This window comes from Candidatus Nitrohelix vancouverensis (assembly GCA_015698305.1).
GTDB classification, from domain to species: domain Bacteria; phylum Nitrospinota; class Nitrospinia; order Nitrospinales; family VA-1; genus Nitrohelix; species Nitrohelix vancouverensis.
Genome location: CP048620.1, coordinates 584,557 through 699,899 on the forward strand (window position 1 = coordinate 584,557; position 115,343 = coordinate 699,899).

The following is a 115,343-nucleotide window of genomic DNA, read 5'->3' on the forward strand; positions in this document are numbered from 1 at the left end:
CTTTTCAAACTCGCAAGCGACAGATCGCTCACATGCCTGTAGGGTAATCCAGAAAGACAAACTCTGTCCCGAAGCGCTCTTTTCAAACTCGCAAGCGACAGATCGCTCACATGCCTGTAGGGTAATCCAGAAAAACAAACTCCGTTCCAAATCTCTCTTGGAGATGTTTGCCGACGGATTTGACGCCGCCTGTTTCAGTCGCATAATGGCCCGCAAGAAGCAAAGCGCAATTCCCCTCCTCCGCTTCATGGAAATTGTGATTGCCCCCCTCGCCGGTGATGTAGCAATCCAGGCCCTCTTCGACCGCCTGACGCAGAATGTCCCCCGCGCCGCCCGTCACCAGACCGACGCTTCGCACCTCGCGATCTCCGGCAAGAAGAACGCGAGCGCCAAGCCGCTCCTCCAGCCGTTGCTTCAGTTCGCTTGCAGGGAGAGCCGGAAGACTTCCCTTCAAGCCGATTTTTTGGCCAGAGTACACGCCAAAAGGCTCCAGGCCCTGCAGACCGATCAGGTCTGCGAGAGCCCGGTTATTTCCCAAGGCAGGGTGCATATCCAGAGGCAAATGCGCGGAATACAAGGCGATGTCATTTTCAATCAACATCGCAATTTTTTCAAAATGCTTTCCGCGCAGGGGCTGGTTTCCTCCCCAGAACAAGCCGTGATGCACAAACATCATCTGGCAGCCCGCATCCTTAGCCATGACGATGGTCGACAAACAAGCGTCCACCGCCAGACCGATTTTTTTAATATCGCCTTTATTTTGAACCTGCAAACCGTTGACCGCATTCGCAGAATCCTTGATTTCGGCAATATCAAGCAAAGCGTCCAGATAACCAGCAAGCTCAAGACTGTTCATAATCTCCCCCTGAATCCTTCCCTCTGCAGGTTCAAATCATATCGCCCCGTAAGCCAGCATGGCATCCGCCACCTTGACAAACCCGGCGATGTTCGCGCCTTTCACATAATCCACTCCCAGCTTTTCATCTGCGCCGTGGCGCACGCACTGGTTGTGGATGTTGTGCATGATCTCGCGCAAGCGCTCCTCCAGTTCCTCACGCGACCAGGCCAGACGAATGCTGTTCTGAGTCATTTCCAGACCCGAAACGGCGACGCCGCCCGCATTAGAGGCTTTGCCCGGAGCGAACGGAATTTTGGCGAGATGGAACTGCTCGATCGCTTCCAGCGAAGTCGGCATATTGGCGCCTTCGGCAACGGCTTTGCAACCATTGTTGAGAAGCGCTTTTGCGTCTTCCTCGCTGATCTCGTTTTGCGTGGCGCAGGGAAATGCCAGATCGCAAGGAATGTTCCAGGGCTTTGCGCCTTCATGGAATGTTCCATTATACTCCTTGGTATATTCGCTGATACGCTCGCGTCGCACGTTCTTCAAATTCATCAGAAACGCCAGCTTCGCCACGTCGATCCCTTCCGGGTCGTGAATGAAGCCGGTGGAATCCGACATCGCGACCACTTTGCCGCCAAGCTGGATGACTTTCTCGGCGCAGTATTGAGCGACGTTGCCCGAACCGGAAATCACGCAGGTTTTACCTTCGATGGAATCGCCCCGGTGCGTGAGCATCTCCTGCATGAAATACGCGCAACCGTAACCCGTCGCCTCGGTGCGAATCAAACTGCCGCCAAACTCAATCGCCTTGCCCGTCAACGCGCCGGTGAACTCGCCCAGCAAACGCTTGTACTGACCGAACATATAGCTGATTTCACGCGAGCCGACGCCAATGTCGCCCGCCGGAATATCCACGTTTTCGCCGATGTACTTCCATAGCTCCGTCATGAAAGCCTGACAAAAACGCATGACTTCCCGATCCGACTTTCCTTTTGGATTGAAGTCCGCGCCGCCTTTGCCCGCTCCCATGGGAAGCGTGGTGAGGCTGTTTTTGAAGGTCTGCTCAAAGCCCAGAAACTTCAGAATGCTGAGGTTGACGCTGGGATGGAAACGCAATCCGCCCTTGTAAGGTCCGATCGCATTATTGAACTGAACCCGGTAGCCGCGATTGACCCGGATGGCTCCATTGTCGTCTTCCCAGCACACGCGGAAGATGATGGTTCGATCCGGTTCTGTCATTCGCTCCAAAATTCGGGGAGCATGATATTTTCGATGTTGGTTAATATAGGGAATTACATATTTTGCGACTTCCAGCACCGCCTGGTGAAACTCTTTCTGGCTTGGGTTACGACGTTTCAATCCCGCCATAAACCCATTTAATGTCAACGGTTTGTTAGGGTTCATCTGTTCTCCTTAAATTAAAATCGATCCATTGTAATGGAAAACCTTTCGTTTTTCTATTCGCCTTCCATATAAATTCCGTTACAATTAGTTCATGGAGTCATACGATAAAAACAAGCCTTCACAACAGCGCTCCCGTTCTGGCGCGGCTTGCCCTTTTTCGGAGAATTTTTCATGAATTCAAACCGACCCGATCCTTCGGAAGAACGGGAAGAGCAAATCCGCATCCGCCAGCTTCTAGACGAAAATGAAGCGCTCCGGCAAGCCAAAGAACAGGCAGAAGAGGCCAGCAAAATGAAGAGCGCCTTCCTGGCTAATATGAGCCACGAATTGCGCACGCCTCTCAACGCCATCATTGGCTATAGCGAATTATTGCAGGAAGTGGCGGCCGATCTGGAAGTGGATGAGCATATCAATCCCGATCTGCAGAAAGTCTATTCCGCCGGGAAACAGCTCCTCTCCATCATCAACGACGTCCTCGATCTTTCCAAAATCGAAGCGGGAAAAATGGAACTGTTCCCGCAGACATGCACGCTCTCCAAACTGATAGAAGAGACCGTGCATACGGCGCAACCAATGGTCGACAAAAACAACAATCAACTCGTGATCGAAACGCCGGAAGAATCCAGCGAGCTGATCATCGACCAATCGCGCTTTCGGCAGATTCTACTCAATCTGCTGAGCAATGCCTGCAAGTTCACCGAAAATGGAACCATCACCCTGCGCGTTACGCAACGGCCCGTCTTTGGTAAGAAAGGCTTTGCTTTTGACGTGCAGGACACCGGCATTGGCATGACCCCGGAGCAAACGCAGAGACTGTTCAAAAGTTTTACGCAGGCCGAAGTGACCACTTCGCAAAAATACGGCGGCACCGGGCTGGGCCTCGTCATCTCCCGCAGTTTTTGCCAGATGATGGGCGGCGATATCAGCGTGCAAAGCGAATTGGGCAAAGGCACCACCTTCACGGCGGAAGTGCCTGCGGACACCACCGAAGGCGGCGGCCCGGCGCATCGACGCGCGGACGGAAAGAAATCAAACGCTAAAAACGGAGAAGGAACGATTCTCATCATCGACGACGATCCGATGATGCGCGACTGGATCGCCCGTTCGCTCGACAATAAAAATCTGAATTTTGTCCTCACCTCCGACGGCGAAACCGGACTGCAAATGGCCCGTCAGCTAAAACCCAGCGTCATCACCCTCGACGTGATGATGCCGGGAATGGACGGCTGGACCGTGCTCGCCAAACTGCAAGCCGACCCGGAGCTGGCGGACATCCCCGTCATCATCCTGTCCATGATCGACGAGAAGAAAAAAGGCTTCGCTCTCGGCGCGTCGGAATATATTGTCAAACCCATTGAGAAAGAGCGCCTCGAATATTTATTGAACAAATACTGCGGCGCGGATAAGGAAAACTCGATACTGGTCGTCGACGACGACCCTTCGGCTAGAACGGTGCTACGACGGCGGCTGGAGGAAAAATCCTGTACAGTCAGCGAGGCGGAAAACGGAGAAGCGGCGCTCCAGAAGATACGCCGCTCCCAACCTTCTATTATCTTTCTTGATCTCATGATGCCGGTGCTGGACGGATTCGAATTTCTCGAAATCCTGCGCAACGATCCCGAACTGAAATCCATTCCTGTGGTCGTGGTCACCGCAAAAGACCTCACACCGGAAGATCGCCATCGCCTCAATGGCAGAGTGCACAATCTTCTGCTGAAAGGTTCTTACAAGACCGAAGAATTGCTCGTCACCGTGCGTTCGCAAATCCTGCAACACCTCTCATCCTGACCCATCCGCGCCCAGCCGATCCGGCAATGACTTGCATCGCCGAAACGTCCGGCGCGGACTGTCTATTACGACTAAAACAGAACCAGATTTTCAGTTGTCAACTTGGGTAAATTGATGGACTTCTGAAGTTCCAGCGCCATGTCTATATCAATTGGATTGCCCATGATCTGCAAGTATTCCAGATTGACCAGATGTTTCGAGTTGATGAGCGCTTTCAATCCCTCCGCAGTGATTCCATTTTTCAGCAAATCCAGCCGTTTGAGATTTTTAAAATGCGGAGATCCCGCAATGGCAAACGCGCCGCGATCCGTGATCTGATTGCTGTCCAGATGAAGCGTTTCCAGCGCATCGGCATTAGAAGACGATGCCAGCGCTTCCACGCCCTCGTCTCCAACCTTGTTGCGGGTCAATATCAGTTCTTCCAGATGCGTCAGGGTTTTGGATCCGGCGATGTATCCGACCCCGGCGTTGGTGATCTCGTTGCCCCAGAGAGAAATCTTCTTTGCGTTTTTGAAAGTGTCGGAAACCGACAAAATACGCGCTCCCTCGTCGCCCAGTTTGTTGCCCTGCAAAGCCAGAGTCTCGACATTCGCCAGCGCAGGGGTTTCGGCCAGAATCCCCATGCCCTGCACGCCGATTTGCGAACGATTCAAATTAATGCCCTTACCGTCCTCGCTGGAGCGTTCCTTGATATGAGCCGGAATATCCTCCGGCGGACCCGATCGCATATGATAACCATGGCCGCCATGACCGCCCTTGCCTGGCTTGCCCGCATGCTTGCCCTCCGCTTTCTTGTGCTGGCTGGGGTCATAAGCCGTCGCTGGCTGGGACACAAAGATTCCCAATAAAATTACCAGAATCCATTTGAGCTTTTCCTGAATCATGAATCTCTCCTGTTAGGGGTTGCGGGCGCATCGAAAGCCGACGCTGTTCTGCCTTTGATCCGGCAAGGCTTTGCCCCGGACGGCGGAACGCGCAAGGTCCAGATTCGCGTTCCATGAACCGCCCCGAATGATTTTAAATTGTTCGCCGTACATATCATTTGCCGTCTGGTTGCCCGGGTAGGGCAAATACCAGTCGGACGTCCACTCCCAAACGTTGCCCGACATATCCATCACGCCATAGGGACTTTGCCCTTCGGGAAAAGCGCCCACCGCAGAGGTGTAGCGGGCCGCATCCTTGCCGCGCGCATTGACGCGCATTTCCTCAGGTTCGTCGCCCCAGGGATAACGCGAGCCTTTATCGCCGCGAGCGGCTTTTTCCCATTCCGCCTCGGTCGGTAAACGTTTGCCGACCCAGTCGCAGTAGGCGCGGGCATCCTCCCAACTGACGCCGACAACAGGGTGATCGTCTTCAGCGTTGAATTTTTCGCTCTGCCAGTCGCGCGGCGCCAAACGTCGCGTCGATTGGATGAAGGGTCGGTACTGACCGACGGTCGTCTCGAATTTATCAATATAAAACACGTTCAGCAAAATTTCTCTCTGCGGCAATTCGTCCTGATACCATTCCAGAGTTTCAGAAAAAAATTTCAGAGCCGCCCATTCCACATCTTCCGCCGTACTCCCCATGATAAATGCGCCTGCTGGAATCCTGACCATTTCACCCGGGCTTGCAGACCTCGCTTGTTGCGACCAGACAGGCCCCGCAAACATCATCAACAAAAGGAAGGTCCATAAGAAAACGCCTCGAAATTGTTGAATGCTATGATTCATCATGAGAAACCTTCGACTGCGCTGTGTTCATATGAGGAAAGTTTAACAAAATATTCTGCAAACGTCCTCTATAATATGCGCTACGCGGCGTCGGGCCGCCTCTTATGAACTTTGTTTCTCTGCCAGGCAGAGTCAATAAATTTTGTCAACGCTCAACCACCCGCTTCCATGCCGCTGAACTTCATTGCGCCGCTGATCCTGTTGCTGATCTTCCTCGCCACGCGAACGCTTTTTCTCGACCGGCTCCCGATCTTCAACGACGAAGCGATCTACATACGCTGGGCGGTTCTGATCCGCGACGATCTTTCAAATTTATTTATCTCGGCGCAGGACGGCAAAACTCCAATGTTCATGTGGCTCAACGCGCTGACGCTGAAGCTGTTCGAGGACATCGTTTTATCCGGGCGCCTTGTTTCGGCGCTGGCGGCGGGAGTCACCGCATGGCTGTTCTATCTGGCGGGGCGCGCCGCGCATTCACAACGTTGCGGCTATATCGCCGCCTTCCTGTATCTCATACTGCCCTTCTTTGTTTTGCACGACCGACTGGCTCTCGCCGATCCACTCGCCGTCATGCTCGCCACAGCCCTGCTTGCCATTCTGACGGCATGGACGCTGACCGGAACAATGAACCCGCAACGCGGCGCGCTTCTCGGCCTGGTCCTCGGTCTGGGATTTCTAACGAAAACTCCCTTTCTGATTCTTTTTATTTTTCCGCTACTCGCCGTGTTCCTTTCAGGAAAGGGATGGGGGAAAAACGTCCGGCTTCCACTCGCCGTCGCCTATCTCGTCGCGCTGTGCCTCATGGCTCCGTACCAACTGCACCAGCCAGAGCAACATGTCGTGGGCGTCGACAAAACCCTGCACAACGCCAATCTCATCAAACCCCTGATAGCGACGCTCCAGTTTCAGAATCCCCATTTTCTGAATAATATCAGGGAATACGGCGAATACCTGTGGCTCTATATCACCCCCGCCGTTCTCGCGCTGGCGCTGGCTGGCGGCGTCGCGGCGCTCAGAAAAAAAGAGGCGCTCGGGATATTGTGCTTACTGTGGATCGCGCTTCCTGCGGGGGCCTTCATCGTCCTGAGCGGCGAGGTCTATTCGCGCTATTACCTGCTTTCGCTCCCACCCTTGATCCTTCTTGCCGCCCGCCCGCTTGCGGAATTACTAGACGGGGAACGCTGGCAAGGCCGATCCCTCGCTTTTAAATCCGCGCTCGCAGGCTTCGCCCTGCTTTGTCTGCTTCCGGCGGCGCGACTGGATTATGCATGGATCGTCGATCCGCGCTCGGCGCCGCTGGCGACAAAAGACCGCTGGCAATACACGGCGAGCGAATACGCAGGCTACGGCGTCCGCGAAGCGGTGCAACTCATGCTGAAGAATCGCGGCGACCGCGCGCTCTGGCTTTTCACGTCAAGAACCTGGGGCATGCCCGGCGACGCCTTGCACCTCTATTTGAAAGATCAACCGAAGGTTCATCTCGTCGAACTCTGGTGGGCGCATTCCATGCCGATGTTTCCATCCAACGTCGAAGGCATGGTCATCAACCGCTCGAAATATCAACTCCGTCACACGCGCACCATGCGCTGGGACGAGACCGAGGGCGCCGACGTCTACTTCGCCGCGCGGGAACGTTTTTTTGCGGCAGAGCGCCTGCTACCCGGCAACCCCAATCTTATGCTGGTGAAATCGTATCAGACGACGGACGGCAAGCCCTCCTTCAATCTCTTCAAACGCAACGACGCGATTCAGGTGCTGATCACCCCGAAACAGGAACAAAAGGCGGGGCCAGGAATTCTTCTGGAATGACGGCGTTGCGCCAGCGCCCTTCCAATTCTTTCAGGACGCTCTGCAAGGCCTCGAACTGCGCTCCCGCATCCCAGGCGCGGAGCCAGTAAGCGTATTGCAAATTATCCGCTTCTCCTGAACTCAACACGCCCAGTTGATATAAAATTTCTCCTGCCTCGCGGCCCGGCTCCAGCAAACGGCGCTGAAGCAATTCAATTTTGTATCGTTCCAGCAAATCTTCCGATAGCGTCTCCAACTCTTTGGGTAGTTTCAGATCGCGAGGAAAGGGTTTCAGAGCCTGGAAGCGTTTGAGTAAAATTTTGCGAAGTCCTTCGATGCCTGCGCCGCGCGCCTCGGCTGACAAAACTCCGATCAAGACCAGTCGATCCAGAAAACTCTCCAGCTGTTCTTTCAATTCCTTATCGCCGGGATTCAGACCGAGCGCCGCCTGCATGTGATAGGCGGACCACACAGGCATGTTGAGCGTGTGGTTGTACAAAATCGCCAAAAGCAAATGAGCCTCCGGTTTTTGATGATCCATTTCCACAGCCTGCAAAGCCTGAATGAAGGCAGGGCGGGCGAGACGCTGATCGAACAGGACCTGCGCCAGACGCGCCCGCGTCTCGACTTTTCCCGCATCGAAATACAAGGCTCTGCGATAATTCAGCGCCGCCGCTTCATGGCGACCTTCTGCCTGCAGGCGACGCGCCCGCTTGTCGTAATAATCCCAGAACACCGTGCGGGTCAAGCCGGGATTCTGATGCTCCGGCGGGAGGGATCGCGACAGCTCCCATCCGCGCTTGTAAAATTCAACGCCGCGCGCGTCGTCTTCCGGGTCTGCGTTGCTCAGGTAAAACGACCCCGTGTTGGTGAGATCGAGGATACGGATCGGCCCTTCCGGCAAAGGACGGCTTTGAGACGACCATAACAAGAGCGACGCGCTGGCAAACGTCGTCGCAAGAGCGGCGAAGCGTCGCTCCCGTCCGTAGTCAATCAAGCGTTGCAGGGCATAGGCTGAAAACAGGCAGAGAAAGGGAACCATCAGTAAACGAAAACGCGCCGTCACAAAGAAGGGCAGAAACATCAGAAAATTGGCGACGAGAAAAACATGAAGCAGATTCCAGCGCCTCTGTTCCCAGCGCGTCAAAACAAATCCCAGCAGTCCCAAAGCCGACAAGAAGCCAAAGGGAACGCTCCATTGCAAGAGGGGAACGAATTCCTGGGTCAGGTAATAGTTCACCGTATTCGGCACTTCAAAGCCGTTGAAAAAATGAAAGGTCTTGCGCAGGTAAAGTTTGAGGTACTCCCAGGGATGCTCCAGCGCGTTCTTGACGATGAACTCGACCACCGCGCCAGTTTCCAGCGGAACGGTCTGGATCGTTTCTAAATATTGCGGCGTGAATTTGAACTCGCGTCCGGAGTAGTCCGTCACATTGGCGAAGAGCAGGGTTTCCGGCCCGTCCTGATCGTAGAATCCCCATTTGCCATGCACCGTTTTCACCCAGAACAGCAGAGGCGCCGAGACCAGAACGAAAACCGCGAGATAACCCGCCAGCCAGGGACGTCCCGCCCCGCCTCTCGCAAATAACGGTTTCCATAAAAAGGCCAGCGCCAGAACCGCCGCCAGCAGATTGTTGGTGCGCGATTGCATGAACAGGGAAAGAAGAACGGCGCTGAAAATCGCGCGCGACCAGGAGGGCTTGTCGACAAAATACAGCAGAGCCAGCAAGGCCGCCAGCTCCAGAAAGGTCATGAAGGTTTCGCGATACAAGGTCCCTTCATACAACAGGGCGCCGCCGTAGCAGGAGAATAGAAGAGCCGCGAGGCAACTGACGCCGGGACTGAAATAACGCAGGCCGATGCGATAGATCAGCAGAGAGGACGCGACGCCGAGCAGGGCGTGAGCGATCCAGACCACCGACAAATCGACGCCGAAAATGAGATAGAGAAGGCCGACGAAATATTGATACAGGGGAGCGAATTTATTGTACTGATCGGGGGCGACGGCGAGCCAGTCGCCAAAGGCGAAGGCTTGCCCCCCTTCGTGGTAAACCGTCTGGTCCCAGGCGGGAGGAACGTAGTCGAAAAACGGACTGGTCTGGAATTGTGAGAAATAAACGAAGCGAACCGCCAAGCCGCAAACGAGCAAGATCAGCGGAAATAAGACACTCTGCCGCATCGGCCTTTTCCAGATGGAGGGATTGCGCGCCGCAGAGCTTCAGGCGCGGTGAACAGGGGACTCAGTTCGTCGGAATCAGCCCCGCTTTGCGAGCGTATTCGAAAATATTGCCCGCTTTGATGATCTCGCTGACTTCGCCCAGCGGTTTCAAGGACCAGGTTTTCCCGGAGGTTTCGTTTTTCAGTTCGCCCTTGTTGACGTCGATGACCAGCCGGTCGCCGGTTTTGATGTCGCCGATCAAGCGCTCGACCGCTTCAAAGGGAATGAAAAATCCGCCGTCCACCGAGTTGCGGTAGAAAATACGCGCGAAGGATTCTGCGACCACCGCCTGAATGCCCGCAATTTTCAGACAAGCCGGGGCATGTTCGCGGGAAGAACCGCATCCGAAATTTTTTCCGCCGATGATGATGCGATGATCGGATTCGAATCGCCCCTCTTCGACGAAGGCCTTGTTGCCCTCAGGCAAACCCGCCGCTGGCGCGGGAACGCCGGACAGGGCGTAACGCCCGTAATTTTTTTTCTCTTCCGGATCGCTCAGGCTGTAAACCAGATGCTCCGCCGGGATGATTTGATCGGTGTCTACGTCGTCGCCCAATACATAGGCCGTGCCTTCAATGATGTCTTGCATGATTCCTCTATCGGTTCAAATTGGATTAACTGACGAATTCTCTGGGGTCGGTGATTTTTCCGGTGACTGCCGTCGCCGCCGCCGTGTAAGGCGAAGCGAGGTAGACCTGGGATTGCTTGGAACCCATGCGACCGGGGAAATTGCGGTTGGTTGTGGAGACGACCACTTCCTCGCCATTGGTGCGACCGAAGGTGTCTTTCGGTCCGCCCAGACAGGCGGCGCAGGACGGCTCGCCCATATGCGCTCCGGCGTTCTTGAAAATATCCGCCAGCGTTTCGCCTTCCCAGCGTTTCTCGTACAAGTCCCGCTCCACTTCCGTTGTGGCGGGAACGATGAAGGTATCCACCACAACTTTTCGGCCCTTGAGGATTTTTGCCGCAGCGAGAAAATCCGTGTACTTGCCGCCGGTGCAGGAACCGATATAGGAACGGTCCACTTTCGTTCCGGCAACCTCGCTCACTTTCGCCTTGTTGTCCGGCGAATGCGGCTTCGCCACCACCGGCTCCATCTCGGAGGCGTTGTAGCTTTTCTTGAAAACGTAATTGGCGTCGGCGTCTGAACGATGCACCTTGTAAGGCTTGTCGGTGCGTTGCTTGACGTATTCGAAGGTCGTGTCGTCGGCTTCGATGATGGCGCTCTTGCCGCCCGCTTCGATCGCCATATTGCACAGGGTCATGCGCTCTTCCATGGAAAAATTCATGATCGCGTCGCCCGCCCATTCCATCGTCCGGTAAGTCGCCCCGGCAACGCCGATGTCGCCGATGACCTGGAGAATGATGTCCTTCGCCATGATGTAGGGAGGGAAGGTTCCGGTGAATTCGAAGCGCATGCTCTCCGGCACTTTGACCCACAACTTGCCAGTGCCCAGAATGAAGGCCGCGTCGGTGTTGCCGATGCCGGTGGAAAACATGCCGAAGGCGCCGGAGGTGCAGGTGTGCGAATCGGTTCCGAACAGAACTTCGCCCGGTCGATTGTGGCCTTCCTGCGCCAGCGCCAGATGGCAGACGCCCTTGTAGTTTTCCGTGCCGACGTCGTAATAATACGGCAGGCTTTGTTCCTTCACGAAGGCGCGCAGAATGTCGATATTGCGATTGGCGTGAACGTCTTTCGTGAAAATATAATGATCCGGGATGATGACCACTTTCTCTTTATCCCAAACTTTGGCTTCCTGGCCGAACTGCTCCTTGAAAATTCCGATGGTTCCCGGCCCGCAGACGTCGTGCGTCATCAGCACGTCCACATCGATCCAGATATTATCGCCGGGTATCACCGACTCTTTTCCCGCATGCGCGGCGAGGATTTTTTCCGTAATGGTCATGCCCATGATGATTGACTTCTCCCTATAAAATTCAGCCCTAACGCCGCGTTATTGAGGCGCTTGTGCATTCGACTGTAGATTTCTTTATTCATTACCGATAAGTATCCTATAAAATAACATTGAATGGATGAAACTGAATAAAAAAATTTAAAGTTTCATTATTTAATTCACGACTTTAAAGACCCAACGCCCTCTCATGCTCAAACTGGCCCTCGAAACATTCGGAAGACTCCGTTACCGCCTGCCGGAACGACCGCGCCAGATCCAGATCGAAATCACCAACCGTTGCAATATGGATTGCCCCATGTGCCCACGCGAGGATCTGGAGATCGATCTCGAACATATGGAGTGGGAGAAATTCACCGCCGTGCTGGACCGTCTGACGGGGACGGAAGACGTCACCCTCACCGGCTGGGGCGAGCCCTTCCTGCACCCGCGCGTGTTCGACATGATCGCGCTTTGCAAAGAACGCGGTCATCGCGTGTCGATCACCTCCAACGCCCTGTTCACGCGTCCTTCGCTGGCGACGGAAATCGTCGCGTCCGGCGTGGACTCGCTGACCTTTTCCATCGACGACGTCAACGGACAGGCCGAACTCGGTCACCACAACCACCGCGTTCTGGAAAACATCGAAACGGTCGCCAAACTGAGAACTCATGACAAGCCCGCGCTACGTCTGCAGGCCACTTTACACGCGAACTGCGAAAACGACTTGTATGAAGTCATCCGATACGCCGCGCAACTGGGCATCGAAACGGTCAACGTCGGACGACTCGACCGCAAATACGCGCCGGAACTGAAACGTCCCAGCGCAAGCGACGAGGCCCGCGTCTTTGTTCAGGCCGATGCGCTGTCCCGTTCGCTCGGCGTGCAACTGGACTGGTTGCAATATTCCGTCGCCAGCGGCGCCATGCGTTTCTTTTATCGACTGCTACGCAACAAACTGCATCGCTCCGGCAAGTTCTGCCTGAAAACCTACGATTATGTTTATGTGACCCGCGACGGGAATGTGACGCCTTGTTGCCTGCTTCCCAAGGCGCCGATGGGCAATCTGCTCGAAAGCGATCTGAAATCCATCTGGAAGAGTCCGCAATTCAACCGCTTTCGCCATAACTACCGCGACACCTGCGGCTCCTGCGATCTGTGGACCATCGCCCAGGTGCAGGACAACGGCTGAGCCTCGCCTTCCTCTTCGACACGCTTTACAAATTCGCTTCCTGTTTTCCGACCGATTTGCTCCAAGCCCCGATCCACTCGCGCAAGCCATTGAAAAATAATTTTATATTCCACCCTCGCTTTCCGCAAAGCGGTTGCAACCGCGTCGAAATTACGGTAATTTACTTCATTCTTTTATCCCGAACACAATGCCATGTCGTTTGAAGGTTCCCCGCAAATCATAATAGACCAACGCCCGCTCTGGATCGTCTTTCTCGACCGCATGCGGCGCGGGATTTTCCTCACCTTCATCTTCGCGATATTTTTTCTTTTTCTGTCGTTCGACGGCCCCGCCGATCTTTCCGTGGAAGGTTACAAAGCCATCTGCCTGTTCGGCCTGTGCGTGGTTCTGTGGGCGACCAATCTGATTCCCCTGTCCATCACCAGCCTGCTGGTGATCGGAGCCGCGCCCTTGCTCGGCATCATGGACGCCTCGACGGTCTATTCCTTCTTTGGCAACAAGGCGGTGTTCTTCATTCTCGGCGCCTTCATCCTGTCCGCCGCCATGATCGCCTGCGGTCTGAGCGCGCGCCTGACGGTGTGGGTGCTGGATAAATGGGGCGCCAGTTCGAGAAAGCTGACGACCAGCGTTTACCTGTTCGCCGCGATCAGTTCCTGCTTCATGTCCGAACACGCCGTGGCCGCCATGTTGTTTCCGCTGGTCATGGAAATCGTCAATATCCTGAAACTGGAGCAGGGCAAATCGCAGTTCGCAAAATCCTTGTTCCTCGCGCTGGGCTGGGGTTGCATCATCGGCGGCGCCATGACCGCCCTCGGCGGCGCGCGCGTTCCGCTGGCGGTGGAAATTCTGGAGCAGATCGCCGGACGCGAACACACCATCGGCTTCCTGCAATACACCGCTCTCAGCTTTCCCCTCGTGCTCGCTTTGCTGGCGGGGGGCTGGTTCACGCTCATGTTCCTTTTCAAGCCGGAGCCTATCGACACGCAACCGGCCAGAGAAGCCCTGCACCTGCGCTCGCGCGAATTGGGCAAACTGAGCTTTCATGAAAAAGGCGTGGGGCTGGTGATGGTTCTCACGATTTTCGCCTGGTTCATCTACGGCGACGACTGGGGCATCGCCAATATCGCCATCGTTTCCATTGTCGCGCTGTTCTCATTCAGCTTCATCAACTGGAAGATGGTCGAAGAACACGTCAACTGGGCCATCATCCTGATGTACGGCGGCGCCATCGCCCTCGGCGAAATCATGGCTTCCACCGGGGCCGCGCCCTGGCTGGCGAAAATGATTTTTGCGGGCACGGTCGAATCCACCGCCGTGTTCCTCATCGTGCTGGCGATCCTGTCCACCCTGTTCACCACCTTCATGAGCAACTCCGCCGTGATCGCGACGCTTCTGCCGCCTGCGATTTCCATGTGCGACGTTTACGGCATCAGCCCGGCGCTGGCGACGATGACCATCGTCATCCCGAGCAATTTCGCGTTCATTCTGCCCATCGCGACGCCTGCGTCTGCGCTGGCATTTTCATCGCGGCATATTTCGCTGAGGGAAATGATAAAATCCGGCTTGATCCTGAGCATCATTGGAATGGCGGCGTTTTTTGTCCTGCTCTTCGTTTACTGGCCCATGATAGGATTTAATTGATATGGAAGCTCCCAAAACAATTCATCCGCTCGAACTGAAGGAACAACTGGATCGCGGCGAAGACATCTTCCTGATGGATGTGCGCGAGGCCTGGGAACATTCGCTCGCCAGCATCCCCGGCTCGGAGCATGTGCCGCTCAACGAAGTGGCCGACCGCGTGCAGGAATATATCTATGAAGAAAACATCGTCGTGTACTGCCATCACGGCGAACGCTCGTATCGGGCGGCGTTGATCCTGATCGAATCGGGATTCCCCAACGTCTCCAATCTCTCCGGCGGCATCGACGCCTGGTCGCAGATCGCCGACCCTTCCATTCCGCGCTACCGTCCCGGCGGATGAAATCAGATTTTTAGCGAATCGCTTCAGGCGGGTTTGCGCGCCGTGATTTCAAATCCTAAAAATTTCAGGGAAAGATTATCTCCCGGCTTCTGGCTGTAGGCGTCGGTCTGATCGTGGTATTCGTTGAAATCAAAATGATCGATCTGAAAACCTGCGGCCTGAACGTCTTTCGCCAGGTTCTGACAGAATCCCGCTTCGATCTCCACCAGCGTTTCCGGGTAGCCGCCGATCAAGCGGTGACGATAATTCAATCGCTCTGACTGCTTGAGAATCTGGTATTCCAGGTCCGTGTCGAGGATGGACAACTGGCCTCCCGCTTCGATCTGATCAAAAATCCATTTGAGGAAGGCCTGGCGTTCGGGCCGTTGCAGATGATGCAGGAACTTGTTGGCGTACACCGTTTGCGCGCGCAGTTCGCACTCCTGCGCGGGAAACAGAACCTGCCGGATTTCGACATTGCTCTTTTTCGATAAGGCAAGATAGCGTTCAAGACCTTTCACGATGAAGGGCGACGCGTCGGTCAGGATCAGGCGCGGCGCCTGCGTCGGCCAGTCTTCGATCATGCTGTAACCCGCCAGACCGGTGGCGACGTCCACAATCGCCCCGGAACCCTGACTGGCGACGCCTTCCAGCGGATTGTCCCAGGGGAAGTTTTTGATCTTCCATAGATAGGCGCAATAGCCCTCGCTCAACAGATCGACCAGCTCCTCGTCGTGCGCCAGCGCTTCATCGCTCCGAATCCGATCCGCCAGCGCGCGGAACAGCCCGTCCATCGACTCGTTCAACTCCTGCAATCCGGCGAGGCCCTGACTGTAGCCGTCTTTTCGTAAATTGATATTGATATGATCGAAGTGCAGAAAAACCGCGGGGCGTTCGTGCTGAACGTAAATCAGATCGGCCAGGTCGATGACAATTTCAGGATAGGCCGAGCGCAGGAGCAAATTGAAATATTCGCGATTCTGCCGTCCCGCCTGCGTATCCGGGAACGCCAGCTTGCCGTCGAGGTAATCGAAAAACAAACGCACGCTCTCGGACAACTCGGGCAAGGTCGAACCCTCCAGCCCGGCAAAGCTCGCGCCGTCTTCGTCGACCAGAGACAAGCCCTCCGGCGCGGGAACAAAAATTTCAAAACTGTCTGGAGTGGAATTCAATAGATCGCTCGCTCAGTCCAGAACGCCGCAGGCTTTTTCGACCGCGTTCAGTATCGCGCCTGAATCGATCAGGACCTTCACGGTTTCAATATCCGGCGACAGCTCGCGGTCGCGCCCCAGATGCGGCACATGCCGCCGGATCAGCCGATAGGCCGCCAGCGTTCCGCGTCCCGGCTTCAGATTGGTGAACACGTCGAGGGCCTGCGCCGCGCACAACAATTCAATGGCGACGACGAACTGCGTGTTCTCCAGCGCCGACGCCGCCTTGCGCGCCGATATCGTTCCCATGCTGACATGGTCTTCCTTGTTCGCCGAGGTCGGGATGGAATCCACGCAGGCCGGGTGCGACAAGGTTTTGTTTTCCGACACCAGCGCGGCGGCGGCGTACTGCGCCACCATAAAGCCGGAGTTCAAGCCGTCGCCTTCGATCAAAAAAGAAGGCAGACCGCTCAGGGCCGGGTTGACCATGCGCTCGATGCGACGCTCGGAGATATTGCCCCATTCCGCCAGCGCCATCGTCAAGGAATCCATTGCTAAAGCGACCGGCTGACCGTGAAAATTGCCGCCGGACAAAATCCTGCCGTCGGGGAACACCAGAGGATTCTCCGTCGCCGAATTCATTTCGATTTCCAAGGTCTCCACCGCGCGACTCAACACGTCGCGGCTCGCGCCATGCACCTGCGGCGCGCAACGCAGGGAATAAGCGTCCTGAATGCGGTCGCAATCCAGATGCGAGGAGATGATTTCACTGCCCTGCGTGAGCTTGCGCATATTGCGCGCCGAAACCGCCTGCCCCTTGTGCGCGCGAATCGCATGAATGCGAGCGTCGAGCGGCGTCTTGGTTCCGAGCAGGACTTCCAGACTCATCGACGCAGAGAGGTCGGCGAGCTTCGCCAGCCTTCGCGCCTTCCATGCCGTCAGAGCGCCGATGGCGGTCATCACTTGACAGCCGTTGATTAATGCCAGGCCTTCGCCTTCTGCCAGAGTCGCCGGACTCAGACCGACGCGTTTCAAAGCGGCGCGGCCTGAAAGCCATTTGCCGCCGCGCAGGCGCGCCTTGCCGCGCCCAATGAGAACCAGAGCGAGATGAGAGAGCGGCGCGAGGTCGCCGCTGGCGCCCACCGAACCTTTTTCGGGAACCTGCGGAATCAGGTCCTTGTTGACCAGATCGCGCAACAGGGTCATGATCCCCCAGCCCAGACCGGAAAAGCCCTTGGCCTTGCTGTTCAACATCAGAACCATAATCAGCCGCGCCGTATCATCCGGCAGGGGCGCGCCGACGCCGGAAGCGTGGCTCATCAATAAATTTTTTTGTAGACGTCTGGCTTTATCAACCGGAATGATTTTCTGACTCAGGGCGCCGAAGCCTGTTGTGACCCCGTACACCTTCTCGCGATTCCGCACCGCGTTCTCGATCACCGAGCGCGAGGCGTTCACCCGCTCGCGCACGCCGGATGCGAATCTCAGGCGCGTGGACGGCTTCTGGAATTCACCCGCCGCTTCAATCGTCAGGCTCTCGCCGTCGAGAACAATCACGCTCATCGTTTCAATCCTGACACAGTCGCGTTCATAATCAGCGCCAGTTCAATAACGGTCGGCCCAGCAAATAAAAGGCAAGGACCACGCAAGGGAAGGCGTAGGGCGCCGCCGGAAAGGCTCCGCCCTGCAGAATGAAAAAGGCCGAACTGAGCATGCGCGCGCCATAGACCCAGAAGAGAATTTGCGTCAGTTTCTGCGATCCCTTGAAAACGAACCAGGCCAGAGTCCCCATCAGCCCAAAATAAGCGGCGAAGGCGGCGTAAGCCGACAAACCGAAAAACATCGGCGGCAAGTAAACCATGTAGATCACGATATAGACGAGGTTCAAAACGAGGAAGCCGATTCCCGCGATGCGGTATTTTTTCAGTTTCGCCTCATCCGCGCCATCTGGCGCGATCTCTTGCAAGGGTATTTCGCTTTCCGTCATCCTTTGCCAATCCTTCCTTTATTTATAACGCCCGCCCCGTCTTTAAAAGCCGTCTTGCAGTTTTCAATCGCCTATGATAGTTTCCGAACACGAATCAACGCCTGTTCCGACAACGCCCAAGCGCATCCACCAAAGAAAATTTTGATCCATGACCGCTGAGAAAATCGACCTGCCTCCGCTCGAAGAACAGTTGAAAGTCATCCGCCGCGGAGCGGTGGAAATCATTGACGAAAAAGACCTGATCGAACGGCTGAAAAAATCCATTAAAACAGGCCGCCCCTTGAGAGTCAAGGCGGGCTTCGATCCCACGGCGCCGGACTTACACCTCGGTCACACCGTCCTGCTACAGAAGATGAAGCAATTTCAGGACCTCGGTCACGCGACGATTTTTCTCATCGGAGATTTCACCGCAATGATCGGCGATCCCACCGGTCGCTCGGAGACGCGCAAGAGCCTGACGCCGGAAGAAGTCAAGGTCAACGCCCTGACCTATCTCGACCAGGTCTACAAAATTCTCGACCCGGCTCGCACGATTGTACGCTACAACACCGAATGGATGAACGCATTTTCTTCCACCGACGTCGTCAACCTTGCCGCCCGCTACACCGTCGCGCGCATGCTCGAACGCGACGATTTTCAAAAGCGCATGCGCGACAATCAACCCGTGTCCATTCACGAGCTGTTGTACCCGCTGGTGCAGGGTTATGATTCCGTCGCGCTGGAGTCGGATATCGAACTGGGCGGCACCGATCAGAAATTCAACCTGCTCGTCGGACGCGATTTGCAACGCGACTATGAACAGATTCCGCAGAATATCCTGACCCTGCCCCTGCTCGAAGGCACCGACGGCGTGCGCAAGATGAGCAAGAGCTACGGCAACAGCATCGGCGTGTCGGCGCCCCCCGGCGAGATGTTCGGCAAGATCATGTCGATCCCCGACGATCTGATGTGGCGCTATTACGAACTGCTCAGTAGCGTTGCCGTCGACGAACTGGAAAAGATGAAGGCCGACGCCGCCAGCGGAACGCTGAACCCGCGCGATGCAAAAATTCAACTGGCGCGCGAACTGGTAACGCAATACCACAACGCCGAGGCCGCAGAAAACGCCGCGACTGAATTCGCCAATGTCTTCAAAAAGAAATTATTGCCCGACGAAATCCCCGAAGCGCCCAGCTGGGGAAGCGAACCGAAGCCGATCAGCAATGTCTTGTCTGATTTCAAACTCACGGACAGCGCCTCGGCGGCGCGTCGCCTGATTCAGCAGGGGGCGGTCACGATCAACGGCGACAAGGTATCCGACGTCAACCTGTCTCTCGAAGGCGGCAAGGAATATCTGATAAAAGTCGGCAAGAAACGATTTCTAAAGATCGTTTCCACTTGATAGAAAGTCTTGGGGATAAAGATTGTTTTTCGAGTTCAGCCCGAAACGATTTCTAAAAATTCTGCCACGCTGAGCAAAGATTGAGCGCGCTGTAAACTTTCCCGGCTTAAGACTGGCAAGGGAGCCTACTTGAAAATTCTGCTTAACTAAGGTTTGGGAAGGTAGCGGACCTGCTGTCCCACCGGCATGTCCTTTTCGCTATAGGTCACGACGGCGGTGGAATTATTTTTCCGCACCGTGACCACCTGCATGCGTCCGACGACGTAAGGCGGGAAGGTCGCCAGCGTTTCAGCGTGCGGAGAGTTGTGTTCCTTGATGGTGGGAATGATATAGGCTTCAAACAAATCGCCTTTTGCAACAGACTGCTTGCTTCCGCAGTTGAGGAAGACAACATCGCCCATGATCGCAGACGTGCGCTCTTCCTTTAAAGCGACGATATTTCCTTCGATGCTCTTCGGCTCCGAACCCGCGACAATTTCAGAGATATTCATTGCTTCGTAAGGCTGGATCAGATCGCCCACCTCAATATCGCCATAACTGCGCGTGATCAAAGCGCGGGAATAGTTATCCATCGCTTCAATCACTTCAAGCTGACCGAGAATCTTGACCATCACGCCGAGCGCTCTCTTCTCACCCTGAAACAGCATGTCCGAAGCCTGTCCCAATTCGCGCCCCTCGCTGTTGCGTTTTTGTCCCCAGTAATCAAAACTTGAAATGTCAATTGCCGGTTCGCTGTCATCAGGCGCGTTGTAGGGATCATAAATGACCCGCTCCTGAGTGAAGACATCGAACTGGTCGCCTGTTTTCACGCCCTTGTCCAGCCCCTCATTGATGTAGACGACCTGATTTTCCGTCGCCAGCAAGTTGCCGTTGAGTATTTTTACAATGGAACCGCCCCAGTTCTTTTCATCCTGAATGAAACCCGCCTGCTCGATTTTATCCTTGGAGATGCTCAGTTTGGGCAATTCGATGGTTCGGCCAACGCGTCGGTCTGTCGCCAGCTCCGGCTCAGCCGGGCTAACTTCGCCCACGGAGCCTGAATCGGGAGAAAGCAATTCCAGAGAACCGAGCGGCTGGCTTTCAGACATTTGCTCCGAAACCGGCGCACAGGCGCCAAGCCCAGAGAAAACAAAGGCCGCAACAATCAAAACTGAGAGTCTCATTTCGCCTCGTCGTACAATTCAGGAGAAAGGGTCATCTTGAAGAGCGTTTCAAAGATGATCAGTAGTAAGAACGAAAACAATAGCTTATATCAATAATAGCCTATAAGCGCCGAAACCGGAAAGAAAAACCGAAGCAGACGACCAGCGCCTGAATTATCAATATCTAACGCCTTGATTCCATAATGAAAAATCGTTATTCTTTCTTGACAGGAACCCTCCCCAATGGAATAATCGTCAGATTATCCCGCGTAGACTGCAAATTACCGGAGCCATCGGCTTCAAATTTGATTATATATAAATAGTTGTGATCACATTGAGGATTTTTAAATGAAACGTACCTATCAACCCAGAAATCTCAGACGTAAGCGAACCCACGGGTTCCGCGCTCGCCGCGCCACTCTTGGCGGCAGAAAAGTGCTTGCCAACCGCAGACGAAAAGGCAGGAAACGACTGACCGTTTAAGTCAAGAATGGGTGATTTTTCCTTTACCAAGTCGGAGCGACTTGCCAAGCGGGAAGAGTTCCAGCTTGTCATGAATACGGGCCGAAGAAAAAGGGTCGAGAACATTTGCACGCTTTTTTTCATCCCCAATCAGCTTGGCAGAAAACGACTGGGAATCATCGCGTCAAAGAAAGTGGGAAACGCCGTTAAGCGCAACCGAGCCAAACGCGCCCTCCGGGAAATTTTTCGTAAAATCAAAAACCAGAATGAATTGGCGTATGATCTGGTCATCATTTCCGGGAAAAAATTAACGAGCCTGCCTTTCTCTGTTCTTGAACAAAAAATTTCCAACGCCATACCCGAACGCCTTTAACTCCAGAACATCACGAAAAAGCGCTCCGGATCGGACAAGGTTCGCGCCTTGTCGTTGTGCACACCCGGAAGCAAGATCGTGATTCGTTCGGGCGGCGCAACCAAAGGATTTTCTAAACCTTCAGTTTTTGGCCGACGCGTTTAAAGAAAATCCATATTTGAAACGGTTATTTGAAAAAAATCATGTTCAAACAACCCTTGATCCTGTTGATCAGAACGTATCAAAAGTTTGTCTCGCCGCTACTTCCGCCCGGGTGCCGGTTTCATCCCACCTGCTCCGAGTATGCCGCCCAAGCCCTGACGCAACATAATATTTTCAAAGCGTTCTATCTGATCGCGATCCGAATTTTGAAATGCCAACCTTATCATGAAGGCGGTTCCGACCCGCTGAAGCCCTGACGGAGATTATTTTGGAAAGACAGGTTCTATTAGCCTTTGCTTTATCGCTTGCGGTCTTTATCGGCTGGGGAGCGTTCATCTCAACCATGCAACCGCCGCCGAAGGTTCAGGATGCGACCCAGAAATCCGGTTCGAATTCATCTCCCGCAACGGCAAGCAGAACCGCGCCCGGCCAAAGCTCCGATTCGGGCGCGACATCGCACAGCCCGGTCGTTCCTCCCGTTGAAGAAAAGCTGGTCAGCATTTCAACCGGCATCGCAACGCTGGAATTTTCCAGCCTGGGCGGCATCCTTAAAAACGCCCGTCTCAATAAATACCTGGAGACAGACGGAACGCCTGTCGACCTGATCCGCCACGGCGAAGGCAACAAAGCGCCGCTGACCATCGAGTCGAACAATGAAACCGTCAACGAAATTCTCCGAAACTCGCAGTACGAAATCACGCCGGAAACGCTGGAACTCTCCGAAGCCAACCCGCAGGGACAGATCACCATCAAGCTCGAACATGAATCCGGCCTGTCGGTCACGCGCATCGTCAAGTTCACTTACGGAAAATATCTCGTTGAAATAGACACCTCGATTTCCAATCCGCAACGCGCCGCCGAAAATTTACAGTATTTCAATCTGCTCGGGCCGGGCCTGGGCGGCGCCGCCAACTCGCAAACCGATTACATTGTCTTCTCCGGCGCCACCTCTTTCATCAATGGCGAACGCATCGAAAGTCCGCCGGACGAAATCCCGGACATCACATTCACTAAAGGCGACATCTCCTGGACCGGATTTCAGAACAAGTATTTCGCCGCCGCGCTGATCCCGGAACGCGGCGCCAAATCCGCCGTCGTTAAAAAAGAGGGCGAGAACGTTTACGTCGGGCTGGAGTTTGAAGCGGTGCAATCCGCCGCGCACGCCACCTTCGCGTTGTATGCGGGCACCAAGGAACTGCAGATTCTCGAAGCGACGGGGCATAACATGATCCGCGTTCTCGACTATGGCTGGTTCGGCAACAAATTCGCCTTCCTCGTGAAACCGCTCCTGAAAGTTCTGCAATATTTCTACGGCATTTTGCATAATTACGGCTGGGCGATTATCGTTCTGACGCTCATCATCAAACTGCTGTTCTTCCCCCTCACGCACAAGAGCTTCAAGTCCATGAAGGGGATGCACAAGATTCAGCCCTATGTGAAGGTCATTCAGGAACGCAACAAGGGCGACCGTTCCAAAATGAACGAAGAACTGCTGGAACTGTATAAAAAGCACCGGGTCAACCCGCTCGGCGGCTGTCTGCCCATGCTCTTGCAGATTCCCGTGTTCATTGGTCTCTACCACGCATTGTTTTTCTCTATCGAATTGCGCGGCGCGCCCTTCATTCTCTGGATCGAAGATCTTTCGGTCGCCGATCCTTACTACGTCACGCCGATCATGATGGGCGCCACGATGTTCTTCCAGCAGAAGCTGAGTCCGCAAATCGGCGACCCCATGCAACAAAAAATTCTGATGTTTTTGCCGATCCTTTTCACCTTCCTGTTCCTTTCATTCCCGGCCGGACTGGTGATCTACTGGACCGTCAACAACATCCTGACCATCTCGCAACAGTTTTACATCTATAAGATCGCCAAAGACTGAGCCGCGCGCTCAGTCGGCGGCAAAACGATTGCGAACTTGTTTCGCCGATCAGGGATCATGAATCCATGCAAGACACCATCGTAGCGCTGGCGACGCCTCCGGGCGAAGGCGGGTTGGCGGTCATACGCATCAGCGGTCCGCGCTCTTTGGAAATTGCCCGCGCCTTTTTTCATCGCGCCGACCGACGATCCCTCGACGCCGTCAAATCGCACCGCGCCTGTTTCGGAGAAATCCGCGACGCCGACGGAACCTGCATCGACGAAGCTGTTTTCACTTTCTTTCAAGGCCCCAAAAGTTATACCGCCGAAGACGTCGTCGAACTCGCCGTACACGGCGGCGTATTCGTCTCCGCCAAAGTCCTCGAACTGGCGCAAGCCAAAGGAGCGCGACTGGCCGGGCCGGGAGAATTCACCCGTCGCGCCTTTGTCAACGGACGCCTCGACCTGTCGCAGGCCGAAGCCGTCTCCGACATCATCTCAGCCGCCTCCGATCAAGCCCTCAAAACCGCCGTGTCCCAACTCAAGGGCGCGCTCTCCGAAAAACTCAACGAGCTGTTTCAGGACGCCCTGCAATTGCTCTCGCAACTGGAAGCCGCCATCGACTTTCCCGAAGACGATCTCAAGCTGGCGCATAGCGACGAAATATTAAAATCTGCGGAAGCGCTCATCGAACGCTTGCATCGTCTCGCCGCCACCTATGACCAGGGCAAGATCATTCATGAAGGCGCGCGCGTGATCCTCGCGGGCAAACCCAACGCCGGAAAATCCAGTCTGCTCAACGCCCTCCTTCAGGAAGATCGCGCCATCGTCACGCCCTATTCGGGAACGACGCGCGACCTGCTGGAAGAACGCGCGCGCATAAACAATATTCACGTCAACCTGATCGATTCGGCGGGTCTGCGCGAGAACCCGGAAGAGATAGAAAAAATCGGCATCGAACGCGCCCGCGCGGCGCTCGCCGACGCCGACCTCATCCTGCTCGTTTTCGACGGCTCCCAGGCGCTGGATGATAACGACCGCCTGCTCATGCAAACGGTGGCGGGCAAGCAGAGCCTGCTTCTCATCAATAAAAATGATCTGACACAGGAACTGGACGCAGAGGCATTGCAAACAGAACTCAAGAAGGCTCCGCTGTTTTTATCCGCCGCCACCGGAGAGGGGCTGGACGCGTTGCGACAAGCGATCTACGATCACTGCGCTCCGCAGTTGAAGGAATCCATCATCATCACCCGCAAGCGCCATCAGGAGGGACTGGAGCTTGCCGCTCAAGCGCTGGAACGCGCGGCGGAATCGGTGCGCAACCAACTCTCTGAAGAGTTCACCGCCGTCGACGTTCACATCGCTCTCGACCATCTCGGCGCCATCGTCGGCAAAAATTTTTCCGACGATCTGCTCGACCTCATTTTCGGTCAATTCTGCATCGGAAAATAATTCCCAGCCAGCGTCACCAAATTGACGAGCTATTCGCAGTCGCCAGCAACATAAATATAGAAAAGTTCTAAATATCTCATTTTATTGGACTTTTAGAATTGACACAAAGTCGTCAATGGCTATAATAATCGTCAGATTATGAACACACCGACCAAAAATCAGCCTTATAAAATCATCGGGGACAGTCCCGAAATCCAGAAAATCTATCACGTGGTCGACAAGTCCGCAAACTCGGACAGCACGGTGATGATTTTTGGGGAGAGCGGAACCGGCAAGGAACTCATTGCGCGCGCGCTCCACCACAACAGCGAACGCAGACAACAACCCTTCATCGCCGTGAACTGCGGAGCCATTCCGCACGATCTTCTCGAAAGCGAATTGTTCGGCTACGAAAAGGGCGCCTTCACCGGCGCCGCGCAGACGCGGGTCGGGCGACTCGAACTGGCGCATGAGGGCACCGTCTTTCTCGATGAAATCGGCGACATGCCGACGCCTCTGCAAGTCAAACTACTGCGCGTTCTTTCGGAACGCGAGATCGACCGCATCGGCGGGAGCAAATCCATTCCCATCGACGTGCGCGTGGTGGCGGCGACCAACGTGAATATCGAAAGCGCGATTGAGCAAGGAAAATTCCGCGAGGATTTATTCTATCGCCTCAACATCATCCCCATTCACATGCCGCCGCTGAGAGAGCGCAAAACCGACATCCCCCTGCTGGTCAATCATTTCCTCAACCACTTCAATCTACTCAAGAATAAATCCTTCGCCAGCATTGAAGCGGAAGCGATGGAAATTCTGAAGCATTACAACTGGCCGGGCAATATTCGTGAGTTACAAAATTTTGTCGAACGCATGGTGGTGCTGGGATCAGGAACCAAACTGACGCGGCGGGATTTACCGGAAAAAGTTTTGAACGACGTGCCTCACGAAAAATGGGCGCCGCTGGAAGAGGCGGAACACGACGAAACGCCTGCGGAAATGATCCGGCGTTCCTTTCAAAGCGCGTCTCCCTTCCCGGTCTTCTCGGGAATCCCCGAAGAGGGCATCAATCTCAAACAAACGGTGGAAGACTTCGAGCGCGAAATCATTCTCGAAGCGCTGGAAAAAACAGGTTGGGTGAAAAACAAGGCGGCGACCCTCCTCGGGCTGAACCGAACCACCCTGGTAGAAAAGCTGAAAAAAATGAAAATCAGTCGCGACGACTGATCTTTAAAAAATTTCCCTCCGACGCGGCCTTTTGCCGTCGTTTCAGCCGGTCCCAGGCGAGACCGGCCATCTCAATAAAACTTTTTCAATCCATCCTTCCCTGCGCAAAAAACGGGGAGCCGGCAATCAACCTTCGATTTTAGCCGCGGCCAATTCTTTCGCGATGCGAATGGCATCCTTGACGAATGCCTGATAGGACTGGTCGGTGTCTTTGTGTTGCGTCTGCTTGATGATCTTCTCGCCGTCGGCGTCGATCACCAGATCCAGAACGTTGATGCCAGGGGTGACATGGTGCTTGCGAATTTCGATTTTGATTGTATTGACTTCCATTGACCCTTCTCCAGGTTGAAATTTCAGTTCTTAGAAGAGCCATTTAATATCATTTCAAGTCAACAGGGTCAAGATGCAATTAGATGATGGTATTCAGCAAGCCGCCGGAAGAGCCCTCGTTGATCTGATTTCGCAATGTTAAAGCGCGGATCGAGGTCTCGAAGCGCGTCAGCGATAATTGCAGATTGCTGATCTCGCTGGACAGATCCGTGTCGCCCAGATTCGATTCCGTCGCCTTCAGATTTTCGATGGTCGATTCCAGCCCGCGACCTGCGCTGGACAATCGATTGGAGGTCGCGCCCACTTCGCCGCGCGACGAGGTGACAGCGGCGATGGCCTGATCGATATCGTCAAGAGCCTGCAAGGCGCCCTGCGAGGTCGACAAATCGGTCTGGTCGATGCCAAGACTCGCGCTACTGACGTTCTCCACCACATTCACGCTGATCTGGTTTTCCGGGCCGCTACCAGAGCCGACCTGAATGTCCACCGGATTGGACGATCCCGCGCTGAGCGAACCGTCCAGTAATTTTTGTCCGTTGAAGTCCAGCGACTGCGCGGTGCGGTCGATCTCTTCGCGAATCTGATTGAACTCCTGATCGATCGCCGCGCGCTGAGAACTGTCGAGAGTCCCGTTCGCCGCCTGCGTGGCCAGCTCCCGACCGCGCGCCAGCAAATCTCCCACCGAAGCCAGGCCGCTGTCCGCGGTGCGCAAAAAATTGCCGCCGGTTTCAGCGTTCTGAACCGCCTGGGTCAGAGATCGAATTTCCGAACGCAGTTGTTCCGAAAGAGCATTGGCGGCAGGATCGACGCCCGCGCTGGTCAAACGACGCCCCGAGGCGATCTTAGACAGGGAAGAGCCGATCCCCGAACGATTTTTCTGGATTGAATTCAAAATTCCATCCAATCCGCCAAAGTTGCTGGAAGGCATCTTTCCCCCTTTCGTCTAACCGCAGGCGCCAAGCCTGTCGATTAATTTATTGAAAAGATTGAGGACTCTTTATAGAATACGAAAGCTGAAACCTCAATTGCAAGCAGTTTACCGAGACCACGCCCATGAAAATCATCTTGAACGGTTCCGAATACAGCGCTCCGCAAACTTGCGAACGGCTGAGCGATGTGCTCCAACACATTCAAACTTCCGATTCCGAACAACCTTTGTTGATCGCTCATCTCAAGCTGAACGGGCGCGACATGCTCCCGGATTCCGAAGAAACGCGCGGCGTTCTGGTCTCCGAAATCCAGACGCTGGAAGTTGAAACCAGCACCTTGAGCGAATCCATCCTGCGCAATCTCGACAACGCCGAGGAATACCTCAATAAATTATTGCCCGGCATCGAACGCGCCGCAGAATTGTTCCGAAGCGAAAACGAACTCGAAGCCAATAAATTCTTCATCAAGATTGTCGACGGCATCGACTGGCTCTCCCAGGTTTTTCAGCTCGTCGTCGCCGCTCAAAATCGACGCCCGGAATCCTTTGAAATCAATGGAAGCACCATCAAGGCGCGGCAGGATCAGCTCAAGAATCTGACCCAGCAAATGGCCGAAGCCAACCAGAATCAGGACTGGGTCCTGCTCGCCGACCTGCTCGAATATGAAATCCATCCCTATTATGAGGAATGGCATTCCCTCATCCCGCAATTGCGCAACCCCACCCCCGGCTCCCAAATGCATTGATTTTTAGCTCACTATCCTTCCTTCCCGTTGTCTTCAACAACAAAACGACAGCAAAACTAAAAAAAATCAGATTTTTTGTAAAATTAGCTAAAGTTTTACCAAAAGAAACCGTTAAAGAGAACGCAGGGGTGTATTCCAATTTTCCGGCCCTTGCCGAATCGTTCTTCAACTATTTATTTTTTTTGGGGTTGCGATTCTGGGAGGGCAAGATTTAACTAAATAGTCTATCGGCGAAAATAAATAAAACTTTAATTTGATTTAAATCATTTTAAAATAAATATAAGCCTGAGAAATCAAAGCAAGACCCCAACAACCGGGAGGCATTGCCATGGTAATTGAAACAAATTTCACGCCGCCGCCTGCAGAGGTTGGACCTTCTGCAACGCCGGACGCCGTCGCAATCAATCGATCTGCGCGGCAGGACAACGAACAGGACAGAGAGCGGAAGGACATCGTAGACAATGAGCGCGAAACCGGGCGCGCGCAAAACCGCGCTTCGCAAAGCGAAGACCGGGTGGAAATCACCCCGGACGCTATCGAACTGAACCGCAACGGTCAAGTCGCCGAGGCGTCGCCCAATCCTCGACCGGAGCCTCCACAGGCAAACGCAGAACCGCGCGCGACCGGTGGATTGCAAGAACAGGAACCGCCTAATTTAACGTTTCAGAATCTGACCGGCGCCCCCGACCCCGACGACAACGATGTGGAACGGGCGCTTCAGCAAAATCCGGTGGACGCCGCGGTGCAACAAAGCCGGGTCATCACTGAGAACCGGACGGAACGCACCAGCGCAGCGGATGCGGTGAGTCAACGCGTTGAATCTCAACAGGATTCCACTCGAGAACCGCAGGCGGTGAATACCGATCCCGGCCCCGCAGGAAGCAATCCAGCGGGATCAGCGCGAACCGTAGCCGTTCAGGATCGAGCGGAAGCGCAGGCGGAAAGCCTGGAATCTGAAAGAAATGACAATGCGAATGAGGAACGAGTCGAACGAAGACAGGAACCGACGCCGACCGCCTTCCAGACGGAAGTCGGTCAGAACGTCGACGATCTGATATAGGTTGCCGCGCCCACCGGCACTGCGTCGGAAGGGCAAGTCAACAGAAGGTTACACGCTAGAGGAGTCAAGCAGTAAACCGGCGGCTCACCGACACTTTGGGAGGTTGAGGAGAGCCTGTACGACCGGTTATATGCGCGGGCCGCGACCCTGAAACGCGGCTTCGCCCATACCCCTGATGCTTCGCCTGCTGGTCTGCCCGGAGGTCAAATGAATGTTGTAGCATTCTAAGGGCCTTCGTGCGTCTGCAATACTGGCGGCGCGGACGTATACAATTTTGGTATCGTCAGGAAATTGCCTCCCGAAGATTTCTTCTTATCGACACGAGAAGAAAAACACTTTAACCTTTTCGGGGATTTTCTGAGGCAGTTGACGATCCATGGCCAGCAACGGCATTGAAGGAGCGTTACGTTTTAGCGGAGTTCAGAACTCCCCGCCGCTTTCGACCAACAAAGCGGCGGAAAACAGGAGTCGAGCGCAGTTGCCCGAAGTTCGCGGCGAAGGCGCGCCCGGATCGGACCGCCTGCTGTTCAACGGATTCAGCCTCAATACCCGCAATGTCCCGGCGCTGGAAGCCTCCGGCCCCATCGCCGCCTTTCGCGTCGTCGACGCCATCCGCCTGCTCAATCAAAACGTTCAGGCCACAAAATCGCCTCTCGTCATCGCCCTGAAACAATCCACCCGATTCGGCGATCTGCAACAGAATCGCCTGCTCAGCCTGCGCAATTCGCTGGAGGATTTATCCGCCTCGGTATCGACCCTGCTCAAAGATGAAAGCCTCAACACGCGCAAGGGATCGTCATCGCGCTCCGAACGGGTGGAGCTGAGCGCAAGCCGCAACGCGGTCCCCGGCGACCAGCTTTCCGTCGCTCCTTTGAGACTGGCGGCAGACAATGTCTTGTTCTCCGACAAACAGGACTCGCTGGCGGCGCTGGGCCTGACCGGTTCATTCCTCATCAACGGTCACAAAATCGACGTCGTCTCCACAGATTCTGTTTTCGAGATTCGCGATAAAATCAATTTTGGCGAAGACCTCAACAAGAATGGCCGCCTCGACGGTCCCGAAGACCTGAACGAAAACGGTTCGATAGACATCATCCATGTTCCCTTCAGCGAAGGCGGGAGCGGACGTTTCAACATTGAAGACATCAACGGCAACGGCGTTCTCGATCCCGATGAAGATCTCAACGATAATGGATTGATTGACGGCGGCAGTCTGAACAACAAGGTCGTCGCCAACGTCATCAACAGCCGACTGGTTCTCACCAGTTTCGCCGGCGGCAATCAATCCATCGGTCTGCAAGACGACGACGGCATCCTCCTCTCGCTGGGTTTTTTCGAGCTGGACTCCAAGGGCAATCCAATCCAGCAGGAACGCCAGTTCAGCGACGACAACCCGCCTGCGAACCTGATCCAGACGCCGCGCACCGCGCAGATTCAGGTGAATGGCAAAACGGTCTCCAATGCGACGAATATCTTTTCAGAACTGACGCAGGGAACCGAAGTCACGGTCAAGCGTTCGTCCAGCGACTCCGTCCTGCTCAGCGTTTTGCTCCAGGTCGAACAGGCCTTCAACCAGATCGAAAGTTTTGCCGAGGCCTTCAATGAATCGGTGGAGAAACTCAACGAAATCCTCACCCTGTCCTCTGAATTTGGAAAGGATTTTGATTTCCAGAATATCCGCAACGACCTGACCGGCGACGCCCTGAAACCGACTCGCAAGAAACAACAGGCCAACGCCAACTTCGACGCCCTGCAACAGACTGTCGAGAACCTCAATAAAATCGGCATCAGCATACAAAATCAGGACAAAACAAAGGCGCAGGAGATCGCCATCTCCTCCACACTCGATTCGATCCAGCGCGGACTGTCTCTGACCCGGAACGCGCCGGAGGCCCTGCTCAATCGCTTGACGAGCTTCGGCATCCAGACCCTGCAGGACGATACGTTCAAAATAGACGGACCGGAACTCAAACGCGCTCTTGTCGTCAACACCGATGAAGTGATCGACCTGTTTTTGAACGAGGAGACCGGAATCCTGCCGACCCTGGAGCGGAATTTGCAAAACATTCTCGAAGCGAATGTCGGCGATCTCGATATCAAATCGACGCGCATCGACATTGGCACGCGCTCGCCCAATTTTCTGGGCCGCGAGTTCAAGAAAATTTCTGAAAACCTGGTTTTGGGAAGCAACGTACAAAACCTGATAACGGTGGCTTAACGCATGGACGCAAAAGAAACGGCTAAGAAAATTGTCGCGACTCTCAAAGAGGAGTTGAAATTATACGCCCTGATCGACCAGAGGCTCGACGAGCAGGAACGCGCGATTCGCAACGAAGACGAACGTCTCGTCTTCAAAATCATCGATGAAAAAGACGAAGCGCTGCAGACGCTTCGCGAACAGGACCGTCAGCTGGCCCAATGGACGCAACAGTTCTCGCCGGCCCAACTGGACTTTCTCGAGGAAAAAACCCGAGCGCTAAGAGACAAATTGAGCGCAACGCTGAAGAGCATTCTCGCTAAAGAAGAAACCTGTGACAAATTGCTCCAATCTTTGCAATCAAGAACCGGGTCCAAAATGACCGGGGTGAAAAAGGGCAAGATCGGCCTCAAAGGCTATTCCCTGCCCAGTCGTGTGAAACCTAAAATTTCCAAGAATATCTAATCGAGCTGAATCATGACTCTTTCGATCACGCCATTGCCGCGAGTGTTCAAAAGCTACCAGATACAGGAACGCTATGGCGAATTGAACAAAAAGGTCAAAGTCAAAACCGTGCAGGGACAGGTGGATACGGTAAAAATTTCCGCCAAAGCGCGTGAATTGCTCGAAAAAGGCCCGGTCGCCCCCAATCCTGTCAACGGACCGCTCCCCATGCCGCCGCAAAACGCGCCAGCCACAGAAACTGCTGAGAAAAAAGATGAAGGTTTCAAACCGTTTGACTTTTCCCAACCTGCTTTTCAATCCTAAGGCTTCTGAATATTTCCAATGTTCTTTTGTTCCGCTCTTGGAAAAGGCTAACAGCCTTTGACTTTTCCCAACCTGCTTTTCAGTCCTAAGGCTTCTGAATATTTCTCATTTTCTTTAGGCGCCGCATTTTCATTCTTTACGCTCCTTCTCAGTCAGCGCTTCACTCTCAGCGCTTGCCAACGCATTAAGTTTGCATCTCCCCTTTTGACGGGTTAAATTCAGTGGATTTCAATTTCAACGAACTTTCTATCAACGGATTTCCATGATTTGCATACCCATCACCGGACTGGACATGAACCAGGCGCTGGCGGATTTGGACAAAGCCGCCGAACTCGCCGACCTGTTCGAGCTACGCATTGATATGATAAAGGACGCCGACATCCCGGCCCTGCTTTCAGCCGCAACCAAACCCTGCATTGTCACCAACCGCACCAAACTGGAGGGCGGGGAGTATCGCGGAGACGACGCCAGCCGCATCCAGCGCCTGCGCGAAGCGATTGACGCGGGCGCGGACTATGTCGACGTCGAGGTTTCAACGCCGCGCGAACTGTTGCAATCCATCATCGAGGGCGAGCGTAAAAACACGCAGGTCATCGTCTCCTATCACGATTTCACCAAAACGCCGGACCGACTCGAAGGGCTGTATGAAATCATGCGCGAACTTCCCGGCGACAATATCCTAAAGATCGTCACCTACGCCCAGGACCTCAACGATAATTTGCAGATGTTCCGCCTCGTCGAACGGGCGCGCAAGGAAGGGCAAAAATTCATCGGCCTGTGCATGGGCGAAAAGGGAGAAATCAGCCGCATTCTATCCACCCTGCTCGGCGGATACCTGACCTTTGGCTCGCTCGACCGGGGCAAGGAAAGCGCGCCGGGGCAGATCACCGCATCGCGTCTGCGCGACGTTTATCGAATCGGCAGTCTCAAGGAACCGGTCGAACTTTACGGCGTTCTCGGCAACCCCGTCTCGAAAAGCATGGGTCCCTGGATTCATAACCGGGCCTTCAAGGAAACGAATCGCTCCGCGATCTACGTTCCTCTTCTGGCGGACAACGCCGAGAAATTTTTCGAAGGATTTAAGGATCGCATTCAAGGATTGAGCGTCACCATGCCCTTCAAGGAAAACATGGTCCCTCTGGTCTCTGCAATGGAAGACGCGGCCAGGCCCACCGGCGCGCTCAATACTCTGTACAAGAAAGACGATCAATGGATCGGAGCCAACACCGACGGCGTCGGCGCTTTGCAGGCGCTTGAAAAATTAACCGACGTGTCCGGCAAGCGCATCCTCATCATCGGCGCGGGCGGCGCCGCAAAAGCCATCGGTCACGAAGCGGTGCGACGCGGGGCCAGCGTCACCGTGACCTTCAACGCCAATCAGGACCGCGCCGAAAAACTCGCCAATGAACTCGGCGGCAAGGCCATTCCGATTCGCGCCGCGTTGAACGATGCGACGGATATTCTGATCAACTGCTCGCCTGTGGGCATGACGCCTGATGTAGAGACTTCTCCAGTTTCGGCGCGCAAACTGAATGACAAAATCATAGTTTTCGATACGGTTTACAATCCATTGGAGACGCGACTCCTGCGCGATGCGAAGGAAGCCGGTTGCAAGACGGTGACCGGCGCTGAGATGTTCCTCAATCAGGCGGCGGCGCAGTTTGAATTGTGGACGGGAGAGAGCGCCCCGTTCGAGGCGATGCGCGAAGCCTTAATGGATCAGTTACAGGACAAGACTCCCTAAGGCCTTAGAGAGTCTTTGCCTGAATGCGCCTGGAGTGATCGTCCGTGGCCGCGGAACGTATCACCCAAATCCCACCTTTACTTCAGATCGCCGAGGGATGCGCCGAAGTTGATGTGAAACGGCTGTCCGCCGATCACCAATGCGGGAACTGATTTCACGCCCGCCGTTTCCGCTTCCGCAATGCGCGCTTTTTCATTGCCGAGGTGAACCACTTCCACATCGTAATCCGAGGGATTCAGCGCTGTTGCAAACCGTTCTTCCGCTTCCACGCATACCGGGCATCCTGCATGATAGAAAACTGCTTTCGTCATTTTGAATCTCCTTAAAGTTTAAGTTGTACCGCGTGTTGCGCCAGACGTTCATTCGCCAGACGCAATTAGAAAATTTGATTGCCTTGAACGGCTATTTTGAAAACTTTGAAAACACGTAACCGCTCGATTCCACCTGGGTGTGACATTGGTAGCATCCGGTTTTTGGATCTTTGATCAACGCCTGCTTGCCCGTTGGATCGAAGGCCTGAAACCCCCAGCCGCCGGTTTCTTTGAACGCCTTGTTCTTGTACATGACCACGTATTTCAAGCGGTCGCCTTGAGTCATGATGCCGCCCTGATCGACAACGTCATGGAAGATGCCGACAAAATAACTGCCTTCGGGATACTCCCCGCCCTTCTTGTTGGCCTCCAGCGCCGAGTCGTTGGCGTAGGTGGACAAGAAACCGAACAGAGGGTTCGCCTTGTCATGAATCACCGTGGAGCGCACATGCTCCCAGCTTCGATGCTCGGTCGGAAACGGTACTTTTGCCGATTCCGCCATGACCGAGGTTGCAGATAGACTCAGCGCGGCCAGCGCCAGCGCTGTTTTCAAACATTTTTTCAACTTCACTGTTGTTTCTCCAATTCCTGGTTGTTTGATAATTGCGGTCCGCCGATTCCCGGCGAATCGCTTTGTTTTAAAAAGCTGGATACCATCCATTCGCGCCAGCCAGCCCCTGACGTTCTTCTCAAAAACCTGTCAATAATCGTCCACCGCGCTCCCTGTTAAAAATGCTTCCCAGACCAGCGCGTTGACTTCCGCCGACGCCGTCTTGTGATCTTCGCAATCCAGCCTCAGGTCCATTTCAGCCAGCGGCGCATCGACAAAGGCGCAATGATGCGGTTTCGCCTCGCCGCCGTGGACATTAGGCTTGAAAAACTCGCAGGTCACGCACATACGAGCCACGGACACCTGCCCCGTATCCTGAAGGTTGCGGATCATTTTGATCAATCCGCGCAGGAACACGCTTTGTTCGTTTTCATCCAGGGCGCCGACCGCTCCGATGAACAAGTCCGGCCAGTCCGCCGTTTTTTGCGCGCTTTTCTTTCCTTTCGCAGTCAGGGAGATTTCCAGACTCCGCGCGTCTTTTGCCGAACGCTGTTTAACGACCAGTTTTTTCTCGACCAGAGATTCCACCGAATCGCTGGTGGTCGCTGAAGTCACGCCCAGATTTTTAGAAATCTCCTGCAAGCGCATTCCCTTACCCGCCTGCGAGTTCAGCAAAACCAGAATCTGCCCCTGAGTGGGCGTCAGCCCTTCCTCGCTGGCTTTCTTCCAGGCGTTGCTCTTCAGAGCCACGCCGATTTTGGACAACCCGGTGATGATCTTTCGGGCTAGCCCGCGCCCCTCTTCCGACAATTCGATAGATTTCATATCCGCCTCAATTAGTTAGGACTCCTAAATATTAACAAGGGGCGAGCAAATCTGTCAACAGATTTCATAAAAAAAATTTATTATCAGATGTGAAGGCAGGCGCGCTTATTCACAGGGGATGGGGGCGGATAAGGCAAACGAAGCTCGTTCAGCGTTTCGGTCTCTATTAGAAAACGTTCAGGATTTTTCCAAGAGAGGTCCGCGCTTGCAGACTGGCGAACGAAGCACGCTCAAAGCCTCGATCTCTATAAGAAAACGTTCAGGGTTTGACAGCCTCGCATTTGGCGCGGTACCAGTTATAGGCGTTGGCGATCTCGCGTTCTCCGCCGGGTCGGCGCGTGTAGCATCCGCTGGCGTCGAAGGGGACGTAGCCCATTTGCAGGTCGTTATAGATTCCATTGACGTAAGACGGGAAGTCAGCGTAGATGGGAAGTTTGAGCTTCAACTCCGGCATCGCCTCGTCGCGAAAGCGGGTCAGCAAATCGCCTTGCGGGTGAATGCGACTCAAACCCGCATCGCCGCCTTCCTTTTCCTTGGCGTAGTGGATCAAATCTTCAAAATCCTCCCAGTCTTCCAGCGCATCGACATCGGAAACAAAAGAAGGATCGTTATGCAATTTGGTCGTGAAAGGCGTGTTCAGGAGCGTCGAGGCGCCAGAATGAAAATTGGCGTCATGCGCTCCGAACTTGTAATCATCATCCGGTCGGATTTTACGCAAATCATTACCAAAATGTCTCAGGTGATACATTAAATGCGAGGCAATCTTCAAAGATCGCAGGGGAAAGGTCAGCGCTTTCTTGATTCCGGCGCGCAGAATATTACCGTCTTTACGCGCCTGATGCAGGTACTCGACGATGTCCAGCTCGACCCGCGTTAGGTTGATCGGGTAGATATTGGGTTCCTTGAGATCGTGCAATTCGGTCCCCTTCTTATAAAGCCCCCGATAATGATAATTGCGTTTCACGAACTCACTCGCCGGGTTGGCCTGGTATTCCGGGAACATGGCTTCTCTCGCATTGAGCCAGAGAATCAGGTTGTGCTTCACCAGATCCTCATCATGCAGGACCTTTTCCAGATCATAAAGGAAAGGCAAATCGCCGGGCTGAAACAGCACCACTTCGTCCGGGTCCAGACGCAAACGCCCCTTGCCCAGCGCCAGGGTTTTGAGGATACTCAGGTTATCCGGGTCTTCGCGCACAAACTGCACCGATTTGCCGCCGTCGCCGCAAACCCGCAGATAAGTCTCCAGCACCGTCTCCACCTCTTCCGACCCCACCACCACCACTTCCTTCAACGAGGAATACAGTAGATTGGCCATCGCGTAGCACATGATCGGGATGCCCTGAACCAGAAACAGGAATTTCAGCTGGTCGATGGAATCGTCGCAGGCGCGCAAGATCAGATGGCTGACGCCGCTTTTACCCTGAGCGATTTCGCGTTGCGCTTTGCTGATGCTGGACTGGTTGGCTTCCTCGCGCGAGGGATATCGGTTGTGGCTGAAACTGACAATGCATTTGTCAATTTCAGGGCGATTGTGAGCAAAGTGCATGACCGTAGAGACCTGAAAATCTTGATTTTAGCGTTGAAGGCCCGACGGGCTCAATCAATGAAGAAAAACTTTATGCCTCATTTTTATCATTTTATATTATATTCGCCAAATCGTTTTCAGCCTAAAGTGCCGTAAAATCTTAAATATTTTCACTTAAAAGAGTTACGGCCCTGAAAGGGGCAAAAATTTAAGGGGCAAATAAACTTGACGGGGATTTTTTAAAGGACTTAAAATTGGATTCCCTCGCGTATAATAAAAGTGAACGCTCAGGTTTCGGCCCCCGCGCCGGATATTTATAACGCAGTTTGAAATAAGGAATTGAAGATGGGAGACCCCGTCCACATCATAGAATTGATCGAGCAGGTTCTGGAAGAAACTGCAAACCAGCCCGCTCTTCAGGATAAATTATACGATTTGCGCGACGCGCTTTTTCAGGCCCAGCAGACAGCGGCCCAGCACGCTCAAAAAATCAATGTATTAGAAGAGACCATCGACAAGCTGAAATCACCGGCGCATCGCATCGGCACCGTTCTGGGACAGGGCGAAGGCGATTTGTATCGCTTGATGGTCGGCGGCGCCGAATATCAGGCGCAAGTCTCGCCGGAAGTATTGGAAAACGACACGCTCGAACCCGGCGATCAGGTTGCAGTCAACGAAGGCTTTGTCGCCATCGCCAAACTGAAACAACCGAGCCAGGGGCCGATCAATCGCATCGCCAGCCGTCTCGCCGACGGCCATTGGCTGGTTTCTTCCGGCGGCAGTTCCGCCAGCGAAACGATGGTGCAGTCGCGTCCCGGACTCGATGTCTCCGCCTTGCGCGAAGGCGACGAGGTAATCCTCGATCCCAGCCAGAAAGTCATTCTCGGACGCTTGCCGAAACGCGAGTCCAAATCCTTTGTGCAGGACGATTTCGTCAAAACCGACTGGTCCAAGGTCGGTGGTCAGGAGCACGTGGTCGAAGAAGTCAGGAAAGTGATCGAGTATCCCATCCTGCATGAAGAAATCATCGCCAAAATGGAATTCCAACTGCCCAAGGGCTTTCTGTTCTACGGCCCCCCCGGTTGCGGCAAGACCCTCATCGGCAAGGCCATTCTGACGGAAATCATCAAACGCCTGGGCGACCGCGAGAACCGCGATCTCGAAGGACGGTTCATTCACGTCAAGGGCCCGGAGATTCTCAACATGTGGCTCGGCGAGTCCGAGCGCAAGGTGCGCGAAATATTCGCCAAGGCGCGCGAGTATAAGGAAAAGGGACATGTTCCCTTTATTTTCATCGACGAAGCCGAGTCGGTGCTTGGAACGCGGCAAGCATGGAGAGGAAACAATATCTCCAACACGCTGGTGCCCATGTTCTGCGCCGAGATGGACGGCATCGAATCGCTTCGCGACACGGTTGTCATCCTCGCCACCAATCGCCCCGACCTGATCGACCCGGCGATTTTGAGGCCGGGCCGAATCGATCGCAAGGTCAAGGTCGGTCGACCGGACCGCGACGGATGCAAGGCGATTCTCAGAGTCTACCTCAAAGAAAATCTGCCGATGGAAACGGACAACTTCGACGACATGGTCAATCCTTTCCTCGACTACCTGTTCCAGAAAACCTCGGAGCACGAAACCCTGGTTCTGACGATGCGAAGCGGCGAGTTCAAAAAATTGTACTGGAAGGATTTCATTTCCGGAGCCATCCTCGAAAGCATCGTCACACGGGCCAAGGAAAAAGCCGTGGAACGCGCGATCAACGGCGAGGAATTGAAAATCCTGCGCGACGACCTGAAGGCGGCGCTCAAGACCGAGTTTGAAGAGAGCCGCATCGTGCCCGCGGAATCGAATATGGAAGACTGGTTGCGTCTGCTCGATATGGACCCGCAACATGTCGCGCGCGTGCGCAAGCCCAACGAGTCGGATCAGGCCGCGCAAGTCACCATCAACCGCTCAATCATATGATCGAAGATCTGCCTCCCCTGATGGGGATCGAAACAGAATACGGAATCATTCGCGAAAATGCGGAGGATTCGGACCCCGTCGAAGAGTCCATGGCGCTGTTGAAAGCTTCGGACGCGCTCAGTGTTTTCGGCGCCTGGTCCTATCGATTCGAGAACAGTCATCAGGACCTGCGCGGCTTCCGGGTGCGTTCGCTGGCGCAGGATGAAGAAGAGGACGAATTCTGCGAGCAGGATCGCGAGCGTCCCTACAGCTATCACGACATGAAATGCGATCGCACGCTGTCGAACGGAGCGCGTTTTTACAACGATCACACGCACCCGGAATACAGCACGCCGGAATGCAACGATCTGTTTCAACTGGTGGCGCACGACATCGCCGGGGAACACATCGTGGCGCGCGCCGCCGAGTTGCGAAACAAGGCGCTGGGCGGCCCGCATGTGCAATTGTTCAAGAACAACACGGATTACGTCGGGCACAGCTACGGCACTCACGACAATTATATGGTCGCGCGCGACGTTCCCTTCGAGAGCATCGTCAGCGCCCTGGTATCGTTTTTAGTCACCCGGCAATTGTACGCCGGTTCCGGCAAGGTCGGTTACGAAGGACGCAACGAATCGTTTTCCGGGCTTCAGCTGGCGCAACGTTCGGATTTCATCGAATCGATTTTAAGCATCGAGACGATGACCCAGCGTCCCATCATCAACACCCGGGACGAGTCGCACGCGGGCAAAGAATTTCGCCGCCTGCACCTCATCCTTGGCGACGCCAATATGTCGGCCTACGCCACCGCCCTGAAGGTGGGCGCCACGCGCCTCGCGCTCGGTCTGGTCGCCGCCGGAGAAGCCCCGGTACTGGAACTGGAAGACCCGGTCGCCGACGTAAAAAAAATCTCGCGCGACCTCACAGGACGCGCTTCCTTACGACTGAAAAGCGGCAAAACAATCACCGCTCTGGAGGTTCAGGAAGCCTTTTGCGAAGCGGCTCAACGGTGTTATGCTGGAAAAAGCGAGGAACTCAACTGGGTGGTGAGCGAATGGGCGCGAACCCTGAGCGAACTGAAACACGCCCCGGAGAAACTGGCGGACCGTATCGACTGGGCCATCAAAGCCGATCTGTTTCAAGGCTTCATGGAAGAAGAATCCCTCGACTGGGACGATCCCTGGTTGAAGAGTCTGGACCTCGAATACCATAATCTGGACCCCGAGCGCGGCCTGTACCGGGGACTCGAGCAGGAAGGCCGCGTTTTATCGCTGTTCAAGGAGAGCGAAATCTCCGAAGCCGTCGACAATCCACCCCAGGGCACACGGGCGTGGATTCGAGGCAATATGGTACGCTATTATACTAACGACATTCAGTCCATCCACTGGACGGGTATGAAATTGAAGGACGATTCTGTGATCGACCTGACGGAATTGACCGACCCGGACGCCGTGGAACAATGGATGAATTCCAACAAGGAGCAATGGATATGGAAATGAACGATCCCAAGCGCAAGGAAGAACGTCGCGAGGCAGAGCCGGATCAGGGAGACGGCGGACCTTCCAGCCCGAAAACCGAACGACCCGGACGCGACAGCATTCTCAAACGAATGAAACGCGTTGATCCGAAACAATCAGAACGCTACAAACAGCGCACCGGCCAATGAGCGAACGCATTCAACCGAACCGCGCCACTGGAGATTTTCTCGAACTGCTGGAACAGTCGGGTTACCGATGGAGCCGTCCTATTGAAGGCGCCGGCGCCAGCCTGTCTCCCATTCCGTCTGGAACCACCGTACTCGCGTTTCACTACGCCGACGGCGTTCTCATGGCGGGCGATCGTCGCGCCACGGCGGGCAACGCCATCATGTACGAACGTTGCGACAAGGTCATTCCGGTCGACGACCATTCCCTGATGGCCATCGCCGGCGTTCCCGCGACGGCGTTTGAAATGGCGCGGGTGATGTCTCACAATTTTGAATTTTACCGCCGCTCGCAGTTGCAACCGATGAGCGCCGAGGGCAAGGTGCGCGCTTTGTCGCGTCTGCTCAAGGACAACGTCGGCATGGCCCTGCAGGGCGTCGGCGCGGTCAGCCCGATCTTCACCACCTACGATCACCAGAACAAACAAGCGCTGATCTATTTTTACGATATGCTCGGCGCCGAATTTCAGATACGCACGCACACCACCACCGGTTCCGGGTCGCCCATCATTCGCGGCGTCATGGAACATGAAGACCTGTGGGGTGTGAAACCGCTGGCGCAACGAAGTCGCAACGAAGCCGCTTTGTTCGCCGTCCGTTTACTGAAAACCGCCTCGCTGTTTGATTCGGCAACGGGACAGGCCCGCCCCGAAGATCAGATCTATCCCACCATCGCCACCGTAGACGCCGATGGGTATCACTTCTTTGAAGAACAGGAAATCGCCACGCTTTTTCCAGAAGCCATGAAACGAGGTCAATAGTCCATGCTTGATGAACCATTCCGCTGGATGGAGGCGGTCTCCACTCGCCATTCTTATATTCGTGAAAAACTCAACAAGGGCCAGCCGGTACTCGGCGTCCCCTATAATGAAGGTTCCCTGCTGGTCGGCTTTGCGCCGCAACCCGGGAAAGTTTATGAAATTTACGACCGCATCGCCTTCGGCGCGCTGGGCCACCCGGCGGACGTCGAACGCATGCGCATGACCTTGCTGGAAATGGCGCATCTGGAAGGATTCAACCGGTCCGCCTCCGACGTCAACCTGCTTCGTCTTTTGCAGTTTGGCATCGCCCCGGCATTGAAGCAGAATTTTGAAGAAGTTCAGCGCGCGCCCTATCTCATCCAGCTACTGCTGGCCGAGATCGACCCTTCCGGCGCTCCGGCGTTTTATCGCCTGAATTACGACGGTTACTGGGAGACCTTCCCCAATGGAGTCGCCATTGCTGGAGACGCCACGGTCATGGACTGGATCAGCGAGGAAATCGGCAAAACCGATTTCGCCAATATGACTTTGCAACAAGCGCTCAAGGAAGCCTTGCGTCTCTGGGAAGCGGGACGCAAACATTCCGCCGAATTGAACGACGACCACGAAGAGGATGAAAGCGTCCCTCTCAGCCTCAAGGATGCTTTTGGGAAGTGGAATCTGGAAGCCGCCGTTTTGTCCCGCACCACGCCGCGAAAAGCCTTGTTTCGCCGACTCGGCAAAGACGAGATCGAAAACGTCCGGGCCGAGGCCATGAAATGAAAAAACGCATTTATGGACTGGAAACAGAATACGGCCTCTTGATCAAAGACACCGAGAATCCAATCGACCCGGTGGAAGCGGCTTACCATATCAAGGACCATATTTTTTCAAATAAAAAAGTCGGCGTGCTCGACATGCATTACCGCGCCAACGACGAGCCGCCGGGCAACGGCGGCTTCATGCTCAACGGCGGACGCATCTATCTGGACATGGGGCATCTCGAATACGCCTCGCCCGAATGCTCCTCTCTGGTCGATCTACTCACCTACGACCGTGCTGGCGACGAGATCATTCAGGAAGCTGTCGAAGAGCTGGGCTGGGGCGAGCGGATCGCGATCATCAAAAATAACGTCGATCTGGAAACCAACGCCACCTTCGGTTGCCACGAAAATTATCTGGCGAGCCGGGAACTGCAACTCGAGGACCGCGACAATCTCAAATTACTGGCGGCCTTCCTTGTCACGCGGCAAATTTACTGCGGCGCGGGACGCATCGGCGCCTGCAACCCGCACCCCTTCCGCGACTGGGATGAAGCGGTTCAGGAAACGGCGGAGGAAGAGACCGTCAAGTTTCAGCTGTCTCAACGCGCCGATCATATTCCTAATGAATTTTACCGCTGGGTGCAATACAACCGCGCCATCGTCAACACCCGCGACGAACCGCTCGCCGACCCCAGCAAGTTTCGCCGTATTCATCTGTTGGTGGGCGACTCCAATATCAGCGAATTTTCCACCGCATTGAAAATGGGCTGTACCTCGCTGATGCTGGAACTGATGGAACGCGGCGCCGCATCGCGCGACTGGATTCTCTCCAACTCCGTGTTTGCCATGAGTTCGATTTCGCGCGACCCGGAATTCAAATGGGAAATTCAATTGCGCAACGGAACCACCACCACGGCTCTCGACCTGCAACGCAGTATGCTCGAACGCGCCAAAAGCGAACTGGGCGGCTCCAGTCTGGAAACCGACTGGATTCTCGGCGCATGGGAAAACGTGCTCGACGATCTGCCTAAAGGCCCCGAAGCCTTGATCGGGCGCGTCGACTGGGCCACCAAACTGTGGATGCTTGGCGAATTTCAAAAAGAAGAGAATCTGGACTGGAACGATCCCTGGATGAAGAGTCTGGATCTGGAGTACCACAATCTCAACAAGCAACAGGGATTGTACTGGGGTCTGGAGGAAAGCGGCGACGCTTATCGCAAAACCAGCGACGAAGCCATTCAACGCGCCAGGCAACGCGCCCCGCGACGCACCCGTGCGCAGGGTCGCGGCGAACTGGTGCAGGCTCTGCTGACCAGCCAGGTCGGTTACCTGATCGACTGGATCGGTTTTCGCCTGAGCGACAGCGAAGAACCTTTTCTGATGCTCGACCCCTTCCGCACTTACAGCGAAGAAATTGCGGAGCGCATTAAAGAACTTAAAAATATGGAAATCGACGATAACGAGGAAGCCTCCGCATCAAACCCGACGAGTTCCTGACTCGACCTGCATACAACTTGAACCGATTCAGAGTTTTCAGACGCCCGCCTGCCAGAACGATCCCGTCATCGAGCCGATACAAACGATGACGGTTTTTTCAACTGGCGCTATACTGGTATCAAATCAACCCATCATTGAGGTCTCATGAGCGATTGTCTGTTTTGTAAAATTGAGAAGGGAGACATCCCTTCCGAAAAGGTCTATGAAGACGAACGACTCTTCGTCATTAAAGACATCAACCCGCAAGCGCCCACGCATCTGCTGGTCATTCCCCGCAAGCATCATTCCACCATTCTGGAATTGCAGGAGGATGATTTTGAGATGATCGGTTCCATTTACGGCGTCGCGGGCAAACTGGCGCGCCAGCTTGGTATGGCCGACGACGGTTTTCGCGTCGTCGTCAATTGCGGTCGCCACGGCGGTCAGTCCGTCTATCATATCCATTTTCACATTTTGGGCGGGCGACCGATGGCCTGGCCCCCAGGCTAGGGAGAGTTTCGGTGGACGCGAATCAACTGTACGACAAATTAAAATCCATTCGTCTGGGCGGATCGACGCAACGTTTCATCAAGGAAATGTGCGAAGAGCGTCTGCCCGTCATCAACCGGATTGAAGCGCTCAAGAAAGAAAAGAACGCCATCGTTCTCGCGCACAACTACGTCTCGCCCTACATTTACTTTGGCGCGGCGGACTATACCGGCGATTCCTACGCGCTTTCCAAGAAGGCGCAGAAGTCCGACGCCGACGTGATCGTTTTTTCCGCCGTGCGCTTCATGGCGGAGACGGCCAAGATCGTCAATCCCGACAAGACCGTGCTCGACCCCAATTTCAACGGCGGCTGTTCTCTCGCGGACGGCATCACGGCGGACGACGTCCGCCGCCTGCGCAACGAGTTTCCCGACCACACCTTCGTCTGCTACATCAACACCACAGCGGAAGTGAAGGCGCTTTGCGACGTCTGCGTGACCTCTTCCAATGTCTATAAAATTCTGGAGCGTATCGAGAACGACCGCATTTATTTTCTGCCCGATAAATTGATGGGGCAGAACGCGATTCACTATCTCAAGGCCAAAGGAGTGGAGAAGATCATCGACGTGTACGAGGGGACCTGCTACGTCCACGAGGAATACCGGCCGGAAAGCATCGACATCGTGCGTCAGAATTTTCCCGAGGTGGAAATCCTTGCGCACCCGGAATGCAAACCGGGCGTGATCGACAAGGCCGATTTTGTCGGAAGCACCGCCGGTATGCTCGACCGCGTCCGCGAATCCAGCGGCGACACCTTCTTTTTACTGACGGAATGCGGTTTGACCGACGTCCTGCAATCTGAATTTCCCGACAAACGCTTTGTCGGTTCCTGCACGCAATGTCAGTACATGAAATCCAATTCGCTGGAAGACATCCTGCACGTTCTTGAAAATCCGCGCGACGACCAGATCATCCGACTCAGTCCCGAAGTTCAGAAAAATGCGCTTCGATGCGTTGAGCGCATGTTTGAATACGCCGACCGCTGATCCGAGCCGCGCCTCAGATTAAAGCTCCGGCGTTTCTGAAACGGCAGGTTCTGCAAGAAAATCGCCTTCGGGCGCCGTCAGAGTCGTGTCCACCGGATTCGGATTCGGTTCCGGTTCCATTTTCAAATCATTCAACAGTTGTTCGACCTTGTCGAGTTGGTTCGCCATGCGTTTCTTCGTGAACAATTCTTTAGCGATCAAGGCATGCCGTTCGGCGTTTTCCTCATCGTCCAGTTCGTCATAGATTTTTCCCAAGGTCAGATTCAACTCACCGTTTTCGGGGCGACGTTCCAGCGCCATCTTATAGGCCCAGATCGCTATTTCGTGACTTCCCATCACCAGCGTCGGCTCGTCTTCCAGCCATCGGTTGCGGTCCTTGACATCCAGGGAGTTTAGGTATTTTTGCGCCTCCAGATAAACGTCCCCCAGATCCACGAGGATCGGGTACTCTTCCACCCCGCCGCGTTCCAGGCGTTTTTTGAGATTGCGAATGCGTTCCTTGAATTCTTCCAGAATGATTTTTTGACGATTCAAACGCTCCTGCTCCAGTCGCAGCATCTCTTCTTCCCGTTGTTTGCGCAGTTGTTCTTCCCTGAGCTGAATATCAAATGGAGTCTCATCCAGCGATACGTCGCTTCCTGCGCCCAACCCGGCGGCAGACTGCGCCTGCCTTCCGGTTCCCTTCTCGCCGCCTTTCCCGGAATCCAGCCCGTCGTCTTCTCCAAACTTTCTGGAAACGCTCTTCCTTCCCCGCCGTTTTCCGTCAGGTCCGTCCTCCCCAACTTTTGAATCCCTGTCGCCCAGACTGCGCAATTTAAGTTTTCGTTCGGCCCGTTTTTCCGAGTCGCTTTCTCTCTTCGCCTTACGCGCGTCTTCCAGTTTTTTATCGCGCACTCGCTTCAGCGCATCCCTTCGCAATCGTCGTTCATTTTCCGCCCGATCCTTTGCCAGGGATTCTTTCGTCTCCACCTTGGCCAGTCGAATTTCCCGCATGCCCACCTCGCGCGCGCTTTTCACAGCTTTTTCCTGTTCCTGCTGTTCCTTCAACAGTTCACCCTTGTCGACAACCTGATTGAAATTAGCCAGGGAAGCGACCTCTTCATGAGCAAGCTTGCTCGCAACCTGAGCCTTTCGCATTTCCGAGAGCACACTGCCCGAATCTTTAAACGCATCTTTTTTGGCATCGCCGGTGATCTTGTCAAAATCCTTGCCCATAGCGGCAAGCTCTTGCCTGACCTCGCGCATGGATTCCAGCATTTCCTTTTTCGCTTCTTCCATGATGCGGCGCTGTTCTTCTTTATCAATCGCCGCAGTGGACTGCAACTCTTCCAAAACTTTTTTTGATTCTTCGCTGGCTTCCCGCATCTCTTGTTTGGATTCCTCCAAAACGCCTTTGATTGACTCAGCCGTTTCGGCAAAGTCTTCTTTGCTTTTTTCCAGTTCCGCCTGCGCTTCCTCCTTGATTCGCTCCCCTTCCAACTTCGACTGCTCCATTTCCGCCTGCATTTCCAGACTCGTTATTTTGGCATCTTCTTTGACTCTGTCCATGGCGTCCTTCATCCCACCCTTTTCAGCATCCATCTCCCGCTTCAATTCCGCCATTTCCTTTTTCAATTCGATCTGTTGCAGGCGAATCTCTTCTTTGATCTCCTCGACCAATTCCTTGACCTCCTGCTTGATATCATCCATCTCCTGCTTGAGCAGTTGCTTTTCCAACTGCGGGCTTTTTTGAATAGCAGCCACAACCGTTGAAGGAGAAAACCCTATTAAAAACAATATGAAAGGGAATAGGATGAGTATGAATCTGACCCGCATATTTAACTATCCAATATTAAATTCAGGAAATCCGTAATAACTAGCCAGAACAAGCAGTATATTCAGATATCCGATAAAAAAGTTTGAAAAATTGCTATTTTTTTATATTTAATTGAAGCGTTTTTTCTTATAATGCCTTGTTTTATAAAATTGTTCTCAGATACCGCTACTCTGCTTAACGGAATCGTCTTCGAAACCTTGACGTTATTGCGCCAATCACATTGTTAAAAGCGGCATTTATTCAATAATTCGTGTAAAAAAAATTCTGTTTTCCTAATAAATTTAAGCTAAAGTAGAGACACATAGCCCTTATCAAAATTTTATTACACAGCCCGTGCCCGACAAACCTTTAAAAATACTATTGGTTGAGGATAACGAAGACGATATTTTCCTGTTTCATGAAATGATACGGGAAGAAAACCCCGTTCCCCTCCCTTCCATTGAAACCTGCCCCACCGCTGAAGAGGCCATAGAAAAATTGGCAGGCGCGACCTTCGACCTGTGTCTGTTTGATTATCATTTGGGAGAAACCGACGGAGTGGAACTGATTCGCAGGGTGCGCAGTCAATGGGCGAACCTGCCGCTCATCCTGCTGACAGGGCACGGCGACCAGGAAATCGCAGTTCAGGCCATGAAAGCCGGAGCCAACGACTACCTCAACAAAGACAAGTTATCCGGCAGCGCTCTTATCAACAGTTTTCGCTATTGTTTGAAAATTGCGCACGAAGGGGAAATGCGCCTGCTTGCCGAGAACCAGCTGAAGCAATCGCATGACGACTTGCAGGAATCCCTGCGTAAACTTCAATCCGCTCAAACGCAAATCCTGCGCTCGGAAAAACTCGCCGGGATTGGACGTCTCGCCGCTGGAGTCTGCCACGAAATACTGAATCCTCTGAATATCATATCCGGTCATTCCCAGGCTCTGCTGATGGAACGCAAAAATGACCCGGTTCTGGCCGATGATCTGAAATCGATCATGGAAGAAGTGCATCGCATTGAAAAAATCATCAGCAGTCTTTTGAAACTATCGCGCAAGCAGGATGTTGAACTCAAAAAGGAGAAGATCAACGTCGTGCTGGAGTCGGTGCTGTCGGTCATGGAAAAAGACCTTCACCTGCAATCGATCAACGTGGAAAAACAACTGGCCCTCAAGCTACCGGATATTTTGATCGACACCGATCAAATGCGGCAGGTGTTTCTCAACTTGATCAACAACGCCAAATACTCCATGCCCAATGGCGGCACGCTAACCGTTTCTACTTCCATGCACACGAAGGACCGGCGCATATTCAAACGCGATGAATTCAAACTGAACAACCCGAACACCCTGCGCATCCAATTCAAAGATACCGGATACGGTATCGAGGAAAGCGATCTGGAAAAATTATTCGAACCCTTCTTCACCACAAAACCGGAAGATCAGGGAACCGGTCTGGGGCTGAGCATCTGCCATTCCATCATCGAAAAGCACGGCGGTTCCATCGAAGCGGAAAACCTTCCGCAACGTGGGGCCAACTTCACGATCGACCTACCCATCGTAAACAATCGGTTGGGAACCATCGGAACCAAGCTACCCATCCGCAGGACCTGACAAAGGCGATCCCGCCTTCTATTCAAACCAAGATTGTGATAGCGCTGTTGATCGGAACGATCAGCGGAGAAAATCCAGCAAGGTGGGTTGGATGATGCGCGCCGTGGAACTGAGCGTCGCCTGCAATGCAAATTCCAGATTGGCCAGTTCCGAAGCCTGCTCGGTGAGGTCGGCGTCCTCGATATTAGAGATCTGTTCTTTTTGAAAAACGATTTCCTGGGCATGAACGTTTGCCGTCGAATCGATTCTTCCCTGAACGCTTCCAATGATCGCGCGCGATTCATTCACCGCCGCCAGCGCGGAATCGAGGTTCGCCAGACTGGCAAGGATGCCGCTGTTATCGTCGCGCTCCAATGCGTTTTTAAGGTCGAACAAAGTGTTCAGAACATTCAGTCCGCCTCCCAGGCCCAGGCTCTCCGCCGTGGTTCCCGTACCGATGTCGTTGACCACCGCAACCGTTGTGGAACTGTTCGACGCGATCCGCAATCCATTACCCGCCGAGTTGATGCTTGCCGTCACATTGAATCCCGCGGCGTTGATCGTGTTGAGCACGTCACCAATCGTCGCGGCTGAAGCCAGACTCACCGTCCCCGAGGCGGCGCCGTTGACGATACTGATGTCGCCCAGAGTGAGACCCGCGCCATTCTTTAATTGTGAAATCTGGGTCGTCGAAGTGATGACCGGATTGATGTCGGTTCCAACCAGATTGCCGTCGCGCGAACCAAAAATACCAAGTTCGGACGCCGTCGTTCCGGTTCCAACTTCGGCGACAACAAGCTCGCCGGTGATGACGGAACTGGAGTCCACCAGCTGAATGCCGTTGTTGCTCGAATTGATCGAAGCTGTGATGTTCAGTCCTGCCGAATTGATAGAAGAGATCACGTTTCCCAGAGTCTGTCCCGCGCTCACCAGTATCGTTGCGCTGTTGCCGCCCCGATCGGTCAGGGTGAATGTACCCGCGCTCACCCCGGTTCCGCCATTCATGCTGGAAAGAGCCGTAGCTGTAGTAACAGAGGGGTTTAAATCCACCGCCAGCACATCGGAACCGGGCAGGGCAAATTCAAGCGAAGTATTGCTCGCCACCGCAATGGTGAAATTTTCCGTATTGCCCTTGTACACCGCCCCAGAAGCGCTCAACTCAAAAGGCGAGGTGCGCGTCTGTGTCCCAGAAAAAACGTATTGGTTCTTCGCCTTGGTGTTTCCCGCCTGCAAGGCTTCCTGCAATAATTTGTCGACCTCTCCTGCGGCGAAATCTCGAGTCGCCGAAGTGGCCGTTCCCGCCAGCCCCTGGATCGCCAGTTCTTTAGAGCGATTGAGAGCGCTGCCAACCGTGCTCAACGCCGTGTCGGCGCTTTGAATAAAGATGCGGTTGTTTTCAATATTGCGAACGAACTGCTGGCGTTGTTTGATGCTCGAACGCAGAGCCAGAGAATCCCGCATACCGCTGGGATCGTCCGAGGGCTTCAGAATTCTCTTTCCCGTGGAAATCTGCTTTTGCGCATTGAACAGGTTCTCCGTGATGCGGAAAACATTTCGTAATGTGCTGTCTTGTACGGCTTTGGCGGTAACTCTCGTAACCATGAGCGTTATTCCTTAATTAATTAAACCTGGGAACTTCCCAAACTTCAGATACGGTTGACCAGAATATCCATCATCTCCTGAACGGTGGTGATGAGACGCGCCGAGGCATTGAAGGATTGCTGGAAACGGACCAGATTGATCATTTCTTCATCAATCGAAACGCCTGAGATGCTTTCGCGTCGCGCGTTCAATTGCAAGGTCACCCCTTCCTGCTGGCTCATCGTTGTCTGCGCGGAAAATGATTTGATTCCGATATCGCTGACAATGGCGTTGAAAAATTCATCGAAGGTGAACATCCCCGAACCGGTCTGATCCAGACTGGTTCCATTGAACAGCAGACTCTCCTGCAAATTTGCCAATGCCTGCGCGTTGGCGCCATTGCCGTTAGAAGACGAACCCGCCGCCACTTTTTGGGAATTGGTCGAAACGTCGGTCGAAACCGACATATTGCGCGACGCGTTGTCAGAAAGCGATAATTTGAATTTGTCGCCGACTGCGGCGGAACCGGATATCGTCACCGCCAGCCCGCCCGCCAGATTGAACGCGCTTCCCGCGGTGAAAGTGAAGGTTCCCGAACTCGCGTTGGTCGTTAAATTTTGCAGGGTGAAACTGTTGGAGCCGGTGAAGGTGATTTCATATTTGTCAATCGAAGTGGTGGAAGGACTGGCGTTGACCGCCGAGACCGTCGCCGCACCCGTGTTGTTCACATTGGTCTTCACCGAAGGCGTGAGCGGGGTGAAAAAATTATTGCCCGTGGAACCGTCCAGACCGAAGCCCTGTTGATGCAGTTTATTGATCTCGCGCACCAGAGAGGCCGCCATGCGGTCCAGCTCATCCTTGATGCCCGCCACCTCAACATCGCGCATGTCGATGATGCCTTTCAGCCGACCGCCCTGGATACCGCTGGTGATGTTGGTCGTTGATCCGGCGCCATTGCTGATCACAACGTCGCGAAACGCGTTGTTGTTACCGTTCAACTGCGTGCTGATCGGGAAGGTGATATCGCGCAGAACCAGAGGGATACCGCCGCTCAGGGTGATGCTGACCAAACCTTCCACCTCATCCACCTGCTGAATGTCTATCTTCTCCGAAAGTTGCTGAATCAAACGATCGCGCGAATCCCTCAGGTCATTGGCTTTCGCATTGCCCGGTTCGCTTTGATGGATGGCGCGATTCAGATTGGAAATTTCCGTCGACAGCGTATTGATCTGGGTGATCTCATCTTCCATCACCAAATCCAGATTGCGCTGAATCGAGAACAACTGATCGCCAATGCTGTTGAACATATGCGACAATTCCTGCCCGCGTGCGATGACGTTGGAGCGCTCCGGCAATCCACTCGGATTGGTCGCCAGATCCTGCATGCTGGTGAACAGGGAACTCAATTCTGCATTGAGGCTTCCGCCGGAATTTTCGTTGAACAAAATTTCCAGCTGGTCGAATACGTCCTTGCGCACCTGATAGTTTCCCGTGCGGTCGCCTTCAGATAATATTTGTTTGAACAGAAAACTGTCATGGAAGCGTTCGATGCCGCTGACGGTCACGCCGGTTCCCAGAGGCCCTTGCGCCGTCTGACGCGGTGAGTTGGCCTCGAAGGTCACCTGCTGGCGCGAGTAGCCTTCCGTCTGCGCGTTCGCAACGTTCTGGCCGGTTACTTCGAGAGCCAGTTGTTGCGCGAGCAGGCTGACCCGCCCGGTATTCAATACGCTGAAGATATTAGTCGTCATAACAGTTTGCCTGAGCCTTTAAGCGTTGACGCTCACCAGACGGCTCTGAAATTTTCCCTGGGAAAATTTGCCATTGGATTGGTAAGGCGCATTCGCCTGCTGATCCACTGAATGCACGAAGGCCATTGATTTTTGAAACGACTGCGAAGAACGCTCCATCAATGTTTTAATTTTTTGATTCATGAGATTGATTTCGTCGATCCGTTTGAGGATCTCACGGCGCGTCTGCGCGAATTTGTTTGCAACAGTTTCTGGCAGTTTTTGTATCAGCATTTTCAAAGTGATCTCTCCCGAAGCGCCCGCCGCTTTCATGATGCTCTTCATCACTCGCAGGCGTCGGTTCTCCAGTCCTTCGATTTCGGCGATCAATTTTTCCTTCTGCTCGGTCGCCTTCTGGTAGTCCGTCAGCGAATACTGCGTCAAGCCTTTCCACTCTTCCGTCATGCAGGCAATAAAACGATCATAAACCCGAACCTTCTCGGTCAGCACCGCGTACAGACTTTGCACGAGCTGTTTCATTAGCTCTCTCCACATTAAGATCATAAAATTTAGGAGGCGTGGATAAATCAACGGTCGGTTGCTCGATAATGCCCTTGAGGATGTCGTCTTTTCGACTGAGTTCATTGAAGATCATATCCGCAAGGCCGATGCCCTGGCTCTTGGACGATTCCTTCGCAAACTCTTCATCCAGCATTTGCTCGTACATATTGGTCGCATAGCTGTCCAGCATTCCCGTTTTGGGAACCGTCTCGCGCATGGACTTCATCAGGTACTGAGAGAAGACGGACTCAAACTGCGTCGCCAGTTCCTTCAACTGTTGCTTGGATTGCGAATCCACGGAACCGGCCTGCTCGCGCAGTTGCATGGCCTTCTTCATTCCCATGGTAGAGAAAATGTCGGTCTGCGTATTTAAGGGAAACGAGTTATCCATAACCTGCCTTTGGCGATTTGCCTTTTAATATTAATAATGGAATTTGCAAGCCATATGCCAAAGCCTATCCACCACTTTGACAAAACAACGAGGCCCTGCGAAACGCTTGCAAACAAAGGGGTTTTCAAGTAATTATTTTTCCCGGATTCAACAGGAAAAGAATAAAAAAAAGGCGGGAAGGAAAATTTTTCCTCCCCGCCACGATCAAATCTGCCGGTCCTCATAAAATTTCAAGCTCGGCATGCAAGGCGCCCGATGCCTTGATGGATTGCATGATCGCAATCAGATCACGCGGAGTCACGCCGATGGAGTTCAATGCATTCACCACTTCGCCCAGGGAAATCCCTGTCGGAACCACAACCAGTTTGTCCTGCCCTTCTTCCACCGCAATCCGGGTTCGTGGAAGGATGGCGGTCTGAGCGCCTTCGGAGACCGTTAACGGCTCGGGTTGCACAGCGATGGGTTCTTCCTTGATTTGAATGAACAAGGCGCCATGCGCAACGGCGACGGTGGAGATTCGCACGTTCTCGCCCATCACGATGGTTCCGGTGCGTTCGTCGATGATGACGCGCGCTGAAACATCCGGGGCCACATCCAGTCCTTCGATGGTCGTGACGAAGGCCGAGGTGTTGCCGATGTATTCTTCGGGCACGTTGACCTTGACGGAACGGGCGTCCACCACGTTGGCGTAAACATCTTTCAACTGATCGTTTATTTTTTGCGCGATTCGGCTGGCGGTCGTGAAATCGGTTTTCTTCAAGGCAAAGAGGATTTCCTCCTTGGTGTTAAATTTCACATTGATTTCTTTTTCAACTGAGGCCCCGTTGGAAATGCGGCCCACGGTGAGATGATTCTTTTGCACGCCCCTGGCCTGCCCGGAAACCGAAAATCCCCCGATAGAGATCGGCCCTTGCGCGACCGCGTAGGTCTTGCTGTCCGGTCCTTTCAAGGGCGTCATCAACAAGGTTCCGCCCTGGAGACTTTTTGAGTCGCCCACGGAAGAAACCGTCACGTCTATCTTATCGCCCTGATGCGCAAAAGCAGGCAAGCTGGCAGTGACCATAACGGTCGCCACGTTTTTGAATTTCAACTGATCGACTTCATTTGCAGGAACGGTCACGCCCATTTTCTTCAACATGCTGACCATGGTCTGAATTGAAAAGAACACGTTGGTCGCGCTGTCGCCTGTCCCGGTCAAACCGATGACCAGACCGAAGCCCACCAGCTGGTTGCTTCGCACGCCGCGAATCTGCGTCAGGTCTTTGATTCGCGCCGCTTCCGCCTGAGAGGCCGCGAGCATAAATAGAATCAGCCAGGGAATGATTTTGAAGGCGCTTGAATTTCGTTTCATAAGAGTTCCAGTTGAAAATAATCTGATTATAAAAAAATCTGTGTCGCTTCGACCTTAGACCACATCCACCACTGCCGTGTCGGTCGTGCCCTCTGCGTCTACTACGGTGATCGTGTAGGTCGTCCCCGCCACGCCCGCAGAGAATGTGAATGTCTGCTGACCCGTCGCCGTGAGCGTTCCGCTTCCCGCAACATCGTCGGTGATCTGATAAGGCGTCACTCCCCCGGTGATGGTTAGCGCCAGGGTCGTCGCCGCCGCAATCGTGCTGTTCTCCGGCGTCACAAACATGACTGCAGACGGAGCCAGCGGATTGCCCGATTCGAACAGATCGTTGGTGCAGGATGCGATGATCAGCGCTCCCCAGATCGCAAGGCACATGCGCCTTACCAGAGGCATTCGGTTGTTTGTTTTTTGTTGATGCCCTGCAATTGATGAGTTCATAGGATTAGATCACCACGATGGGTACGGCGGCTGTCGCCGTCACGTTGTCCACGCTGGCGACCACATAGGCCATGCCCGCGTTGGCGCCAGAAGTTAAGACCGCATTCGCCACGCCATTCACCGTCGTTAAAGTTGTGTTATTAAGAGATCCAAGAGTCGTCGTCAAAAGTATCGTCGCTCCATTCACGCCCTGGCCGTTTGCATTGGTCACCTCAACGCGAATCGTCGCCTGCCCTCCTCCGGTCGGCACTCCTGCCGATCCGTAAAAGGCGGAAATCGCCAGAGTATTTCCTAAATTGCTGGGGCCTGTGAGGCTGTTCACATCGGCGGTGCAACCGTACAGAAAGTAAAGACCGATCAATGTTCCGGGGTGAATTAATTTTAAAAGGGTTTTCATTACCTTGTTCTCATTTAGAACGGCCATATGTAGCTGATGACTTTCGCCATCCAGCCTACGCGTTGAGGATCGGCAATATCGCCGCTCCCTGAATAGGTTATCGACGCATTGGCAATCAAAGTTGAACTGATTGTATTGTCGAAACCCACATCCTCCGGCCGGATCACGCCGGTGAGGATCATGTACTGTTCTTCGTTATTGACGGTGACCGAACGTTTTCCTTCAATGTGCAAATTCCCGTTTGGTAAAATTTGGGTGATCTGCGCAGAGAGCGTCATCGTCAACGAACCGTTGCGCGTGGTGGTGCCGTTGCCTTGATGGCTCAGGTCCGTCGATGCCACGCCGATATTGGGATCAAACGAAGTCCCCATATTGAGGAAATTCTGGATGCCCAGGTTGCCCGGCAAACCAAGCACCGGCCCCGTGGATACGGAGGTGTTTGAGGAGCGCGATGTATTCGTGGTCGCGGTTTGCGACGACGTCGCCGATTCATTGACCGTCACCGTCACAATGTCTCCGACTTTCTGGGCTTTCGTATCTTCAAAAAATAAATTCTTCGCCGTGTCTCCCGGCCAGAGCGAACCTTCTTCATTATTGCTGGCTACCTCATAAATTTTATCGGGAACCACAGTGGCCGCCGGGTCCACCGCGCGTTGCGAGCCCGCACAGGAGGCAAGCATGGTAGCCGCCAGGCAAGCCAGTATTCGGGCGCAGATTGTCGGTACTTTGAATGACTGTGTTTTAAGTTTCATTAAAAATTCACCTCGACTGTGTTGGCGTCCAACACCCGTCCATAGACGATTTTTTTCGATTGTAAATTGACTACGGGAATCATGCTGTCTTTGAATCCCTGCTCCCGCGCCGTTCCGGGCGCTGTGATGCGCATGAGACCTTTTTGCGCAACGATCAAAAGGTGCGCTCCTTTCTCAATCAAGGGCGGTCGTTTCACCGAGTTCATACGAATCTGCCGGCCTGCAGGAAGGTTTCTAGAAGCCTCCTTACCCAAAACATCTTCCAGCGAAATGGCGACATTACGAATCGGTCTCTGCGTTCTCACGCGTTCGATCTCCACGTCCTCATGAGAAATGATTTCCCCACGTTGAATCGAGCGGGACGTATGTACAACCGGGAGCATTGCATCCGTTTTCGTGGACACGCGAAATTTTCGATAGCGCTGGTTGTTAACGTAAACCGTCGCCGTCAACTGATTTCGACCCATTTCTTTCAGGCGCCCCGCCACCTCAAATTCCAAGTGGAATTGTTTTGATGGAATTTCCAAATCCTGCTCGCGGTAGTACACTTCGATTTCCACCGGATAGCCCAGATCGCCCAATTGTTCGATCAAATAATTCCTGGCGTCATCTTGAACTTCCTCGGAAGTGAGCAACGCCGCATCGCCAGATACAGGGCTTGCAAACACGCCCCAGATCGTCGCGACAAAAATAACGGCCCACCCTCTGTATCCATCCATAACGTTTACTCCTTTTAAAACCAATGTCGTCAGACCCTGCGGTCCGATCAATTACCGTTTCATATTGTTTGCGATTTGCAACATTTCATCCGCCGTCTGAACGGTGCGCGAGTTGACCTCATAAGCCCTCTGCGCTGAAATCAGATTGACCATTTCCTCGACCACGCTCACGTTCGACAATTCCAGAAAACCCTGGATCGTGTTGCCCCGGTCGTCCGAACCGGGATCGCCGATTGTCGGCGTTCCCGACGCGTCCGATTCCTGAAACAGATTGAAACCGATCGCCTGCAAACCCGCTTCGTTCTGGAAGGTCGCGACTTGCAAAGTGCCGAGAACCGTCGGCGCTGTCGAACCCGGTTGCGTTACCGACACCGAGCCTTGCGGATCAATTGAAATATTCAAGGCATCCTGAGGCACCGTTAGAGCCGGTTGCACAACCAATCCATCCGCCGTCACGATCTGTCCGGTGTTATCGAGCTTGAACGAACCCGCGCGCGTGTAGGCCGTCGTTCCGTCCGGTTGCTGAATTTGAAAAAAGCCCTTCCCTTGAACGGCCACGTCCAGAGAATTCTGCGTCTGCGCAAAATCGCCCTGAAGAAATATTTTTTGAATCGCCGCCGTCTTGGAACCCAGGCCCAGTTGCGCGCCTGTCGGCACCTGATTGCCGTTTGGAGACAGCGTTCCGACCAGCCTCAGGTTTTGATAAATCAAATCCTGAAATTCCGGTCGACTGCGTTTGAACCCGGTCGTGTTCACGTTGGCCAGGTTGTTGGCGATAACGCTCACGTTCAGGTCCTGCGTATTCATCCCCGTTGCGGCTGTGTATAAAGATCGAATCATAAACTTGGTTCCTTTCCCTCCGGGCTTATCCGGAATGATTTAAACGCTTCCTAACCTACCCGCCCTATATTGTTCACCGACTGTTCGTCCGCGCCGTCTATTGCCTGAATGACCTTTTGATACGCTTCAAATGCGCGCATCGTCGAAATCATGTCGGTCATTTCTTCTACAGAATTCACATTCGACAATTCAAGAAAACCCTGGCGTATGGAAACTCCATTGGCCGGTTCTTCCACAGCTTCGTCGCTCATGTTTTGATAAAGTCCCGAGCCGTCTTTCTGTAATCCCTTCTTGTCCTTGATGGTGACCAGTTCAATCTCCGCGACCGCCGCATTTTCGAGACCGTTGCCAACCGATACCGTTCCGTCTTTGGCGATGGAAATGACCCCTCCTACAGCGTCGATCAATACCGGTCCGCCGCCCGCCGCCACCACGGGAAGTCCTTCCTGTGTGACCAGTCGGCTCTGTTGGTCCAATCTAAAATTTCCGTTTCGCGTGTAACGTATGCCCGCAGGCGTATCCACTTTGAAGAACCCGTCGCCATCCAGCCCAAGGTCCAGCGTGTTTCCGGTTTGCGTTAAATTGCCCTGCGAGTGATCCGTGAAAAATTCATTGATCCCAACGTAGGCCACATTTTCATTGGATATATCCGCTGGCAGTAGTACATTTCGCGCGGTTTCCAAACTGTTCGTCCGATCGAAGGGGGGAATCATCTCTTTAAACACCAGACCGTCTTTTTTGAATCCGGTGTTATTCAGGTTCGCAAGGTTGTTTGCGATGACGTCCATTTTCCCCTGTTGCTTGATCCCCGCAGAAGCGGCTATGTAGAGTCCTTCATGCATATTCGTTTTCCTGGTTAATGTCTTGACCGGTAAAGAGCAAATTCTGTACCAAATCTAAAATCTCCTTGTCATCAAGCAACGGCATCCATGATAAAGGCAGATAATGAAAGGCTTTTCTCGCTTCCGTCTTTCTACATCCCAGTATTCTTTTTTTCGCTTGCGTCAAAAACAAGGCGGAATTTTATTCCGCAACTCCAGCTTTGGACCGCCCCCGTCAATTTTTCTATAATTGATCTTATTTTTTCCGTAAAAATAATTTAATATAGAGAACTCAAGTAAATACGATCCGGTTTTACAGCCGGAATGAACTCAATCAATGAAGAGGAAGCAATGGAAATCATTTCAATTTCTGAACTGCACGACAGGCTCGAAGACAAGAAGGACAACGATTTGGTTCTTGATGTGAGAAGTCGTTCTGAGTTCAACGAAGGCCATATTGATAATGCACAAAACACGCCTCACGATGATGTCGAAGCGATTTCAGAGGAGCTCAAACAATACGACACCGTTTATGTCCACTGCAAGATGGGCGGTCGCGCCAAGCTTGCGTCTCAAACGCTGGAGCGTCTTGGGCTGGACAATATCGTTTGCGTAGGCGATGGCGGTATGGAAGCGTGGCAGAAAAACGGCTGGCCTGTCGTTTCTTAATCTCGCTGTATCCTCCCTTCACTGTCATTAGATGACAGGGCGGATTCTTCCCCATTCCAACGGTGCTGTATGTCTTACAAAGTCGCTCTGGTCAACATGCCATTCGGTTTTCATATTTATCCTTCCATACAACTGGGCGTTCTCTCCACGTTGTTGAAGGCGAACCACTGGCAGGCCAAAAGCCATTACCTGAATCTTCACTTCGCTTTCCAAATAGGAACCGACGTTTACAACACGCTGTGTGAAAAACGTTTCCTTATCGGCGAATGGTTGTTTTCAGATATTCTGTTTGGCGACAGCGAGGGCAATCAGCAATACACGGAGCGCTTCTCCGCGCATATTGACGACGTTTGCCAATCCATTGGATGCACTCGGGAAAATTTGCTCGATCTTAAAAAACGAATCGTTCCTGAATTCCTGCACTGGGCGGCGGAGAGCCGCCCCTGGGGCGATTACGATGCGGTAGGATTCACCTCGACCTTCAATCAGAATTTAGCCAGCGTCACCCTTGCCAAACTGATTAAGGACAAGCACCCCAATGTAAAAATTCTTTTCGGAGGCGCCAATTTCGAATCCGAGATGGGGCTCGAATATTTCCGCGCTTTTCCCTGGATTGATTTTGCATTGCCCGGCGAGGCGGAACACTGCCTGCCCCCTCTCATTACCGCTCTTGAAAAAAACGAACCGATTCCCAAAGGCGTGATTCATCGACGCGAAGACAAAGTCGTCTTCGAAGAAAATTTTCAGATGTTTCACGATTTCGACAAATACCCGCTCCCTGACTACGACGATTTTTTTGAAGAGATTCGAACCATTGACCCGCAGTCCCGCTTTTTGGAAAACCCGATTATTCTTTATGAAACCGCTCGCGGTTGCTGGTGGGGCGAGAAACACCATTGCACTTTTTGTGGTTTGAATGCATCGACGATGAAATTCAGGGCGCGCAGTCCCGAAAGAGTGCTGGAGGACCTGGCGGAACTGTCCAGCAAATACGACAGCTATCGTTTTCGTTTGGTGGATAACATTCTGGAAAATCAGTTTGTCGATGCTGTGTTTGGAGAATTGGCCGACCGGCATTACGACATGGAGTTCTTCATTGAGATCAAAAGCAATCTCAGCAAGGGCCAGATCGAACGCATCGCCCGCGGCGGCGTCAATGTCATTCAACCCGGTATCGAAAGCTTCAGCCCCAATCAGCTTGTGGAGATGGACAAAGGCGTGCGTCCTATCCAGAACATGGTCTGCCTCAAATGGGCGCTTTACTATGGAATAGAAGTCACCTGGAGCATCCTCACCGGCTTTCCCGAAGAGACCGATGAAGATTTCATGACCCAGATGGAAATCATACGCCCGCTATTACACCTGCAACCGCCGATATCTGTTGGCAATATCTGGCTGGAACGTTTCAGCCCTTATTTCACCCGTCCGGACAAGTATGGCATCAAGATCACTGGCCCCGGCGTGGCTTACCCCTATGTCTACGATGAAAACACTCTCGACTTAATGAAGATCGCTTATGATTTTGAGTTTGTCGTGCCTGAGCGTAAAGTCAGCCCGCAGTTGGAAACTCAACTCAGCGAATTTGTTTCCTATTGGAAGGATCGACACGCGTCGGAATACACCCCTTATTTGTTTTTCTCCAAATCCAGGGATTTTGTAACGGTGTTCGATGGGCGCGATGACAAAGGGCCGCAACGTTTCCGCTTTGACGGCGTCTCTGCGCATATCCTGAATCATTGTAATGAGAAACCTCGATCTCTCGACAATGTCAGTAAACTCATTGAAACAGAATCTGGCACCCCCCCTTCCGAAACTGAACTTCTTAGCGCCGCCCAAGAACTTGTCGAAGCCCGCATCCTGTTCGAAGAGCGCGGCAAATATTTCAATCTCGCCCTGCCGACCAATTCCAGATATTAATCGATAAGTTCCGCGACTATTCGCTGTAGTTTATTCGCAACTTCACATCAGCGCGTGTCCTGATCCTGGCTCCCTGTCTGTTTCTTGAACGGTTGTGGTGGGGTGTATGGTGGGGAGAATTGCTTTTCAAACGATATCAGTAATTATTTTACGCTACCGGGATGAACAAAAAAAACCCAGGAAGGCAACCGTCGAAGACGGCGCCCCCCTGGGTCTTTAATTAGCTATTTAAGCTGTCAGGCTTAGTAGCGCAGTTCGTGCCATTGCGTTACCGCTTTTTGGCCGTTACGCTCTTTGTTCTGACCGTTCCAGATAGCAATTGCCATTGGCGTTTTAGAGCCGCCGAATTGCGTATCATTGGCATCGCTCGTGGTCAAGGAACGCGTGAATACAACCGCCCAGCGGTTATTTTCCCAGTTGCCTTTACCTTGAACGTCTTGATGCGCTTGAGTCGTCAGAGTGCTGAATCCTTCTGCATTCATATCTTCAACTGCAGAAACACGTTGGCTGGCGTCAGACAAGATATTACCCGTTGCCCGACCCGGATTGAACACACCTTCGTTTTTACCCATTCCAAAGTCAACATGCGTGCCGCGCTTGCTGATGTCGCCTGCGCCGCGATTTGCTCTGGATGCATCTTTGGTTCCGGTTTCATGCGACGTGTCCAAACCAGACAGTTTACCATCCGGCTCATACATGTAGTAGCTACCCGAACCCATTGCCATGTCTAAATACTGGTCTTCGAGATCCTGCATGCCGTCATTACCTGCTCGGCCTGCACCCTCTTTGTCCCAGGTTGCTTTCCATTGCCAGATGTTCACGCGCTCACCGTCGCCGCCCATCGTGAATGGAGGCTCTTCGCCGGTTTGATCCACCGGAAACATAATGGCCGCTTGATCCTTATACTGCTGAGATCGAACCATGATGTCGTTTCGCGTTCCATCAGTCCATTCCAGACGTACCGCTACTTCTTTACCGTTTGAAGCCGCTTTGACGTTCACCCATTTTACTGCAGGGTTCGGCCACATCGGATTCGTAATCATCTGAGGATCCATTTCAATCAGAGAACCTTTGCCTCGGGTCGGCCCGTAGGTTGACCAGAAAACATCGCCCGGATTGCCTGGGATGTCCCCAGAAATTTTCAACGCTTGGATCACTGCCGCGTCGGAGGTGGACGCAACGCCCAAACCCAGCGCACAAGAAGCGACAAACGCCATTGCAATTTTAGATTTGCTGTTCACAGTGCTCTCCTAAGTTAACTTGACTGTTAGAGTTTATTATTGACTCTCAACCGTTTAGTTTGCGGTATCACCCTGCGCGGCCTGGGCCGCGCAGGGGATGGTCCGTTTGCTATACGCTCAAGAGCGCAGTTGCGGTTCCTTAGAACGCACCGACGTTTTCTTCAGGTCGTACATAGAAAGGCTCTTCAACCGTAACGCGGATGATTTCTTTGCCCTTCCTGTTGAACCCGATGACCGTGTCGTTGAACATCTCAAACTTCTTGCCATGAACGTTCGTCTCGAAAATTTTCGGACCTGGCTCACGTTTCCATTTGAAGATGATTCTCTGCGTCGTGCGGAACAACTGCAATACGCCCAACAGGTCTCGATCCGGCACCATGTACTGGTCGATGGAATGATCCACACCCGGACCAAACATCTGTTGCGAGTACGCGCGCGGGACGTGACGCGACGGAATATAATATCCGTTCGGCTCCGTGCCCAGTTGCGGGTACAACGGCAACGCAACTTTGCGGTCGCGGATCAGATAATACTGTGGATTATCCGGATCATGCGCCCACTCGCCATTGCTGCCGATTTTCACCAGACCCTGAAGACGAATCTTGCCTACGCAAGCCGCCATACAACGCGTCTCCATCTGGTCGCCTTCCGTCAGCGGGTCAAGACCTTCGATGCGCGGGTAACAAGCGATACATTTTTCAGAAATACGCGTCGTGCCTCGGAACATCGGCTTCTTGTAAGGACACTGCTCTACGCACTTCTTGTAACCGCGGCAGCGGCTCTGGTCGATCAATACGATACCGTCTTCCTGACGCTTGTAGATCGCTTTACGCGGACAAGCGGCCAGACAGCCCGGATACGTGCAGTGATTACAGATTCTCTGCAGGTAGAAAAACCAGATTTTATGCTCAGGCAATACCGACTTCGTGCCGTTGTCGCCGCCGAACGTTCCTTCACGCGATTGCGTGAACTCTCGTCCATGTGCGGTGTCTTCGCCGAAGTTCGGGAATCGCCATTCTTCGTCTGTCGGTACGTAACCGATCGCCTGCTGGTTCAGACCGATTTTTGCCGGCGCTTCGAAAATCGTTACGCCTTCATAAACGCCGTGGATCGCCTTGTTAGACGTCTTACGTACGTTCCATACGTTCTGACCCGGATTCGACTGCTCCAGCATCTTCAGGATCTTCCAATCCCAAAACTGCGGGTAACCGCCGTAAGGCTTCGTTTCTACGTTGTTCCACCACATGTACTCCTGACCCTTCGAGAAGGTCCAGGTTGACTTATGAGCCATTGTGCAGGTTTGGCACGCAATACAGCGGTTCGTGTTGAATACGAAGGTGAACTGTTCTTTCGGATGTTTCTCTTCGTAGACATACGTCGCTTTGCGACCTAACTGCCAGTTATAGACCTCAGGCATTATACTTCCTCCCTAAACTTGTTTAAGGTTAGTTTATCTTAAAGTTAAGACCGGGGGTCCCACAAGGGACCCCCGAATCCCACTTAGATCTTCACACGGACATACTGACCAGCAAGGTACATCTCCGCAAAACGATCTTTCAACGGAGACTCTGGAGTGTAGCCGGTTCGGACCGGTTCCCACAGGCCCTTACCATGCAATCCACCGTCTTCCGCTTTCGAAAATTTAACCAAAGTTTCCTTCGGCACTGCGTTTACTGCATGGTTATCTGCTTCGTAACCGTGCATAAACTTCATTTTCGATTTCGCTTTATGGAACAAGCTGTCCGTCTGTTGCATCGGCATCAACCATGAACGCGTGATCGATTGCTGTCCGCCGTATCGGAAGTTGGATTGATACGGAGTCGTCATCGACATCGCGCGACCGTCAGGTCGTTCTTCATGCGCTTTAACCGATCGCTCCGTAGACTGCCACGTTGCATGTTTCATCATCGTGGTGTGGTACGGATAAGATGGGTTGTATTTCGCGCGAAGCATCAGGCGGGCGACTTTGTAGCGCGGATCCGAAGGTTTCCAACCCATGTAAGGTCGGTCAGCCGGGTTCGCGTCACAATACACATAGTCACCGTCGTTGATACCAAGGTCCTTACACAAGAACGGGTTCATATGAACCTGCCATTCACCAACACCCGGTGAACGTTTGTCCATGCGGTAAGGATCGCCGAAGTTGTTGTTCCAGATCATGTTCCAGTCAGTCGTCGCCCAGGACGAATGCGCGGTATGTCTGGATTTCGGCGTTACGCAGTAGAAGCGGTAACCCTTCTCCCACAGGAAGTTCTTCGTCGTTCGAACCGCAGACCAAGGCTTCTTGATGTTGCGGACGTGGCGAAGATCCGGATCCTGCTCGTCTTCCGGAATCCCGTAGTCGTCGGGACGAATGTAAGGATTCGTCGACACGATGACGTTCGGCAGGTAAGGCGTAGCTTCCGGTCCTTCTCGATGTACGATGAAGTTTTCACCAAACTCGATCGCTTCCGGCTCGTCATTGTAGAACTGAATGCGGCCATGGCGGGTGTAGAAAGGTTTGGACTCCGTGTACATCTCCCAGAACGGAGAACGCGGATAGGTACGATACAGCAACAGACAACAACCCGGCTCACCATATTTGCCGTTGATGATGTCGTCGATGTTGTAACCCATACCCGACGTGGACGTCGTGAACAAGCGTCGAATCATCGCTTTCGTGCGGTTTGGAGCTTCGCCTTCATACACTTTCATGTAATCTGCGAAACGCTTGTCGCCCGTTACTTCCGCCAAACGTCTGGCGAATTCACGATGAATCAAGTTGTCGTCGATCGTATCGAAGATCGGCTTAATGCCCGTGCCGCCCCAGATCTGATGGAAGGGGTTGGAACATGCCGAGGTGATCTCGTAACTCTCGAACTCCGCCCAGCAGTTTGGAGCCAAAACGATGTCCGAGTATTCGCAGGAACCGGTAAACTCGATGTCCTGCGCTACGATCATGTCTACGTTGTTGTTCGTGTTGAACACCAGCTCGTAGAACCATTTTGCGTTGTTGATTACGTTAACGTTAACGAACCAAATCAACTTCGAAGGGGTCGGCATATGAGAACGACCCGTGAACACTTTACGACCATAACGCGGCGTATTTACGATCAACGCCTTGTCACGATGCGCCCAGTAGCTCACTTCCTCACCCTTCAGGTAACCTTTAATATTCTTCCAGTCCGAGTTCTTGGCAATGTCAAGTACCGGGTTGAAAGGATCTTCCGCAACCATCGATGCGAATCCAGGTCCCGACCAATGGGAGCCTTGATAGTTACCAGCTTTGTAGTTACCTGCCCATGTGTGAGAACCCGAACCCTTCGGTCCGACGTTACCCGTCAACATCAGCGGCACATACGAAGCGCGGTTATGCATCGTAGCGTGGAAGTAATGGTTGATACCTTCACCGTAGTGGATTTCAACCGGCATGATCGTACCCATGTCGCGAGCCAGACGGACGATCAAGTCCTTCGGCGCATGACAGATCTGGTTCGTCGTGTCGATGTCGTAATCCTTCAGGTGGATTTTATACATTTCATACAATGGCATTACCGTGATGGTTTTGCCATTGACGAGTTTTACGTCAAATACGCCGTCCAATACCGGGTCGATGTTCTTTTTACGCATCTTGGCGCCGATATCTTCACGCGTGATTGCGACTGGTTTGTCGGTGTTCGAATCCCAGACCACAAAGTCAGGCATTTTCTCTCGATTGAAGTTCTTCATCCACTTGGTGGTGAAGCCGTCTTTCGGGAGATCCTGGTTGCGGTAGCCGGGAATGAAATCATCCGGATGCAGTCGAATCAGGTTGTCGGTTCGAACCAGCAAAGGCATATCCGTGTATTCCTTCACGTAGTTCACGTCTACCAGACCTTCGTCCATGATGATCTTTGCACAGCCCAGAAACAGAGCCGTGTCGGAAAGACCCGCACGTACTGGAATCCAGTAGTCGGCCTTCGTCGCAGGAGGATTGTACTCAGGTGCGATAGATACCAGCGTACCACCACGCTCCATGATCTCCGTGTACCAATGCGCTTCAGGCATTTTGTTTTCGATCAGGTTTTTACCCCATTGGATCGTCAACTTTGCATAACGATGGTCAGCAAAGTCGATGTCCGAGGTCTGCATACCATGCGTCCAGGAATGACCCGGAGCCTGGTCGCCATGCCAGGTGTAGTTCGACCATGCGCGGCCGCCCAATACCTGACCCGGGCCACGACCACGAACGATCGAATCCAACAAGCCAGCCATGTTAGCAAGTCGGTAGATACCGTACTTACCAACAACGCCCAACAGACCCATGCCGCCGCGATACTTCATTACGCGCGCGCCGGATCCGCCCATGGCTTCGATCATCTCAGGCTGATAGCCTTCGTTTTTCAAACGCTGTGCGCCGCGAGCGCCGCTGTATGCTTTACCGATAGCAACATGGCCTTTTGCGAGGTACGTGAACGTTTGATCCCACGTCATACGAACGAATTCGTCCGTGCCGCGGCTCGTGAACTTATATTTTTCCCGATTCTCCTTGTCGAGATAAGGGAATCCGTCATCAGCCCATTGCTTCCAGCCAACACGAATCATCGGGTACTTGTTGCGATAAGGACCATACGCGCGACGCGGGAAGGTCATACCGCGCAAACACATGCGTGGGTTCCACGCGGCGTCTGCCTGGTTGCCGTACAAATCGCGTACTTTGTGATGGTCATAGTTTTGCTCGATACGCATCAGAATGCCGTTACGCACAAAGCCGCGAACGCGACATTGATGCGTGTCGTTCGGCGAACAACAATACGTGAACGAACGCTCATACTTATATTGATCTCGATATACTTCCTCCCAGCGACGATCCGGATACGCTTCCAACGGATTGCCTACTTTTACTACCGGCTTCAACTGTGCTCCCACTTTCTTGCTAGACAACGCCATAGCTGTCGCTACGCCAGCGCTCACTTGCAAGAATTTCCTCCTGTTAAGTCTCATGCACGTCTCCTTAAAATTAACGTTGGACCAAACTAAGAACAAACCTAGCTATTAATAAAATCTACTAACAAAAAATACTACCTAAGAACTTCTTACTGACTACTACTTTATCACAAAACATAAATCCAAAACATGTCCCGCTCAAAAACCTAAACTCGAATACTTTCGTTTTACCGCTTATTACAGGCCTTAAAAGGGTGGTCGCTCAATTCATCCTGAGTGAAAAAAAATTAGAACTAATGGATTTGAGCGCCTCCTTTACCGAGTGTATGACCAAATACTAGAAAAATTCCAATCAAGAGTCAATTATAAAATAATATTTTTTATGAGTCTATTTTGACACATGTCTAATCGGGCTAAATTATAACCTTAGCGGCTTTGGAATAATGCCGGTAATACGTGGTTCAACTTGCCTGGGATCGGACGGTTTGATAACGGGTGCGGGCAACCTGTTTAAGCGGCGAGGAGTCACTGCAAGCGCACAGACCGGACTGCATATCGGAACTCTAATGACCCGATACGCTGGAAACTCTCATGTTTCTATATCTATAGGAAACAGCACGGGGTCTTTCCCCACCCCGACCCTTCTCGAAAGATCCAGCTTGCGCCTGAAGCGGCCATTAACTTTTTCCCCGTTTTGCTTGGTTGTGCAGGGCTTTTTGGATATAATCAGCGTTTTTAATTGTCGTTTCAGTTTTTAATCCTATTTTCAATCGCGCACACTGGTTGCACCCTGCCATCGGCGTACCGACTCATTTACAGCAGTTTTTGACGCTCGGGACAGGTTGAATTCCATAAGTTGCGCTCTAAATATTTTTTTATGAAACGAATCGCGATCTATCCGGGAACCTTTGACCCCGTAACCAATGGCCATCTCAGCATCATTCGTCGCGCTCTTAAAATTTTCGACAAGCTGATTGTCGGGGTGGCGCTGAACCCGAGAAAGAATCCGCTCTTCCCTATTGAGGATCGCGTCGGCTTCATTCAGGAGGCCACGTCGGGACTGGACAATCTGGAGGTGCGCTCGTTCGACAATCTGCTGATTGATTTTGCGACGGCGAACGAGGCGACGGTCATCATCAAGGGCCTGCGCGCGGTCAGCGACTTCGAACTGGAATTGCAGATGGGACTGATGAATCGACGCCTGAAGGCATCCATCGAAACTTTGTTCATGATCCCAAGCCAGGAATATTCGTTTCTCAGCTCCAGCTTTGTGAAGGAAATCGCCAAGCATAACGGAGATTTCAGGGAACTGGTCCCGGAATCGGTCTCCCGCGGATTCGCTGAATTGAGCGGCCTCTAAAAGCAATTTGCACGCTCGCAATCAAGCCTGAAAATATTTCAAAAGATTTGATTGACCGGGCTGAAAAAGCAGTTTAAATAGTGGCTGAATCTAGCGCCTGCAAAATTTTTCCAAGAGTTAACGCGGCTTGATCGGGCTTCTGGAATTTTTCAAAATAAACGATAGCTGAATTGAGACTTCAAACCTTTTACAAAAGTTAACGCGGCTCAATCAGGCTTCTAGAGTTTTTCAAGATAAACGGTAGCTGACCAGAGACTTAAAAACCTTTTCTAAAAATTATTTTTATGAAATTTGCGCAACGGGTACTCTCAGTTAAACCTTCCATGACTCTGGCCATCGACGCGACGGCGCGAGCCCTGAAAGCACAGGGGGAGGATGTCATCGGATTTGGCGCCGGGGAACCGGACTTCGACACGCCGGAACATATCAAGGCGGCGGCGATTCGCGCCATCGAAGCGAACCTGACGCATTACACGCCGGTCGGCGGGACGGTTGAACTGAAGGATGCGATTCTTTCCAAGCTCAAGAATGACTCGGGGCTGGAATACACTGCGGACAATATTCTCGTTTCCTGCGGGGCAAAACACTCCTTCTACAATCTCGCGCAAGCGCTGTGGGAAGAAGGCGACGAGGTCATCATTCCCGCGCCTTACTGGGTGTCGTTTCCGGAGATGGTCACGCTGTCCGGCGCGCAACCGGTCATCGTTCCCGGGAGAGAAGAAAATGATTTCAAGATTCTGCCGGAACAGGTCGACGAGGCTGTAACCCCTCGCACCCGCGCAATCCTCATCAACAGCCCGTCCAATCCGACGGGATCGGCCTACTCTAAAGCCGAACTGGAAAAACTGGCGGAATGCGCCCTGCGCCACAAACTGCTCATCATCTCGGATGAAATTTACGACAAAATCGTTTTCGACGGCTTCGAGCATTTCAGCATCGCCTCCATCGACAAGGAAGTGCAGAAGAATTGCGTGGTCATCAACGGCGCGTCCAAAAGCTACGCCATGACGGGCTGGCGCATCGGCTACATGGCGGCGGATGCGGACATCATCAAGCAGGCGACCAAGTTGCAGGGCCAGAGCACGTCCAACCCCTGCTCGATTTCGCAGGCCGCGAGCGTCGCGGCGCTGACCGGGCCGATGGAACCGATCCGGCAAATGGTGGAAGAGTTCCAGCGCAGGCGCGATATCATGATCGGCGGCTTGAATAAAATAGAAGGGACCTCCTGCTACAATCCGGTGGGAGCGTTTTATGCGTTTCCAAATTTTTCAGGCAACTATGGAAAAGTCTGGAACGGTAAGAAGATTGAAGGTTCTCTGGATTTTGCGGAGTTTTTACTCAAGGAAGCCAAGGTGGCTCTGGTGCCGGGGGTGGCGTTTGGAGCGGATGAAAATGCGCGGATGTCCTTCGCCGCTTCTATAGAAACGATTCAGAAGGGTCTGGATCGAATCTCACAGGCGGTCAGTCAGCATCTGAAGTGATTGAAAGAGTGTATGGATCGGTTCAGCGCGATTCAGGCCCCGATTTTAGTCGATTCACGATAATCCTGGATCATTTTCTCAATTTTTTCACGACAGCGTTTCGCATGACAATTACCGGTACCCGCCCCGATTTTCTTTCGAACCGCTTCAAAAGACATGCAGCCATCGGCAATGGCTTTGTTCACAGAACGGCCCGTTATGCCCTTGCAAATGCATATCTTCTTAAAATTATTGATTAATTCTTGTTGTGTCGTCAAAATAAACTTTCTTTAAGCTCTCTTCTGGCAGTTTCCTATACTATAACCGAAAAACATTGAAATTCATAATCGAATCGCGTTTTTTTAATCGCTCCTTTTTTTTCGCCCTGCTGAGCGGCGTTATCCTGACGACGATTTTTCCGAAATTTCAATTGAATTTCCTCGCCTGGATCGCTCTGATCCCGTTGTTTTTCGCGCTCAAAAATCAATCGCCGCAACGCGCTTTTCTGCTGGGGCTGACCTGCGGATTCGCTTTTTACTTCAGCGGGCTGGAGTGGGTGACGAACACCATCATCCATTACGGCAATCTTCCCGTCTGGCTGAGCTATGTTGTTCTGGCGCTGATGGCGGCTTATCTGAGCGTCTTTATCGGCCTGTTTGCCTATGCGACGACGCTGTGGAGTCGCGGAAACGATTTTCACTTCTTTCTGCTCGCGCCGCTGGTCTGGACCTCGCTGGATTATTTTCGTTCGAGCTTCACGCCGCTGGCCTTCTCCTGGCTGGGACTGGGCTACTCGCAGTTCAACGCGCCCATCATCATACAGGGGGCGGAATACACCGGCGTGTTCGGCCTGACCTGGCTGATCGTCTATGTGAACGCGGCGATCTTTTACGCCGCTCAAAAAGCGATGGCCCGGCAAAAACTTCTGGCCTTCCTTGGCACGGCCTTCCTATTGCCCGCGCTGTGGGCGGGCTTCGGATGGCAGGCTTACCCGGCGACGACGACGGCGATGCAGGAGGGCCCGGCCCTGCGCGTGGCTCTGGCGCAAGGCAACATCGACCAGTCGGAGAAATGGAATCCCGCGCATCAGGAAAAAATCATGCAGGTCTATCAGGAACTGACCCGCGCGGCGGCTCTGGGCAAGGCCGATCTGATCGTCTGGCCGGAAGCGGCGACGCCGTTCTATATGGGACGCGACCCAGGCGGCTCCGCTCAGGTCTTGAATCTGGCGAAGGAAGCCAATACCGCGCTGGTGGTGGGCAGTCCCTACGCGGAATTCAAAGAAGGAAGGCGCAAGCTCTTCAACAGCGCTTTCTATATATCTGCAGAGGGTGAAGCGCTCGGTCGTTACGACAAAATGCACCTGGTGCCCTTCGGCGAATACGTTCCGTTTGCATCGATCCTGTTTTTTGTCGAGAAGATGGTGGAGACGATCGGCAATTTTGGCACCGGCGAGGAAGCCCGCGTCTTCGACATCAAGGCGGAACGCTTCGGCGTCTCCATCTGCTACGAATTGATCTTCCCCGACCTGATGCGCGGTTTCGCCGCCAACGGCGCGGGTTTTCTGGTCAACATCACCAACGACGCCTGGTTCGGCGACAGCGCCGCGCCCTATCAGCACATCAGCATGGCGGCCTTGCGCGCCGTCGAAAACCGCATGCCCATCGTGCGCGCGGCGAATACCGGGGTGTCGGGCGTGATCGACCGCAACGGCGCGATTCGCACCACCTCGCAGATTTTCAAGAAGGAGTTGATCGTCGCCTCCATCCGTCCCAACAACGGCCCGCGAACTTTCTATACACGCTATGGCGACGTCTTCAGCTGGCTGTGCATCGCCAGCGCGCTGGGCCTGGCTCTGATTTTCCGTCAACTGGAGAGAAGAATTTAGCGAGTCTGTCCTTGCGCATCAGGTCGACGGCTGAAGAACCAGATCGCCAGAGCGGACAGGGCGAAGGCGGGAGGCAGTTCGTACATGACGCTGTCGGACAAACCTGTCGCTTTCCATGCAATGGTCACGAGAAAACCCGTCGCCATCCCTGCAATCGCTCCCTGGCGCGTCACCCGATCCGAATACAGAGTCCATAAAATCAAAGGGCCAAAACTGGCGCCCAGCCCCGACCAAGCGAACAGCACGAACCAGAAAATCACCCGCGTTTCCGTCAGGGCGATCAGGCAGGAGCCGACGCCCAAAACCAGAATGGTGGCGCGGCTGATATAGATGAACTTTTCCGGGCTCAGATCCCGCTTCATTATTTTTGAATAAAGATCGTGCGCCACTGACGACGCGGCGACGACGATCTGGGCGCTGACCGTGGACATGATCGCCGCCAGAATCCCGGTGATCGCCACTGCAGTGAGCGCCGCCGGCAGTAAATCCTGCGCCGCGCGCGGGAACAGATGCTCGGCGTCTTCCAGACCGGGATAGAGGGCCTGACCGCAGATGCCCAGCAGAATCGCCGACGAATACATCAGCAATCCCCAGCCCAGCGCGATCCACACGCCGCGCTCGATGGTGCGCGTGTCCTTCGCCGCCATGAAGCGGTTGAGCACATGCGGTTGACCGGGATAACCGAGGCCGATGCCGAGCAGACCCACCACCGAACCGAGAAACACGCTGAAGGATTTGCCGCCCATCCAGGTGAGAGCGTTCGGGTTCTCCGCCGTCACCGCCGCCGCCATGCCGGAGAAACCGCCGAGCGAATAGAGGGCGGTCAGGGATAAAACCGTCAAGGCACCGACCATGATGAGGCCCTGAATGAAATCCGTCCAGGCCACCGCGCGGAAGCCTCCCATCATCGTGTAGCTGACGATGATCGCGCCGCCGATGGGAATGCTCCACAGGCTGGACACGTCAAAGACCGCATCGAAGGTTTTGCCGATCGCCGTCAACTGCGCCGCAACATAAGCCATCATGCACAGGAAGATGATAGAGACGGCGAGAATGCGAAGAGTCCGCGCCTCCGCACCAAAATGCGATTCCAGATAATCCGGGAGAGTCACCGCGTTTTTCGCATGCGACACCTTGCGCAAACGTTCGGCGATGAAAAACCAGTTCAGCGCATAGCCGAGCAAGCAACCCGGCAGGAACCACCAGGCCGACAAACCTTCCTTATAAGCCAGACCCGCCGTGCCCATCACCGCCCAGGCGCTCTCCGAACTGGCGGTCGAACCGATCGCCGTGATCCATTCCTTGAAAGAACGATCCGCCAGAAAAAATCCTTCCGAAGACTCGACCTTGCGCGACGACGCCCAGCCAATGCCCAGCATCGCCAGCACATAAATTCCAAAAACGACTATAAAGGTTCCGGTAAATTCCGTCATTCCCGCATTATATCAGAGAAAAAAATCGACATTGCCAAAACAAACAAAAACAAATGCCTACACGAAAACCCTTCAATTACCGATTTATTTTAAGGAAATTTCCTATAGAAAAATTTGACAATATCAAAAAACAAAACTAAATTTTCAGCATTCCAAAAATATAATACTACGGGGACGGGATATGCGAATCTCAAGGTTCATACTGGTTTTCTTGTTATCTCTCGCAATAAGTGGGTGTTTGAATACAACCAACTTTAAAAACCGACTTTCACAAATCATAGACCCGGACCCGATGGAAGTTGGAGTTCAAGAGACTGGCGAATCGGTCATTGATGATTTCCGAGGCACACTTGCCGGGCGTGACACATCCGCCGCGGGTGTTTTTATCAACCTTGCCTCATTCAACGACCTTCAAAGGCAAGCCTTAACAGATAATTCCCAGCAAAGTATTCATCTTTATGTTGATGCAGGCATCGCCCTTTCTAACGAACTGTGCACTAACTGGTTTCGCGAATTAGGCAAGGCCCAGGCCATGAACACCGCCGACCGAAACATACTGAGTAATGTAGGCGCTCTCACCGCAACCATGATGGGAATTTTTGGCGCCGGAGCCACATCTATCGCCGGCGTCGCCGGAGCCACCGGTTTTGCCGAAACTCTGTATACTTCCGAAATGGCAAACTTCATCGTAGCTCCCGATATCAGCGAGGTTCAAGAAGCGATCAATCTTGAACGCGCCAATCGAGTGGTTGAACTGAAGCAATCACTGGCAGGAAAAGATTACAACTATTATGAAGCCCGAAGCGAACTCATTCGTTACGATAACTCATGCTCTCACCTTGCAGTCAAACGGTTTGTTAAAACATCGCTGGACAACGCTTCCGAAGGGCTGGCCTTACAGTTCAAACTGGCGACAGGAACTCCGGAAGAGGAGATGTTGCTCGCGGAAATGAACCAGATCAAAGCTCAAAAACGTTTTCAATTATTGACAGAAAAAGGAAGAGATTCCGTCTTTAAAATAAGGTCCGACAGAATCACGACAAATACGGCAAGAGACCTGAGCGCACTACTTGGAAAAACGATCTCCCCGCAACAGATTTATCCACTCTACGCAATGTTGACCATAGAAAACGAACAATTTTCATTGAATGGTTTGAAAAAAATTGCCGCAACTTTAAACAACCTTGCAGATAGAGAAGGACAGATCAATTTCACCGACAGTGAAAAACTCAAGATTATGGAGATTCTCAACAAATTAAACGAAGAGACTGAAAAGAGTCTGGAAAAACGAGCTAAAATTTACATCAAAACAAATCTCGAAAAAGCCGCTGAAGCTCTAAGCGCACTTGCAAGCAAAACTCCTGAACTGCAAGCGCTTCAAAAATTGAATCAACACCCCTTGAAAATCGCTCCCTTATACGCTTTGGTCACAGGTATGGATAAAATTTCAACGAGGGGAATGTTGAAGATGAACTCGGCGCTTTCTGAAATTTTTCAGGACGCAGAGAAGAGCTACAAAGATCTCAGTAAAGAAACCAAGCAAAAACTCAATCAGGTTTTCGAAGGACTCGACGCCGAAACGAAAAGCGAACTGCAAAAGCTGGCGAAACCATATTTGAGCCAGTTGAAACCTGAGCATCAACTCGCAAGAGAAAGAAAGAACCAGGAAACATTAACGCTTGTTGCAAACAAGTTAAATGAAATCTTACAATCTAAAAATATCAGCGATCTGAAGATAAGCCCATCACAAGTGGTTGCGCTTTATGCAAAAATTGTCATCAACCCGCAAGAAAAAAGACATAAAAACAACATCGATCAGGCCCTGGAAAGTCTCAAAATAAATGGAAAGTACCCTGAAATCATTGGTGATCCAACAAAGAAACCAGCATTCAAAGATTTTCTGGGGAATACAGAACACAAAGATTTTCTGGAACTACAATCGATCCAATTTGATTATATTACCGACACATCATTCAATAATATAGTGAGCGATATAAACACCCTTCTTGCGCCATTTAAAAGTGAGGGAAAATACAAAAATCTGGAATTGAAACCCAAACATGTGCTCCCACTCTACGCGCTATTATTTAAAACAGATTCCATTTCCAAACAGGGCGCGAAAGAAATTCAGGATGCGTTGATTTCTCTGGAAGATGAGAGTGGAATGTATTCATGGATGGCTCTTGAAAGCAAAATCTCTGCTGGTCAAAAAATGAAGCTTTTGAATGCAATTAAAGATATTTATGAAACTGAAAATATGAAATCCAAACATTACCTGAGTCGCGGCATTGAAATATACCTGAAATGAGGTCTAATATGAGACATCTTGTTATCGTATCGCTCTCTCTACTTCTATTCAGTTCATCAGCTCAAGCGATGGACTTGATGGACAGTATTCCCGCCGATGTTCGCGAAGAGCTCACAAGTGAAAATTTCAAGACAACAACCAACGCTAAAAAGAACGAATCTGAAAAGCCGGGTTTTGTATGGAATCCAAATACAGTAAAGGGCTTTGTCCCGCCGACACCAGATGAAATCATGCAGTACCAGAAAGAACTTGAAACGGACTCTACGTTTTCACCAAGTTCGCAGACCCCCTCATCCAACAAAATAGTCATAGGCCCGGATTTAAGAAATTTGCCGCGCTAAGCATGGCCTTCCTATCCAAGTCGGCGATTCTCTGATAAGGAGAGTCGCCGAATAGCGCGACGGGTCCCCCACCCGAAGAAGTCAAACCAATCCATCCCACGAAAAGCGCAATCCATAGCCCGATCCTTTCGCGCTGGGCGCTTGCTGACAGGAAAATTTACAGTTGATTGGCAAAGCGCTTATGGCTACACTCTATAGCCTGCAAGGGCCGTAGGTATAAGCTATTTCGTCAAACACCATTCCCTCTGATTCCTGATGATTCCTATAAAGATAAAAACCGATTCCGCGCTGGCGCACAAGACCGACTGCCTCGTTTTCTTCTGCCGTAAAGAGGAACGCCCCGGCGGCGTATTGAAAGATCTCGATAAAAAACTCAACGGCGCTCTCGCCAGCGCTTACAAGGACCAGCGTTTTGAAGGCAACGCAGGCCAAATCCTCTGGCTGGAAACTCTCGGCCATCTGGACGCGCGCGCGGTCGCTCTGGTGGGCCTCGGCGAAGCGAAGGACGCCAAACTGGAAGCGGTTCGCCAGGGCGCCGGAAGTCTGGCGGCGCAAGCGAAGAAGAACAAGAGCAAAACCGTCTCTTTCCTCATGCCAACGACAGGCGAACTGAAAGGCTTTGACGCTTCACTGAAAGGCGCCGCCATCGCGGGCGCGGCTTCCGAAGGGGCTTTGCTCGGCCTGTACTCTTTCGACGAGTACAAAAGCAAAGATAAAAAGGACAAAAAAGACAAGGACGCTTCGGTGCAATCGCTGGTTCTGTTGACGACAAGCGCGGCTCAGGCGGAAACGCGCAAGGCCGCGTCACGCGCATCCCTGGTTGCGCAAGCCGTTTACACCACGCGCGATCTTGGCGCGCATCCCGGCAACACAGCGACGCCGACTTATCTGGCGAAAGAGGCGCAACGTCTGGCGCGCGCGCACAAGATGACCTGCAAGATTCTCAAACAGAAGGATATGGAAAAACTGGGCATGGGTTCCCTGCTCGGCGTCAGCCGCGGCAGTAACGAGCCGCCCGCATTCATCATTCTCGAACACTGGGGCGCGGGCAAATCCAAGGCCCCGACCCTTGTCGTCGGCAAGGGCGTGACCTTTGACACCGGCGGCATCTCGCTCAAACCGGGCGCGAGCATGGACGAAATGAAAATGGACATGATGGGCGGCGCCGCGACCATCGGCCTCATGCAGGCGGTCGCCAGTCTCAACCTGAAATGCAACGTTGTCGGCATCGTTCCCGCCGTCGAGAACATGCCCGACGGACTCGCCATCAAACCCGGCGATATTCTCAAATCCATGTCGGGCAAAACCATTGAAGTGCTCAACACCGACGCCGAGGGCCGTTTGATTCTGGCCGACGCCTTGACCTACGCGACGACGAAATACAAGCCGCGCGCGGTGGTCGATATGGCGACTTTGACCGGAGCGGTTCTGATGGCTCTCGGACATCACGCCGCCGCGGTTGTGGACACAGACGCCGCGCTGGCTCAGGAATTGATCGACAGCGGCGAACGCACCGGCGAGCGCGCCTGGCGCATGCCACTCTGGGACGAATATGAAAAGGGCGTGAAAAGCGACATCGCCGATTTGAAGAACATCGCATCGCCCGGAGTCGGCGCGGGTACGATTCTCGGCGGAGCCTTCCTCAAGCAATTCGTCGAAGGCGACGTTCCCTGGGCGCATCTGGACATTGCCGGAGTCGCCTGGGGCGACGGCAAGCCTTACAATCCCAGCAAAGGCCCCTCCGGTTTCGGCGTGCGCCTGCTTGTCGATTATCTGGAACATCTCAAAGACTGAACACCGACATGACCAATATCGTTATCGTTTTCATCCACCTGTCCGCCGCCGGAATCGCGCTGGGGAGCCTGATTTACGGCCTCCTGCTCCTCCTGCCCGCCATTAAAAAAATCGAGGCGGACAACGATCTTCCCGCAGAGGAGACGGCGGAATACAAGCTCATGGAAATTTTGATGCCGACGGTGTTCGTCTGCCTGCTCACTCTGGTCGGTTCGGGAATTTATTTCCTGATGGAAAACTACGCCGATCAGGTCAACCTCAAACCGGGCTATTACAATCTGTTCGGCGTTAAGATGATTTTTGTCCTCGGCGCGTTCTTTGCCAGCCTGTACACGACTTTTTTCCTGCGCACCAGCATCGCCAATCTCGACATCACGCCGGAAAATCGCGAGCGCGTCCCCGAGGTCCTGAAGAAAATGCAAGGCTACAGCACGTTTTGCCTGACGCTGATCGTCTTCGCGGTCTTCTTCGGCATCTGGCTGGCGCGTTTTTAAATTCGACCCATTCCTATCCGTTTCACGCACAGGAGACCATTCGTCATGTCAACCGAACCTGAAAACAAGGCTGAGAACACGCCCGCCAATCCCGAAGGCGAAGCGATCACAGCAGAGGAAGCGCAAGAACAGCAAATCGACCTCAACCTGATTTTCCCGGACGAGGAGCGAGACCTCAATGCGCTGTTCCCGGACGAGGAATCACGCCAACTGCTCAAACACATCACCAAAAACAAAAAGGATTTGAACACTCTGAAAGAGCGCTTCAAAGAAGAGAACAATCTGGAAGAAGAAGAGGAAGAAGACAGCGAAGAAACTGAAACGGATAACGCCAGCGATTGAAGGGGCGGAGCCGCCCGGCTCTAATTTTTCGAACCAGCAAGCAAGCATTTGCTCTAGCGCCTGAAAGGCGCGCCCCGGCTTAAATTTTTGACGCTCACCAAAAAGTATCGATGCCTGTTCTATAGCGCCTGGCAAACAACGCAGGTCAAATCGTCGAAAGGCGGAGCGCCCTCGGTGAAAACATCAATCTCCGACTCGATTTTTTCCAGCAGGCCTTCAGGCGAGCCCGTCCATTCTTTGAAAATTGTTTTGACCCGCTCAATGCCGAACTCCTCATTCGAGGGATTTTTCGGCTCGGTCAAACCATCCGTGTAAGACAGAAACCAGTCTCCCGACTGAATCGCGCAAGTCTCTTCCTGATAAGACGATACAGAAAGAATGCCCAGAGGCGGCCCGCTGGCCGGAGCCATCTCGCGAATCCCGCCCTGGCTATCGCGAACCATGAGCGAATGATGCCCGCCGTTGGCGACGCGCAAGCTATTAGCCTTCACGTCGAAAACCATATAAAGAACCGTGGTGAACATGCCGCGATGCGAACGCTCGCACATGGCCTTGTTGACGGCGGACAGCACATTGCCGCAATGCGAATCGAGTTGCGACAGGTAGCGGAAATCGCTCATCAGCCGCGCCATTTGCAGAGCCGCGGGAACGCCCTTGCCCGACACGTCGCCCACCACCACGCCCAGACGTTGCTCGTCCAGTTCGAAGAAATCGTAAAAATCGCCGCCCACCACGCGCGCAGGCGCGGTCTTTCCGGCGAAGCGAAAACCCGGTCGTTCCGGCGCTTTCGCCGGCAGAAAACTTTCCTGCACCGATTTGGCGAAATCCATATCGCGTTCGAAACGCTGGTTCTCCATCAGGATGTGATGCATCTTCGCATTTTGAATCGCCAGAGTCGCGCTATCGCAAAACATCTGGAACAACTCCAGGTCCGGCTGGCTGAACACTTGCCCCTTGTCGCGGTTATGAATCACCTGACACACGCCGATCACATCCTCTTTGTTTTTCAAGGGCGAACACAAAATCGAGCCGGTCGTGAACCCGGTTTTTTTATCAAAGGCCGGGTTGAAACTGGGATGCTCGTACGCGTCTTTAATGATAAGAGCCTCGCCCGAAGCCGCTACGGAACCCGCGATCCCCTCGCCCAGCTTGACCCGGTTCATGGTCATGATCGTATCGCGCACATCGCTCAAGGCCACCTGAAACACCAGGTCTCCCGTATCCTCATCTTTCAGAAGCAGACTGCAAGCGTCCGCCTTCATCACCTTTTTGGCGATGTTCATGATGGTATCCAGCAGATGCGTCAGGTTCAGTTCAGAATTGAGAAGGGAGGTGATTCGGTAACAGGTTTCAAGCTGGCGCACCCGTTCCTGCAGGCGCGCAAACTCCGACATGGAATACGGGGCATCATTCATAAACGGGCTGGTTTGAGCGGAACGGAGAACCTTAAAATCACGGTTCTCCGAAAAAGAAAAAACTTTAACTTGCCCGTTAACATAGCTAAAATGAAAATGACGGTCAATAGATTTTAGAATTCCCGCAAGGCAGAGAAGGCAATGAACAGGGGCAAAAAAAAGCAAACGGGCTGGACGCCCCTTGGAAAGGTTCTTGCGACAGCGCTGAGCATGGAAACTCTCAATCAGACGGAACCCGTGGAATGGTGCATCTTCCAATGGCCGCAAGTCGTCGGCCCGGAAATCGCTAAAATTTCTCATGTCAGCGCCCTCTCCGGCGCGACTTTGAAAATCGTTCTGGTTGAGCCGGAATGGCTGGCGCCGTTGAAAGCCCTGGAAACCCGTCTGGTTGAAGACATGAACCTGAAGGCTGGCAAAGAGTTTTTAAATCATATTCGGTTTAAAGTTGAAACCCGGCATGCCGCTCTGTGCGCCGAACCCGAAAGAAAGACCGCTAAACAATAAACACAACTCTCTATGAAAACATCATTCAACAATTCGAAATTATACAAATTCACGCGCGCGGCGCTCCTGCCTTTGAGCATGATTGCCGCCGCCGGTTGCGCCATGACGCCTCTGTCCTCTCCGTCGATGACCGATGGCCCGATTGATTTGAATGACTCCGTCGCCGTCCAAAAAGTGGAAGGCATGAAAAATCACTGGGGCGGACCGAGTATCGGCGACCCGCGAGCTTATTACCATTATCTCATGGCTCTCAAAGCGGAGCAGACCAATCGCTTTGAAGACGCCGCCGCTCATTATGGAGCCGCCGCCAAATTCGAACCGAAGAAATTACTGTTCCACAAGAAAGTCATCACCCACAAGCTGAGGCTTGGGAACCTGGTCGACATGATTGAAACCTGCGAAGCGGCGCTGGCCAATTTTCCCAACGACTCCGAGTTGAACATGCGCATGGGCGACGCCCAATTCGTACAGGGCAATCACGAAGCCGCACTCGACTACTATCAGCGATCCTACGAAAACAACGCCCACCAGTACCGCGCTTTTTTGCTTCGCGGCATCGTATTCGAGCTACTGAAACAAAATAAAAGCGCGATCGAAATGTTCAAGCAAGCGACGCTGTCTTCTCCATTCGACTCGATCAGCGCCTACCACCTCGGTCGCGCGCAGATGTTGCAACGAAATTTTGAAGAAGCGGTTCAAAATCTGGAAAAGTCGGTGACTTTGCGACCCAATTTTGTTCAGGCCAGGGATTATCTCGCCTGGTCTCTCGAACAACTGGGGCGCACCAAGGAAGCGCTCAATGAATACCAGATGATCCTGAAACTCGACCCGGCCAATCACTCCATCCGCCAACGCATTGCGGAGATGCACGAACGTTCCAACATCTTCACGCGACGCCTTCCCGACGTCGACATGATGTTGTCTGAATTGGTCGAGGCGCCCTTCCCCTTTATTAAAATGGGCGTCATCCATTATGACCGGGCAGACTACGACAAGGCCCTGGAAGAATTCCAATGGGCGCGCGGGCGCAAGGAAAGCAATGAAATTCTTATCATCCTCTCCCGAGTTTTTGAATCCATGGAACGCGTCGATCTGTCCATAGAAACCTTCGAAATCCTGCGTCGGCAATCGCCGCCAACGGTGCGCACGCTCCTTTATCTGGCGCGCCTCTATAATATGAACGGGCAGGAAGAGAGAGCGGTCGAACTGCTCGCCGAAGCGGTCGCCATGGAACCCGACAACGACAGCCTGCACCACTCGCTGGCGCTCGCCAACATGACCCTGAAAAAATACGATCTGGCCATCGCCAATATGAAGGAAGCCATCCGAATCAACGGCGAGAAAGATTCTTACCATTTCGAATTCGGAGCCTTGCTGGAACGCGCAGGACGTTTTAACGATGCGATCGGCAGTATGAAACGAGCGATCGAACTCAATCCGCTTCATTCCAACGCGCATAATTTTCTCGGCTACATGTACGCGGTCAAAGGCGAATATCTCGACAAGGCGCTGGAGCACCTGCAGAAAGCCATCTCGATCCAGCCGCGCAACGGTTATTTTCTCGACAGCCTGGGCTGGATTTATTACAAAAAGGGCGAACCGCAACGCGCGCTTGCCGAAATCAAAAAAGCAATGGTCTACGCGCCGCCGGACCCCGTCCTCTACAGCCATTTGGGCGACGTCCAGTATTCTTTGAAAAATTACGAGCAGGCGATGAAAGCCTGGAAAACCAGCCTGTCCCTGTTCCATGCCAACAAGCATGACGCCGAAGGCGAAATGCCCGACGCCGACGAACTTGTCAATAAAATCAAACAAGTGACTGAACTGCTGGATAAAAGCCTTTGATCGCGCCCGACCCTTGCCGTCATGGTTCGAGCGACTCGGGATTGCGTTCGCGCCCCAGCGCCGGTAAGACACAACGCTGGGCGCAAGCCCTGCTCCTTGGCGTTTTGGCCTGCGGACTGGTTTCCTGCCAGTCCTTGTCGCCGATAACGCCGACGCCCGAAATCAAGGAAAACCTGCAACCGGAATTTTTGCTGAACCACCTCATCAACCGGCAAACCGGCATCCACACCGTCCGATCCTTTTTAAAAACCGCCATCACCCGTCGCGGCGAACGCCGTTCTTTCAAACAAGCTCTGCTGGCGAGCGACGACGCTTCGATGCGACTCGACACACTCGGCATGTTCAACCAGGTTCTCGGCGTGCTGATCCACAGAAACGGCAAAACCTCCCTCTTCGACGCCAAAAACGACCGTTCCTACGTTGATTTGGAAGCCCTTGAAGTCATGGAAAAAATCGTCGGTTCCCGACTGGACATGAATGAATTCTCCAGTGTTCTCCTCAGTCGCGCGCCGCGACTCGAATCGCTGAAAGCCGAGCAGGCCAGCCTCAACGAAGACCAGACGCATTATCAGCTGACGAGTTACGACAGCGCGAGGGAAGAAACCGTAGAAATCACTATCGACGCCGCAACCCTCCTGCCTGTACGGCTGGTGCGTCACAGAAAAGACTTTGTCGTGTATGAACTGCGCTGGGACAATTATAAAAAAATAAACAACCAGTATTTCCCACAGTCCATCACCCTGGCGCGCCCCTATCTTAAGGAAACCGTCTCGTTGGACTACGACGATCCCATTCTCAACGGAGAGATTGAAGAAGAATTTTTCAATCCACCCGCAGGCGCGACGCCCCCTCCGCTGAGTTGACATGCGCCTCAAATTCAAGACCCCGGCTAAAATCAATCTGGGATTAAAAATCCTGAGAAAACGCGACGATGGATTTCACGAACTGGAAACGATCTTTCAGATGGTGGACTGGTTCGACGATATCGAACTCTCGCCGCTTGAACAGGGCATTGAGCTGGAATGCAATACGCCAGAAATCCCGACCGACGCAAGCAATCTCGTTTTTAAAGCCGCCTTGCTGTTGAAGGAAGCCTATCCCGACACGCCGGGCGTGCATATCAAGCTCATCAAATCGATACCGTCCGGCGCCGGGCTGGCTGGAGGTAGCGGCAACGCCGCCGGAACGCTACTGGCGCTGAACCGGATGTGGGATCTGCGCCTGACCCCGGCGCAATTGCAACCTTTCGCCGAAAAACTGGGGTCCGATGTGCCCTTTTTCCTACATTCACCCTGCGCGCTGGGATGCGGTCGCGGAGAAAAGCTGACAACCTTACAAGCTCCTAAAAAATTTAAGGTTTTGCTTGTCTCCCCCAATTTTTCCATTCCTACCGGGAGCGTGTACAGCCGTCTAAATTTGAAGTTGACAACAGACCAAAATCATATTAGCATTTTGCAAAAATTTATATCCAACGCCGATCTGCCGGGCTTGGGCGCCCGGTTATTCAACGACTTGGAATGCGTGGTCGTCGAGAGCCATCGAATCATTGGGGAAATCAAAGAAGAAATGAGGCGATTGGGCGCGTGCGGTTCCCTTTTGTCCGGGAGCGGCTCCACTGTTTTTGCGATTTTTGACAACGCTCAAACCGCTCAAACAGCGCTCGAATCTTTCCCCAAAGGAGCATGGAACGTACGCCTGAGCGAAAGCGTTGAGCATTTTTCTGAATTTTTACCAGATGAAATATTGAATTACCCTTAAGGTTTCAAAAATTTTTATCTGATTTAATTGCAACCGGAAACGGGTTTTTCATCTACACTGTATTTTTAAAATCCTTCCCATTATCATTCTCCCATTTCGTGCCCGCGAAAACTCTGGAGGGTTCAAAGCGGTTGGGGAGTCGTCGGCATGAACGGGCAAGTCATGCCCGACAAAGATTGATATGAGGTAAACCGGGAAGTAAACAAATATTGGGGCGTCGTCAAGTGGCTAAGACACAGGATTTTGATTCCTGCATTCGGAGGTTCGAGTCCTCCCGCCCCAGCCAAATTCGTTGGAAGCGGCGTACAAATCTATGAGCAATGCGAACGGAAGACCCCTGGTTTTCTCTGGGAGGGCTAACAGGGAACTTACGGCGGACATCTGTAAATACATGAAAATCCCGATCGGGCAGGCAACGATCAAGGATTTTTCTGATCGTGAAATTTTCGTCCGCATAGAAGAAAACGTTCGCGGAGCCGACGTCTTCATCATCCAGTCCACATGTTACCCCGGTAACACGAATCTGATGGAACTGTTGATCATGATGGACGCGTTTCGTCGCTCTTCAGCAAAACGCATCACCGCCGTACTGCCTTACTACGGCTACGCGCGTCAAGATCGAAAGACTGAGCCGCGGGTGCCCATCACCTCCAAGCTGATCGCCGACCTCTTGCAGTCTGCAGGAGCGGATCGCGTGTTGACGGTTGATTTGCACGCAGGTCAGATTCAGGGATTTTTCAATATCCCCGTCGATCATTTGTACGCAGTCAACGTTTTGATCCAGTACATTCAAGGACTGGATCTGAAAGACCTGGTGGTCATTTCTCCCGACGCCGGCGGCGTTGAACGCGCGCGGGCTTACGCCAAACGGCTGGGCGCGCCAATCGCTATCATTGATAAACGCCGCGAAGCGGCAAACATCGCCAAGGCGATGAATATCATTGGAGATGTTAAAGGACAGAGAGCATTGATCGTCGACGATATGATCGACACCGGCGGTACGCTGATGGAAGCCACCGACGCCCTCCTGAACGCAGGCGCGCTTGAAGTGCACGCCTGTTGCACGCACCCCGTGCTTTCAGGCCCGGCGGGCGAACGCATTCAAAATTCGCCCATCAAATCGGTGATCGCGACCAACACCATTCCGCTGAACGATGACTTAAAGAAAATAGAGAAAATTAAAATATTATCCGTCGCTTCCCTTCTCGGCGAAGCCATCTTGAGGATCAATTGCGAATCGTCCGTCAGTTCTTTATTCGACTGACGTTTACTCTATTCGCAACGCCGTCCCGGGTAAGCCGGATATCATAGAAACTTGAAAGCGCTAACAGGAGCCAAACATGTCCACAGCAGTATTGAGCGGTAAAGTCAGAGAAACTAAAGGTAAGTCCACGGCCCGCGCGGCCCGTCGGGAAAATATGCTTCCGGGCGTCATCTACGGCCTGAAAGACAACGTGTCTTTTCTCGTCACTGAAAAAGAATTGCGCAAAATCCTGATGCGGGAAGGTCGCAACACACTGATCGACCTGAGCCTCGAAGGCGATTCCCAACCCGGCCGCAAAGTGGTTCTGAAGGAGCACCAAACGCATCCCCTGAAAGACAACTGGCAACACGTTGATTTTTACGAAGTCGATATGGAGAAAAAGATCACGGTCAAAATCCCGATCATTCTCATCGGACATTCTCCGGGAGAAAAGCAGGACGGTCGCGTCAACCACATCATGAAGGATCTGGAAGTGGAATGTTTGCCAGGTAATATCATCGACAAGGTAGAGATCAATATGCCCGACGTGGTTCTGGGTCAGGTGATTCATCTGTCGGATCTCAAACTGCCGAACACGATCACCGTGCTGGAAGAGGAAGACCTGCCGATCGTCAGCGTCTTGTTAGAAAAAGAGAAAGCAGAAAAAGCGGAAGGCGAAGAGGAAGAAGGCGAGGAAGCCAAAGCAGAACCGGCGGGAGAAGACAAAGAAAAAGCCAAATAATTTTAAGCAGGAGAATCCGTGTTTCTTGTGTTGGGCCTGGGGAACCCCGGCCCTCAATACCATTTCACCCGTCACAATATCGGCTTTCTTGCCGCCGACTTTATCGCCGAGAAACATGGTCTCAGTCTCAAACAACACGACTGTCGCGCTTTGTATGGCGCGGGCAAGGTGAACGGCATCCCCGTTCTGCTTGCCAAACCGATGACCTATATGAATGAAAGCGGCCTGGCCGCCAAGGCGTTACTGAACAAGTTCAACATCCCTCTCGAAAAGCTGGTCGTTTTGCATGATGAAATCGATCTTCCTTTTGGCAAGATCAAACTCAAGCAATCCGGCGGCGACGCGGGACAAAAAGGGGTTCGATCCATCATCCAGCGCCTGGCTGAAAACCGCTTCACACGCATTCGTCTTGGCGTTGGCCGACCGCCGCACCGGGACGACATCGCCGATTATGTACTGTCTCCATTCGAAGATGGAGAGACCGATACGTTAAACGAAGTTATAGAGCAGGCGGCGTCAAAACTGGAATCCGCCCTCAAGGAACTTGATCAACCTAGCAATCAAACAGAGGAGTCATCAGGATGTTAAAGGAATATTCAGGGGAACTAACGTTTGTCGGGATATCCGCTCTGATCTATGTGATCATGGCGGCGTTCGGGCTGTCCGGTAGTTATTCCTATCTCGCTTTTGTATTTGGATTTTTCGGATTGATCGTTGCCTGGAAAATCTTTGAATCCGTCGACGACGAACCGGAAGGCAACGAGAAAATGCGCGAAATCGCGGACATGATCCACGAAGGCGCGATGGTCTTCCTTTCTCGCGAATACCGCATCCTCGCTTATTTCGTCGGCGGCGTGTTCTTTATTCTCGTCGCTCTCATCTCGTCGCAACAAGGTCTCTGGATTGGTTTCTGGACTGGCGTCGCCTATGTCCTGGGCGCCGGTTGCTCTATGGCCGCAGGTTTTTTCGGCATGAACGCCGCCACCACCGCTAACGTGCGCACCTCTCAGGCGGCGAACGACGGCGGACAAGCCAAAGCCCTGACCATCGCCTTCAACGGCGGCGCGGTCATGGGTCTGTGCGTCGCCAGCCTCGGTCTGGTCGGCGTCGGCGGCCTGTTCCTCCTGTTCGCGCGCGGCGAGTCCATCAGCATCATCAGCGGATTCGCAATGGGCGCCAGCACCATCGCCCTGTTCGCCCGCGTCGGCGGCGGTATCTACACGAAAACCGCAGACGTTGGCTCGGACCTCGTCGGTAAAGTCGAAGCGGGTATTCCCGAAGACGACCCACGCAACCCCGGCGTTATCGCTGATAACGTGGGCGACTGCGTCGGCGACACCGCAGGTCTTGGCGCGGATATTTTCGAATCCTACGTCGGTTCCATGATCGCAACCATCGTTATCGGCGCAACCATGGCCTCCATGCGGTTTGAGTACATGGCGCTTCCGATCATCATCGCCATGGTCGGCCTCATCGCTTCCATTGTCGGCATTCGCGCCATGGTCACCCTCGCCGAGCAGGACCCGGCGGCGGCTCTGCGCAACTGCACCTTCGTCAGCGCGGGCGCCATGCTGTTTGTCTCTTTCATCGTCATCAAAGTCATGGGTCTGCCCACCGCCGTCTTCGGCGCGCTGGCAGTCGGCTGTTTCGCCGGCATCGCCATCGGACTCATCACTGAATATTACACCGCGGGTAGCCCGGTCGTTCGCATCGCCGAATCCAGCAAAACCGGCGTCGCCACCGTTATGATCACGGGTCTCGCCGTCGCTATGGAAAGCTGCGCCGCTCCGATCATCATGATCGCCTCGGCAATCTTCTTTGGCGCCAAATGCGCCGGCCTGTACGGCGTCGCTCTCGCAGCGGTCGGCATGCTGGCGACGGTTGGCATCACCATGTCGGTGGACGCTTACGGCCCCATCGCCGACAACGCAGGCGGCATCTCTGAAATGGCCGGCCTGGGTGAAGAAACCCGCAAGATCACCGACGGTCTCGACGCGGTGGGCAACACCACCGCCGCTATCGGCAAAGGTTTCGCTATCGGTTCCGCGGCTCTCACCGCACTGGCCCTGTTCTCGGCTTACACACAGGCGGCGCATATCGACTCAATCGACATAACAAAAACAACCGTCGTCATCGGCGTGTTCCTCGGCGGCGTGGTTCCTTACTTCGTCGCGGCGCTGACCATGACCTCGGTGGGCAACGCGGCCTTCAAAATGGTTGAAGAAATTCGCCGACAGTTCCGCGAAATTCCCGGCCTGATGGAAGGCACGGCTAAACCCGACAGCGCGCGTTGTATCGACATCAGCACCCAGGCCGCGCTGAAAGAGATGGTTCTGCCCGGCGTCACCGCTATCGTCACCCCGATCGTGATCGGCTACGTGTTCGGCGCGGAAGCTCTGGGCGGCATGCTCATGGGCGCCACCCTCTCCGGCGTGCTCCTCGCTCTGTTTATGTCTAACGGCGGCGGCGCATGGGACAATGCAAAGAAATACGTTGAAAGCGGTCACCTTGGCGGCAAAGGCTCCGACGCGCACCACGCGACGGTCGTCGGCGACACCGTGGGCGATCCGCTGAAAGACACCTCCGGACCGGCAATGAACATCCTCATCAAACTGATGTCCATTGTTTCTCTGGTTATGGCGCCGTTGTTCCTCTAAACAGCGCTTTTCGAATCCAAAGGGATGGGGGGTTTCCCCCATCCCTTTTTTCTTTGGAACCTGATATGACCCGCCTCGGCATACACGATTTTCTCAACGCCCAACCCCTCCTCCAACCCTTACGTGAACAGGCCAAAGCCCTCAATCTGTCCATCCACACCGCGCCTCCCGCGCAACTCGCCGATCAACTCAAAGCCGGTGAACTCGACCTGGCCATGATCCCTTCGATCGAATATCTAAGAAACGCCGACCGTTACCGACTCGTGCCCGGCCCCTGCATCGCCTCCAAAGGCCGCGTCGACACCGTCCTGCTCATCAGCAAGGGCCCGCTCGATCAAATCCACAGCGTCGCCGCCGACCAGCGCTCGCGCACATCCATCGCCGCGCTCGAACTGCTCTTCGGCGAACGCTTTGCCCCCGGCTGGAGCCTGCAAGCCATGCAACCCGATCTGAATGCGATGATGCAGGATTGCGACGCCGCCCTCATCATTGGCGACCCAACCTTTTCCCTCGATATTAAAGCGCCCCTTGTCGCTCACGACCTCAGCCTCGAATGGCAACAACGAACCCGGCTCCCTTTCGTACACGCCGTCTTCGCAGTACGCAACGGCGTCACGCTATCATATGAACTCCTGCAAGCCCTGGCCCGCGCCGCGCAAAACAGCGCCGCCACCGCCGAACGCATCGCCAATGACTACGCCGTCGGCGACTACAAAAACCCGCAACGTTTCCAAGATTACCTGACTAACAAAATCCGCTACATCCTCGGCGAAGAAGAAATTCAAGGCATGCAGACATTTCGCGACCTCTGCGCCGCCGCCAACATCCTGCCGCACGCCCACGACCTGACCTTCACCGGCCTTGCCGGGTGAATAAATAATCAATTTTTTCGCGTTTCTACCCACCCCTTAACGCCAGCACGCTCTTCGCTAAACCTATATTTCTGTTTACAAGCACGCCTCCGCATCTATAATTGATGCAACTTTCTTAAAAGTGTTTAACCCTACAGGCGCACAAATTTATGAAGTGGTTGTTAGATCATCACGAGGAAATACGCAATCTGGGACTGGTCTTTGCTGCGGGTATTGCTTTACCTCTAGCGATTTGGCGTAGCCTCATCGCGCATAGACAAACTCGCATTGCCGAAAACAACCATCTCGCTGATACCTACACCAAAGCCATCGACCAACTGGGCAAGGAAGAAAATGAAATCCGCCTAGGTGGACTGTACGCCTTAGAGAAAATTGCGAAGAATAATCGATCCTACAATACTCAGGTAATGGAAGTGCTCTGCGCTTTTGTCCGCCTTCACGCGCCGCGAAATTTTGATGAAAAGGACGAGGATGTTGTACCTGCACCCATAGAACCTGCGTTGAAAATCGTTGTACAGGCCGCCTTGACCATCATTGGCAGGAGAAACATAGAATTCGACACCCCTACCAAAAGCAAACTTCAAAACCTGTTACGCAAAGTAAGCAGGAAAACCGTTTCAGATCAATTCGTCAGACTCGACCTTTCCGCCAGTAACCTTAGTCAAATGGTGTTCACTGAAGCTAACCTCAGTGGAGCCGATCTCAGAAAAGCCGATCTCAGTGGAGCCTACCTCAGTGAAGCCGACCTCAGTGAAGCCGATCTCAGAAAAGCCGATCTCAGTGAGGCAAGTCTCTTTGGAGCCAATCTCAGTGGAGCCGACCTCAGGGGAGCCAATCTCAGTGGAGCCTATCTCAGTGGAGCCTATCTCAGTGGAGCCGACCTCAGTGGAGCCAATCTCAGTGAGGCAGGTCTCTTTGGAGCCGACCTCAGTGGAGCCAATCTCATTGGAGCCAAGCTCATTGGAGCCAAGCTCAGTGGAGCCGACCTCAGAAAAGCCGATCTCTTTGGAGCTGATCTCAGCGGAGCCAACGTCACCTTAGAACAACTGCAAACGGCTCATGTTTACAAAACTACGGATCTTCCAGGTCACATCGATAAATCACTAATCACTTTTGAAGAATTGCCATTCTAGATAATTATTTGACGTCAGTGCGAGGAGCATAGCGACGAAGCAATCCAGAGCCTTTTATGAAGCCGCTGGATCGCCGCGCTCCCTCCAGTCGCTCGCGATGACATATTTATAGCTTGCCCTATATAAAATTTTCTTTGCGTTGCTTCCAGACGCGGCGGGCCATGTCGATGCAGATCGCCAGCATGCCGAGCCAGGATACCCATCTCACGATCTTCACGATGAGCTGGTCGGAGCGCCACAGATCCCAGTGGTTGAACAGGTTGCGCCAGTCGTGGGCTTCCATGCCCAGTCCGCCGATCAACTGCAGTTTCAGTTCGCGCGCGTCCTGCATGTAGAGGGCGACGTCGAGCAGGCTCTCGAACAGCCAGAAGACGCCGAAGGCGAAGCCGGGGTAGTCGCGTCTCAAAAAAAATGCGACGGCGACAATGATCGGGATGAGCAGTTGACCGAGACTGCCGCCAAGAATGGTGAGGGTGTCGTTGCCGAAGATGGCGAAGATCATATGCCCGGCTTCGTGGAACACGAGGTTGACGTTGTGCACCAGCGCAAGCAGGATCGAGTCGGGACTGAACACGCCGTGAACGGCGATCCATAGCATGAGAAACGCGAACAGTCCGAGCAATACGGCAAGAACGCCCATCGGCGCGGTGCGCCAGAAGAAGCCTTCGGCTTCCTTTAATAAATTTTCAGTGTTGTCTTCAGTACCCTCGTTTGCGGAACGCGGCGGGGCGCTGAGGGCTTCCTGTTTTCTTTTTTGTATCTCTTCAAATTTTGCGAACACGATGCCGCAATAGGGGCAGGATTCTGACGGCTCTTGTTCTCTCTGGCATTTCGGGCAGTGCATCGTCGCGTCTCCCATGTTCGCCGGACTATTTGATGTTCTCGCGCAGGCCGGTCATGGCGTCGATGACGGCGTCGGTCGATTCCACAATGGCGTTGGAATAGAGGAGCGGAGGTAGTTTGCCAATCTGACCGCGCCACCAGTCCTTATTTTCGACGATGATTCGTCGAATGTTTGCCAGCGGAGAGATGGCGACTTCCGGCGAGATGCGGCTCTTGATGATGAGGTAGGCGATGATCTTGCCGATCAGTTGCAGTGAGTCCTTGCGCGGTTTCTTGCCCCAGGTTTCGAACCACAGGCAGGTGTAGATCAAATAAAGCGCGTCGAAGCCGAGCGGCGCTCCGTCTTCACGGAAATGCTCCCAGTCCACCAGCGTCGGTTTGCCGTTCACAAAAATCGCGTTGCCCAGCGCCAGATCGCCATGCAGGGCGCCCTTGCCCTCTTTGTCCGGCGCGTCCCAGATTTCCGCGTAGTGCTTGACCAGGGCGAAGACCGGCTCGGCGTTGTTCATCAATCCGTCGCGCGGCGAGTATTGCCTGCCTTCGATATAGTCTGTGGCGAAGGCGAAGTATTCGGGTCGCTCGTTCATCACGCGGTACTTCAAAGGCCCGCCGCCTCTTGCAAGGTACCAGTCCATGCCCTGCATTTCTCTGCGCAAATCCTGCACGCCGTCGCGCGAGGAGGACTTGCACAGGGCAATGGGCTTGCCGGTTGCGGACAAGTCGATCCAGACGCAGACGCTTCCGCCGTGACCGCAATTGCCGATGATCGCTTTCATTTCACCGCCGTGGCGACAAAGGCCGGGACCAGCGCCCTGCATTTGAATTTTTTCATGAGTGTGATTTCCATCAATTTTTTGAGTCGAGCCGAAAAGCTGGCAGAGGCGGCGCCGTGCTCTCTGTAAAATCTCAATCCATTCTCCCAGGGCAAAAGCAGATCAGGCTCGCAGGGATCGGGAAAGGCGGAGTACAGGACAATGTCGCGAAACCCGGCGTTTTTCAAAATGGCTTCTAGCCTGCTGATAGAAAGCGCCGGGCCGCAATCCTGCTCTGAATTGGACTCGCAAAACAAGCGACCGTAATTCCAGACATTGGGTGCCATTGCCAGCGCGCGTCCGCCGGGCATGAGCTGATCGTACAATCGCGCCGCCGCGTCTTCCGGCTGACCGCTCAGATTGCGTATCCATGCCACATCGAAACTCTCAGGCGCACGATAACTGCGCTTCGGGTCCCAGTACAATTGCAGGGCATGATCCGTTTCAGCTACTGTATTTGCGGAAAGGTCGCGCAAGCGCGCATAAGATTCGCTGACGGCACAAACGGAGGCGCCGCGTTTTATGGCGCCGATCATCATCGCGGGGAACCCGGCGTCGAGGTCGAGACAGATCTCGCCTTCCTTCACTTTCAACAACTCCAGATAGGCTTCGCTCTTGTACAGGGCCGGTATCGACACGCTGTCCCCCTCGCTAGGCGGGGGGCTTGCGTTGATCGGACAGAACACGCCCTTTGCGTCTGCGCTGAATTCTGCCGCTTCCTGATTCATTCCATTTCTCTTGAGATTCAATAGTTTCTCCCGACGCATCGATTTTACACAATTTGCGGCGCGGCGCCACTTTTCTAACGCCCGGCCTGTGGCCGGGGCCGTAACGCTTAACTCGCATTGCTATCAATTCCGTTGGGCGCAATTGAAACCATTCATCGCAAATAGTTAATTCCTCTCCCCCAAGGGGAGAGGGTGGCATGATGCCACGCCCTTGATGCTATTCTCGCATTGCTATCTATCCCCTTGGGCGCAACCGTAGCGCTTCGGCTATTATCCAGCGGGCGTCGCCCGCCCGGCCTGTGGCCGGGGCCGTATGGCTCATCTCATTCTGCTGTTCAAACCACTGGGCGCAACCATAACGTTTCTGATTTTATCCTGCGGGCGTTGCCCGCTCGGCCTGTGGGCCATGTCCACTCCCCCTCACCCTGCCCTCTCCCCCAAGGAGGAGAGGGTTTTCTAACTCTCCACTCGCACTGCTATCTATCCCGTTGGGCAGAATTGGATCCATACAACGCGCATAATTAATTCCTCTCCATCAGGGAGAGGATATAGGTGAGTGTGGTCCTCTAGAGCCACTTTTCTAACACCCGGCCTGCGACCGAAGACCTAACGCCCTTCTTCCATTGCTATTAATCCCGCTGGGAGTAATCATAAGTTCTCCGCAATCTTCCTCGGACGTAGTCCGTGGCTGGATTCAGCGGCTGAATAATGGTATCTTCTGCATGGCTCCGAATGCTCAGATAATGAAACCCATTTTTATAAAAATTCATGATAGACAACAAAGGTTTTTACGATTTGCTCCTTGAGCAGAAGATTGATTTTTTCACCGGCGTCCCCGATTCACTGCTCAAAGATTTTTGCGCCTGGTTGACTGATAACGCCGACTCCAAATCGCATATCATCACTGCTAATGAAGGCGCGGCAGTGGGACTTGGCATGGGATACCATCTGGCGACGGGGAAAATTCCGCTGGTCTACATGCAAAATTCAGGACTTGGCAACTCCATCAATCCCTTGCTCTCGTTAACCGACCGGGAAGTCTATTCCATTCCCCTTCTTCTACTGGTGGGCTGGCGCGGCGAGCCGGGCGTGAAGGACGAACCGCAACATGTCAAGCAGGGCAAGGTCATGTTGCCTTTGATGGATGCGATGGAACTGCCCTGCGCTGTGATGGGACCCGATTCCGACGCAGAGGCGATTCTTCGCAAGGCGGGCGAGCATTTCAAGGCGCATTCGAGTCCCTATGCGATCCTCGTTCAGAAGGGGAGTTTTGAAACGCATAAACTCAAAAATGCCGTCGAGACTGATTTTCCGATGAACCGCGAGCAGGCCATCGAACGCCTGCTACGCTGGATGGCTCCGGAGGATGTGGTTGTTTCCACCACGGGGATGACATCGCGCGAGGTGTTCGAGATACGCGAAGCCGAAGGACAGGGACACGCAAAAGATTTTCTGACCGTCGGCGGCATGGGGCACGCCTCGCAGATCGCTCTGGGAGTCGCCATGCAAAAGCCGGGTCGCCGGGTCTATTGCATCGATGGCGACGGCGCGGCGCTGATGCATCTGGGATCGCTGGCGATCAACGGGCTGTCGCAATGCGACAACTTCAAGCACGTGCTCATCAACAACGGCGCCCACGATTCCGTAGGCGGGCAACCCACTGCCGGATTTGATGTCGACTTCGGAGCCGTCGCCCGCGCCCTTGGTTATGCCACGGTTCTACGCGAGAATGATCCTGAACGATTGGCCGACGCGCTCGACGCGCTTAAGAATGGAGCCGGACCCGGCATCCTCGAAATCCGCGTCAACAAAGGCGCGCGCAAGGATCTGGGCCGCCCCACCACCACGCCGACGCAGAACAAGACCGCGTTCATGCAATTTCTTTCCTGACCTCATGGCTAACAAGGAACACAATCGTTTTTTGTATTATTGGGTCGCCCGTCCGATATGGATCGCGATCGGTCGCCTGCTTTACAAGAGCGCCGCCTGGCAGCACATTCGCCGCAATTGTTTTAATTTCCCGGGAAAGAACGTACATGTTGAAATCAAGAAAATTTCAAAAATACTCTTTCATCTGAACGCTGCCTATTACGAGTATTTTGAGTTTCGCAAACGGCACCTCTCGCAACGGGAATGGCAAAAGGCCCATTGGGACGATTACGGCGAAACCGGATACAAAATGCTGGACGAGCCACGACTCGGCGATGATTTTTTAACAATGATGGATGATATGGCGAGACGGACCGAACGCGTTATCGAAATCGGTTGCGGCGGCTTTGGGAGAACGCGCGAGCTTGCCAAGCGGTATGCGGAAAAAGAATTTTTTGGTTTTGACATTTCGGAGGTAGCGCAGGATATCTATGACAAGGAAGTGAAAACCTTATATCCCAACATCCGTTTCCAGAAAGGCGATATCTTTGATCATATTCAGGAACTGGAGACCTCGCCGTTTTTCTATACTTACCTAACGCTGATGCATTTTGACGAAGCCGGGCTTAACGATTTTTTTGCAAAACTGGCAGGGATAGAAAAACCCGTTCGAGGCATCGTGCGCGAACCAACCCCGAAAGAAGGCCTGAGCAAAAACTACAAGAGCCGCGACTACAAGCATAATTACCCGGTGTATTTCGAAAAATATGGATTCATGCTCATCGACTCCTCCCTCTCTGAAAACGGAGAAACCGGAACTTTCTATTTCGTTACTAAGTCCGACTCTTAATCAAGCGGATAATCAGAAGCGTCGCCCTTGCGAGCGGATACGAAGCGGGCAACTTATCTTTGATAATAAAAGTCAGGTTTGCTTGACTTTGAAAGCATCGTCGTCGACATGTTGAGCGCCGCGAATGGAACGAACCAGAGCAGCGCGTTCGGGATTGTTGATAGCGACCAGGCCGTTAAGATAGATGTTCTGCTTGTTGACCCAGCCCTGAAATTCATCCGAACTTGAAAAACCATCCGTTTGAATCAATGAATTTCGGAACAGCATGTCGCGGATGCCGCGGTTCGGGTCCCACCACAAATTATTTTTCACCACATGCCGGTAGTTGGGCGTGCCCGGTAAGGGATTGAGAATGGAAATCGTATAACTGTCCGCGCCCGAGTGTGAAGCAAATTCAATGGTACGTTCCATTTCCTCGCGCGTTTCTCCAGGGAAGCCGACGATCCAGAAAGTATGCACCAGTAATCCCGCACCCTTGGCGTTTTCAATCGCGGGTTGAATTTCTTCCAGCAAGAGGTTTTTCTTGATCACGTCGTCCATGATACGTTGAACGCCCGTTTCGCAAGCGAGAGTGATTTGATAACACCCGGCTTCTTTCATTCTGCGAAACATGGACGGTTGTTTTTTCAGATGGTAATTGACCTTGGTGCCGTTCGGAGTACACCAGGGAATTTCCAGCGGTTCGATCAAATCGCATAATTCCATTAAATGAGGTCGATTGGCCGTCAGCGTATCATCTTCAAACTGCACTTCTTCAATGCCGAATTGTTCGATGCCGCTACGGATTTCCTCGAAGATATCCTGAGGCTCGCGCCAGCGTACTTTGGCGCCCCACATCTCCGGCGTTGTGCAGAATGTGCAAACCTCCGGGCACCCGCGCGAAGCCATGACGTTCAAAACGCGGGAAGATAATGACTTGGTCGAATGGAACAAACCAATTTTGAAATAGCCTTCCATGTTCATCAAATGCCTGGCGGGATGCGGTAATTTGGTGATATCTGCACGAGGCGGGCGCGGGTTGACGACAATCCGACCGTCTTTGTGATAGATCAATCCGCTGATTGCATTCGGACTGCTTCCTTCCAGCAATGCCTGCACCAGTTCAGCGAAAGCAAAGTCGCATTCACCCGCCATTGCATAATCAATATTGGGATCTTCGATGTCGTGGCTGGCTCGAAAGACTTCAAAACCATCGTTTCCGGGAACCATGGAAAATTCATAATCTGAAGTGGCGTTTGTGGTGTGATTGCCGCCCATGACGACATGAATCGCCGGGTTCACTTCTTTAATGATTCGGGCGACGGTGTGCGCGTGCTCCGCCAGATTGGAAAACAATACGGAAATGCCCACGATATCGGGCTTGAGATCGCTTATGAAGGAAGCGATCTGCTCATCAGTTTCGCCAATGAGAATGGTTTGTCCGTCAGGCTGAAGAATCTTGTTGGAGTGCCCCTCCAGCGCTGTGTCTCGAATATAAACTTCATGCCCTTCGCGCTCCAAAACAGCCGCAAGATAACCGACGCCCAGGCCGGGCTGAATACGGTTGATGCCCCCATCCACTCCCCGCAAATTCGGAGAGATTAATAAAATTCGACCTTTTTTCATATCTTTATAGTGAACTGTTGGAGTTTAGGCAACCAAAAGTAGAGCGAATCAATCTTTAACAACATAACACGGACGCGTTGCAAAGGGGAATCGTTTGATGCGCGCCGATTTGCCTGAGAAGAAATCATCGATCCCCTTGGTGTCTCCGTGGTAGGCCGCATAATTGTCCAGCAAGACAATGCCGCCGGACATGACGCGATCGTATAAATTTTCAAGAACGCACAAGGTTGATTCTACGAAATCAATATCCACATTTAACAGAGAAATCTTCAGTTCCGGATATTTTTTCAGATATTCGGGAATGGTTTCCAGCACGTCCCCGGCAACCAGTTCAAAATTTTCAACCCCACGGCGCGTTAACGAGTCGCTCAGTTGTTCCACGCTGATAGAACTAGGCCCGGCAGTTTGTATCCATTTATCGCGTTGCGCCTGATCCTCTTCGTAACTGGTATTCGGGTATTCATCATTGAAAACGTCGAAGGCAATTAATTTTGCAGAAAAAGAATTTCCGAGCATTTCCCTAAGCATGGCAAAGCGGGAAAACGAGGTGCCTTTAAACACTCCGCATTCTACAATATTTCCCGGCACTTCCTGCGCCATTTTAAATACTTCGTAATGAGCGACAAATTTGCTGAGACGATTCAAGTCCATGGTCAAATGAAAATTGGTTTCGTACTCGTACATTTTGTCGTAATCGGGCATTTCAATCATGGCGCACCTTTGCTTTAATTTGTAATTCTATCCGGGGTTTTAAATGCTGGAAATCAATTCATGGCTGAAAGACAATACCTTGCAGGAAAATGCTATCTTCTCCGCTACACTTTCCACTATGATGTTCTATCTGTTGGGGATTTAACCTGGCTCTCCACCCAGCCGCCGCGACCCACAACATAGAAATGAACCAGAAAGATAGCGAACTGTTGCAAAACCTTCAAGAGAAAAACTATCCACGTGACATTGAGTTCCGTGTATAGTTCCAATAAAATCAACAGACAAACGAAATCCACCGTTCGTGATCGCTCTTCGAACCAGGACGTCAGCATATCGTAATAGATTCGGTATTTCCCCATCCCTGTCGCCGATTCAGCTTGCGATGTGGCGGCCCCCGCTCCCTTTGCAACCGGAGTCTCGTTTGCGAGCGTTAATTTTCGCGCTACCAACTCATTGAACAAGAACCGGTCGGCAAAATATTTCAAACTCGCGGCGGAACAAAACGGAATCAAAGGAATGAGGTACAAGTACATATCCCCGTTTCGCGAGGCGACATAAAATCCAAGCCCTATCTGAAATCCCAATGCTCCGACAACCGATCCGTAGGGGTCCAGCACATGACCCGTCAACGACCTCTGATTGCGGATACGCGCCAGCGTCCCATCGCACCAATCAAGCGTGGAGTAAGTAAAAAAAACAAAGATTGCGGCAAGAATTGTCGGCTCCGTCGGAATCGACAACAAGACGCCGCCCAAAAGGCCGGCGATTGCATAGGCCTTGGTGACAGTGTTCGGTTGGATTTTGGTCTTCAATAAAAAATAAAGAAGGATCGCTCCAGACCAGATATAAAAATGAAACTTAAAAATAGAATAGGGATTGCGTTTCAGATCGGTGAGGTCAATCCCCATATCCTGAATGACTTTGATATTACGGCTGTAAATATCTTCTCTGAGTTCTTTGATCGAGAGCGTCATTGTTCGGGATAAAGGTTTCCCTGAATGCCCATCGCCTCCATAGCACGGCGAAGGGATGCAAGAAACTGGTTCATATCTTCGACATAGAGATCTCCAATCACCGCAAGCCGGAAGGTTCGATTCGTTTCAATCTTCCCCGGATAAATGGTGAATCCCATTTCATACAATCGGTCATGCAAGTCATTAAAATCAAATTTCGGGTGCGTCGGCTCACGAACCGCAATCAATACTCCGGATTCCCGCTCTACAGGCAGCAACATCCGGTAACCCAATTCTATAAGCCCCTGATAAAGAAGTTTCCAGTTGCCTTGATAGCGCGCCCAACGATTCGCTTCGCCTTCCTCAAAATATTCTTTCGTCGCCTGAGCCAGCGCGTACACCACCTGCACCGGCGCCGTGAATGGCAGTTGTCCGGACTTCTTAAAATACGCGTATTGCTGGTGCAGGTTTAAATAATAGGAACGCTTCGGATAGAACGCGGTTTTCTCCAATTTCTCTCGATCCGCAATCACAATACCAATCCCCGCCATCCCCTGAATACACTTATTGGATGTGGACAGGAGAAAATCTATTTTCCAGTCTTCGATGGATATGGGTAGAGCGGCATAACTGGAGATTGCATCCACAATAAAGACACGGTCAAGCTTATGAACGATCGCCCCCGCTTCTTTCACCGGGTTGAGAAGACCTGTCGTCGTTTCATGATGAATCATGGCAACGCAGGCGATATCCGAATCACCTTGCAGCCGTCTGTCCAACTCATGCAGGTCCGGAGGGGTGTCGCCGGGAAGCGCGTACTCTACGACTTCAATGCCATACGCCGCCGCGATATTCACCATTCTCTGCCCATAAGCGCCGTTATTAACAATGAGAATCTTCTTGCCGGGAGGAACTACAGAATTAATGCAAGCATCCATCACCGCCGTTCCAGAACCGGCGAACAAAATGCATTCATAACGATTCCCGCCATGCACCACGCGCGTTAATTCGCGGCACAGAGTTTCCAAAACTGTTTGGAATTCTTTTTCGCGCGGGCAGATATCAGAAGCGACCATCGCCTCCTTCACCGCCTGAGAAGTGGTCGCCGGACCTGGGTTCAACAGTATTTTTCTCGGGGGATTTGGCAAGCTACAGCCTTTCAAAACATAGAAACGATTCGAAGTATTTCAAGAGGAATGGTTTCATGGACCGGGGCATCGACCGATCTTCGGACACATCCTGTCGCTAAGGACGGGGGAAAGGATTGGATTCTCAAATGTCCGAACAGGCTCCGGACTTGAATCCTATGTGCAGTGGGGTCGCTTTATACCCGGTTTGAAAACGAATCCATCTGATGGATCGTAAAAACAGAGCATGGTGCCGAAGAGAGGATTTGAACCTCCACGTCCTTTCGGACACATGAACCTGAATCATGCGCGTCTACCAATTCCGCCACTTCGGCCCGGTCAAATATCAAGCCGTGTATTATGTATCTTCACAGAAAGAAATTCAAGACGATTGTCGCTCATTTTTCATGTTCGAGCGATTCTTTTTCCTTTTCGCCTTCCGCCTCCGCCTGAAACAACTGTTTGACGGATAAGGAATCATGAAAGATGAAATAGGTCCCAGCCAGAAAGATCACCAGAAAGTTCAATCCCCAACCGGCCATCCCCAGACCCGCCGCCGCGATTTCGGTTTCATGCATGACGTCGTGCAAAGCGATCGTCACTCCGGCGTTGAACGAACCCAGCAAAGCCGGGGTGGGCAGGACAGTGACCATGATGGCGATCATCACCGTCAATAAAATCACCGATTGTTGCGATTTGTCCTGAATATTGTAAGCCCAATATAGCGGATACATGCTGTAAATATTGACGAACCACTCCAGCGTGGTCAGAAAGATGATCTTGCCCAGAGCGCCCCAATCCTTCAGAACCATGACGCCCAGCTTGAATTCGCTCAGCAGGAACTCGACCTTCTCGTGCCATTTCTCTGGAAGCCGACTCACCATCCAGAGCAACACGGCCCGCACCCGTTCTTCGTAGAACAGCAGGCCAAAAATAAAAACGAAGATCAGCAAGGCAAAGGCCCCGGCGATTTGACCGAAGTTCAAAGCCAGGTCCTGCACCGACATGCCCGAAAGGACCGCTTCGGATGAAAACAGGTTCGCGTTGAACACGAACACCCAGATGAAAAACAGGAGCAGAATCGCAATATCGAACACGCGTTCGACGACGATGGTCGCCAGCGCGCCAGAAAACGGGATGTCGTATTTTTTCGAAACCAGATAGGGTCGTAAAATTTCCCCGGCGCGGGCGGGCAGTATATTGCCCATATAACCGACCATCAAAGGCGAAAACAGACCCTTCGTATCCACCGGTTTCATCGGGGACAGCAGGATGCGCCAACGCCAGCACCGACACACATAGCTGAACGCCATCAGTAATACGGCGGGAATCATATAAATATAATTCACGTCCGCAAAAGATCGCGCCAAATCGGAAAGAGAGACGTTATGAAGCGTGTAGTAAAGCGCTCCCGCCGTAACAATCAGGGAAATGATGAATTGCTTGGGATGGTTCAACGACGCGACTCCGGCTTACTACTCTTCGCTTCGTCGGATTCCGCCAATTCCTCCTCAGCCTGAACCAGGCGACTCAACGACAAATGATCGTGCATTAAAAAATAAACTCCGCCCACTAACAAAATTACAAAGCCAAGGGCCCAGGAAACCATGCCAAAACTGACCGCGTCCAGTTCGTTTTCGCCCATGATGTGGTGCAGGGATATCAGAATCGCCGCATTCGTCGAGCCTAAAAACGCAGGGGTCGGTAGAACGGTGATGAATATGCCAACCATCACCGTCATCAGCACCAGGGAATCCAGCGATTTGTTTTGCAAATCGTAAGCCCAGTAGAGAGGATAAAATGTAACCGTAATCGCCGTCCAGATCAATATCGAAAATAACAAAATTTTGATCAAAGCCCGGATGTCTTTTATTACCGACAGTCCCAGACTGAACTCATCGACCAGGTACTGAACCTTGTTCGCCCATTTTTCCGGCAAACGCTTTTCGAACCAGACAACAAGGGTCAAAAACTTTTCCTTGTGCCAGACCAGCAGGTAAATGAACACCAGCAGAACCGCGATCAAGGTCGCGGCGATCTGACCAAACTTGACCGCCACCGTCTCTACCGGAAGCCCCATCGCCCTCGCGTCTGTCGCAAACACTTCGGAACGAAACACGAACAGCCAGATGAACATGAGCAACATCATGAGCAAATCAAATAATCGCTCAACGATGATGGTCGCGAAGGCCCCGGAAAAGGAGATGGAACTCCTTTGCTTGAGCAGATAGGCTCGAATAAATTCCCCCGCTCGCCCCGGCAGGATGTTGCTCATGAAACCGACGATCAGCGGTGAATACAACTCAGACACCTTCATCGTCTGCATGGGCGCCAGAAGAATCTGCCAGCGGAACGCCCTTAGAACATAGCTTGCGGAAAGAATCAGAATCGAGGGAAGGATGTAGATATGATCGATCGTCTTGAAAGAATTCGCCAGCTCCGCCATCGAAACGTTTCGGAGGGTGTAGTACAAAGCCCCTCCCGCAATCGCGAGTCCGATGAACAATTGTGCGAGTTTTTTCAAATTACCGTCTCCAGCAGATTGCCCGCCGTCTCAACATCCGATCGGATCTGCGCCGCCAATGCATTCGCCGAATTGAATTTGATCTCTCCCCGAACCCTGGCGATGAACTCCAACTCGATCACCCGGCCGTACAAATCCTGATTGTAGTTCAGCAGATGCGCTTCCACGCTCAAAGGCTGTTCGCCAAAAGTCGGGCGCACCCCGATATTGACGACGGCCTTGATTCGCCTGCCGCCCGCCAAAGCACGCGCGGCGTAAACCCCGCTAGCCGGTAGCGAACAATCCCCCGTCGCCAGATTCGCCGTCGGGAAACCGATTCGGCGACCAACGCCGCGACCGCGCACCACCTCTCCTTCAATCGAATAATGTCTGCCAAGCAAATCGCGCGCCTTCTGCACCTCGCCCTGTTCAATCAAAGACCGAATCAGGGAACTGCTGACCAGTTGATTCGCAATCCGGTAAGGCTCCACCACATGCGTCTCGAACCCGCATTCGACGCCCAAATCGCGCAAAGACTCCAAGGTCCCGACCCGTCCCTTGCCAAAGCCGTAATCGAAGCCGACCACCACTTCGCGCGCGCCCAGCCTGCCCACCAGAACATCGCGGATGAAATCCTCCGGTTTCTGCTCGGAAAAGCGGCGGTTGAAACGCGCGCACACCACCTGGTTCACGCCGAACGCCTCGATCAATTCCATCTTCTTGCGAAAAGTGGTCAACATGGGCGGCATCTTTTCAGGCGCTATGGTCTTCAGAGGATGCGGCTCAAACGTGAAAACCGTCGCCGTCCCGTCGTTTTTCCGCGCCAGCCGAACGGTCTTTTTCAACAATTCCCGATGGCCCAGATGCACGCCGTCGAAATTCCCGATCGTCACAACCGGATAGGGCGGCGCGACGGATAATTTTTCTAAACCTCGAACAACATTCATTAACGTATTGGAGCGGAAACCGCGTTTTTGCAGAAGTGAAACATAAATTAAAGCGCTTTCAGATGCAGGGTCTTGCTAGCGTCTCGGAATAATTTTTGATAGAATATACTTCATATAGTCACACAAGTCTCTGGAGACAAGCCATGTTCGATATCGGTTTTTTTGAATTAATGATTATTATGGGCATTGCCGTTGTAGTCATTGGACCGCAAAACCTTCCAAAACTCGCCAAAGCCATCGGTAAAGGATGGGGAGAATTTCAGGCAACCTTCAACTCCCTGAAACAGGATGTAATGCAGGAAGCGGACGACTTGAAACAACAAGTCAATATCGAAGGGCTGGAACAGGAAGTGAGTTCCGTCACCAAGATCGACGTCGACGTCAACCTCGACATTCCCGACGCAAACTCAATCAGCAACCTGAAAAACAAAAGAGCATCCGAGTTATAACCCACCTTTCGCCACGGGGCAACGGAATATTGGCCCCTGTACGGTTGATTGGCCGCCCAAAGGCAGGGCCATGATCAGTTCGATTTCGTTTCACCCCTTTTTGTCGCATTTGCCCATCGCCCTGTTCGTCGCCAGCATGGCGCTTCTTTTTCTCGGCTGGAAAAGAAAAGACCCGCGTTACAATCAGGCGGCGTCTTTCAACCTCAGTCTGGGCGTCATCGCCGCCGTGCTGGCCAATTTCTCCGGCATGGTGTCCTCCGACGTGCAATTCCGCTCCACCGTCGAGGTCGAAGGGCATCAAGGCTATTCATTCCTCTTCACCGTGATCTACGGATTCGCCACCGCCTATTCCTACACCCGGCCTTTCAGCCGAACCGCCCTCATCTACTATGGGGTCGGCTTTCTTTCCCTGCTCGCTTCCGCCGGGTCCGGCTTCGCTCTGGTCTTCCTTGCGAAAGGGTAAGTCCCTTTCAAAACGTCGCCGCGGACGCACCGAATACTTGCGCAGATCGCGTAATTTTTTCCCCGGCTCCTTATCTTCCACCGGCCACCACCCCGTCTGGCAATCCGAAACGATGCACCAGTTCGCCGCCATAATAACCCGTTGCCAGCACGCAATACAAACCCAGCGCAACAAAAGAGAAATATAAGTAATTTTTCACCCGCTTCGGGGCAAAGCGCGCGCTCGCCAGCGCCGCCGAAAAAACCACAAAGGTGGAAAAGGCGTAGAGAAGGTGCCGATTGACGTAGTCCCGGAACGCATCCTTGACCTCGATTTCCTGAAGACCCAGCAAACCCACGGCAAACACGGGAAAGATAAAAAAATATCCCAGCTTGATATTGAAAGCTCCCGCCAGCGCCACCGACTCTTCTTTGCGAAACGCGCCGTAAAGGTGAAATACCGAACCGGCAAATAGCAGGCCTACGGGAAAATGCACCAGCGTGGGATGGATCAGCGAGAAAAAATAATTCATTTTTTTTGACTGCCGCGTCGTCGCAATTCCGAAAGCGTCACTCCGGCGGCGACGGAAACGTTCAAGGATTCCACAGGGGAGAAGGATGGAATATGCACCACGGCATCGCATCGCTTCAAAGTGCGGTCCGAAATTCCCGCGCCTTCGTTGCCAAACACGGCAACGCAGGGGAATTTTATCTTTGCGTCATAAAGCGACACGCCGGAATTCGCGTCGGTCCCGATGATATAAAAACCCTTCTCCTTCAAATCGCGCAAAGCTGAAGGCAGGTCGGAAGCCTGATACAGCGGCGTCGTCTCCAAGGCCCCCTCCGCCATACGCGCCGCCGATGAAGACAGAGCCGCCTGGCCTTCGGAATCGCCGACCAGCAAACCTTCCACGCCAAAAAACGCGCAGGTCCTCAATATCGCGCCGAGGTTATGCGTATTGCTCACCGAATCCAGAGCCGCCAGCAAGGTGTTGCGTCCCAGAGGACGCCGGATCAACGAATAGGCCGATTCCGGTTTCACCGGTTTGAGAACGATCACCACGCCTTCATGATGCACGCTCGCCGCCACCTTGTTCAATTCTTCCGGCGGGATTTTTTTATAGGGTAATTTGTGGTCGCGACAATATCTTTTGACCGGCTCCATCTGCACGGCGCGGGCCGGGCTGAAAAAAACCCGAAGCATGTCGCCAGGGCGTTTCTTGAACGCGCTCATACAGGCCTTCCAGCCGTATAGAGTGAATTCATTCTCGCGAATCCATTGCGAACGCGACGTCGTCTTTTTAGTATCCGTTTCCTGTTTCAGGGGAAAGCCTCCTCAGTTTCTTGATTGCGACGCGCCGGGCGCCGGTGATTCCAGGAAAGTTTCAGCAAGACGCCATGCGCGCGTCGCTCAACCGCCATCTTTGAATATTTAAAATCTGCCTAATCTTGGCCGCCCATCTCAAATTCTAGCGACGCCCTCAACCGTGTCCGCCCATCTTTGTAAATTGAAAATTCTACCTAACCTTGACCGCACGACTTTGGAAATTGAAAAATCTGCCTGACCGCGTTCGCACGTTTTTGAAAATTGAAAAATCTGCCTAGCCGTGCCCACCCATCATGAACGCTTCGTTGTTCGCAAAAACGGGGATCGGGTAGGCCGCCGCGCGCGTGAAAAATTCTTCAATCTGTTCGACCACTTCGCGCGTGCTATGCAAACGGAACATGTTGCCGCGAAACGCCGCCGCGCCGGGATAGCCAAAGGCCAGCCACACCGCGAATTTACGCAGGTTCAGCAGGATATGCCGCAGATCGTAACAGTCCTCCAGCAAGACCTGAAAACGTCGGATCAGCGCCAGCGAGCCTTCAGGCGTGCGCCCATCGCGCCCCAGGCATTCGCGAAAAATCCAGGGATTGCGCAAGGCCCCGCGCCCGATCATCACCGCGTCCACGCCGCTTTCCCGCAAGCGTTGCCGCGCCGTCTCCGCGTCTCTGATATCGCCGTTGCCGATGATCGGCAGGCTCGTGCCCGCCTTCACTCTGGCGATCAACTCCCAGTCGGCGAAACCGTCATAACCCTGCGCCCGCGTGCGCCCGTGGATCGCCGCCCACTCGCACCCGGCGTTCTGCGCCGCTTTCACGCAATCGTGAATCGTTAGTTCATGCTGGTCCCAGCCCGTGCGCATCTTCACCGTCAACGGTAATGAAATCGCGCGTTGAATCTCGCTCAGATAACGTTCGAGACGAGCCGGTTCGCGCAGTAAGGCCGCGCCGCAACCTTTCTTGACGACTTTCTTGACCGGGCAACCGAGATTCACGTCGACAAAATCCGCGCCCTCCTCTTCGACAATGCGCGCCGCTTCCGCCATGTCCTCGGCGGTCTCGCCAAACAATTGCACGCCCACCAGCGATTTGCGACGCGGGTGAATGCCCATCATCTGCCGGGTTTTCTGCGAATTGTAGATCAGACCTTTCGCCGAAACTAGTTCCGAGACCAGCAGGCCCGCGTCCATTTCATCCATCAATTGCCGGAAACAAATTTCGGTGATCCCCGCCATCGGCGCCAGCCAGAAGGGATTTTGAATCCGGTCTATCAGGCGCTGGTTCTGCAAAGGCTTCGATTCCAGCGCGTCTTGTGAAATTATCGTCATCTCATTCATGTGGATTCGCTCGCGGAAACTACCGGGACGCCCGCGCTCTCATCCAATCCGCTTAGGAACGGCTCGAAATGCGCAGGCGGACGCGCCGTCAATTCGATTCTACGATCCAGGCTATCAAAGGCCAGACGGTGCGCGTGCAAACCGAATTCATAACAGTCCGGCATCGCCGTCCCGTAAACCGAATCATTGTATAAAGGCAAACCGGCAGATGCGAGATGCACCCGTATCTGGTTCGTCCGCCCGGTCCGCGGGACCACGCGAAACAGACTCAGACCCTCGCGCGAACATAACAAACTCGCTTCCGTGTAAGCCGATTTCGCCCCCTCGCCGTTCGAAATTTTGCGTCGCGACCCGCTGGTTTTGCCGATCGGCGCGTCGATCTTCAACTCGCGTTGCGCCGAGCTACCCAGCGCCAAGGCCAGATATTCCTTGTGAACCTGATTTTTCTGAAATTGTACCGCAAGATGCGACGCCGCCTGGCGAGTCCGCGCGAACACGATCAAGCCCGTGGTTTCCGCATCAAGGCGTTGTACTGGACGCGGAATCTCGCGCGGATACACCCGACGCAAAAGCTCCGTCATGCTGTTCTCGAAAAAACGTCCGCAGGGATGCACCGGAAGCGGAGCCGCCTTGTTGAAGACGCGAATCGCCGCGTCCTCATAAACGATTTCCAAATGACGACGCGCAGGCGGTTCCTGGCGCCAGCCCAATCGCGCCTCGGTTTGGTCCTGCGCAGACAACACCGCGCCCGGACGCGCCGGTTTGCCGTTGAGATGAATGCAACCGGAATCGATCACTCCGACCCACTCCTCTAAAGGAAGGTAATTGAATCGGGAAGCGAAATAATCTTCGATCATGAATCCATCGTAACGCTCAGGCACGTGCGAACGATATATTTGCTGGGAAGGCGGGGGTGAAAAAAGCGTCATGATTCGCAAGTCCCAATCGCGCCAGGCGGGATGCGCAGAACGATCTCTTGAGCGAGTTCGGTCAGTTCCACTGCGGGTTGATGGGAGCGTTGACAAGATACGCGTACTCCTCTCCCATGGACCGAACCGCGCCGGCCCAGATCTTGTTCTCATCCTCGGAAAACACAAATTCTGCGCTGGCATCGCAAGTCAACCAACTGCGGCGCTCCATTTCGCCCGCCAACTGACCGCCGCCCCAGCCCGAATAGCCGAGGTAGAAGCGCAGATCGCGTTTCGGGTCTTCCAACCGACTGACCACGTTTGGCAGAAGGTCAAAACTCATCCCAAAATAAACATTCGGGCAGACCGCGTCCAATTCATAGAGCGGCTTCTCCGAACGACATAAATAGAACAACTGGGACTGAGAAACCGGTCCGCCCAGATACAGCTCCTGCTTGTATTCAACAGGAAACTGGATGCTTTCCAGCGCCGCTTCCGTATCAATTTCCGCAAGCCGGTTGACCACCAGGCCAAACGAACCTTCGGCGTCATGATTGCACAACAAGACCACCGTCCGAGAGAAATTGGGGTCCGGCAGGACTGGATTGGCGATTAAGAACGAACCTTTGCCATAGTTGTCAGACATTAGGAAACTCTTGAAAAATTTCTGATAGCGACAATCACAAATTGAGCGATTGCAGTTTGCGGAAGTTCACGCCAACACGCGCGTCTTCCCGCGCTTCCATGGAAGTGAAATTATTGTCAAGATACATCGCGGTCAGATTGGGAAACGCTTTGGAATCGGACAAGGCAATCAGCCCCTTGTCGCCGATTTCATTTTGCGCAAGGTCCACCTCTTCGAGGTTCGCCAGCTTGTTCTTTTTCGCGAAAATAATCGCGCCCTCGTCTTTGAGGTAATTGCGATAAAGGTTAACCGTCTTCAACTTGCGCAGAACCGTCTCCGCCCCGGCCAGGCTTTCGATACCCTCGGCGGTGATATCGTTACCGCCCAGTTCCAGCCATTGCAGTTTGGAGAAGACCATCGATTCCGACAAAGCCTTCAAACCCTCGTCTCCAATCCGGTTGCCGCCAAGATTCAAACGCTTGACATTTGCCAGGCGCTCGTCTTCAGCAAACAGAGTGATACCGTTGCGTCCAATACAAAAGCCCTTAACGTCGAACTCCCGGCCATTGGCGGACAAGCGGTCTTTGATGACCCGATCCATGGCCTCGCGTAATTTATCGCCTACCAGATTACAAGGTTCAGCCGGTCTGTAAATTTCAAAATGTGTAATGGAGGGCATTTCCGTCTCCGGTTCTAGTGAACATCGCTCCTGACCCTGTAAACCATTGGTTTTAGCCGCTCAGGGGAGACGATGGAAGATGTTTGCAATTCCTTTTCAACAGGCTATTATAAGGTTGACAGAAAATCAATATTAATTTAGATTCACTGGTTTCACTGGAGACTTGTATGAAACTGGATTTTGACAAAATGGGAGGGCTGGTCCCAGCCATCATTCAAGATGCTGAAACCGGCAAGGTTTTAATGCTCGCCTATATGAACTCCATCGCCTGGGAAAAGACCCTGGAAACTGGTAAAGCATGGTTCTATAGCCGTTCCCGCGACAAGCAATGGATGAAGGGCGAAGAGAGCGGCAATGTTCAAATCGTCAAGGAAGTCTTTGTCGATTGCGACGACGACACCGTCCTGCTGAAAGTCGAACAGGTCGGCAAAGCCGCCTGCCATAAAGGCTACCAGAGCTGTTTCTTTCGCAAAATCAACGGGGACGTAAAGATCATCGAAGAGAAGATGTTCAATCCCGAAGACGTTTATAAAAAGCCCAAAGGCTGAGCCACTTAACGAATTACATCAATCCTTGAAGAAGAAAGACGCCGACACACGATGAGCCAAAAAGTCCTCAAGCTGGGAATTCCAAAAGGAAGCCTGGAAGAAGCCACCGTCAACCTGTTCGCTCAAGCGGGATACAAGATCCGCATCAGTAGCCGATCCTATTTCCCCTCAATCGACGACCCGGAAATTGAATGCATGTTGATCCGGGCGCAGGAAATCGCTCGCTACGTTATGGACGGCGTTCTCGACGCAGGCCTCACCGGCAAGGACTGGATCATGGAAAACCGCGCCGACGTCGAAGAAATCGCCGACCTCGTCTATTCCAAGGCCACCGCCCGACCGGTGCGCTGGGTGCTCGCGGTTCCCAACGATTCGGACATTAAATCCGTCAAGGATCTTCAAGGCAAGCGCATCGCCACCGAAGTGGTGAACATGACGACGGACTATCTCAAAAAAAACGGAGTCACCGCCAACGTCGAATTCTCCTGGGGAGCCACCGAAGTGAAGGCGCCCAAACTGGTGGACGCCATTGTGGAAGTCACGGAGACCGGCAACTCGCTCCGCGCCAACAATCTGCGAATCGTCGACACCCTGCTGGAGTCGAACACCAAATTCATCATGAACAAGGAATCCCACAAGGATGAATGGAAAGCAGACAAGGTCAACCGCCTCGTGCTCATGCTCAAAGGCGCCATGGCCGCAAACGGGAAAGTCGGTCTGATGATGAATATTCCAAAATCTCAACTCGATGAAATTCTCAAAATCCTTCCCCAAGGCAAAAAACCCACCATCGCCGAGCTGACCGATAAAGACTGGCTCGACATGTCTGTCATTCTGGAAGAAAAAATGGTGCGCGACATTGTCCCCGATCTCAAAAAAGCGGGCGCCGAAGATATTGTTGAATTTCCCCTGAATAAAATCATTCAATAACACGACCCTGCTAACCGAACACGCGCAATTCGAACCGAGCCATGGCTAAAAAAAAGAATCGGTCCAAAAAGTCCGGCAAGGACGCGACCCCAAAGCAAGACACAGAAAATATCCAGCCGGATGAGGTGAAGCCGGGCGCCGACGAGACGCCAGAAACACCCGTAGAACCTCCAAAACAAGACTCAGAAAATCTCCAGCAAGGCGATGTAACGCAGGACGCCAGCAAGACGCTGGAAAAACCTGCAGAAACTCCAAAACAAGATTTAGAAAATCTCCAGCAAGGCGATGTAACGCAGGACGCCAGCAAAACGCTGGAAGAATCTCCAGAGAAAGCTCAGGAAACGCCCATCGACGGCGCACAGGACCTGACCCCGGTCAGCGAGGACCTGTCTCTCGACAGCAAAGACGCCGTTCTGGAATCCGACTCCGCCCCCGACTACACCGAAATCGCAGAATCGAAAACGCCGGACACTCCGGTCGACCCTGCGGAACCGACGCCCGACCCGACCCCTGAAATGTCAGAACCGAGTGATCGCCCGGAAACTAAAGATGAAACCATTCCAGAACCTTTGGAACCCGGCGAAGCACAGGCCATCAGGGAGGGAGCGCCTCTGGACAATGCTGAATCGCATTCCAACGAAACAAAAGAAGAAACCCCCGCAGAACCTGCGGCGGAACCGGCAATGGCTGGAGCTGATACAGAAGCGGCTCCAGACTCCGGGCCGAAGAAAAAATCTTCCATCACCGGCCTGCTACTTTTCCTTATCATCGTCGGCGGCGTCGCCAGCGCCTATTTCTACAAATTTCGCGCAAAAAATCCCGTTCCCGCTCAATCAGCGCAGATCGCTCCGCCTGTTGTCGCCAAACTCGAAATACCCGCTCCAGAGGAAGAGCCAATGGCCGCCCTTCCGTCAGACGACGACTCCGACCTCCCCGGCGTGCATGACAGCGTCGAGGAAAGCGCAGACGCGTCTGCTCACGCAGAAACCGATGCAGAAGAAGCTTCCAGCGACACGGCTCAAGGAATCGTAGAGGAAGATATCGAAAGCTCCGATTTTGAAGAGACCCACGCCGAACCGGAGGAAACTCAGGGCGAAGCAGAGCATGGCGACGCGGACGATTCCAATGTGACGCATATCAGCAGTTCCAGCGCCAATGAAACGGCAGGCGATCATTCCGACGATGAGGAACAGGTCGAAGCCGGTCACGATGAGACTGCAAGCGATGATGCCGCACAGGCAGAAGACGCCGACGAACAGGGCGCTCATGAGGACGCCGCAGAAAGCGCCCACGAAGCCGGGCATGCATCGGAACAAGACGCCAGCGCAGAAACGCATTTGGAAGTTGATGGCGAAGATCACGCGGAAACCGCGCACGAAGACGACGCGGGCGATCTTGGCGACGACGATCACGTAGCAGTCGCCGAGGATCAGGGCGCGCCTGAAGAAGTCGCACACTCTGAAGACGATGCCGACGAGCATGGCGAAGCCGCTCATGAAGACGACGCGGGCGATCTTGGCGACGACGATCATGTAGCAGTCGCTGAGGACCACGGCGCTGACTCTCATGAACAAGCCGCGCATGAAGAAGTCGCTGAGGAAACTCACGACGACGCAATGGCTCACGAAGAAGTTGCGCATGAAGAATCATCCGAACAGGGCGGGGAAGCGCATTCAGAAGCCGGAGTCGAAGAGCACAGAGATACCCATGAAGAAGCCGGTCACGAAGACGACGCGGGCGATCTTGCCGACGACGATCACGTAGCAGTCGCTGAGGATCACGGCGCTGACTCTCATGAACAAGCCGCGCATGAAGAAGTCGCTGAGGAAACTCACGACGACGCAATGGCTCACGGAGAAGCGGGACATGATGACGGCGCTCACGAAGAGGCGGCGCATGTCGAGTCTGCCAGCGACCACGCGGAACAGGCCGCTCATGACCTTCACGAAGAGGCTCAGGACGAGCATCATGCAACAGCCGATTCTTCAGAGCTTCATGAAGACGAAGCGGAACCGCACGATGCGCACTCGAAAATCGAACGCAGTCAAGAGGTCTCCTCGTACCTCAACTTTGTAGAAAAATCCGCCAGCCAAATTGCAGAATGGATCAAACTGGGATACCATAAAGCGCTGGAGTTGTTAGGCTCCTTGACCCGCTAACCAGAGCGCAACAGATTCAACCTGCGATCCACTTTTGCGCGCGGCCCCAAGTTCTGGAGGCCTTCCCAAAAATAGCCATGATGAAACCGCTTTTTCTTTCAGCCCTCATTCTGTCTGTTCTCCTGCTCCCCCTACAGGCTTCAGCCCAGATTTTTAAATGGCAGGGCGATGACGGACAATGGCATTTCACAGACAATCCGGGCAATGTCCCGCTGAAATTTCAGGATCATATCCGAAAAGTCGAGCCGCCCCCTTCCCCGCGCTATCCTTCGCGTCCTTCGGCAAACGCCGAGCAGGATGACAAGTCGTCTCAAACCAGCGAAGCATCCAAAGAGGAAGAAGCCAAGGAACCGCAAGGCCCGACGCCGCAGGAGATTTCCGCCATCAATCAGGCCATCTCTTTTTTGAAGGCCGATATCCAGCGCTACGAGCCTTTCATCGACAAACCCCTCAACCTGAATATCGACCAGGTGGTGCGCGGCGCCATCGACCAGAAACAATCACTCGCCAAAAGACTGCAGGCCTTTGAGCTTTCCGTTCTCAAACAAACGGGGAGTTTCCTGGAACAAAGCGCCGCAAAGGACGAGGACGCCATCCGATTGAGTCCCAACATTGGAATACGACGCACCCGCGCCATCGGTCGTCGCGACCGGGCCAAGGAAGAAAAAGTAACCAAGAATGAATTGATCGCGGCCTTGCAAAAAGCATTGATCCCGCCGGAGCCGAAAGCCAGCGAAGAGAAAAGCGACGAGGAAGCCGCGAAGAACGATTCCGCAAAAGAGATTAAAAAATCCCCTGCAAAAGAACAGAAGCAAGACCCGCAATGAACGAAAACGCCATTTCCATTCGTCCCGCCAAGGCGCAGGACGCTGAAATCGTCGCTCTCTTCAATCAGAAGATGGCCTGGGAAACGGAGCAGAAAAAATTATCCGAAGAACTCGTCAAACCCGGTTCGCTGGAGGGCATCACAAACCCCGACCGCTGTCGCTATTTCATCGCTGAAATCAACGCCGACATCGCCGGTCAGGCGATGGTGACCTATGAATGGAGCGACTGGCGCAACGGCGAATTCTGGTGGCTGCAAAGCGTTTATGTTGCGCCGCAATATCGCGGACGCGGCGTCTTTCGGAAAATTCTGAGTCATATCGAGGCGCAGGCGCGCGCCTCAAAACAGGTCTGCGGTCTTCGTCTATACGTGGAAAACGATAACGAACTGGGGCAAACGGTATACCATCGCCTCGGCATGAGCGACGCCGGCTACCGCGTCTTCGAAAAAGAATTCTAGAGCGTCATGGAAGCGTCGCCGAGACCGCGTCGACCTCGCTCCACTCATACAAATTGACGGCGCGCGCACGCGACTGCTCAAGCGCTTCCAACGCTTCATTCTTCCGACCCTCCAGCGCCAGCGTCTTCGCCATTTCCAGATAAACATTCGACGCCTCAGGTCGCAGGTCAGCGGCATCCTGATAAATTTCTATGGCAGCGCCAGTCTTCTGTTCAGCGCGCAAAAGCCAGGCCCTTGCCATCAGCGTTTCGAATTGACCGGGGAATTTTTTTTCCATTCGCTCCAGATAGCCCTGCGCGTCTTGCGCCCGTCCATCCGCTATCAGATTGCTCGTCATCTTGTAGAACCAGGGGGCGTCGCGGACGCCCAGAAAATCATGCATCACCTTGAGCGCTTCGCGTTCGTTGTCCCATTGTTCGCGCTGTCGAAAATAAGCCGCGAAGGAGGGAAAATAATAGGCGATTTTATTGATCCAGTTTTTCTCGAAAGCGATTCCAGGGCGACTCAATTCCCGCTCCACTATGCGCTTGAACTCCTCCAGCGCGCGTCTTCCTGCCTCGGGATCGTCCGCGCCGCCGTATGCCATCATCACGGAACGCGACGGACTGAAATCCTGATCTAATGGAAATTCTTTAAAAAATGTCAGATTCTGGTCGGTCACGATCGTGCGCTTTGACGCGTTCGATTTCATAAAATCCTGCAAATAATTCCAGGCGCCAAGACGCGAGTCCAATACATGCGCCGATGCGTCTGGTAATATCAAGTCCGGGAAACGTCGTTTCGTGAGATATTCTGGCGGATACTTCTCAAGAAAATCCCAGGCGCGCACTCCGGTCACATCGTCGCGCAAGCGCTCGACGTCGTTGTGATAAAAGAAATGAAACCAGGAAATACCCGCCAGGAAAATGGAGTCGTCGGGCAATGCTAGAAAGATCGGCTTGAGCAAGGTCTCCCCCGCATACATCTCCGAGCGGTCCGCCTGCGGGAAATTCACAATGGGACGGGTCCCGATCCATACCGCCAGAATCAAGACCAGCATGCGCGCCCAGTTCAAAACCGGCTTTTCAGAAACGCTTTCCTTGTCTGTGCGATAGCCCTGCATTCTTTCCAGAGCTTCAGAAAGCGCGAGCGAACTCAACAAGGCGACAACGATATAAGAAGGAAAAAAACTCTCGCCGCCCCAGCCCTTGAAAAAACCGGCATTGGGCAGAACGATCAAGAGAAAAAATATCAGCAGAGCCGGACGCCGCTTCCAACACATCCAGCCGCCAAAGGCCGCGCCCGCGACCATCAAGGGCGAAAAGCGCATCGCAATGTCTTTGATGAAGA

109 protein-coding genes and 2 tRNA genes (1 of these 111 running past the window's edge) are annotated in these 115,343 nt (G+C 53.2%); 58 read left to right on the forward strand and 53 right to left on the reverse strand.

Translation table 11 applies throughout. The features are described from left to right. Positions 1-106: 106 nt before the first annotated feature. Together G3M78_02850 and gdhA are read right to left on the reverse strand one after the other, a co-directional pair. Positions 107-856, reverse strand: a complete 750-nt coding sequence (locus tag G3M78_02850) for a Nif3-like dinuclear metal center hexameric protein (protein QPJ64390.1) — start codon at positions 854-856, stop codon at positions 107-109. Positions 857-892: 36 nt separating this feature from the next. Beyond that, complete coding sequence (gene gdhA, locus G3M78_02855) at positions 893-2,245, reverse strand: NADP-specific glutamate dehydrogenase (GenBank protein QPJ64391.1); 1,353 nt, start codon at positions 2,243-2,245, stop codon at positions 893-895. Between the two features lie 171 nt (positions 2,246-2,416). Here gdhA and G3M78_02860 point away from each other — a divergent pair, with 171 nt between their 5' ends. Beyond that, positions 2,417-4,033 (forward strand): response regulator, encoded by a 1,617-nt coding sequence (locus G3M78_02860; protein ID QPJ64392.1) that lies wholly within the window; start codon positions 2,417-2,419, stop codon positions 4,031-4,033. Between the two features lie 71 nt (positions 4,034-4,104). Here the strand turns inward: G3M78_02860 and G3M78_02865 are convergent, their stop codons facing one another. After that, positions 4,105-4,917: a hypothetical protein gene (locus G3M78_02865; protein ID QPJ64393.1), complete on the reverse strand. Its 813-nt coding sequence runs from the start codon at positions 4,915-4,917 to the stop codon at positions 4,105-4,107. A 12-nt stretch (positions 4,918-4,929) separates the two neighbouring features. Continuing rightward, positions 4,930-5,748: a formylglycine-generating enzyme family protein gene (locus tag G3M78_02870; protein ID QPJ64394.1), complete on the reverse strand. Its 819-nt coding sequence runs from the start codon at positions 5,746-5,748 to the stop codon at positions 4,930-4,932. 165 nt (positions 5,749-5,913) lie between these two features. Here G3M78_02870 and G3M78_02875 point away from each other — a divergent pair, with 165 nt between their 5' ends. Next, on the forward strand, positions 5,914-7,554 hold the full coding sequence (locus G3M78_02875; protein QPJ64395.1) for a phospholipid carrier-dependent glycosyltransferase: 1,641 nt from the start codon (positions 5,914-5,916) through the stop codon (positions 7,552-7,554). On the opposite strand, the gene G3M78_02880 is transcribed toward G3M78_02875, so the two are convergent. The 3 genes from G3M78_02880 to G3M78_02890 all read right to left on the reverse strand — a co-directional run bounded on the left by G3M78_02880 (position 7,505) and on the right by G3M78_02890 (position 11,664). Continuing rightward, complete coding sequence (locus G3M78_02880; protein ID QPJ64396.1) at positions 7,505-9,712, reverse strand: glycosyltransferase family 39 protein; 2,208 nt, start codon at positions 9,710-9,712, stop codon at positions 7,505-7,507. The genes G3M78_02875 and G3M78_02880 overlap by 50 nt on opposite strands. 61 nt (positions 9,713-9,773) lie before the next feature. Then, entirely contained in the window at positions 9,774-10,340 is a 567-nt protein-coding gene (locus G3M78_02885) for a 3-isopropylmalate dehydratase (GenBank protein QPJ64397.1), read from the reverse strand. 25 nt (positions 10,341-10,365) lie between these two features. Next, the gene (locus tag G3M78_02890; GenBank protein ID QPJ64398.1) at positions 10,366-11,664 is read right to left on the reverse strand and encodes a 3-isopropylmalate dehydratase large subunit; all 1,299 of its coding nucleotides are present in this window, start codon (positions 11,662-11,664) and stop codon (positions 10,366-10,368) included. A gap of 256 nt (positions 11,665-11,920) precedes the next feature. Between G3M78_02890 and G3M78_02895 the strand changes: the two genes are divergently transcribed. The 3 genes from G3M78_02895 to G3M78_02905 all read left to right on the forward strand — a co-directional run bounded on the left by G3M78_02895 (position 11,921) and on the right by G3M78_02905 (position 14,816). After that, positions 11,921-12,835: a radical SAM protein gene (locus G3M78_02895; GenBank protein QPJ66746.1), complete on the forward strand. Its 915-nt coding sequence runs from the start codon at positions 11,921-11,923 to the stop codon at positions 12,833-12,835. 192 nt (positions 12,836-13,027) lie between these two features. Continuing rightward, positions 13,028-14,476: a DASS family sodium-coupled anion symporter gene (locus G3M78_02900; GenBank protein ID QPJ64399.1), complete on the forward strand. Its 1,449-nt coding sequence runs from the start codon at positions 13,028-13,030 to the stop codon at positions 14,474-14,476. A gap of 1 nt (position 14,477) precedes the next feature. Beyond that, a complete protein-coding gene (locus G3M78_02905) occupies positions 14,478-14,816 on the forward strand; it encodes a rhodanese (GenBank protein ID QPJ64400.1) in 339 nt (112 codons plus the stop codon). Between the two features lie 23 nt (positions 14,817-14,839). Here the strand turns inward: G3M78_02905 and G3M78_02910 are convergent, their stop codons facing one another. From G3M78_02910 to G3M78_02920, 3 genes are read right to left on the reverse strand one after another with little or no spacing between them, the layout of a single operon-like run. After that, positions 14,840-15,967: a hypothetical protein gene (locus tag G3M78_02910; GenBank protein ID QPJ64401.1), complete on the reverse strand. Its 1,128-nt coding sequence runs from the start codon at positions 15,965-15,967 to the stop codon at positions 14,840-14,842. A 12-nt stretch (positions 15,968-15,979) separates the two neighbouring features. Continuing rightward, on the reverse strand, positions 15,980-17,509 hold the full coding sequence (gene hutH / locus G3M78_02915) for a histidine ammonia-lyase (GenBank protein QPJ64402.1): 1,530 nt from the start codon (positions 17,507-17,509) through the stop codon (positions 15,980-15,982). Between the two features lie 31 nt (positions 17,510-17,540). Continuing rightward, positions 17,541-17,933, reverse strand: a complete 393-nt coding sequence (locus G3M78_02920) for a hypothetical protein (protein QPJ64403.1) — start codon at positions 17,931-17,933, stop codon at positions 17,541-17,543. A gap of 148 nt (positions 17,934-18,081) precedes the next feature. On the opposite strand from G3M78_02920, the gene G3M78_02925 reads away from it, so the two are divergent. Further along, entirely contained in the window at positions 18,082-19,314 is a 1,233-nt protein-coding gene (locus G3M78_02925; GenBank protein QPJ64404.1) for a tyrosine--tRNA ligase, read from the forward strand. Positions 19,315-19,460: 146 nt separating this feature from the next. Here G3M78_02925 and G3M78_02930 read toward each other — a convergent pair whose 3' ends face one another. Beyond that, positions 19,461-20,477: a hypothetical protein gene (locus G3M78_02930; protein ID QPJ64405.1), complete on the reverse strand. Its 1,017-nt coding sequence runs from the start codon at positions 20,475-20,477 to the stop codon at positions 19,461-19,463. A 327-nt stretch (positions 20,478-20,804) separates the two neighbouring features. Between G3M78_02930 and rpmH the strand changes: the two genes are divergently transcribed. The 6 genes from rpmH to G3M78_02960 all read left to right on the forward strand — a co-directional run bounded on the left by rpmH (position 20,805) and on the right by G3M78_02960 (position 25,947). Next, entirely contained in the window at positions 20,805-20,939 is a 135-nt protein-coding gene (gene rpmH / locus G3M78_02935; GenBank protein QPJ64406.1) for a 50S ribosomal protein L34, read from the forward strand. 7 nt (positions 20,940-20,946) lie between these two features. Further along, positions 20,947-21,291 (forward strand): ribonuclease P protein component, encoded by a 345-nt coding sequence (gene rnpA, locus G3M78_02940; GenBank protein ID QPJ64407.1) that lies wholly within the window; start codon positions 20,947-20,949, stop codon positions 21,289-21,291. A 182-nt stretch (positions 21,292-21,473) separates the two neighbouring features. Beyond that, the gene (gene yidD, locus G3M78_02945) at positions 21,474-21,689 is read left to right on the forward strand and encodes a membrane protein insertion efficiency factor YidD (protein QPJ64408.1); all 216 of its coding nucleotides are present in this window, start codon (positions 21,474-21,476) and stop codon (positions 21,687-21,689) included. Between the two features lie 11 nt (positions 21,690-21,700). Continuing rightward, the gene (gene yidC / locus G3M78_02950; protein ID QPJ64409.1) at positions 21,701-23,311 is read left to right on the forward strand and encodes a membrane protein insertase YidC; all 1,611 of its coding nucleotides are present in this window, start codon (positions 21,701-21,703) and stop codon (positions 23,309-23,311) included. A gap of 65 nt (positions 23,312-23,376) precedes the next feature. Further along, positions 23,377-24,741, forward strand: a complete 1,365-nt coding sequence (gene mnmE / locus G3M78_02955) for a tRNA uridine-5-carboxymethylaminomethyl(34) synthesis GTPase MnmE (GenBank protein ID QPJ64410.1) — start codon at positions 23,377-23,379, stop codon at positions 24,739-24,741. A gap of 138 nt (positions 24,742-24,879) precedes the next feature. After that, positions 24,880-25,947: a sigma-54-dependent Fis family transcriptional regulator gene (locus G3M78_02960; GenBank protein QPJ64411.1), complete on the forward strand. Its 1,068-nt coding sequence runs from the start codon at positions 24,880-24,882 to the stop codon at positions 25,945-25,947. A 126-nt stretch (positions 25,948-26,073) separates the two neighbouring features. On the opposite strand, the gene G3M78_02965 is transcribed toward G3M78_02960, so the two are convergent. Then, positions 26,074-26,277, reverse strand: coding sequence for a hypothetical protein (locus G3M78_02965; protein ID QPJ64412.1), 204 nt, complete (start codon positions 26,275-26,277; stop codon positions 26,074-26,076). Positions 26,278-26,356: 79 nt separating this feature from the next. Continuing rightward, positions 26,357-27,205: a flagellin FliC gene (locus G3M78_02970; GenBank protein QPJ64413.1), complete on the reverse strand. Its 849-nt coding sequence runs from the start codon at positions 27,203-27,205 to the stop codon at positions 26,357-26,359. A gap of 125 nt (positions 27,206-27,330) precedes the next feature. Here G3M78_02970 and G3M78_02975 point away from each other — a divergent pair, with 125 nt between their 5' ends. The 6 genes from G3M78_02975 to aroE all read left to right on the forward strand — a co-directional run bounded on the left by G3M78_02975 (position 27,331) and on the right by aroE (position 33,720). Next, positions 27,331-27,951: a hypothetical protein gene (locus tag G3M78_02975; protein ID QPJ64414.1), complete on the forward strand. Its 621-nt coding sequence runs from the start codon at positions 27,331-27,333 to the stop codon at positions 27,949-27,951. Positions 27,952-28,279: 328 nt separating this feature from the next. Then, a complete protein-coding gene (locus G3M78_02980) occupies positions 28,280-29,011 on the forward strand; it encodes a hypothetical protein (protein QPJ64415.1) in 732 nt (243 codons plus the stop codon). Between the two features lie 376 nt (positions 29,012-29,387). Next, positions 29,388-31,229 carry a flagellar filament capping protein FliD gene (gene fliD, locus G3M78_02985; GenBank protein QPJ64416.1) on the forward strand — a complete coding sequence of 614 codons (1,842 nt, stop codon included), beginning with the start codon at positions 29,388-29,390 and terminating at the stop codon, positions 31,227-31,229. A 3-nt stretch (positions 31,230-31,232) separates the two neighbouring features. After that, a complete protein-coding gene (locus G3M78_02990) occupies positions 31,233-31,673 on the forward strand; it encodes a flagellar protein FlgN (protein QPJ64417.1) in 441 nt (146 codons plus the stop codon). 12 nt (positions 31,674-31,685) lie between these two features. Beyond that, entirely contained in the window at positions 31,686-31,976 is a 291-nt protein-coding gene (locus G3M78_02995) for a hypothetical protein (protein ID QPJ64418.1), read from the forward strand. A 262-nt stretch (positions 31,977-32,238) separates the two neighbouring features. Then, a complete protein-coding gene (gene aroE, locus G3M78_03000) occupies positions 32,239-33,720 on the forward strand; it encodes a shikimate dehydrogenase (protein QPJ64419.1) in 1,482 nt (493 codons plus the stop codon). Between the two features lie 77 nt (positions 33,721-33,797). Here the strand turns inward: aroE and G3M78_03005 are convergent, their stop codons facing one another. From G3M78_03005 to G3M78_03020, 4 genes are all read right to left on the reverse strand, one after another. Further along, positions 33,798-34,031 (reverse strand): thioredoxin family protein, encoded by a 234-nt coding sequence (locus G3M78_03005; protein QPJ64420.1) that lies wholly within the window; start codon positions 34,029-34,031, stop codon positions 33,798-33,800. Between the two features lie 91 nt (positions 34,032-34,122). Continuing rightward, the gene (locus G3M78_03010) at positions 34,123-34,602 is read right to left on the reverse strand and encodes a cytochrome P460 family protein (protein ID QPJ64421.1); all 480 of its coding nucleotides are present in this window, start codon (positions 34,600-34,602) and stop codon (positions 34,123-34,125) included. 129 nt (positions 34,603-34,731) lie between these two features. Continuing rightward, positions 34,732-35,406, reverse strand: coding sequence for a winged helix-turn-helix transcriptional regulator (locus G3M78_03015; GenBank protein QPJ64422.1), 675 nt, complete (start codon positions 35,404-35,406; stop codon positions 34,732-34,734). A 259-nt stretch (positions 35,407-35,665) separates the two neighbouring features. Beyond that, on the reverse strand, positions 35,666-36,955 hold the full coding sequence (locus G3M78_03020) for a hypothetical protein (protein ID QPJ64423.1): 1,290 nt from the start codon (positions 36,953-36,955) through the stop codon (positions 35,666-35,668). Between the two features lie 324 nt (positions 36,956-37,279). Between G3M78_03020 and G3M78_03025 the strand changes: the two genes are divergently transcribed. The 8 genes from G3M78_03025 to nadA all read left to right on the forward strand — a co-directional run bounded on the left by G3M78_03025 (position 37,280) and on the right by nadA (position 45,095). Next, positions 37,280-38,899: an AAA family ATPase gene (locus G3M78_03025; GenBank protein QPJ64424.1), complete on the forward strand. Its 1,620-nt coding sequence runs from the start codon at positions 37,280-37,282 to the stop codon at positions 38,897-38,899. Further along, on the forward strand, positions 38,896-40,377 hold the full coding sequence (locus G3M78_03030; GenBank protein QPJ64425.1) for a proteasome accessory factor PafA2 family protein: 1,482 nt from the start codon (positions 38,896-38,898) through the stop codon (positions 40,375-40,377). Before G3M78_03025 ends, G3M78_03030 begins: the two co-directional genes overlap by 4 nt. Next, positions 40,368-40,544, forward strand: coding sequence for a ubiquitin-like protein UBact (locus tag G3M78_03035; protein QPJ64426.1), 177 nt, complete (start codon positions 40,368-40,370; stop codon positions 40,542-40,544). The genes G3M78_03030 and G3M78_03035 overlap by 10 nt, the downstream gene beginning before the upstream one ends. Then, positions 40,541-41,341 (forward strand): proteasome subunit alpha, encoded by an 801-nt coding sequence (locus tag G3M78_03040; GenBank protein QPJ64427.1) that lies wholly within the window; start codon positions 40,541-40,543, stop codon positions 41,339-41,341. Before G3M78_03035 ends, G3M78_03040 begins: the two co-directional genes overlap by 4 nt. Before the next feature lie 3 nt (positions 41,342-41,344). Beyond that, positions 41,345-42,103: a proteasome subunit alpha gene (locus tag G3M78_03045; protein ID QPJ64428.1), complete on the forward strand. Its 759-nt coding sequence runs from the start codon at positions 41,345-41,347 to the stop codon at positions 42,101-42,103. Beyond that, on the forward strand, positions 42,100-43,581 hold the full coding sequence (locus G3M78_03050; GenBank protein ID QPJ64429.1) for a proteasome accessory factor PafA2 family protein: 1,482 nt from the start codon (positions 42,100-42,102) through the stop codon (positions 43,579-43,581). Before G3M78_03045 ends, G3M78_03050 begins: the two co-directional genes overlap by 4 nt. 144 nt (positions 43,582-43,725) lie before the next feature. Continuing rightward, complete coding sequence (locus G3M78_03055) at positions 43,726-44,070, forward strand: histidine triad nucleotide-binding protein (GenBank protein ID QPJ64430.1); 345 nt, start codon at positions 43,726-43,728, stop codon at positions 44,068-44,070. Between the two features lie 86 nt (positions 44,071-44,156). Next, complete coding sequence (gene nadA / locus G3M78_03060; protein ID QPJ66747.1) at positions 44,157-45,095, forward strand: quinolinate synthase NadA; 939 nt, start codon at positions 44,157-44,159, stop codon at positions 45,093-45,095. Between the two features lie 18 nt (positions 45,096-45,113). Here nadA and G3M78_03065 read toward each other — a convergent pair whose 3' ends face one another. Then, positions 45,114-46,838: a hypothetical protein gene (locus G3M78_03065; protein ID QPJ64431.1), complete on the reverse strand. Its 1,725-nt coding sequence runs from the start codon at positions 46,836-46,838 to the stop codon at positions 45,114-45,116. A 406-nt stretch (positions 46,839-47,244) separates the two neighbouring features. Here G3M78_03065 and G3M78_03070 point away from each other — a divergent pair, with 406 nt between their 5' ends. After that, positions 47,245-48,501, forward strand: a complete 1,257-nt coding sequence (locus G3M78_03070) for a response regulator (protein QPJ64432.1) — start codon at positions 47,245-47,247, stop codon at positions 48,499-48,501. A gap of 60 nt (positions 48,502-48,561) precedes the next feature. On the opposite strand, the gene flgL is transcribed toward G3M78_03070, so the two are convergent. The 11 genes from flgL to flgF all read right to left on the reverse strand — a co-directional run bounded on the left by flgL (position 48,562) and on the right by flgF (position 58,082). Next, positions 48,562-50,082 (reverse strand): flagellar hook-associated protein 3, encoded by a 1,521-nt coding sequence (flgL, locus tag G3M78_03075; protein QPJ64433.1) that lies wholly within the window; start codon positions 50,080-50,082, stop codon positions 48,562-48,564. Positions 50,083-50,126: 44 nt separating this feature from the next. Further along, positions 50,127-51,809, reverse strand: a complete 1,683-nt coding sequence (flgK, locus tag G3M78_03080; protein QPJ64434.1) for a flagellar hook-associated protein FlgK — start codon at positions 51,807-51,809, stop codon at positions 50,127-50,129. A gap of 18 nt (positions 51,810-51,827) precedes the next feature. Then, positions 51,828-52,328 (reverse strand): flagellar protein FlgN, encoded by a 501-nt coding sequence (locus G3M78_03085; GenBank protein ID QPJ64435.1) that lies wholly within the window; start codon positions 52,326-52,328, stop codon positions 51,828-51,830. Further along, positions 52,270-52,740, reverse strand: a complete 471-nt coding sequence (locus G3M78_03090; protein ID QPJ64436.1) for a hypothetical protein — start codon at positions 52,738-52,740, stop codon at positions 52,270-52,272. The genes G3M78_03085 and G3M78_03090 overlap by 59 nt, the downstream gene beginning before the upstream one ends. 220 nt (positions 52,741-52,960) lie before the next feature. After that, complete coding sequence (locus G3M78_03095; GenBank protein ID QPJ64437.1) at positions 52,961-54,091, reverse strand: flagellar basal body P-ring protein FlgI; 1,131 nt, start codon at positions 54,089-54,091, stop codon at positions 52,961-52,963. A 54-nt stretch (positions 54,092-54,145) separates the two neighbouring features. Further along, positions 54,146-54,532: a hypothetical protein gene (locus G3M78_03100; protein ID QPJ64438.1), complete on the reverse strand. Its 387-nt coding sequence runs from the start codon at positions 54,530-54,532 to the stop codon at positions 54,146-54,148. Between the two features lie 4 nt (positions 54,533-54,536). Beyond that, complete coding sequence (locus tag G3M78_03105; protein QPJ64439.1) at positions 54,537-54,929, reverse strand: hypothetical protein; 393 nt, start codon at positions 54,927-54,929, stop codon at positions 54,537-54,539. A 14-nt stretch (positions 54,930-54,943) separates the two neighbouring features. Next, the gene (locus tag G3M78_03110) at positions 54,944-55,681 is read right to left on the reverse strand and encodes a flagellar basal body L-ring protein FlgH (GenBank protein ID QPJ64440.1); all 738 of its coding nucleotides are present in this window, start codon (positions 55,679-55,681) and stop codon (positions 54,944-54,946) included. Continuing rightward, positions 55,681-56,400 carry a flagellar basal body P-ring formation protein FlgA gene (gene flgA / locus G3M78_03115; protein QPJ64441.1) on the reverse strand — a complete coding sequence of 240 codons (720 nt, stop codon included), beginning with the start codon at positions 56,398-56,400 and terminating at the stop codon, positions 55,681-55,683. The genes G3M78_03110 and flgA overlap by 1 nt, the downstream gene beginning before the upstream one ends. Positions 56,401-56,451: 51 nt before the next feature. Beyond that, positions 56,452-57,240, reverse strand: coding sequence for a flagellar basal-body rod protein FlgG (flgG, locus tag G3M78_03120; GenBank protein QPJ64442.1), 789 nt, complete (start codon positions 57,238-57,240; stop codon positions 56,452-56,454). 50 nt (positions 57,241-57,290) lie between these two features. Continuing rightward, complete coding sequence (flgF, locus tag G3M78_03125) at positions 57,291-58,082, reverse strand: flagellar basal-body rod protein FlgF (GenBank protein ID QPJ64443.1); 792 nt, start codon at positions 58,080-58,082, stop codon at positions 57,291-57,293. Positions 58,083-58,412: 330 nt separating this feature from the next. Here flgF and G3M78_03130 point away from each other — a divergent pair, with 330 nt between their 5' ends. Together G3M78_03130 and G3M78_03135 are read left to right on the forward strand one after the other, a co-directional pair. Beyond that, positions 58,413-58,730: a rhodanese-like domain-containing protein gene (locus G3M78_03130; protein ID QPJ66748.1), complete on the forward strand. Its 318-nt coding sequence runs from the start codon at positions 58,413-58,415 to the stop codon at positions 58,728-58,730. A 69-nt stretch (positions 58,731-58,799) separates the two neighbouring features. Next, on the forward strand, positions 58,800-60,647 hold the full coding sequence (locus tag G3M78_03135; protein QPJ64444.1) for a RiPP maturation radical SAM protein 1: 1,848 nt from the start codon (positions 58,800-58,802) through the stop codon (positions 60,645-60,647). A 242-nt stretch (positions 60,648-60,889) separates the two neighbouring features. Here the strand turns inward: G3M78_03135 and G3M78_03140 are convergent, their stop codons facing one another. The 3 genes from G3M78_03140 to G3M78_03150 all read right to left on the reverse strand — a co-directional run bounded on the left by G3M78_03140 (position 60,890) and on the right by G3M78_03150 (position 66,850). Next, positions 60,890-61,864 carry a nitrite oxidoreductase, gamma subunit gene (locus tag G3M78_03140; protein ID QPJ66749.1) on the reverse strand — a complete coding sequence of 325 codons (975 nt, stop codon included), beginning with the start codon at positions 61,862-61,864 and terminating at the stop codon, positions 60,890-60,892. Positions 61,865-62,027: 163 nt separating this feature from the next. Continuing rightward, positions 62,028-63,305 carry a nitrate oxidoreductase subunit beta gene (locus tag G3M78_03145; protein QPJ64445.1) on the reverse strand — a complete coding sequence of 426 codons (1,278 nt, stop codon included), beginning with the start codon at positions 63,303-63,305 and terminating at the stop codon, positions 62,028-62,030. Between the two features lie 83 nt (positions 63,306-63,388). After that, positions 63,389-66,850 (reverse strand): molybdopterin-dependent oxidoreductase, encoded by a 3,462-nt coding sequence (locus G3M78_03150; GenBank protein QPJ64446.1) that lies wholly within the window; start codon positions 66,848-66,850, stop codon positions 63,389-63,391. 820 nt (positions 66,851-67,670) lie between these two features. Here G3M78_03150 and coaD point away from each other — a divergent pair. Further along, on the forward strand, positions 67,671-68,153 hold the full coding sequence (gene coaD / locus G3M78_03155) for a pantetheine-phosphate adenylyltransferase (GenBank protein QPJ64447.1): 483 nt from the start codon (positions 67,671-67,673) through the stop codon (positions 68,151-68,153). A gap of 284 nt (positions 68,154-68,437) precedes the next feature. Continuing rightward, on the forward strand, positions 68,438-69,634 hold the full coding sequence (locus G3M78_03160) for a pyridoxal phosphate-dependent aminotransferase (protein ID QPJ64448.1): 1,197 nt from the start codon (positions 68,438-68,440) through the stop codon (positions 69,632-69,634). 32 nt (positions 69,635-69,666) lie between these two features. On the opposite strand, the gene G3M78_03165 is transcribed toward G3M78_03160, so the two are convergent. Beyond that, positions 69,667-69,819 carry a (2Fe-2S)-binding protein gene (locus tag G3M78_03165; protein ID QPJ64449.1) on the reverse strand — a complete coding sequence of 51 codons (153 nt, stop codon included), beginning with the start codon at positions 69,817-69,819 and terminating at the stop codon, positions 69,667-69,669. A 308-nt stretch (positions 69,820-70,127) separates the two neighbouring features. Between G3M78_03165 and lnt the strand changes: the two genes are divergently transcribed. Continuing rightward, positions 70,128-71,501, forward strand: a complete 1,374-nt coding sequence (gene lnt / locus G3M78_03170) for an apolipoprotein N-acyltransferase (GenBank protein ID QPJ66750.1) — start codon at positions 70,128-70,130, stop codon at positions 71,499-71,501. Here the strand turns inward: lnt and G3M78_03175 are convergent. Next, complete coding sequence (locus G3M78_03175) at positions 71,498-72,934, reverse strand: sodium/proline symporter (GenBank protein ID QPJ64450.1); 1,437 nt, start codon at positions 72,932-72,934, stop codon at positions 71,498-71,500. The two genes, lnt and G3M78_03175, sit on opposite strands and share 4 nt — an antisense overlap. Positions 72,935-73,172: 238 nt before the next feature. Here G3M78_03175 and G3M78_03180 point away from each other — a divergent pair, with 238 nt between their 5' ends. The 5 genes from G3M78_03180 to G3M78_03200 all read left to right on the forward strand — a co-directional run bounded on the left by G3M78_03180 (position 73,173) and on the right by G3M78_03200 (position 78,213). Then, complete coding sequence (locus G3M78_03180; protein ID QPJ64451.1) at positions 73,173-75,242, forward strand: hypothetical protein; 2,070 nt, start codon at positions 73,173-73,175, stop codon at positions 75,240-75,242. Positions 75,243-75,250: 8 nt separating this feature from the next. Continuing rightward, positions 75,251-75,583 carry a hypothetical protein gene (locus tag G3M78_03185; GenBank protein QPJ64452.1) on the forward strand — a complete coding sequence of 111 codons (333 nt, stop codon included), beginning with the start codon at positions 75,251-75,253 and terminating at the stop codon, positions 75,581-75,583. Positions 75,584-75,838: 255 nt separating this feature from the next. After that, on the forward strand, positions 75,839-77,377 hold the full coding sequence (locus G3M78_03190; GenBank protein ID QPJ64453.1) for a leucyl aminopeptidase: 1,539 nt from the start codon (positions 75,839-75,841) through the stop codon (positions 77,375-77,377). 8 nt (positions 77,378-77,385) lie between these two features. Then, entirely contained in the window at positions 77,386-77,871 is a 486-nt protein-coding gene (locus G3M78_03195) for a hypothetical protein (GenBank protein QPJ64454.1), read from the forward strand. Positions 77,872-77,916: 45 nt separating this feature from the next. Continuing rightward, positions 77,917-78,213, forward strand: coding sequence for a hypothetical protein (locus G3M78_03200; GenBank protein ID QPJ64455.1), 297 nt, complete (start codon positions 77,917-77,919; stop codon positions 78,211-78,213). 119 nt (positions 78,214-78,332) lie between these two features. On the opposite strand, the gene G3M78_03205 is transcribed toward G3M78_03200, so the two are convergent. Then, on the reverse strand, positions 78,333-79,628 hold the full coding sequence (locus tag G3M78_03205; protein ID QPJ64456.1) for a SpoIIE family protein phosphatase: 1,296 nt from the start codon (positions 79,626-79,628) through the stop codon (positions 78,333-78,335). A gap of 141 nt (positions 79,629-79,769) precedes the next feature. Here G3M78_03205 and G3M78_03210 point away from each other — a divergent pair, with 141 nt between their 5' ends. From G3M78_03210 to G3M78_03260, 11 genes are all read left to right on the forward strand, one after another. Then, positions 79,770-80,132, forward strand: coding sequence for a DUF721 domain-containing protein (locus tag G3M78_03210; protein ID QPJ64457.1), 363 nt, complete (start codon positions 79,770-79,772; stop codon positions 80,130-80,132). 12 nt (positions 80,133-80,144) lie between these two features. Beyond that, a complete protein-coding gene (locus G3M78_03215) occupies positions 80,145-81,977 on the forward strand; it encodes a tetratricopeptide repeat protein (GenBank protein ID QPJ64458.1) in 1,833 nt (610 codons plus the stop codon). Next, positions 81,974-82,840 carry a DUF4292 domain-containing protein gene (locus G3M78_03220; protein QPJ64459.1) on the forward strand — a complete coding sequence of 289 codons (867 nt, stop codon included), beginning with the start codon at positions 81,974-81,976 and terminating at the stop codon, positions 82,838-82,840. The genes G3M78_03215 and G3M78_03220 overlap by 4 nt, the downstream gene beginning before the upstream one ends. Before the next feature lies 1 nt (position 82,841). Then, a complete protein-coding gene (gene ispE / locus G3M78_03225) occupies positions 82,842-83,735 on the forward strand; it encodes a 4-(cytidine 5'-diphospho)-2-C-methyl-D-erythritol kinase (protein QPJ64460.1) in 894 nt (297 codons plus the stop codon). A 210-nt stretch (positions 83,736-83,945) separates the two neighbouring features. Next, a tRNA-Gln gene (locus tag G3M78_03230) sits at positions 83,946-84,021 on the forward strand. Positions 84,022-84,048: 27 nt separating this feature from the next. Beyond that, positions 84,049-84,999 carry a ribose-phosphate pyrophosphokinase gene (locus G3M78_03235; GenBank protein ID QPJ64461.1) on the forward strand — a complete coding sequence of 317 codons (951 nt, stop codon included), beginning with the start codon at positions 84,049-84,051 and terminating at the stop codon, positions 84,997-84,999. Positions 85,000-85,075: 76 nt separating this feature from the next. Next, positions 85,076-85,720, forward strand: a complete 645-nt coding sequence (locus tag G3M78_03240) for a 50S ribosomal protein L25 (protein ID QPJ64462.1) — start codon at positions 85,076-85,078, stop codon at positions 85,718-85,720. A gap of 18 nt (positions 85,721-85,738) precedes the next feature. Continuing rightward, entirely contained in the window at positions 85,739-86,308 is a 570-nt protein-coding gene (locus G3M78_03245) for an aminoacyl-tRNA hydrolase (GenBank protein ID QPJ64463.1), read from the forward strand. Further along, complete coding sequence (locus G3M78_03250; protein ID QPJ64464.1) at positions 86,302-88,377, forward strand: sodium-translocating pyrophosphatase; 2,076 nt, start codon at positions 86,302-86,304, stop codon at positions 88,375-88,377. The genes G3M78_03245 and G3M78_03250 overlap by 7 nt, the downstream gene beginning before the upstream one ends. Positions 88,378-88,442: 65 nt before the next feature. Beyond that, entirely contained in the window at positions 88,443-89,249 is an 807-nt protein-coding gene (locus G3M78_03255) for a menaquinone biosynthesis protein (protein QPJ64465.1), read from the forward strand. 149 nt (positions 89,250-89,398) lie between these two features. Then, positions 89,399-90,382, forward strand: a complete 984-nt coding sequence (locus tag G3M78_03260; protein QPJ64466.1) for a pentapeptide repeat-containing protein — start codon at positions 89,399-89,401, stop codon at positions 90,380-90,382. A gap of 118 nt (positions 90,383-90,500) precedes the next feature. Here the strand turns inward: G3M78_03260 and G3M78_03265 are convergent, their stop codons facing one another. The 3 genes from G3M78_03265 to G3M78_03275 are packed head-to-tail and all read right to left on the reverse strand — an operon-like array spanning position 90,501 to position 92,765. Then, on the reverse strand, positions 90,501-91,226 hold the full coding sequence (locus tag G3M78_03265) for a hypothetical protein (GenBank protein QPJ64467.1): 726 nt from the start codon (positions 91,224-91,226) through the stop codon (positions 90,501-90,503). 25 nt (positions 91,227-91,251) lie between these two features. After that, the gene (locus G3M78_03270) at positions 91,252-92,001 is read right to left on the reverse strand and encodes a hypothetical protein (protein ID QPJ64468.1); all 750 of its coding nucleotides are present in this window, start codon (positions 91,999-92,001) and stop codon (positions 91,252-91,254) included. Then, complete coding sequence (locus G3M78_03275) at positions 91,998-92,765, reverse strand: hypothetical protein (GenBank protein ID QPJ64469.1); 768 nt, start codon at positions 92,763-92,765, stop codon at positions 91,998-92,000. The genes G3M78_03270 and G3M78_03275 overlap by 4 nt, the downstream gene beginning before the upstream one ends. A 313-nt stretch (positions 92,766-93,078) precedes the next feature. On the opposite strand from G3M78_03275, the gene G3M78_03280 reads away from it, so the two are divergent. From G3M78_03280 to G3M78_03290, 3 genes are all read left to right on the forward strand, one after another. Further along, the gene (locus tag G3M78_03280) at positions 93,079-93,225 is read left to right on the forward strand and encodes a hypothetical protein (GenBank protein QPJ64470.1); all 147 of its coding nucleotides are present in this window, start codon (positions 93,079-93,081) and stop codon (positions 93,223-93,225) included. Positions 93,226-93,533: 308 nt separating this feature from the next. Next, the gene (aepY, locus tag G3M78_03285; protein ID QPJ64471.1) at positions 93,534-94,655 is read left to right on the forward strand and encodes a phosphonopyruvate decarboxylase; all 1,122 of its coding nucleotides are present in this window, start codon (positions 93,534-93,536) and stop codon (positions 94,653-94,655) included. A gap of 4 nt (positions 94,656-94,659) precedes the next feature. Next, a complete protein-coding gene (locus tag G3M78_03290) occupies positions 94,660-95,484 on the forward strand; it encodes a class I SAM-dependent methyltransferase (protein ID QPJ64472.1) in 825 nt (274 codons plus the stop codon). A gap of 72 nt (positions 95,485-95,556) precedes the next feature. On the opposite strand, the gene G3M78_03295 is transcribed toward G3M78_03290, so the two are convergent. From G3M78_03295 to G3M78_03330, 8 genes are all read right to left on the reverse strand, one after another. Next, the gene (locus G3M78_03295) at positions 95,557-97,089 is read right to left on the reverse strand and encodes a radical SAM protein (GenBank protein QPJ64473.1); all 1,533 of its coding nucleotides are present in this window, start codon (positions 97,087-97,089) and stop codon (positions 95,557-95,559) included. Between the two features lie 48 nt (positions 97,090-97,137). Then, positions 97,138-97,800: a dTDP-6-deoxy-L-hexose 3-O-methyltransferase gene (locus G3M78_03300; GenBank protein QPJ64474.1), complete on the reverse strand. Its 663-nt coding sequence runs from the start codon at positions 97,798-97,800 to the stop codon at positions 97,138-97,140. A 116-nt stretch (positions 97,801-97,916) separates the two neighbouring features. Further along, positions 97,917-98,774: a CDP-alcohol phosphatidyltransferase family protein gene (locus tag G3M78_03305; protein QPJ64475.1), complete on the reverse strand. Its 858-nt coding sequence runs from the start codon at positions 98,772-98,774 to the stop codon at positions 97,917-97,919. Beyond that, positions 98,771-99,901 (reverse strand): 2-aminoethylphosphonate--pyruvate transaminase, encoded by a 1,131-nt coding sequence (locus G3M78_03310; GenBank protein QPJ64476.1) that lies wholly within the window; start codon positions 99,899-99,901, stop codon positions 98,771-98,773. The genes G3M78_03305 and G3M78_03310 overlap by 4 nt, the downstream gene beginning before the upstream one ends. A gap of 227 nt (positions 99,902-100,128) precedes the next feature. Next, positions 100,129-100,215 (reverse strand) — tRNA-Leu (locus tag G3M78_03315). Positions 100,216-100,278: 63 nt separating this feature from the next. Next, positions 100,279-101,337, reverse strand: a complete 1,059-nt coding sequence (locus tag G3M78_03320) for a flippase-like domain-containing protein (protein QPJ64477.1) — start codon at positions 101,335-101,337, stop codon at positions 100,279-100,281. Beyond that, entirely contained in the window at positions 101,334-102,404 is a 1,071-nt protein-coding gene (locus G3M78_03325) for a flippase-like domain-containing protein (GenBank protein ID QPJ64478.1), read from the reverse strand. The genes G3M78_03320 and G3M78_03325 overlap by 4 nt, the downstream gene beginning before the upstream one ends. Continuing rightward, positions 102,401-103,330: a bifunctional riboflavin kinase/FAD synthetase gene (locus G3M78_03330; protein ID QPJ64479.1), complete on the reverse strand. Its 930-nt coding sequence runs from the start codon at positions 103,328-103,330 to the stop codon at positions 102,401-102,403. The genes G3M78_03325 and G3M78_03330 overlap by 4 nt, the downstream gene beginning before the upstream one ends. Positions 103,331-103,473: 143 nt before the next feature. On the opposite strand from G3M78_03330, the gene G3M78_03335 reads away from it, so the two are divergent. Next, a complete protein-coding gene (locus tag G3M78_03335; protein ID QPJ64480.1) occupies positions 103,474-103,779 on the forward strand; it encodes a hypothetical protein in 306 nt (101 codons plus the stop codon). Between the two features lie 70 nt (positions 103,780-103,849). Continuing rightward, a complete protein-coding gene (locus G3M78_03340; protein ID QPJ64481.1) occupies positions 103,850-104,242 on the forward strand; it encodes a hypothetical protein in 393 nt (130 codons plus the stop codon). A gap of 70 nt (positions 104,243-104,312) precedes the next feature. Here the strand turns inward: G3M78_03340 and G3M78_03345 are convergent, their stop codons facing one another. The 6 genes from G3M78_03345 to G3M78_03370 form a co-directional block, all read right to left on the reverse strand. Further along, positions 104,313-104,753 carry a hypothetical protein gene (locus tag G3M78_03345; GenBank protein QPJ64482.1) on the reverse strand — a complete coding sequence of 147 codons (441 nt, stop codon included), beginning with the start codon at positions 104,751-104,753 and terminating at the stop codon, positions 104,313-104,315. Next, positions 104,750-105,454 (reverse strand): RNA methyltransferase, encoded by a 705-nt coding sequence (locus tag G3M78_03350; protein QPJ64483.1) that lies wholly within the window; start codon positions 105,452-105,454, stop codon positions 104,750-104,752. The genes G3M78_03345 and G3M78_03350 overlap by 4 nt, the downstream gene beginning before the upstream one ends. Positions 105,455-105,821: 367 nt before the next feature. Next, positions 105,822-106,871, reverse strand: coding sequence for a tRNA dihydrouridine synthase DusB (gene dusB, locus G3M78_03355; GenBank protein ID QPJ64484.1), 1,050 nt, complete (start codon positions 106,869-106,871; stop codon positions 105,822-105,824). 5 nt (positions 106,872-106,876) lie between these two features. Continuing rightward, positions 106,877-107,809: an RluA family pseudouridine synthase gene (locus G3M78_03360; GenBank protein QPJ64485.1), complete on the reverse strand. Its 933-nt coding sequence runs from the start codon at positions 107,807-107,809 to the stop codon at positions 106,877-106,879. Positions 107,810-107,870: 61 nt separating this feature from the next. Continuing rightward, entirely contained in the window at positions 107,871-108,434 is a 564-nt protein-coding gene (locus G3M78_03365) for a YqgE/AlgH family protein (GenBank protein ID QPJ64486.1), read from the reverse strand. Between the two features lie 34 nt (positions 108,435-108,468). Then, on the reverse strand, positions 108,469-109,092 hold the full coding sequence (locus G3M78_03370; protein ID QPJ64487.1) for a hypothetical protein: 624 nt from the start codon (positions 109,090-109,092) through the stop codon (positions 108,469-108,471). Positions 109,093-109,259: 167 nt separating this feature from the next. Here G3M78_03370 and hisI point away from each other — a divergent pair, with 167 nt between their 5' ends. The 5 genes from hisI (at position 109,260) to G3M78_03395 (ending at position 114,014) form a co-directional block, all read left to right on the forward strand. Then, positions 109,260-109,640 (forward strand): phosphoribosyl-AMP cyclohydrolase, encoded by a 381-nt coding sequence (gene hisI / locus G3M78_03375; protein QPJ64488.1) that lies wholly within the window; start codon positions 109,260-109,262, stop codon positions 109,638-109,640. Between the two features lie 51 nt (positions 109,641-109,691). Beyond that, positions 109,692-110,570, forward strand: coding sequence for an ATP phosphoribosyltransferase (locus G3M78_03380; GenBank protein QPJ64489.1), 879 nt, complete (start codon positions 109,692-109,694; stop codon positions 110,568-110,570). A 41-nt stretch (positions 110,571-110,611) separates the two neighbouring features. Further along, positions 110,612-112,729: a hypothetical protein gene (locus G3M78_03385; protein ID QPJ64490.1), complete on the forward strand. Its 2,118-nt coding sequence runs from the start codon at positions 110,612-110,614 to the stop codon at positions 112,727-112,729. Between the two features lie 77 nt (positions 112,730-112,806). Further along, positions 112,807-113,556, forward strand: a complete 750-nt coding sequence (locus G3M78_03390; protein QPJ64491.1) for a DUF4124 domain-containing protein — start codon at positions 112,807-112,809, stop codon at positions 113,554-113,556. Continuing rightward, a complete protein-coding gene (locus tag G3M78_03395; GenBank protein QPJ64492.1) occupies positions 113,553-114,014 on the forward strand; it encodes a GNAT family N-acetyltransferase in 462 nt (153 codons plus the stop codon). Before G3M78_03390 ends, G3M78_03395 begins: the two co-directional genes overlap by 4 nt. A gap of 4 nt (positions 114,015-114,018) precedes the next feature. On the opposite strand, the gene G3M78_03400 is transcribed toward G3M78_03395, so the two are convergent. Further along, on the reverse strand, positions 114,019-115,343 hold the 3' portion of the coding sequence (locus tag G3M78_03400; GenBank protein ID QPJ64493.1) for a DUF2723 domain-containing protein. 859 nt of this gene lie beyond the right edge of the window; the window shows 1,325 of its 2,184 coding nt (coding positions 860-2,184); the start codon falls outside the window, past its right edge; it ends in the stop codon at positions 114,019-114,021.

Excerpts from the sequence above, each read along its gene's own strand:
- rpmH (QPJ64406.1), top strand. The coding sequence starts at position 20,805 with ATGAAACGTACCTATCAACCCAGAAATCTCAGACGTAAGCGAACCCAC.
- G3M78_03150 (QPJ64446.1), bottom strand. The coding sequence starts at position 66,850 with ATGAGACTTAACAGGAGGAAATTCTTGCAAGTGAGCGCTGGCGTAGCG.
- G3M78_03110 (QPJ64440.1), bottom strand. The coding sequence starts at position 55,681 with ATGAAACTTAAAACACAGTCATTCAAAGTACCGACAATCTGCGCCCGA.
- yidD (QPJ64408.1), top strand. The coding sequence starts at position 21,474 with ATGTTCAAACAACCCTTGATCCTGTTGATCAGAACGTATCAAAAGTTT.
- G3M78_03265 (QPJ64467.1), bottom strand. The coding sequence starts at position 91,226 with ATGCACTGCCCGAAATGCCAGAGAGAACAAGAGCCGTCAGAATCCTGC.
- G3M78_03335 (QPJ64480.1), top strand. The coding sequence starts at position 103,474 with ATGTTCGATATCGGTTTTTTTGAATTAATGATTATTATGGGCATTGCC.
- G3M78_03385 (QPJ64490.1), top strand. The coding sequence starts at position 110,612 with ATGGCTAAAAAAAAGAATCGGTCCAAAAAGTCCGGCAAGGACGCGACC.
- G3M78_03380 (QPJ64489.1), top strand. The coding sequence starts at position 109,692 with ATGAGCCAAAAAGTCCTCAAGCTGGGAATTCCAAAAGGAAGCCTGGAA.
- G3M78_03350 (QPJ64483.1), bottom strand. The coding sequence starts at position 105,454 with ATGAGCGCGTTCAAGAAACGCCCTGGCGACATGCTTCGGGTTTTTTTC.
- G3M78_03240 (QPJ64462.1), top strand. The coding sequence starts at position 85,076 with ATGTCCACAGCAGTATTGAGCGGTAAAGTCAGAGAAACTAAAGGTAAG.
- G3M78_03340 (QPJ64481.1), top strand. The coding sequence starts at position 103,850 with ATGATCAGTTCGATTTCGTTTCACCCCTTTTTGTCGCATTTGCCCATC.
- G3M78_03275 (QPJ64469.1), bottom strand. The coding sequence starts at position 92,765 with ATGAATCAGGAAGCGGCAGAATTCAGCGCAGACGCAAAGGGCGTGTTC.
- G3M78_03390 (QPJ64491.1), top strand. The coding sequence starts at position 112,807 with ATGATGAAACCGCTTTTTCTTTCAGCCCTCATTCTGTCTGTTCTCCTG.
- G3M78_03090 (QPJ64436.1), bottom strand. The coding sequence starts at position 52,740 with ATGGATAACTCGTTTCCCTTAAATACGCAGACCGACATTTTCTCTACC.
- G3M78_03200 (QPJ64455.1), top strand. The coding sequence starts at position 77,917 with ATGTCAACCGAACCTGAAAACAAGGCTGAGAACACGCCCGCCAATCCC.
- flgL (QPJ64433.1), bottom strand. The coding sequence starts at position 50,082 with ATGGTTACGAGAGTTACCGCCAAAGCCGTACAAGACAGCACATTACGA.
- G3M78_03035 (QPJ64426.1), top strand. The coding sequence starts at position 40,368 with ATGGAAATGAACGATCCCAAGCGCAAGGAAGAACGTCGCGAGGCAGAG.
- G3M78_03185 (QPJ64452.1), top strand. The coding sequence starts at position 75,251 with ATGAGACATCTTGTTATCGTATCGCTCTCTCTACTTCTATTCAGTTCA.
- G3M78_03005 (QPJ64420.1), bottom strand. The coding sequence starts at position 34,031 with ATGACGAAAGCAGTTTTCTATCATGCAGGATGCCCGGTATGCGTGGAA.
- G3M78_02875 (QPJ64395.1), top strand. The coding sequence starts at position 5,914 with ATGCCGCTGAACTTCATTGCGCCGCTGATCCTGTTGCTGATCTTCCTC.
- G3M78_03020 (QPJ64423.1), bottom strand. The coding sequence starts at position 36,955 with ATGCACTTTGCTCACAATCGCCCTGAAATTGACAAATGCATTGTCAGT.
- G3M78_03040 (QPJ64427.1), top strand. The coding sequence starts at position 40,541 with ATGAGCGAACGCATTCAACCGAACCGCGCCACTGGAGATTTTCTCGAA.
- G3M78_03015 (QPJ64422.1), bottom strand. The coding sequence starts at position 35,406 with ATGAAATCTATCGAATTGTCGGAAGAGGGGCGCGGGCTAGCCCGAAAG.
- G3M78_02975 (QPJ64414.1), top strand. The coding sequence starts at position 27,331 with ATGAAAATCATCTTGAACGGTTCCGAATACAGCGCTCCGCAAACTTGC.
- G3M78_03365 (QPJ64486.1), bottom strand. The coding sequence starts at position 108,434 with ATGTCTGACAACTATGGCAAAGGTTCGTTCTTAATCGCCAATCCAGTC.
- G3M78_02900 (QPJ64399.1), top strand. The coding sequence starts at position 13,028 with ATGTCGTTTGAAGGTTCCCCGCAAATCATAATAGACCAACGCCCGCTC.
- G3M78_03175 (QPJ64450.1), bottom strand. The coding sequence starts at position 72,934 with ATGACGGAATTTACCGGAACCTTTATAGTCGTTTTTGGAATTTATGTG.
- G3M78_02970 (QPJ64413.1), bottom strand. The coding sequence starts at position 27,205 with ATGCCTTCCAGCAACTTTGGCGGATTGGATGGAATTTTGAATTCAATC.
- G3M78_03130 (QPJ66748.1), top strand. The coding sequence starts at position 58,413 with ATGGAAATCATTTCAATTTCTGAACTGCACGACAGGCTCGAAGACAAG.
- G3M78_03395 (QPJ64492.1), top strand. The coding sequence starts at position 113,553 with ATGAACGAAAACGCCATTTCCATTCGTCCCGCCAAGGCGCAGGACGCT.
- fliD (QPJ64416.1), top strand. The coding sequence starts at position 29,388 with ATGGCCAGCAACGGCATTGAAGGAGCGTTACGTTTTAGCGGAGTTCAG.
- G3M78_03160 (QPJ64448.1), top strand. The coding sequence starts at position 68,438 with ATGAAATTTGCGCAACGGGTACTCTCAGTTAAACCTTCCATGACTCTG.
- G3M78_02880 (QPJ64396.1), bottom strand. The coding sequence starts at position 9,712 with ATGCGGCAGAGTGTCTTATTTCCGCTGATCTTGCTCGTTTGCGGCTTG.
- G3M78_03305 (QPJ64475.1), bottom strand. The coding sequence starts at position 98,774 with ATGACGCTCTCGATCAAAGAACTCAGAGAAGATATTTACAGCCGTAAT.
- G3M78_03100 (QPJ64438.1), bottom strand. The coding sequence starts at position 54,532 with ATGAACTCATCAATTGCAGGGCATCAACAAAAAACAAACAACCGAATG.
- G3M78_02905 (QPJ64400.1), top strand. The coding sequence starts at position 14,478 with ATGGAAGCTCCCAAAACAATTCATCCGCTCGAACTGAAGGAACAACTG.
- G3M78_03030 (QPJ64425.1), top strand. The coding sequence starts at position 38,896 with ATGATCGAAGATCTGCCTCCCCTGATGGGGATCGAAACAGAATACGGA.
- G3M78_02920 (QPJ64403.1), bottom strand. The coding sequence starts at position 17,933 with ATGACGGAAAGCGAAATACCCTTGCAAGAGATCGCGCCAGATGGCGCG.
- G3M78_03055 (QPJ64430.1), top strand. The coding sequence starts at position 43,726 with ATGAGCGATTGTCTGTTTTGTAAAATTGAGAAGGGAGACATCCCTTCC.
- G3M78_03235 (QPJ64461.1), top strand. The coding sequence starts at position 84,049 with ATGAGCAATGCGAACGGAAGACCCCTGGTTTTCTCTGGGAGGGCTAAC.
- G3M78_02980 (QPJ64415.1), top strand. The coding sequence starts at position 28,280 with ATGGTAATTGAAACAAATTTCACGCCGCCGCCTGCAGAGGTTGGACCT.
- dusB (QPJ64484.1), bottom strand. The coding sequence starts at position 106,871 with ATGACGATAATTTCACAAGACGCGCTGGAATCGAAGCCTTTGCAGAAC.
- G3M78_02960 (QPJ64411.1), top strand. The coding sequence starts at position 24,880 with ATGAACACACCGACCAAAAATCAGCCTTATAAAATCATCGGGGACAGT.
- G3M78_03210 (QPJ64457.1), top strand. The coding sequence starts at position 79,770 with ATGAACAGGGGCAAAAAAAAGCAAACGGGCTGGACGCCCCTTGGAAAG.
- hutH (QPJ64402.1), bottom strand. The coding sequence starts at position 17,509 with ATGAGCGTGATTGTTCTCGACGGCGAGAGCCTGACGATTGAAGCGGCG.
- G3M78_03345 (QPJ64482.1), bottom strand. The coding sequence starts at position 104,753 with ATGAATTATTTTTTCTCGCTGATCCATCCCACGCTGGTGCATTTTCCC.
- flgG (QPJ64442.1), bottom strand. The coding sequence starts at position 57,240 with ATGATTCGATCTTTATACACAGCCGCAACGGGGATGAATACGCAGGAC.
- coaD (QPJ64447.1), top strand. The coding sequence starts at position 67,671 with ATGAAACGAATCGCGATCTATCCGGGAACCTTTGACCCCGTAACCAAT.
- G3M78_03255 (QPJ64465.1), top strand. The coding sequence starts at position 88,443 with ATGACCCGCCTCGGCATACACGATTTTCTCAACGCCCAACCCCTCCTC.
- flgF (QPJ64443.1), bottom strand. The coding sequence starts at position 58,082 with ATGCATGAAGGACTCTACATAGCCGCTTCTGCGGGGATCAAGCAACAG.
- G3M78_03050 (QPJ64429.1), top strand. The coding sequence starts at position 42,100 with ATGAAAAAACGCATTTATGGACTGGAAACAGAATACGGCCTCTTGATC.
- G3M78_02890 (QPJ64398.1), bottom strand. The coding sequence starts at position 11,664 with ATGGGCATGACCATTACGGAAAAAATCCTCGCCGCGCATGCGGGAAAA.
- G3M78_03250 (QPJ64464.1), top strand. The coding sequence starts at position 86,302 with ATGTTAAAGGAATATTCAGGGGAACTAACGTTTGTCGGGATATCCGCT.
- flgK (QPJ64434.1), bottom strand. The coding sequence starts at position 51,809 with ATGACGACTAATATCTTCAGCGTATTGAATACCGGGCGGGTCAGCCTG.
- G3M78_03195 (QPJ64454.1), top strand. The coding sequence starts at position 77,386 with ATGACCAATATCGTTATCGTTTTCATCCACCTGTCCGCCGCCGGAATC.
- aepY (QPJ64471.1), top strand. The coding sequence starts at position 93,534 with ATGATAGACAACAAAGGTTTTTACGATTTGCTCCTTGAGCAGAAGATT.
- G3M78_02870 (QPJ64394.1), bottom strand. The coding sequence starts at position 5,748 with ATGATGAATCATAGCATTCAACAATTTCGAGGCGTTTTCTTATGGACC.
- flgA (QPJ64441.1), bottom strand. The coding sequence starts at position 56,400 with ATGGATGGATACAGAGGGTGGGCCGTTATTTTTGTCGCGACGATCTGG.
- G3M78_03140 (QPJ66749.1), bottom strand. The coding sequence starts at position 61,864 with ATGGCGTTTGTCGCTTCTTGTGCGCTGGGTTTGGGCGTTGCGTCCACC.
- G3M78_02990 (QPJ64417.1), top strand. The coding sequence starts at position 31,233 with ATGGACGCAAAAGAAACGGCTAAGAAAATTGTCGCGACTCTCAAAGAG.
- G3M78_02925 (QPJ64404.1), top strand. The coding sequence starts at position 18,082 with ATGACCGCTGAGAAAATCGACCTGCCTCCGCTCGAAGAACAGTTGAAA.
- G3M78_03145 (QPJ64445.1), bottom strand. The coding sequence starts at position 63,305 with ATGCCTGAGGTCTATAACTGGCAGTTAGGTCGCAAAGCGACGTATGTC.
- G3M78_03095 (QPJ64437.1), bottom strand. The coding sequence starts at position 54,091 with ATGAAACGAAATTCAAGCGCCTTCAAAATCATTCCCTGGCTGATTCTA.
- mnmE (QPJ64410.1), top strand. The coding sequence starts at position 23,377 with ATGCAAGACACCATCGTAGCGCTGGCGACGCCTCCGGGCGAAGGCGGG.
- G3M78_03215 (QPJ64458.1), top strand. The coding sequence starts at position 80,145 with ATGAAAACATCATTCAACAATTCGAAATTATACAAATTCACGCGCGCG.
- ispE (QPJ64460.1), top strand. The coding sequence starts at position 82,842 with ATGCGCCTCAAATTCAAGACCCCGGCTAAAATCAATCTGGGATTAAAA.
- G3M78_03045 (QPJ64428.1), top strand. The coding sequence starts at position 41,345 with ATGCTTGATGAACCATTCCGCTGGATGGAGGCGGTCTCCACTCGCCAT.
- G3M78_02995 (QPJ64418.1), top strand. The coding sequence starts at position 31,686 with ATGACTCTTTCGATCACGCCATTGCCGCGAGTGTTCAAAAGCTACCAG.
- G3M78_03360 (QPJ64485.1), bottom strand. The coding sequence starts at position 107,809 with ATGACGCTTTTTTCACCCCCGCCTTCCCAGCAAATATATCGTTCGCAC.
- G3M78_02850 (QPJ64390.1), bottom strand. The coding sequence starts at position 856 with ATGAACAGTCTTGAGCTTGCTGGTTATCTGGACGCTTTGCTTGATATT.
- hisI (QPJ64488.1), top strand. The coding sequence starts at position 109,260 with ATGAAACTGGATTTTGACAAAATGGGAGGGCTGGTCCCAGCCATCATT.
- gdhA (QPJ64391.1), bottom strand. The coding sequence starts at position 2,245 with ATGAACCCTAACAAACCGTTGACATTAAATGGGTTTATGGCGGGATTG.
- nadA (QPJ66747.1), top strand. The coding sequence starts at position 44,157 with ATGTGCGAAGAGCGTCTGCCCGTCATCAACCGGATTGAAGCGCTCAAG.
- G3M78_02885 (QPJ64397.1), bottom strand. The coding sequence starts at position 10,340 with ATGCAAGACATCATTGAAGGCACGGCCTATGTATTGGGCGACGACGTA.
- G3M78_02965 (QPJ64412.1), bottom strand. The coding sequence starts at position 26,277 with ATGGAAGTCAATACAATCAAAATCGAAATTCGCAAGCACCATGTCACC.
- G3M78_03260 (QPJ64466.1), top strand. The coding sequence starts at position 89,399 with ATGAAGTGGTTGTTAGATCATCACGAGGAAATACGCAATCTGGGACTG.
- G3M78_02930 (QPJ64405.1), bottom strand. The coding sequence starts at position 20,477 with ATGAGACTCTCAGTTTTGATTGTTGCGGCCTTTGTTTTCTCTGGGCTT.
- G3M78_03270 (QPJ64468.1), bottom strand. The coding sequence starts at position 92,001 with ATGAAAGCGATCATCGGCAATTGCGGTCACGGCGGAAGCGTCTGCGTC.
- G3M78_03300 (QPJ64474.1), bottom strand. The coding sequence starts at position 97,800 with ATGATTGAAATGCCCGATTACGACAAAATGTACGAGTACGAAACCAAT.
- G3M78_03370 (QPJ64487.1), bottom strand. The coding sequence starts at position 109,092 with ATGCCCTCCATTACACATTTTGAAATTTACAGACCGGCTGAACCTTGT.
- G3M78_03295 (QPJ64473.1), bottom strand. The coding sequence starts at position 97,089 with ATGAAAAAAGGTCGAATTTTATTAATCTCTCCGAATTTGCGGGGAGTG.
- G3M78_03025 (QPJ64424.1), top strand. The coding sequence starts at position 37,280 with ATGGGAGACCCCGTCCACATCATAGAATTGATCGAGCAGGTTCTGGAA.
- G3M78_02860 (QPJ64392.1), top strand. The coding sequence starts at position 2,417 with ATGAATTCAAACCGACCCGATCCTTCGGAAGAACGGGAAGAGCAAATC.
- G3M78_02865 (QPJ64393.1), bottom strand. The coding sequence starts at position 4,917 with ATGATTCAGGAAAAGCTCAAATGGATTCTGGTAATTTTATTGGGAATC.
- G3M78_03135 (QPJ64444.1), top strand. The coding sequence starts at position 58,800 with ATGTCTTACAAAGTCGCTCTGGTCAACATGCCATTCGGTTTTCATATT.
- aroE (QPJ64419.1), top strand. The coding sequence starts at position 32,239 with ATGATTTGCATACCCATCACCGGACTGGACATGAACCAGGCGCTGGCG.
- rnpA (QPJ64407.1), top strand. The coding sequence starts at position 20,947 with ATGGGTGATTTTTCCTTTACCAAGTCGGAGCGACTTGCCAAGCGGGAA.
- G3M78_03330 (QPJ64479.1), bottom strand. The coding sequence starts at position 103,330 with ATGAATGTTGTTCGAGGTTTAGAAAAATTATCCGTCGCGCCGCCCTAT.
- G3M78_03190 (QPJ64453.1), top strand. The coding sequence starts at position 75,839 with ATGATTCCTATAAAGATAAAAACCGATTCCGCGCTGGCGCACAAGACC.
- G3M78_03280 (QPJ64470.1), top strand. The coding sequence starts at position 93,079 with ATGGCTCATCTCATTCTGCTGTTCAAACCACTGGGCGCAACCATAACG.
- G3M78_03085 (QPJ64435.1), bottom strand. The coding sequence starts at position 52,328 with ATGAAACAGCTCGTGCAAAGTCTGTACGCGGTGCTGACCGAGAAGGTT.
- G3M78_03105 (QPJ64439.1), bottom strand. The coding sequence starts at position 54,929 with ATGAAAACCCTTTTAAAATTAATTCACCCCGGAACATTGATCGGTCTT.
- G3M78_03290 (QPJ64472.1), top strand. The coding sequence starts at position 94,660 with ATGGCTAACAAGGAACACAATCGTTTTTTGTATTATTGGGTCGCCCGT.
- G3M78_03205 (QPJ64456.1), bottom strand. The coding sequence starts at position 79,628 with ATGAATGATGCCCCGTATTCCATGTCGGAGTTTGCGCGCCTGCAGGAA.